The following is a 112155-nucleotide window of genomic DNA, read 5'->3' as shown; positions in this document are numbered from 1 at the left end:
TCGCGGCTCTACCGGGCCGGGGCGAGCTATACGCTGACCGGTGCGGCCATCGTTACCGGGCGCGGTTGAGCGCGGGGCGGCGCGCGCCAGCCTCGGCCGGATGGGCCAGCCTCCCGCGGGATGAGACCGCCTCCGCTGCCCCGTCTGGCACGGCTCTTGCTGAAACGCTCCCGGAACGATCCGGATCGGGAGCGAGGCGTTGAGCTCAGGACAAGTTACCGGCGCGAATGGCACAGGGGGTGTCGGCACCACCGTCACGGCCGGAAATCCGGCGAAGGGAAGCGCGGTCCAGGCGGCGATCGCCCGGGCGGCGCAGGCCACCGGCGTCGATTTCCGCTACCTCCTGGCGCAGGCCAGGCTCGAATCCAGCCTCGACCCTTCCGCCCGTGCCGCCACGTCGAGTGCGACCGGCCTGTTCCAGTTCACCGACGGCACCTGGCTCCAGACCCTCGGGCGGCACGGCGGCGACCACGGCATGGCCTGGGTGCAGCAGGCCATTGCCGGCGGCGATCCGGCAATGCGCGCGCAAGTCCTGGGGCTGCGCTACGATGCCGATGCCTCGGCGCTGATGGCCGCCGAACTCGCCAGCGACAACAAGGCCGGGCTGACCGCCCAGCTTGGCCGCGAGCCGGATTCGACCGAACTCTACCTCGCCCATTTCCTCGGCATCGGCGGTGCCGGCCAGTTCCTCTCGGCGCTGGCGCGCGACCCCGCCCGCAGCGCCGCTTCGGTGCTGCCGCGCGCCGCCGCCGCCAATCCGGCGATCTTCTACGCCGATGGCGGGGCGCGCAGCCTCGAAGGGGTCATGGCGCTGATGCGCGGCAAGGTGAACGGCGCGATGCGGCAGGGGGAGGGGCTGGGGCTGGGAGAGGGCGTTCCCTCGCCCGATGCCCTGGCCGCGTCGGCGTCGCCGCGCATCGGCTACGAGGCGGTCGCCGCCGAATCGTCTGGCCTTGCCGTGGGGGGCGTCGCCACGGCAGGCGTCGCCACGGCGGGCGGGCCGGTCGCCCGCGCCTTTCGTGCCCGCGCCGCGCAGCCGGTGCCGGCGGCGGGCGGGAGCGGCGCGTCGATGGCGGATACGCTGCAGAGCATGTTCAGCGCCGCCGGGGTTGCGGCACCGGCCAATGTCCGCGCCGCCTATGCCCGGCTTGCGGGGCTGGGCCTGTGACGGCCCCTCTCCTGCCCCCTCTCCTGGCCCCCCTTTTCGCCCGCCTCGGCAATCCGGCGGCGGCGGCGCTGCCCGCCGGGATCCTCACGCTGATCGTGCTGATGATCGTGCCGGTCCCGGCGTTTGTCCTCGACGTCTCGTTCGTGCTCAACATCGCGCTGTCGCTGGCGGTGCTGATGGCGGCGATGAATGCCCGCAAGCCGCTCGACTTCTCCTCGTTCCCCTCGGTCCTGCTGTTCGCCACGCTGCTGCGCCTGGCGCTCAACGTCGCCTCCACCCGCGTCGTGCTGGTGCACGGCCACGAGGGCGAGGAAGCCGCCGGCAAGGTGATCGAGAGCTTCGGCCGGTTCCTGATCGGCGGCAATTTCGCGGTCGGCATCTTTGTCTTCCTGATCCTCATCATCATCAACCTGGTGGTGGTGACCAAGGGCGCCGGGCGCGTTTCGGAAGTCTCCGCGCGCTTCACGCTGGATGCCTTGCCGGGCAAGCAGATGGCGATCGACGCCGACCTCGCCGCCGGTCTCCTGACCGCCGACGAGGCCAAGGCGCGCCGCCGCGAGGTGGCGACCGAGGCGGACTTCTACGGGTCGATGGACGGCTCTTCCAAGTTCGTGAAGGGCGACGCGATCGCCGCGCTGCTGATCCTGGGGGTCAACATCGTCGCCGGTTTCTGCCTTGGCATGATCAGCCACGGGCTGTCGGCGGGCGCCGCGGCGCAGACCTACATCACGCTGGCGATCGGCGATGCGCTGGTGGCGCAAGTGCCCGCACTGCTGCTCTCGATTGCCGCCGCGGTGATCGTCACCCGCGTCGCCGACGACCGCCAGGGCGAGGGACGCGACCTTGCCGCGCAGATCGGCGGCCAGTTCGCGGCGCCGTCCACCTGGCTGCCGGTGGGGGTGGTGCTGGCGGCCATCGGCCTGATCCCGGCGATGCCGCAGTCGGTGTTCCTGCCCGCCGCCGGACTGGCCCTGTGGATCTGGCGCACCATGCGCAAGCGCCAGGCGCTTGCCGCCATGCCGGTGGTGGAGGCGCCGCCCGAGGTGGACCCCGCGCGGATCGACCTCGAGGACGTCTCCGACCACACGCTGGTGACCATCGAGCTGGGTTATGGGCTGGTCCAGCTGGTCGACGAACGGCGCGGCTCGCCGCTGGTCAGCCGGGTGACCGGGGTGCGCAAGCAGCTCAGCCAGACGTTCGGTTTCATCGTCCCGCAGTTTCGCGTGCGCGACGCGCTCGACATGCCGCCGCACGAGTACCGGGTGCTCCTGGGGGGCGTGAACCTCGGCGGGGCAAGCGTGCGGGCCGATCGCATCCTCGCCATCGACGCGGGCGAGGCGCGCCCCGGCCACACCCTGCGCGGCGAGGCGACCCACGATCCCAGCTTCGGCTGCCCGGCGCTGTGGATCGATCCCGCCGCGCGCGATCACGCCATCGCCGAGGGGTTCCTTACCGTCGATGCCGGTACGGTGATCGCCACCCACCTCAACCAGCTCCTGACCGAACGCGCGCAGGACCTGCTCGGGCCGGACCAGGTCAAGGCGCTGGTCGATGCGCTGAAGATCCATTCGGCCGGGCTGGTCGAGACGGTGCATCCCCAGCCGCTGTCGCTGGCGGCGCTCACCCGCCTGCTGCGGGCCCTGCTGGAGGACGGCATCCCGATTGCCCATCCGCTGTCGATCTTTGCCAGTATCGGCCGCGCGGTGCAGCAGACGCTCGACCACGAACGGCTGGTGGACCTGCTGCGGGCCGATCTCGGCGCGCTGATCGTCGGGCGCATCTGCCCGCCGCACGAGCGGCTGCCGGTCGTCACGCTCGATGTCGCCCTGGAGACGGCCATCGTGCAGGGCATGGTCGATCCGGCCAGCGGCCAGCCGGTGATCGAGCCCGATCTGGCGCGCATGATCGGCGAGCGCATTGCCGCGCTGGGGGCCGAGCGCGGGCCCGGCGCGGTGCCGCTGACGCTGGTGGTCCAGCCGCGGGCGCGGCGGGCACTGGCGGCACTGCTGCGGCTGCGGGCGCCCCATTGCCTGGTGCTCTCGATCTCCGAATTGCCGCCGACCCAGCCGATCGAGGTGGTCGACGTGGTCGGCGCGCCGCTGGCCGAGCAGCCGGTGCCCGGTCTTCCCCAGCCCGATTCCGACAACGATCCAGCTGAAAGCATGGCCGCATGATACAGGACCAGAGGGCCTTCGTCGCCGGAGCCTACGCCAGCCGCGTGGCGGGCGCCTATCAGGGCGACATCGCCGACCGGGTGCGGCGTTTCCTGCCGATGGTGCGGCGCCTGGCCTGGCATGTCCATGGTTCCGGGCGGCCCGGAATCGAGGTGGAGGATCTCATCCAGGCCGGGCTGGTGGCGCTGACCGAGTGCGCGCAGAAACACCAGGGGCCGGGCGAGGACGGCTTTGCCGCTTATGCCAAGATGCGGGTGCGCGGGGCGATGGTGGACCTCATTCGCCGCACCGTGCCGATGTCGCGCGGGGCCAGCGAGCGGCGGCGGCAACTGGCGCTCAAGGAGCAGGAACTGCGCGGCGACCTTGGCCGGGAGGCGCTGCCGCACGAACTGGCCGCGGCCATGGGCATCGACGAGGCGGACCTCGCCGCCTTGCGCGATTCCAGCCATCCGCTGCGCTTCGATTCGATCGAGGAGACCTATTCGGACCAGAGCATGGCCTTTGCCGATGCCGGTCCGGACAGTCTCGAACTGCTTGCCAGCGAGGAGCAGCGGCGGGCGGTGGTGGCGGCGATTTCCGATCTGCCGGAACGGCTGCGGCTGATCGTGCAGCTCTATTTTGTCGAGGAGCTCAACCTCGCCGAGATCGCCGGGGTCCTGCAGGTCTCGATCCCGCGCGTGCACCAGTTGAAGGCGCAGGCACTCGGCAAGTTGCGCGAGAGCCTGGAAGGGGTGGCGGATATCCTGTGACGGGGCGCCGGTAGGGGGAGCAGGGGGAAGGGGGCAGGGGCGGGCGATCTTTCCCGCCCCTGCCCTGAACGTCAGCCGTGGTAGATGCCGGCGGGGTTGCCGGTCACGCCCGCATCCACTTCGAACAAGGCGCCGTCGAACTCCGATTCCGGTAGGTCCTTGGCGGCCGAGGTCACGAACATGCGTTCGAGGTTTTCACCCGCGAAGGCGATGTTGGTGATCCGCCGGGCGGGCAGCTCGATCGACCGGACGCGGGTGCCGTCGGGGGCGAAGCGGGTGATCCGGCCGCCGTCCCAGTGGGCGACCCAGAGGAACCCTTCGGCATCGGTGGTCATGCCGTCCGGGTAGCCGTCTTCCTCGGTGAAGCGGATGAAGACCTCGCGGTCATGCGCGCTGTCCGGCGCGCCGTTGGCGTCCAGCTTGAAGCGGTAGATCGTCCGCAGCGCCGAATCGGTATGGTAGAGCCACTGGCCGCAGGGCGAGAAGGCCGGGCCGTTGGGCACGACATAGCCCGAATCGACGACCTGCCATTCGCCGGACGGCGACAGCCGATAGAGCGTGCCGATGGCGTTCTCCTCGGCCATTTCCAGGGTGCCGCACCAGATCGCGCCGTGGCGGTCGGCCTTGCCGTCGTTCATGCGGTTGCCGGGCAGGTGGGGTTCGGGATCGTTGCGCTCGGAAATCGTCAGCGGATCAAGCGTGATGCGGGAAACGCCGTCCTGGAAACCGCCGACGAGGCCGCCTTGCGCATGCTCGGCAACCCAGCCGAGGCGGGCGGGCATGTCCCAGCGGGTGACGGAGCCATCGGACAGGCTCAGGCGGTTGAGCGCGGGGGCAAGGATGTCCACCCAGTAGAAGGCGTTGTCCCGCGCGCACCACAGCGCGCCTTCGCCCAGCGTGTCGCGCACGTCACGATCGATCTTGCGCCAGAGTGTCATCCCAAGTCTCCCTCATCGTCGGTTTGCGGATCTGGATACGGTTCCGGCCCACTCTTCCACCAGCCCCCTGCCTTTTGCAGACTCGGTGGCAGGACCAGTGGGAGAGTGGGCCGGGACCCGCCCGGAAACCCGGGCAATTCGGTGCAGTGTCCGGGCTGAAACAAACGCTTCAGCCCGAAAGCACGGCTTAGTGGTTGTCGCGCTTAGTGGTTGTCTCTGGGCAGGCCCTTGGTCTGGGCGATGCGCTGGTACTTCTCGGCGCCTTCGAGGATCGCGCCGGTGTCCATCTGGCCCACGACCGAGCGCTGGATTTCCTGCCAGGGGGTCTGCGAGGCCGGGTAGGCATAGCCGCCCTTGGCTTCCAGAGCTTCGCGGCGGGCGGTCAGTTCCTCGTCGGAAATGAGCACGTCCACGCGGCCCTTCTTGAGGTCCATGCGCACGCGGTCGCCGGTTTCGAGCAGGGCCAGACCGCCCATCGCCGCCGCTTCGGGCGAAGCGTTGAGGATCGAGGGGCTGCCCGAGGTGCCGGACTGGCGGCCGTCGCCGATGCACGGCAGCGCGGTGACGCCTTCGGTGATGAGGTAGGCGGGCGGGCGCATGTTGACGACTTCCGCCGCGCCCGGATAGCCGATCGGGCCGGCGCCGCGCATGAACAGCAGGGTGTCGGGGGTGATGCCGGTGGCCGGATCGTCGATGCGGTGGTGATAGTCCTCGGGACCGTCGAACACCACGGCCGGGCCTTCGAAGGCGTCCGGGTCCGCCGGGTTCGACAGGTAGCGGTCGCGGAACTCCTTGGAGATCACGCTGGTCTTCATGATCGCGGCGTCGAACAGGTTGCCCGACAGCACCAGGAATCCGGCTTCCTCGACCAGCGGGGTGTCGAAGGTCTTGATGACCCGCTCGTCCTCGATCGTGGCGTCGCGGCAGTTGTCGCCCATGGTCTTGCCATTGACGGTCATCGCGCCCTCGTGGATCAGGCCCTGCTTGATGAGCTGGGCGACCACGGCGGGCACGCCGCCGGCACGGTAGTAGTCTTCGCCGAGGTATTCACCGGCGGGCTGCAGGTTCACCAGCAGCGGGATTTTGTGGCCGACGGTTTCCCAGTCCTTGAGCGGCAGGTCCACGCCGATGTGGCGGGCGATGGCGGCAAGGTGGATCGGGGCGTTGGTCGAACCGCCGATGGCGGCGTTGACGGCGATGGCGTTGTGGAACGCTTCCAGCGTCAGGATGTCCGAGGGCTTGAGATCCTCGTGCACCATGTCGACGATGCGCTTGCCGGTGTAATAGGCGCATTCCTGGCGGTCACGGTAGGGCGCGGGGATCGCGGCCGAACCGGGCAGCATCATGCCGAGCGCTTCGGCGAGCGAGTTCATCGTCGTCGCCGTGCCCATGGTGTTGCAGTAACCGGTCGAGGGGGCCGAGGAGGCGACGAGCTTGATGAAGCCCTCGTCGTCGATCTCGCCCGCCGCCAGCATCTGGCGGCCCTTCCACACGATCGTGCCCGAGCCGGTACGCTCGCCCTTGTGCCAGCCGTTGAGCATCGGGCCGACCGACAGGGCGATCGCCGGGATGTTCACGGTGGCCGCCGCCATCAGCAGCGCCGGGGTGGTCTTGTCGCAGCCGGTGGTCAGCACCACGCCGTCGAGCGGGTAGCCGTAGATCGCCTCGACGAGGCCGAGGTAGGCGAGGTTGCGGTCAAGACCCGCGGTCGGGCGCTTGCCGGTTTCCTGGATCGGGTGGACCGGGAATTCGATGGCGATGCCGCCGGCCTCGCGGATGCCTTCGCGGATGCGCTCGGCCAGCACCAGGTGGTGGCGGTTGCACGGCGACAGGTCGCTGCCGGTCTGGGCGATACCGATGATCGGCTTGCCCGAGCGCAGCTCTTCCAGGCTGAGGCCGAAGTTCAGGTACCGCTCCAGATAGAGCGAGGTCATGTCGATGTTGTCGGGATTGTCGAACCAGGCGCGCGAACGCAGCTTGGGTGCAGTCTTTTCGGTCATGGGGCGTTCGTTTCGTTCTGTCAGCGCGAAGAGGTGGAGACGCGGTAGATCATGACATGCTTGTAGGGCTTGCCGGGATCGACGCGGGTGGACGGGAAGTTCGCGTGGTTCGGCGAATCCGGGAACTTCTGCGGTTCCAGCGCGATACCGTCGCCCATGCGATAGAGGTGGCCGTTCTTGCCGATGAAAGTGCCATCGAGGAAGTTGCCGGCATAGAACTGGACGCCCGGTTCGGTCGTCAGCAGTTCGAGGACGCGGCCCGAAACGGGGTCTTCGAGACGCGCGGCCAGTTCCGGCGTCTTGGTCACGCCCTTGTCGAGCGCGAAGTTGTGGTCGTAGCCGCGGCCCATGACGATCTGCTCGTCCTTGCCGTCGCGGATGCGTTCGCCGACGACGGTGGCCTTGCGGAAGTCGAACGCGGTGCCGGTCACGTCGCGCAGTTCGCCGGTCGGGATCAGCTTGTCGTTCACCGGGGTATAGTGGCTTGCCGGGATCGTCAGCAGGTCCTGGATGGCGTCGCGCGGGCTGCCTTCACCGGCCATGTTGAAGATGGCGTGGTTGGTCATGTTGATGACCGTGGGCTTGTCGGTGCTCGCCTCGAAGACGATCTGCAGGTTGCCCTTCTCGTCGAGCGAGTAGGTGACCTTGGTCTTCACCGTGCCGGGATAGCCCGAATCGCCGTCCGGGCTGACCAGCGTGAAGACGGCGGTGGCGACGGGACCGGACTTGACCGATTCGACCTTCCAGTTCTGCACGTCCCAGCCCTTGCCGCCGCCGTGCAGCGACTGGCCGTGGTCGTTCTGGGGCAGCTGGTAGGTCTTGCCGTCGAGGCTGAACTGGCCGTTCGCGATGCGGTTGCCGTAGCGGCCGATGGTGGCGCCCCAGTAGTTCGGACGCTTTTCGTAGCTGGCGATGTCGTCATAGCCGAGCAGCACGTCGGCGACCTTGCCGTCGCGGTCGGGCACGTCGAGCTTCCACAAGGTGGCGCCGAAGCTCAGGATCGTGGCGGAAACGCCGTTGGCGGCCTTCAGCGTCACGGCGGTGACGGGGCTGCCGTTCGACAGCGTGCCGGCAGGGGCCTGCGAAGCGTCGGCAGCCAGAGCGGCACCCGGAATTACGCAGGCAAGAGAAAGTGCGGTCGAAGTCACAAAAGCCTTGCGCAGAATCCTCATTCCCGTAGCTCCCATTTTGATTTCTGTGTGAGGACGAATCTCGTTGTGGGCGTGGCTGTCGCCCCATGCACAAGGCATTGACGAGGCCGTTTCGCGCATATAGTCCGACAAATAGAAAGAGCGCAAGCCGGTTTGCCCCAGATTGGATAATCGCGGTCCGGCAGCTTTGTTACGAGAGGATAGACATGCCCCCAGTGGTATCATCTGCCGATGCCCCCGTGGCGCACACGCCGCAGGCGGGTGTCCGCTACGGCCCCGCGCTGGCGCTGCTTGCCAGCCTTTTCTTCATGTGGGGCTTCATCACCGTCATCAACAACACGCTGCTGCCGCACCTGCGCAGCGTGTTCGAGCTCAGCTACACGCAGACGACGCTGATCGAATCGGTCTGGTTCATCGCCTACTTCTTCGCCTCGATTCCCTCGGCGAAGCTGATCGAGAAGATCGGCTACCAGAAGTCGCTGGTGATCGGCCTGCTGATCATGGCGGCCGGCGCCGTGGGCATGATGGCCGCGGCGAGCATTCCGTCCTACGGCGTGACGCTGGTGATGCTCTTCGTGATCGCCAGCGGCATCACCCTGCTGCAGGTTGCCGCCAACCCTTACGTCGCCGTCGTCGGCAAGCCGGAAACCGCGTCCTCGCGCCTCAATCTGGTGCAGGCGCTCAACTCGATGGGCACCATGCTTGCCCCGATGTTCGGCGCCTACCTGATCCTCGGCCGTTCGAAGAGCGGCACGGCCACTGCGGGAACCGTGCTGAGCGAGGCCGATCGTCTGGCTGACGCGCACTCGGTGATCCTGCCTTACGCGCTCGTTGCGGTGGTGCTGGTGATCCTGGCCGTCGTCATCGCCAAGTTCCCGCTGCCGGCGATGAAGTCCGCCTCGCCCGCCGACAAGGCGAAGCGTTCGGGCCTGATCAATCCGGAGCTGTTCAAGCACCGCAACCTGGTCTTCGGCATTCCCGCGATCTTCATCTACCTGATTGCGGAAATCGGCGTCGCCAACCTCTTCGTGAACTTCGTCAGCCAGCCTGACATTGCCAACCTGACGCACGAGCAGGCCGGCAAGTACCTCAGCTTCCTGTGGGGCGGCATGATGGTTGGCCGTTTCGCGGGTTCGGCGATCATGCAGCGCTTCGATGCGGGCAAGGTTCTGGCGTTCTTCTCGATCGGCGCCTTCGCGGTCATGATGATCACCGTCTTTGCGCATGGCCCGCTCGCCATGTGGTCGCTGATCCTCGTCGGCCTGTTCCACTCGATCATGTTCCCGACCATCTTCACGCTCGGCATCAAGGGCCTTGGCCCGCTGACCGAGGAAGCCTCGGGCCTGCTCGTGATGGCGATTGCCGGCGGCGCGCTGGTGGTGGTGCAGGGCTGGCTGGCCGATACCTACGGTCTCCAGACCTCGTTCCTGCTGACCGCGATCTGCGAACTCTATGTGCTGTTCTATGCGCTCTGGGGCAGCAAGACCACGCATGCGGAGCCGGATCTGGTTGCCGAAGCCGCCGAGTAACCCCGGGCTTCGAGCCATAACAAAAAAGGCCCCGGCGAGCGATCGCCGGGGCCTTTTCTTATGCGTCTGTAGGAGGGGCGGTCACGCCCCGTCCGGCTGCCCCATTGCGGTGCGGGTATCCTCGAGCGCCAGGTCCACCAGCACGTTCATCGCCTCGGCCGCCCCCGCTGCATCGCCGGCGGCAATGGCGTCGTAGACGCGCACGTGGTCGGGGATCGGGTTGCGGGGCAGGGCGCGGGCGCGCTGCTTGAACTGGGTGGTCCAGTTCACCGCCGCGCCGATCGAGGCGCTGAGCACCAGCAGCGCGTCGTTGCGCGTCGCCTGCAGGATCGCATTGTGGAAATCGCGGTCCGCCGCCCGTCCGGCCTCGGTGGTGAGGGTGTGGCGGCGCATCGCCGTCAGCGCTTCCTTCATCGCCTTGAGGTCGTCCTTGTCGCGGCGCTGCGCGGCAAGGCGCGCGGCCGCCGGTTCGACGATGGCGCGCAGTTCGAACAGGCTGCGCACGAACTCGATGTCCGGCTCGCCCGCAAAGGCCCAGCCGAGCACTTCGGGGTCGAGCAGGTTCCACCGGTCACGGGGCAGCACCCGCGTTCCGGCCTTGGGGCGGCTGGCCACCAGACCTTTCGCGGTGAGCACCTGAATGGCCTCGCGATAGGCGCTGCGCGAGACCTGTAACTCCTCGGCGAAGGCGACTTCACCAGAAAGAATGTCTCCGGGCGCATATTTGCCGGACAAGATGGCCGTTCCCAGTTTATGGGCGATGGCGCCGTGCAGGCGGCGGCCCGGACCCCGGGCCTCGTCGGCCGGCCTTGCACTTTCTTCTTCGTTCACGAAATTGGCTTCTGACACTGGTAATGGCACCTCCCGAAAGGAACCTAACAGCCCTTTCAACGCGAAGGAACGACAAACATTGCGTTTCGCCTTCGCTGGGAATATGTCGGAGTAAATAGGGAGACCCCAAATGACCGAATTCCGTTCCATCGTGGCCGCAACCGGCGAACCCCAGGGTGAACCGCTGGCCGTGAACGGCACTGCCGATGTCGCTGCCGCCTGCGCCGCAGCCGCCGCGGCCTTCGATACCTACCGCGCCACCGACCGTGAAACCCGCGCTTCGTTCCTGGAACGAATCGCCGACGAGATCCTTGCCATCGGTGAGCCGCTGATCGAGGCCTACATGGCCGAGAGCGGTCTGCCGCGCGGCCGTGGTGAAGGTGAGCGTGGCCGCACCATGGGCCAGCTGCGCCTGTTCGCCGATGTCGTGCGCAAGGGCCAGTGGCAGCAGCTGCGCATCGATCCGGCCCTGCCGGACCGCGCCCCGCTGCCCCGTCCGGACCTGCGCCTGCGCATGATCCCGGTCGGTCCGGTCGCCGTGTTTGGCGCCTCGAACTTCCCGCTCGCCTTCTCGACCGCGGGCGGTGACACCGCTTCGGCGCTCGCCGCCGGCTGCCCGGTCGTGGTCAAGGGCCACCCGGCCCACCCGATCACCGGCGGCCTGATTGCCGGTGCGATCGCCAAGGCGGTCAAGGATGCCGGCCTTCCCGAAGGCGTGTTCCAGCACCTCGTCGGCCCGTCGAACGAACTCGGCGCCGCGCTGGTCCAGGATCCGCGCATCGCTGCCGTCGGCTTCACCGGCTCGCGCGGTGGCGGTCTTGCCCTCGCCAAGCTGGCCGCGGCCCGCGAAGTGCCGATCCCGGTCTATGCCGAAATGTCGAGCATCAACCCGGTGCTGCTGCTCCCCGAAGCGCTCAAGGCGCGCGGCGAAGCACTCGGCACCGCGTTCGTCGGCTCGCTGACGATGGGCGCCGGCCAGTTCTGCACCAACCCCGGCCTGATCCTGGCCGTCGAGGGTGAAGGTCTGGACGCCTTTGTCGCCGCCGCCACCGGCGGTGTTGCCGAAGCCAAGCCGCAGACCATGCTCACCACCGGCATCGCCGCCGCTTACGCCAAGGGCGTCGAAGCGCTCGAAGGCAACGCGGGCGTCGAGACCATCGCCAAGGGCGAGGAAGGCAGCAAGACCACCGGCGGTGCGATCCTGTTCCAGACCACGGCCGCCCAGTTCCTCGCGGACAAGGCGATCGGTCACGAAGTGTTCGGCGCCGCGTCGATCGTTGTCGTCTGCAAGGACGAAGCCGAACTCGCCGGCCTGCTCGAAGGCCTCGAAGGCCAGCTGACCGCCACCCTGCACATGGACGCAGCCGACGAAGCCGCCGCTTCGCGCCTGCTGCCGGTGCTGGAGCGCAAGGTCGGCCGTATCCTCGTCAACGGTTGGCCGACCGGCGTCGAAGTGTGCCACGCGATGGTCCACGGCGGCCCGTTCCCCTCGACCACCGACCCGCGCACCACGTCGGTCGGCAGCCTGGCGATCGACCGTTTCCTGCGTCCGGTCAGCTACCAGAACTTCGCACAGGCCCTGCTTCCGGCGGAACTGCGCGATGCGGCCTACGGTGACGGCGCGCCGCGCCTGATCGACGGCACGCTCACCCTCTAATCTGCCAACCCAACTGCCGCGGCGCGCTCCCCCAAGAAGGCGCGCCGCGGATCCGGGAGAGATCTCCATGACCTACCTTCGCCTGCTCCAGCATCGCGCGCCCGACGGCGTGCGCTCCGTCATCCTTGCCGAGGGCGATGCCGCCCACGTCCTGCAGGGCGTCACCACCACCCGCGAACTCGCGCTGCGCGCCATTGCCGAGGGTGTGACGCTGGCCGAGGCCGCCAAGGCTTGCGCCGCGGGCGAAGCGGTCGACATTGCCGCCGAATTCGCCGCCGGCACCCTGCTGGCCCCGATCGACCACGACGATTCCGCCCACCTGCTGCTGACCGGCACCGGCCTCACCCACCTCGGTTCGGCCGAAGGCCGCAACAAGATGCACGCCGCCGCCGCCTCGGGCGAGCACGTCACCGATTCCATGCGCATGTTCCTCGAGGGCCTCGAAGGCGGCAAGCCCGCCGACGGCACCGAAGGCCAGCAGCCGGAATGGTTCTACAAGGGCGACGGCCAGCTGCTGGTCGGCCCCGGCGACGCGCTGACCATGCCTGCGTTCGCCAAGGACGGCGGCGAAGAGCCGGAACTCGCCGGTATCTACCTCGTCGGTGAAGACGGCACCGTGTACCGCCTCGGCCTCGCGCTCGCCAACGAGTTCTCGGACCACGTGACCGAGCGTCACAACTACCTCTGGCTCGCCCACTCGAAGCTGCGCCAGGCCGCGCTTGGCCCGGAACTGCTGCTCGGCACCCCGCCGGAAAAGATCGAAGGCACCAGCAAGATCGTGCGCGACGGCGAAACGATCTGGGAAAAGCCCTTCCTCTCGGGCGAGGCGAACATGTCGCACACCTTCGCCAACCTTGAGCACCACCACTTCAAGTACGACCTGTTCCGCCGCGCCGGCGACGTGCACGTCCACTTCTTCGGCACCGCCACGCTCTCGTTCAGCGACGGCGTGACCACGCAGGAAGGCGACGTCTTCGAAATCTCGGCCGCGCCGTTCACCCTGCCGGTCGCCAACCCGCTCGCCCGCGCTGCCGCCCCGGCCGCGGCGACCATGACCGTGAAGGCGCTCTGAGCCATGGATCCGATCCGCATTGCCATCGTTGGCGTGGGCAAGATCGCCCGCGACCAGCACATCCCCGCGATCGAGGGCAACCCGAACTTCAGCATCGGCGCCACGGTCAGCCCGAACCATCGCGGCCCCGAAGGCATCCCGCACTTCAGCAGCCTTGAAGAGCTGATCGAGAGCGGCCCGGCGATCGACGCGGTGGCGCTCTGCACCCCGCCGCAGGTCCGTTACGACCTGGCCGCGCTGGCGCTGTCGAAGGGCATGCACGTGTTCCTCGAAAAGCCGCCGGGCGCCACGCTGGCCGAAGTGGCCGCGCTGGAAAGCCGCGCCGAGAAGGTGGGCGTCACCCTGTTCGCCTCGTGGCACTCGCGCTACGCCGCCGGTGTCGCTCCGGCCCGTGCCTGGCTGGCCGAGCGCACGATCAAGAGCGCCAGGATCGTCTGGCGCGAGGACGTGCGCGTCTGGCATCCGGGTCAGGACTGGATCTGGGAGCCGGGCGGCCTTGGCGTGTTCGATCCGGGCATCAATGCCCTCTCGATCGCCACCCACATCATGCCGCGCCCGTTCTTCCTCAAGGAAGCGACGCTCAGCCTGCCCGCCAACCGCGCCGCACCGATCGCCGCCGACATCGAGTTCCGCGACACCGCCGGGGCCGAGATCCACATGGACCTCGACTGGCGCCAGACCGGCCCGCAGTCGTGGGACATCATTGTCGAGACCGATGCCGGAACGCTCAAGCTCGCCAATGGCGGCGCCGTGCTCACCCTGCCCAGCGGCACCGAGCACAACGAGGACATGGAATATCCGGGCCTCTACGCGCGCTTCGCCAACCTGATCCGGGGCGGCCGCAGCGATGTCGACATCGCGCCGCTGCGCCTGGTGGCCGACGCCTTCCTGCGCGGCAAGCGTGCGCTGGTCGAAGAATTCCACGACTGATATTTCCGGGAGAGGACAAGACATGTTGAAGGCGCTCCGCCTCACCACCGCCGTCGTCCTGCTGAGCGCCACCGCGCTCGCAGGCACGGCACAGGCTGACACCAACGGCCAGCCGACCACCGCGACGATCGCAGCCGACAAGCCCGGCCCGGTCTACCACAAGGAAGTCTTCACCCAGTTCGCCGAGCACCTCGGCACGGGCATCTACGGCGGCCTGTGGGTCGGCAAGAACAGCAAGATCCCCAACACCAACGGTTTCCGCAACGACGTCGTCTCGGCGCTGCGCGAGCTGCAGGTGCCGGTGATCCGCTGGCCCGGCGGCTGCTTTGCCGACGAATACCACTGGCGTGAAGGCATCGGCGCGCCTGCCAAGCGCCCGGTCAAGGTCAACACCCACTGGGGCGGCGTGACCGAACCCAACGCGGTGGGCACCCACGAATTCTTCGAACTGCTCCGCCAGGTCGGCGCGGAAGCCTATATCGCCGGCAACGTCGGTGACGGCACCCCGCGCGAAATGGCCGAATGGGTCGAATACATGACCGCGCCTGCCGGCTCGCTGGCCGACGAACGCGCCAAGAACGGCCACAAGGAGCCGTGGAAGGTCGCCTACTTCGGCGTCGGCAACGAGCTGTGGGGCTGCGGCGGCAACATGCGCCCCGAGTTCGCGGCGGACGAGACGCGCCGCTATGCGACCTTCGTGAAGGCGCCTGCGGGCACCCGGATCATCAAGGTCGCCTCGGGCGCCAACGTCGACGACTACAACTGGACCGAGACGATGATGCGCGTCGCCGGCGGCAACGTCGACGGCCTCTCGCTCCACTACTACACCCTGCCCGAAGGCGGCTGGCCGCCCAAGGCCGATCCGGTCAACTTCGACGAGCACGGCTGGGCCGATACGCTGAACGAAGCGCGCCGGATGGACGAGCTGATCACCAGGCACTCGGCGATCATGGACAAGTACGATCCCGAGAAGAAGGTCTTCCTCGCGGTCGACGAGTGGGGTTCGTGGTATGCCCAGGATCCGGGCACGCATCCCGGCTTCCTGCGCCAGCAGAACACCCTGCGCGATGCGCTGATCGCCTCGATCAACCTCGACATCTTCGCCAAGCATGCCGACCGCGTGCGCATGACCGCCATCGCCCAGATGGTGAACGTGCTGCAGGCGATGATCCTGACCGACGGCAACAAGATGGTGCTGACGCCGACTTACTGGGTCTTCGACATGTACAAGCCGTGGCAGGACGCGACGGTGCTGCCGATCGAGATCAAGTCGCCGTGGTATTCGAAGGACCAGTTCACGATGCCCGCGATCAGCGGCTCGGCGGTGAAGGGCAAGGACGGCAAGATCCACGTCGGTCTGTCGAACCTCGATCCGAACCAGTCCAACACCGTGACGATCAAGCTCGACGGCGTCGCGGCCGGCGGTGTCACCGGCAAGATCCTGACGGCCCCGGCGATCAATTCGCACAACACCTTCGACGCACCTGGCGTGGTGAAGCCGGAGGCGTTCTCGGGCGCGAGCGTCCAGGGCGGCCAGCTTGTCGTCACCCTGCCGGCCAAGTCGGTCGTGGTGCTCGAACTGCAATGAGCGTGAAGCACGTCGTCGGAGACTGGGGCACCACGCGCCTGCGGCTGTTCCGTATGGATGGCGGCGATGTCGACGCCCGGCTCGATGGGCCGGGCGCGCTCGCCGGTGATGCCGAGGGCGCGCTGGCCGAAAGGCTGGACGTCTGGAAGGCGGAAGGGGCGCTGTCCGAAGTCGTGCTGTGCGGCATGGCCGGTGCGCCGGGCGCACTCGTCGCGGCAGGCTATGCGGCCTGCCCGGCGGACGCCGCCCACTGGCTGTCCTCGCGCACCCGGCTCGAAGTGGCGGGGATCCCGGTCTCGGTGCTGCCGGGGCTGAGCTGCAAGGATTCCGAGGGCGTGCCCGAAGTGATGCGGGGCGAGGAGGCGCAAGTCTTCGGCGCCCTCGCGCTCCATCCCGAACTGGCTCTGGGTGAACACCTGATCGCGCTGCCCGGCACCCATTGCAAATGGGTCTCGGTGGTCAACGGCACGATCGTCGGCTTCCGCACCCACCCGACCGGCGAACTCTATGCGCTGCTGGCGGGCCAGTCGACGCTGACCGGGCCGGATACACCGGGTGAGGGCACGTTCGACGACGGGTTTGCCCGCGGCACCGAACGCTGCGAGGAACCGCTGACCGGCGCCCTGTTCGAAGCCCGCGCCGCGCGGATGCTCGATGGACGCTCGAAAGACTGGTCGCGCGGCTATATCTCCGGCCTGCTGATCGGCGGCGAAGTCGCCGCGCAAGTGCCGGAAGGCATTTCGGTGGTGCTGATCGGCGACCAGGCGCTTGTGGCGCTTTATGATCGCGCGCTGGCGGCCCGTGGCTGCACCTCGCGCAAGATCGATGGCGATGCGGCGGTTCTCGCCGGGCTCGCCATCGCGAAAGGACAGAAGGCATGAAGATCGAAGACGTTCTGGCCGCAGGCCATGCACCCGTTGTGGCGATCCTGCGCGGCATCCAGACCCATGAGGCGGTCGCCATCGGCGAGGCGCTGGTGGAAGCCGGCGTGCGCATCATCGAGGTGCCGTTCAACTCGCCCGATCCGGCCGGCTCGATCGGCGCGATGGTCGAGGCGCTGGGCGACCGCGCGGCCATCGGCGGCGGCACCGTGATCGGCACCGACCTTGCCGAAACGCTGGCGGGCGTGGGCGGCACGTTCATGGTCTCGCCCAATGTCGATCCCGCCGTCATCACGCGCTCGATCGAACTCGGCATGGACGTCCTGCCCGGCTTCCTGACCCCGACCGAAGCGTTCGCCGCCGTGGCGGCAGGCGCCCGCGACCTCAAGCTGTTCCCCGGCTCGGTGCTGGGCAGCGGCTACATCAAGGCGATCCGCGAAGTGCTGCCCAAGACCAGCCGCGTCTGGGCGGTGGGCGGCGTGGGCGCTGCCAATGTCGCGGAATACCGCGCGGCGGGCGTCTACGGCATCGGCGTCGGTGGCAGCCTCTACAAGCCCGGCTTCGATGCCGCGACGGTCGGCGCCAAGGCGGCCGAACTGGTCGCCGCGTGGAACGCAGCCGGGGGCTGAGCATGATCCGCAAGTTTTCGTTCCTGCTCGGTCTCGCCGCGCTGGGCCTGACCGGCAGTGTCGGCGCGCAACAGACGGACGGAGCGCCGACGCTCAATTCGCAGATGACCGGCGACCTCGTGGTCCACGATCCGGTCATCATCCGCGAGGGCGACACCTACTACGTCTTCTCCACCGTGGGCCGCTATGTCGGCATCAAGACCTCCAAGGACCTCAAGACCTGGAAGGACGCGGGCTCCGTCTTTGCCGAGATTCCGGCATGGGCCAAGCAGGCGGTGCCCGGCACCGAGGGCATCTGGGCGCCGGACATTTCCTATGTGAACGGCGAATACCGGCTCTATTACTCGGTCTCGACGTTCGGCTCGAACCGCTCGGCGATCGGTCTTGCGACCAGCAAGACGCTCGATCCCAGGGCCAAGGGGTATGGCTGGAAGGATCAGGGGCTGGTCGTCATGTCCACGAAGGACGATGACTTCAACGCCATCGACCCGAACTTCGTGGCTGACGATCAGGGGCGCCAGTGGCTTGTCCTTGGCAGCTTCTGGTCGGGCATCAAGCTGTTCCCGCTCGATCCGAAGACCGGCAAGGTCGTGCCGGGCACCGAACCCTATGCGATCGCCCGCCGTCCGGCCCCTGCCGGCGGTCCCGCCCCGATCGAGGCGCCGTTCATCATCCCGCACGGCGGCTGGTATTACCTGATCGCCAGCTACGACTATTGCTGCAAGGGCGTGAACAGCACCTATTACACGGTCGTCTCGCGTTCGAAGAAGATCACCGGCCCCTACAAGGGCAAGGACGGCAGCGACATGATGCAGGGCGGCGGCACCATCCTGCTGCGCGCCGATCTGGAGGAGAAGCAGCGCTTCCGCGGCCCCGGCCACGCGGGCGCCTTCACCGACAAGGACGGCACGACCTACCTCGCCTACCACGCCTACGACAAGGAAGCCGAAGGCCGCCCGACGCTGCGCATCGCGCCGATCGTCTGGGGCGCCGACGGCTGGCCTACGGCCCAATACTGAGACCCACCAGCTGACACCCCGGCCCCTGCGCCGGGGTGTCCTTTTCCCCGGAGCGATCCGGGACACCAGAATCAAACCCGATAACGGAAGAGGACCGTCATGAATTTTCCCCTTTCGCGCCGCGCCTTTGCTGCCGGAGCCGCGCTGCTGCCGATGGCCTGCACTTCTGCCGGAAAGGGCACGCTCGGATCGAGCGCGGCGCCCTCGGCAACGCCGGTCCCCGTCAATCCGCTGGTCCGCCAGCGCGCCGACGCGCAGGTCTTCCGTCATCACGACGGCAACTATTACCTGACCGGCTCGGTGCCCGAGTACGACCGCCTCGTGCTGCGCCGTTCGAAGACCGTCGCCGGCCTTGCCACCGCCGAGGAACGCGTGCTGTGGCGCCATGAGAAGACCGGCCCGATGTCCGGCTTCCTCTGGGCGCCCGAACTGCACCTGATCGACAACCGCTGGGTCATGTACTTCGCGGCTGGCCCCAGCGGCGGCGGCGAGGACGTGTTCCGCATCCGCACGTTTGCCGTGGTCTGCGACGGTCCCGACCCGATGACCGGCAACTGGAGCGTTCTGGGCGAGTTCAAGGCGCCCTGGGACAGCTTCAACCTCGATTCGACCAGCTTCATCCACCGCGGCGTGCGCTACTTCTCGTGGGCGCAGCGTGAGCCGGGCATCGAGACCAACTCGAACCTCTACATCGCGCCGATGAAGGACGCGCTGACGCTCTCGGCCGCGCCGACGCGGCTTTCGGTGCCGACGCTCGACTGGGAAATCCGCGGCTACAAGGTCAACGAGGCCCCGGCGGTGATCGAGCACGCCGGCAAGCTGTTCATGACCTATTCGGCCAGCGCCACCGACGCGCGCTATTGCCTCGGCCTGCTGTCGATCGATGCCGAGGCGAACCTGATGGACGCCAAGGCCTGGACCAAGTCGCCCGAGCCGGTCTTCGTGACCTGCCGCGAAACCTCGGTCTACGGCCCCGGCCACAACAGCTTCACCGAAGACGAGCAGGGCCGTCCCCTGCTGGTCTACCATGGCCGCGACTACGAGGCGATCCAGGGCGATCCGCTGTTCAACCCGGACCGCCACACCCGCGTCCAGCGCCTCTATTTCGACGACAAGGGCATGCCCGATTTCGGCGTGCCGGTGGGCAATGGCGCGATGCCGGACCGCTTCGTCTCGGTCGCCCGCCCGGGTACCTACATGGCACACGAGGGCACCCGCATGACCAGCGCCAGGGTGGCGCTGCCGCAGACCCAGTTCCGCGTGGAGGATGCGGGTGAGGGTACGGTGACGCTCTCGCCGATCCTGCTGTCCGATCATTGCCTGACGGCGACGGACGATGGCGGCGTTGCCGTGGCGCCGCGCTCGGCCGCGCCGGGGCAGAAGTTCCGCCGCGTGACGGCAGGCGGGGGCGCGGTGCGATTCGTTTCGGCGAGCGATCCGGCCAAGGCCCTGACAGTGGCACCGGACGGTCTGCGGCTGGCGCCGGGCCAGGATGCCGCGAGCGCCTGGAAGGTCGACTGACGCGCTGAAAGCGCGTCATAAACTCAGACCAGAAGCAAACGAGAGCCCCGCCCGGCAGCTGCCGGGCGGGGCTTTTCCGTGGTCGCCCTGGGCCATGTGCGTTAAATGTGCCACACTTATTTCATCATTTTTGCAGCGTTTTTGCTTTTCCGCTTGCGTGAGATTAGTCCGACTAATAATTAGTCTGAGTAATCTAAGGGGCATGGTATGGGCCAGCCCCACATGGGAGGGTTGATCCATGGCGCTCAAGCCATTTGCTTTCTGCACGGCATCCGTTCTCGCGCTCGGCCTCGCCAGCGTTGCTCAGGCGCAGGACACCGCACCGCAGGCCGTTGCTGACGATGCCGCTGCGCCCAGCACCGAAGACATCATCGTGACCGGCGTGCGCGCCTCGATCGTCGGCGCGCTCAACAGCCGCAAGAACAACATCCAGATCGTCGATTCGATCGTGGCCGAAGACGTCGGCAAGCTGCCCGACAACAACGTCGTCGAGGCGCTCCAGCGCGTGACCGGCATCCAGGTGACCGACCGTGCGGGCGGTGAAACCGGCACGATCACGATCCGCGGCCTGTCCGATCCCGTCACCACCTGGAACGGCCGCAACATCTTCACCGCTGCGGGTACTTCGTTCGCGCTGCAGGACATTTCCTCGAACCTCGTGCGCAAGATCGACGTCTACAAGACGCGTTCGGCCGACCAGCTCGAATTCGGCCTCGCCGGCCAGATCGACGTCGCCACGCGCCGTCCGTTCGACTTCGACGGTTTCACGATCTCGGGCCTCGCCCGCGGCGTCTACAGCGAACTGGCCGACAAGTTTAATCCCAACGTGGCGCTGCTGGTCAGCGACCGCTGGGAGACCGGCATCGGCGAGATGGGCTTCCTGATCAACGGCAGCTACACCCGCGCCAAGTATCGCAACCAGAACGTGCAGGCCGGCGCGCTGGTGCCGTTCGCCACCGAAAATCCCCCTTCGGGCACCTGGCTGACGCCGCTCCAGCGCATCTTCCCGCGCACCGACCCGGACAACCCCTACTGGACCCCGGGCCTGAACGCGGGCCTGCCCACCACCCCGGGTTCGACGCTGAACATCGACGGCGTCGAGGTGCCCTACTACCTCTCGCGCGACGCGGTCATCAGCTCCGACCTCTACGGCAAGCGTGAGCGTCCCTCGATCAACGCGGCCTTCCAGTGGGCACCGAACGACCGTTCGACCTACACCGCCGAGTTCTATTACACCGGCTTCCGCGGCACGACCTTCAACTCGATGATGTTCAGCTATGCCGACTGGTGGGGCGATCTCGGCAGCGATCCGGGCTCGACCTTCGAGCTTTACGACGGCACCAACATCATCAAGTCGCGCACGATGGGCGATGTGGCCGGCTTCAACAGCGCCGACTATGCGACCAACAAGACCGACAGCTACGTCTACGCCCTGAACGCGGCCTGGGACGTGGGTGCGCGCGGCAAGATCACCGCCGACCTCGCCTATCAGGACAGCAAGAACGAAACCTCGTTCTTCGCGATGCGCACCAACCGCGGTCCGCTGGATCTCGACGTCGACTTCAACGCCGGCGGCGGCATCCCGTCCTACAGCTTCGGCACGCCCGAAGTGCTGACCGATGCCAATGCCTGGACGGTCGGCGACCTGTTCGACAATGGCAACAAGAGCAAGGGCAGCGCCTGGACCTTCCAGCTCGACGGTTATTACGAGTGGGACGAAGGTTTCCTGCGCCGCATCAAGGCGGGCTTCCGCTACGACAACCGCAGCGCCAGCACTTTCGTGCGCGAACAGAGCGCGGGCGCTCTGGGCGGCACGCTGGCCTCGCTGGGTGACGATTACACCTTCACCAACAGCGGCTTCTTCGACGGCCGCGCCGATGTGCCGACCAGCTGGGTGCTCGCCAACGGCCCGGCGCTCTACAAGAACGCCGACGCCATCCGTTCGCTCTATCAGGCGGTGAACCCGAACCTGCTGCTGTCCGACCAGATGTCGTTCGGCCGCGTGTTCGACATCAACGAAGTGACGCTGGCTGGCTACGTGATGGCTGACGGCCAGATCGACATCTTCGGTCGTCCGCTGATGATCGAGGGCGGCGCGCGCCTCGTCACGATCGATACCGACTACAACTATTTCGATCGGTACAACGGCTTCGCCCGTACCGGCGTGTCGACCGGCGAGGCCAAGCTGCTGCCCAGCTTCACGGCGCGTTACGAGATCACGCCGAACCTGCGCATCCGCTTCAACTACGGTGAGACGCTGCGCCGTCCGGCCTTCGGCGACCTCAACCCGAACGTCTCGCTCACCGGCGACCTTTCGGGCCTCGGTTTCGGTACCGGCAGCGCGGGCAACGCCAACCTGAAGGCGACCACCTCGAAGAACTACGACCTTGCGATCGAGTGGTACTTCGAGCGCAACAGCGCGATCTTCGTCACCGGCTTCCGCCGCGAGATCAAGGGGCTGGTGGTGCCGCTCACCACGCTGGAATACATCCCCAACAACACGATCGAGGGCAGCACCGCGACCGACTACTTCCAGGTCACCCGCCCGACCAACGCATCGGACGGCGTGCTCAAGGGCGTGGAAATCGGCCTGACCTACTTCCCGACCTACCTGCCCAGCATCCTCGACGGTCTGGGCTTCCAGGGCAGCGCGACGATCCTCGATTCGGAACAGACGATCCCCGAAGTCGATGCGCAGGGGAACACCACCTATACCAAGTCGGCGTTCTTCGCGGTGTCGAAGTTCTCCTACAACGCCACGCTGGCCTACCAGCGCGGCCCGGTCGGTGCGCGTCTGTCCTATGTCTGGCGCAAGGGCTTCCTCAACAACAACGAGGCGCGGGCCTTCGCCAACCCGATCGGCATGTGGCGCAAGCCCGAGAAGAGCCTGGACTTCCAGCTCACCTACAACATCACCGACGACATCGGCCTGACCTTCGACGCAGTGAACCTCACCAAGGCGAAGCAGCAGAACTACTACAAGTACGACACGGCCGGCGGCCCGGTGACGATGAACTCGAGCACGCTGCTGATCGACCGCACCTTCGCGGCGGGCGTTCGCTTCAAGTTCTGATGACCTGATACCGGCAGGCCGCAGCGGATCGCCATTCGCGTTGCAGCCTGCCACCAGCGGCCGGTTCCCGGGGATTTCTCTCCCAACACGCCCCCGGGAACCGGCCGCTCTTGTTTTTGCACGATGAATGCTGCCAGTCGCTCGCCAGACCATGAAGGGGTAACGATGCGCGGAAACCTACGGAGGATCCTTGCCACCGCGGCGCTGCTGGCCACGGCGGCCAGTCCGCCCGCCAACCCGCCAGCAAGCCCGCCTGCCCCTGTTTTCACGCCCTCTTCCGCCTCCGGGCGCGCGGCCCCGAAGCTCGACATCGCCGCCATTGCCAGGGCCCGCTTCGGCATGGACGCGGCCTGGTACGAGGCGCGCATTCCCTTCTTCGAAAGCGCCGATCCGAAGATCGATGCGGTCTATTACTACCGCTGGGGCCTGTTCCGCGCCCACCAGCGCGACCTCGGCGCGCAAGGCTACATCACCACCGAATTCGCCGACGACGTGGGCTGGCAGCGCGAGCCTTTCGCCAGCCTCAACGACGCCAGCGGCTTCCACATCGCCGAAGGGCGCTGGCTGAACGACCGCCGGTTCACCGACGACTACATCAATTTCATGTACGAAGGCGGCAACGACCGCCACTTCACCGACTACATGGCCGATTCGGTCTGGGGCCGTTACCTCGTTGACGGCGACAGGCAGGCGCTGCTCGCCCACCTCGGGACGATGCGCCATGTCTACCGGCTGTGGGACGAGAAGTTCGACTTCGCCAAGGGCCTCTACTTCGTCGAACCGCTGCTGGACGCGACCGAGTATACCGTCTCCTCGATCGACGCATCGGGCGGCAAGGACGGGTTCCGGGGCGGGGATGCTTTCCGTCCCTCGATCAACAGCTACATGTTCGCCAATGCCCGCGCGCTGGCGAAGATGGCGGAACTGGCCGGTGACGCCGCAATGGCGCAGGAATACGCCGCGCGGGCCGAGGCGCTGCGTGCGCATGTCCTGCAGGACTTGTGGAACCCGAAGCTCGGCCATTTCACCGACCGCTATCAGGTCAGCAACGAGTTTGTGAAATACTGGGAGCCGATCCGCAATCGCGAGCTGGTCGGCTACCTGCCCTGGATGTTCGACCTCGTGCCGGATGAGGCTCGGTACGCCTCGGCCTGGTCGCACCTGCTCGCCCCCGATGCGCTGGCCGGCAAGGCGGGCATGCGCACGGTCGAGAAGAGCTACGAATATTACATGCGCCAGTATCGCTACCTCGGCGATGCGCGCGAGTGTCAGTGGAACGGCCCGATCTGGCCTTACCAGACGACGCAGGTGCTGGCGGCGATGGGCAACCTGCTCGATCACTATGATGACCACGGTCCGGTCACCCGCAGCGACTACATGCGCCTGCTGCGCCAGTACACGCAGCTGCACTATCAGGGCGGCAGGCTCGATCTGGAAGAGGACTACGATCCGGAGACCGGCAAGCCGATCGTCGGGCTGGACCGCAGCCATCACTACTTCCACTCGGGCTACAACGACCTGATCCTGACCGGCCTTGTCGGCATCCGCCCGCGTGCGGACGACGTGCTGGAGGTCAATCCACTGCTGCCTGCCGCCGGCGACGCGCAGGCCCTGGCCTGGTTCCACATCGAACGCGTGCCCTATCACGGCCACGCGGTTTCGGTGACCTGGGACGCCGACGGCACGCGTTATGGCCGCAAGGGGCTGACGGTTTCCGTCGACGGCGCAGAAGTGGCCCACCGCGACGACCTTGGCCGCGTGGAAGTACCGCTCGCCCGCAAGGCCAACGCGCCGATCGTGCGCGAGACGAACCTTGCGGTGCAACTGGTGCGGGGCACTTTCCCCAAGGCCGTGGCTTCCTCCGGCACCGGGGCGGAGAACCTGCACGATGCCATCGATGGCCGCGCCTGGTTCTATCCCGAGCTTCCCAATGGCTGGGATTCCGCTACCGGCAGGACCGACCAGTGGTACGCGGTGGACTTCGGCAAGCCGGTCACGCTCGGCAGCACCGAACTCGCCTTCTTTGCCGACGGCGCGAAGTTTGCCGCGCCGCGCAAGCTGGTGGTCGAGGTCTGGGCGGGCGGCCGCTGGCAGCAGGTCGCCGCGCCGACGGCGGCGCCGCTGGCCAATGGCGTGACGCGGCTCGTCTGGACGCCCGTCAAGGCAGAACGCCTGCGCGTGACGATGACGCCGGCCGGGGGCAAGGCGATCCGCCTGGCCGAGATCAAGGCCTTCGCAGGTGGAAAAATTTAACCTTACTTACGCGTAAACCCCAGGCTTGAAGGCGGAATTAACCGCGATTGCGCGCATATGAGGCCATGTCGCATGGTTATCCTCTTGCATCGCTTGTCGCCGGGGCATCGGCCTATGTGGACTTGTCCCTGCTGATGCCGGGCTGGCTGGCAGGGATCGCCTCGCTCCATCTGGTCTGCGCGGTTCTGTTCATGGGGCTGCTGAAGCAGGAAATGCAGTAGGCTCAGCCCCCGGCCTGGCGGGCGAGGAGGTCGCTGGTCAGCACTTGCGGCAGTTGCACCGCCTTGCCGTCCCTTCCGTACCAGACGTAAAGCGGCACGCCGGCCGCGCCCTGGGCGGTGAGATAGCGGGTGATCGCGGGGTCGCGGCGCGTCCAGTCTCCGCGCAGGACCACGACCCCGGCCTTGTCGAAGGCGGCCTTGGTTTCGGCGCGCTCGATGGCGACTTCCTCGTTCACCTTGCAGGACAGGCACCAGTCGGCGGTCATCCACACGAAGACCGGCTTCCCGGCGGCGCGCGCATCGGCCAGTGCCGTTTCGCTGAAGGGTCTGGCGCCGAGGATGGAGTCGACGCTCGCGGCAGGCGGCATCGGCGGGGGCAGGACAACAAGCGCGAAGACCGCCACGGCCAGCGCAATCGCTGCCGCTGGCCGTGCAGAGCCGCCCTTGCGCTGGGTGCGCCCCATCACGAAGAGCGCCGCCATGACCAGCGCGAGGCCAAGCAGGGCCTCGCCCGCGAACCACGGCCCGCCGACCTTCCACGTCAGCCAGGCGAGCGCCAGCGCAGTGAGGCCCATCGGCACCGCCAGCCAGCGGCGGAACGTCACCATCCAGGCGCCGGGGCGCGGCATGCGGCGGCGCAGCGGGGGAATGAAGGCGATGGCGAGGAACGGCAGCGCGATGCCCACGCCCAGCGCCGCGAACAGCGCCATCGCGGGCAGCACCGGCAGCAGCAGCGCCGCGCCCATGGCGCTGGCCATGAACGGGCCGGTGCAGGGCGTTGCCACAAACGCCGCCAGCAGGCCGGTGACGAACGCGCCGCGGGTGAAGCTGGAGGGGGATCCGCCCGAGACGAAGCCCGGCACCGTCAGTTCGAACAGGCCCAGCAGGTTGGCGGTGATCGCGGCGGCCAGCAGCAGCAGGGCGACCACGACCAGCGGCTCCTGCAACTGGAAGGCCCAGCCCACTTCCTGACCGCCGGCGCGCAGCGCCAGCAGCACCCCGCCGAGGGCGAGGCAGGCGGTGACGACGCCTGCGGCATAGGCCAGCCCCTCGATCCGGGCATGGGCCTCGCTCTCGCCCGCACGGGCGAGGCTCAGCGCCTTGAGGCTGAGGATCGGGAAAACGCAGGGCATCACATTGAGCAGCAGCCCGCCCGCCAGCGCGGCCAGCAGCAGGAGGGGCAACGGAGCGAGGGCTGGCGTTGAAGCGGTATCGCCGGCCAGCGGTGTGCCGCCGGTCGGCACGGCGCCGGGCCGGGCGGAAAAGGCGATGCCGTTGCCGTCGCCGTCCAGCCGCAGCACGCCGGTCAGCGCATCGGCACCGCGTGCGTCGATCCTGGCGCGGGGGATGGTGACGATGAGACTGTCGCCGTTCCACGCGAAAGTCTGCGTCGCGGCATAGTCGACCAGCTTGTCCTCGCCCAGGAAAACATGCGGCGAGGACAGCGGCGTGGCGGCGGGCAGGGGGATGGCAAGGTGCAGCGCCTTGCTATCCAGCGCAAACGTGGCGCTGGCGTCCAGCGGCGCGGGCAGGCGGCGCGTCCATTCGGCAAAGCGCGCATCGGGCGCAGGGGCGGCGGCGACGAGGGGCAGTTCCACGGCAAGCTCGGCGTGCTCGGGCACGCAGATCTGCTCGGTGCAGGCCAGCCACTGCGCGGCAAGGCGGATCGGCAGGCGGCTTCCCGGCGCGGCATCGGCGGGCACGGTGATCGGCACCAGCACGGCGTAGTCATGTTCGAACACGTGGTTCATCAGGCCCGAGACCACCAGCGTCTGCGGCACCGGATAGCGCGGGGTTCCCGCCTTCGCGCCCTTCGGCAGCGTCCAGTCCAGCTCCATGCCGAGCCCGGCATCGCCGGGGTTCGACCAGTAGCCGTGCCAGCCCTTTTCGGGAGTCATGTGGATGGCCACCATGGCCTCGCTGCCCGGCGCGGCGGGGGCGGCGACCAGCTGGGCGGCAATATGCGGCGGGGCCCCGGTCTGCGCGCGAACGGCGATGGGCATCAGGACAAGCGCCAGCAATTGACACAGGAGTGTCACGGAGAGGCGATAGCGGCGCTTTTTCATGAATCTCCCACGAGTTGCCGAGGGTTGCGTTGAGCCGGTGATCCGGTCCAACCAGCATCTGCGCCCAACGCCTCCAGATTTCAAGGAAGACCCCTCGATGCGCTTTCTCTCCGCCTCGCTGGCCTCGATGGCCATGGCTCTTGCCGCCGCGCCCGCCATGGCGAAGGATGCGCCCGGCGCGACCATTGCCCCCAGTCTTGCCATGCCCGCGGTGACCGAGCAGGTGCCGCAGGATGCGCCCAGGCTGATCGTGGCGATCTCGGTCGACCAGTTCTCCGCCGACCTCTTTGCGCAGTACCGCCAGCACTTCACCAAGGGCTTCACCCGCCTGCTGCAAGGCGGGGTCTATGCCCAGGGCTTCCAGTCGCACGCCGCGACCGAGACCTGCCCCGGACACTCGACCCTGCTGACCGGCGTCCATCCCGCGCGCACCGGCATCACCGCGAATTCCTGGTACGTCCCCGGCATCGGCCGCGCGGACAAGGAAGTCTACTGCGTCGAGGACGAGAGCGACCCCAGGTCCACGCCGGACGTTCCGGTGGTGAGCCCCAAGCACCTGCTCGCCCCCACGCTGGGCGACCTGATGAAGAAGGCCAATCCCAAGACCATCAATGCCGCCGTCTCCGCCAAGGACCGCGCCGCGGTGATGATGAGCGGGCACGATACCGACGCCGTCTACTGGATCGGCGACAAGGGCTTCACGACTTTCGCGGGGCGCCGGATTTCCAAGGCGGTGGAGGCGGAGAACGCCGACCTCGCCCGCCGCATCGCTGCCGGTGACGGCCCGCTGGCGGTTCCGGGCTGGTGCGGCAGGGTCGACCGGGCGACGCCGATCGGCAACTTCACCATCGGCACCTGGCGCTTCCCCGCGACCGCAGGCGACTACAAGAGCTACGTCAACGGCCCGCGCATCGACACCGCGACGGCCGAGATGGCGGTGCGCATGGTGGACGAGTTGGGCATGGGCAAGGACGCGGTGCCCGACGTGCTTTCGGTCAGCTTCTCGGCGACCGACAAGGTCGGCCATGCCTTCGGCACCGAGGGCGTGGAAATGTGCGTGCAGATGAACGTGCTGGACGAAGCGCTGGGTTATCTGTTCGACCAGCTGGATGCGCGCGGCATCGACTACGAAGTTGTGCTCAGCGCCGACCATGGCGGCTTCGATGCGCCCGAGCGCCAGCAGCTTCGCGGCAATCCCGATGCCGTGCGCATCGATCCCGCGCTCAGCGCCAAGGCGCTGGCCGCCGCCGTCTCGCAGGATACCGGCGTGACCGTGAAGAACGGCCCGCTGTTCTACGGCGCGGGCGAGGCGGGCAGCGTCTGGCTCTCCGCCGAACTGACGCCGGAACAGAAGGCCAAGGTGATCCCGGCGCTGGTCGCCCGTCTGAAGGCCAATCCGCAGATTGCCGAGGTCTACACGCAGGATCAGATCATGCAGTGGCCCGAACCCAAGGGCCATCCGCAGGACTGGACGATGGAGCAGAAGGTCCGCGCCTCGTTCGTGCCGGGCCGCTCCGGCGAAGTGCAGATGCTGACCGTGCGCGGCGTGGTGCCCGGCAAGGCGGCGCCGTTCAAGGTCGCCTCGCACGGCAGCCCGTGGGATTACGACCGCCGGGTGCCGATGCTGTTCTGGCGCAAGGGCATGACCGGCTTCGAACAGCCGAACCCGGTGGAGACCGTGGACATCGCGCCCACCCTTGCCGCGACGGTCGGTTTGTCCGCACCTGCGGGCACTTGGGACGGAAGGTGTCTCGACATCGACGCGGCGGAGGCCGATAGCTGCCGTCGATGAACGACTCGGCAGCAAGGCTCGATATAGCGGCGGATCGCCGCGACCTGATTATCCTCGGCGGCGGTCTCGTCGGCATGACGCTGGCGCTGGCTGCTGCCAAGGCGGGGATCACCAGCCACGTGATCGACCGCGCCGATCCGGCGGACCTTACCGCCGAGGGCGCGGACGGCCGCGCCTCGGCGATCTCGACCGCGAGCTGGAACCTGTTCGGGAAGATCGGCCTCGCGCCCGCGCTCAGCGGGCTCGGCTGCCCGATCGATTCCATTGCCGTCACCGACGGGATGAAGCCCGGCCGGATCGATTTCACGCCCAAGCCCGACGAGGGCACGCTGGGGCGCATGTTCGCCAACCGCGACTTGCGCCTCGCGCTGTTCGATGCGGCGAAGGATGAGCCCAGCATCGCCTGGCACGTGAAGACCGAGGCGGTGCGCCGCGATCGCGGCCCGCACGGCGTGGACGTGGAACTGAGCGACGGGCGCGTGCTCAAGGCCAGCCTGCTGGTCGCCGCCGAAGGCCGCCAGTCGCCCACCCGGGACGAGGCCGGTTTTGCGCTCGCCAAGTGGGACTACAAGCACCGCGCGATGGTCGCCGGGCTGTTCCACGAGAAGCCCCACGGCAATACCGCCTGGGAAATCTTCTACCCGGCCGGGCCCTTCGCGCTGCTGCCGCTGCTGGACGATGCCGAAGGCCGCCACCGCAGCGCGCTGGTCTGGACGGTGTCGGAAAAGGATGCCGCCGGTGTCATCGCCATGAGCGATGCGATGTTCGTGAACGAGGTGGAGCGCCGCATGCACGGGGTGCTCGGCACGATCTCGCTCTCGGCCCCGCGCATGAGCTATCCGCTGCGCTTCCACCATGCCGGCCATGTCATCGACGAGCGTCTCGCGGTGATCGGCGATGCCGCGCACGGGATGCACCCGATTGCCGGGCAGGGCCTCAACCTTGGCCTGCGCGACGTCGGCGCCCTCGTCGAAGTGCTGCGCGAGGGCATGCGTCTGGGCCTTGAGCCGGGCGACATGGAACTGCTCAAGCGGTACGAGAAGTGGCGCAGCCTCGATTCCTTCATGGTCATGTCGGTCACCGATGGCCTGACCCGGCTGTTCGGGGTGCCCGGCCGCCTGCCCAGCGCGGTGCGGCGGCTTGGCATGGGGGCGGTACAACGCCTGCCCACGCTCAAGCGCTTCTTCATGGACGAGGCGCGGGGCATGTCGGGCTCGCTGCCGGAACTGCTGCAGGGCTGACAGGAAAAAAGGGCGCCGACGGGCGCCCTTTGTACTCGTTCGCGGCCCGCTTGCCTCTGGCCGATCAGCCTTCGGTCGCCTCCGGGCTGGGCTCTTCGCTGGGCTGCGCACCGGGAGCGGCGAGCGGGCTGGGCTGCGTGACCGTGTTGCCCGCCGAATCCTGCAGGCGGTGCGATTCCAGCATCGCGGTGGTCTCCAGCAGGTCGAGCGCGTCCTGCGCGTCCTGGTAGCGGCGCGCGTCGGCGATCCAGATTTCGGCGGCCTGGGCATTGGGCAGGCGCTGGACTTCGTTGATCGCGCTGGGGATGCGGCGCGCCGTCAGCATCACGCGGGCGCGGTCGATCCGCGCGGTGGGCGTCAGCAGGGTCGAGGAATCGCGGTGGACCGTGAAGAGGCCGGACAGCTCGCTGCGGGCGCGGTCCCACAGGCTCTGGTTGCTCTGGGTTTCGCTGAGTTCGGGCGACAGCGCCTCGAGCCGGGCGGTCAGTTCGTCAAGCGTGACCGGGTTCTTGGCAAAGGCGATCACGGTATCGACGGCGCGCGGCTGGGCATTGGTGAAGCGCAGGCGCAGCTGGTCGGCGACGTAGCTGAGCGGTTCGCCCCGGTCGATCATGCGGCGGGCGGCAAAGGCGATCAGCAGGCCTTCGGCCCGCGCGGCATTGCCCGAGGCGGCATTGGTTTCGAAATCGACGCGCGAGAGCCGGTCCTCGATCAGCGCGAGACGGCCCTCGACCACGCCGATCGCGGCCAGATCCTGCGGCGAGGAGGGCGCCGGAACCCTGGGCGCGGGGGCGGCCGCGGGCGCGGTGACGGCCTGCGCGGGCGGCTGGTCGTCCTGCGCCTGGCGGCCCGGGATCAGCCGGTCGAAATAGCCATCCTGCACGGCCCAGAGCGACAGGGCGCCGCCCAGCACGAAGGCCAGCAGCGCAACGAAAAACCCTCCGGCGCGCGAACGCGGGCGGTGCGGCATCGGGGTAGGCTGGGAAGTCTGGTCCTGCATCACGCTCGTTTCTGTAAGATCACGATCCCGGCGTAAACCCTTGGCACAACTCTTTGGCCAAGGCCAGCAATGCGGCATCGGTGGCTGTGGGTGCGGCAGCGATCCCGGCCCAGCCGGTTCCGGCGGCGGCGGCAATGCGCGGACCGAGCGCGGTGACGTGGATCTGGCTGCGGACTATTCCGGCGCTGTCGCATAAGCGGGCGAAATGGCGCGCCGCCTCGGCGGAATGGAGCAGCACGAGGCACGGGGCGCGGAGCCGCGCCGCCAGGGCGCCGGGCAGGGGCAGGGCCTGGCTGGCATAGACCTCGCGGGTCAGCACCGTGACATGAGGCGGTATTTCAAGGGAAATACGCTCGCGACCGGCCAGCCGCAAAAGGCGGCGATGTGCCGGATCGATTTGCCCGAGCAGTCCTTGCAGTCCCCCCGTGCCGGTGCGCACCACGTCGAGGCCGGCCGCGCGGGCCGCGGCCGCCGTGGTTTCGCCCACGGCATAGGCGGGCAGGCCGCGATAGCGCGCGAGGTCCGCCCCGCCATGGCGCAGGGCATTGGCGCTGCCGAGCAGCAAGGCGTCGACTTCCGTGCGCGCCGGAGCCTCCCAGCGCAGCGGATGCACCGCAAAGAGCGGGAACGCTTCCGCCTCCAGCCCCAATGCCCGTGCCGCCAGGCAGGTGGCCTCGGCGCCGGGCGCGGGCCGCACGACGACCAGCGGGAGCGGGGCCTTGTTCAGCTATCGGCTCCCGCGCCGCTGAAATGCACGGCGATGGCAGGCACCGCGCGGGCCAGCAGCCGGGCCGCGAGCGCGGCGGGGCCGGTGCCGTCGGTGGCCGCAAAACGGGCTTCGCCCTCGACTTTTTCGGCCCCGTCGGGGCTGTAGAGGGCCGCGCGCATGATCAGGTCCTCACCGTCATGGCGGGTCAGCACCGCGATCGGGCTGTGGCAATTGCCGCCGAGGCCGGCCAGCAGCGCGCGTTCCGCCGCGACGGCGGCGTGGCTGGGGGCGTCGTCGACGGCGGCGAGGAAGGCCCTGGTGCGAGCGTCATCGGCGCGGCATTCGATCATGATCGCGGCCTGGGCGGGGGCGGGCAGCCAGTCGTTCTCGTCGAGCGCATGGCCGGTGCCGGTCTCGCCCAGGCGCCGGAGCCCGGCGGCGGCGAGGAACGTGGCGTCGGCCTCGCCCGCCGTCAGCTTGGCAAGGCGGGTGGCGACATTGCCGCGGAAGGTCACCACGGTGCAGTCCGGGCGGGCATGGAGCAGCTGCGCGGCGCGGCGCGGGGCGCTGGTGCCGACGATGGCCCCTTGCGGCAGCGCGCGGATCGATTCGGCGCCGACCAGCACGTCGCGCACGTCCTCGCGCGGCAGGATCGCGCCGATGGTGAAGGCTTCGGGCCGGATCGTCTCGACGTCCTTGGCCGAATGGACCGCAAAATCGATCTCGCCGCTGGCCAGCCAGGCGTCGAGTTCCTTGGTCCAGAGCGCCTTTCCACCGATTTCGGCAAGCGCCCGGTCCTGGATGCGATCGCCGCTGGCGGTCACCGCCACGATCTCTATATGCGCTGCATCGATTCCATGCGCGGCGGCAAGCCGGTCGCGTGCTTCCTCGGCCTGTGCGATCGCCAGCGGCGAACGGCGGGTGCCAAGGCGGAAATGGGTCTCATGTGTTTTGGTTGGCGTCGTCATCGGCGGGTTGTGCTACCCGCCAATGTCGTCCAGTGGAAGGGCCGTTCAGGGTAAACCGATAATGACCACGATTTTGGGCATCGAAAGCTCGTGCGACGAGACGGCGGCCGCGCTGGTAACCGGCGACCGCACGATCCTTGCGCAGCGCATCGCCTCGCAGGACGAGGCGCACCGGCCCTATGGCGGTGTCGTGCCCGAGATCGCCGCGCGTGCCCATGCCGAACGGCTGGCCCCGCTGATCGAGGCGACGCTGGCCGACGCCGGCATGACGCTGGACGATGTCGACGCGATTGCCGCCACCGCCGGGCCGGGGCTGATCGGCGGGGTGATGGTCGGCCTGGTCACCGCCAAGGCGCTGGCGATGGCGACCGGCAAGCCGCTGATCGCGATCAACCACCTTGAAGGCCACGCCCTCTCGCCGCGTCTGGCCGATGGCGATTTGCAATATCCCTACCTGCTGCTGCTGGTCTCGGGCGGACACTGCCAGATCCTGCTGGTCGAAGGCGTGGGCAAGTTCCGCCGCCTCGCCACCACCATCGACGATGCGCTGGGCGAGGCTTTCGACAAGTCCGCCAAGCTGCTCGGCCTCGGCTATCCCGGCGGCCCGGCGATGGAGCGGCTGGCGCTGGCGGGCGATGCGAAAAAAGTGCCGCTGCCGCGCCCGCTCAAGGGTTCGGACGAGCCGCACTTCTCGTTTGCCGGGCTCAAGAGCGCGGTGATGCGCGCCAAGCAGTCGGGCCAGTACAGCGATGCCGATATCGCCGCCTCCTTCCAGCAGGCCGCGATCGACTGCCTGATCGACCGTGCGCGCCGGGCACTGGCGGCGGCGGGGCCGGTGAATGCGCTGGTCGTGGCCGGCGGCGTTGCGGCCAACAAGGCGATCCGCGGCGCGCTGGAGGCGCTGGCGTCCGAACACGATCTCGATTTCGTGGCGCCGCCGCTGGCGCTGTGCACCGACAATGCGGCAATGATCGCCTGGGCCGGGGCGGAGCGTTTTGCGCTCGGCCAGTCGGACCCGCTCGACGTGGCCGCGCGGCCGCGCTGGCCGCTCGATCCCGAAGCCGATGCCGTGCGCGGCGCCGGGGTCAAGGCGTGAGCGCGGCGCTGGGCGTCATCGGCGCCGGGGCCTGGGGCACCGCGCTGGCGCAGGCGGCTGCCGGTGACGGCAGCGAAGTGCTGCTCTGGACGCGCGAGCCGGAGCTTGCCGCGCGCATCAACGCGGAGCGCTGCAATGCGGTCTATCTGCCCGGCGCTGCCTTGGCGCAAGGTGTTCGCGCCACTTCGGATCTCGCCGAACTGGCCAGCTTGCCGGCGCTGCTGGCGGTTGTTCCCGCCCAGTTCCTCGGCGGCGTGCTGGCGCGGCTTCCCGCGCTGGGGTTCACCGGGACGCCGCGCGACCTGGTGCTCTGCGCCAAGGGCATCGAGGCCGGATCGGGACGCCTGATGGCGCAAGTCGCGGCCGAGGCCGTGCCGGGCGCCGAGATCGCGGTGCTCTCCGGCCCGACGTTCGCGCATGAAGTCGCGGCGGGGCTCCCCACCGCGGTCACGCTCGCCTGTTCGGGCGGGAGGGCGCAGTGGGCGCGGCTATCGCCCTTGATCGCAAGGCCCGCCCTGCGACCCTACTACTCCGACGACGTCACCGGCGCGGAAGTCGGCGGGGCGATCAAGAACGTGCTGGCGATTGCCTGCGGCGTGGCGGAAGGGCTGCGGCTCGGCCAGAACGCGCGCGCCGCGCTCATCGCGCGCGGTTATGCGGAAATGCTGCGGTTCGGCCTGGCGCGCGGTGCGCGGGCGGAAACGCTGTCGGGCCTGTGCGGCCTTGGAGATCTTGTGCTGACCTGTTCGTCCACTTCCAGCCGCAATTTCTCGCTCGGCCTCGCGCTGGGCGAGGGGCAGACCGCCGGGCAGGCGCTGGCGGGCAAGGCCACGGTGGCCGAAGGCGCGGCTACCGCGCCGGTGCTGCGCGATCTGGCACGGCGCGATGGCATCGAGATGCCGATCGTCGAGGCGGTGTGCCGCCTGTTGGAAGGCAAGGCGCCTGCCGCCGAAGTGGTCAGCGGCATTCTGGCCCGTCCCCTGCGCGCCGAGCAGGAGCCCAGTCTTTGACCGACGGCATTATCGCCCGCGAGGAAGGCGTGCGGCAGGAAAAGGAACGCGACGATATCGCGGCGCTCGCCAAGGGTGGGCGGACCAATCTGTTCGGCTTTTTCCTGCGCCTTGCCGCGCGCATCCCGTTCCTGTTCATCGCCGGCCGCGCCTCGGTCTATGGCCCCGCCGCGCTGGGCCGCTTCGCCTCGGCGCTGGTGGTGATCGAACTGACCTCGATGATTTGCACGATGGGCGAAAAGCGCGGCCTCGCGCTGCGCCTGTCGAACAGCGAGGGCAAGGTGCACCCCGCCAATGTGGTGGCGGACGGCTCGATCCTGGCGCTGCTGGCAAGCTGCGCGGCGGCATTGTTCTTCTATCTCGTGCCGGCGCCGATGTTCCCGGGCGGCCATTATACCGAGATGGACCGGCTGATGGTGATCGCCATCCCGCCGCTGACGATGACCGAGATCTGGCTGGCGGCGCTTGCCTATCGGCTGCGGGTCAGCCCGACGGTGTGGTCGCGCGCCATCGTCGAGCCCTGGACGATCTCGATCCTGGCCGGGGCGATGATCTGGCTGGCGCCGCACAGCGGCCTGTCGATCGCCTATATCGGCTCGATCTGCGCGGCGGCGCTGACGGCCTTCATTCCCTTCGTGCGCGAATACGGCATGCCGCAAGGCTGGCGTCCCCGCCCGCGCGAGATGCGCAAGCTGGCGATCCGCTCGGCGCCGATTGCGCTCGCCGACACGATCGAGTGGGGCACCCGCCGCGTCGACATCTTCCTGCTGGGCTTCCTGGCGCCGGCCTCGGCGGTCGGCGTCTATTACGCCGCGCAGCAGGTGGCGAGCCTGCCGCAGAAGCTCAAGACCAGCTTCGAGCCGGTGCTGGGCCCGGTGATCACCCGCAACCTGAAGGAAAAGGACTATGCCGCGATTGCCCGCCAGGTCTGCCAGGTGGGGTTCTGGATCACCGCGGCACAGGCGGGCATCGCGCTGGCTTTGGGGATTCCGGGAGAGGGCGTCATGGGCCTTGTCGGCCGCGAGTTCGTGGGCGGCACCGGGGCGCTGGCGTTCCTGCTGGCGGCCGAAGTGGTGGCGGCCACCGCCGTCGTCAGCGAGGCGGCGCTGATCTACGTCGCCAAGATGCGCAACCTCGTGGTGTCGCTGGTGACCATCGGCGTGCAGGCGGCACTGACTTTCGGCGGTATCCTGCTGATGCAGCACTGGGGCTACAATTCGCTCTACCAGGCGGCGACGGCAGCGGCGGCGCTGATGGTCTCGCTGGGCTTCGCCTCGCTGGTGAAGTCGCACATGCTGGCCAGGTTCCTCGGGCAATCGATCAACAACTGGCGCTGGGCGCTGGTCTGGGCAGCGGTTCCCGCCGTGGTCATCGGCTACCTCGCGACCCGCTTCCTGCCGGAGTGGGCGGAACTGGCCTTCGGCATTCCCGCGATCCTGGGGGCTTATCTACTGGTGATTTGGAAAAAGGCTTTTGGCCCGGAAGACCGCAAGCTGTTCCAGAAAACCAAGTCGGCCTGAGTATTTCCGCGCAGGTTCGGCAATTTTCCGGGCGGCTGTTTCCAGAGGCCCGAAAATTCGTCTAGGCTGAAGGCATGAATCCTCGCCGTGCTTCCATCGTCGCCGCCGGCGCCGCGCTCTGCCTTGCCCTCTCGTTCGTTTCCACCCGGTTCGAGGGCCCCGCATTCATCGACGGTCTTGCCGGACAGGCGCTGGCGGTGCGCGATGCGGCGGGCGGGCAGGCGGTCAGTGTCGATTTCCGGGACCGCTACGGCTGGCTGACCCGCCACCCGGTCCTGCGCGGCGGCCAGAAATTGAACGATGCAACGCGCAGCAGGGTGGCCGCCGCGGTGGCCGAAGTGCCGGGCATCGGCGGGGTGAGCTGGGGCGGGCAGGAGAGCCCCTCCGCCAAGCTGCGCTGCCAGGACGACGTCGAGGCGATCCTCGCCACCCGCTCGATCCGCTTCACCGAGGCCAGCGCGCAGATCGATCCGCAGAGCGCGCGGCTGCTCAACGAAGTGGCGCAGGCGCTGCGGCCGTGTGTGGGCAGCATCATCGCGGTGACCGGCCATACCGATGCCGGCGGCATCACCGAGGCCAATGTCGCGCTGTCGCGCGCGCGCGCCGAGGCGGTGCGCTGGGCGCTGATCGGGCGCGGCATCCCGGCCGACGGGCTGCGGGCGACCGGCGTCGGCCCCAAGTCGCCGATCCCGGGGCTCGATCCCTACGACCCCGCCAATCGCCGCATCGAATTCTCGGTGATCGCCTCGGCCCCGGTCAAGCCGACGCCGATCGACACGCCCGGGCCGAGCTGAATGCGTAATTCACAGCAGTGCGCGGGCCTGCTCGGAAATGCTATGAAAGGAGCCGCCCATGCCGCTATGGCTTGAAATGGCCGTCTCGGTGCTGCTGACCTACCTAGCGGGGTTCGGCATCGGCTGGCTTGTATGGAACCGGAAGGGATAGTTTCGTGCTGCAAATGATCCAGGCCAACTGGCTGGTCTTCATCGCCGCGCTGTTGATCGGCATTGTCGTCGCCTACTGGCTGTTTGCCCGGGCGTCGAAACCGGCGCCGCGCGTCCATCGTCCCGACGTGCTGGACGAAGGGGCCGCCCCCGCGCAGCGCAACCAGGCCCTGATCGACGAGGCGCCGCCCGCCGCGCAGTTCGCCGCGCCCGCCCCGGCGGTACCGGCCGCCGCGCCCGCGCATGTGCACATCGATCCGCCGGCCATGGCCGGAACGATGGCGGGGATCGGCGAGGTGATCGCCGTCGCCGCGCAGGAGGAAGTCGACAACGCGGTGCCGCCGCAGACCATCGCGGCAGAGACCGAGGCCGAACGGGCCGCCGATGTCGCTGCGCAAACGGCTGCAGAGGCGGCTGCAGAGACGGCTGGCGAGCCGCTGTCGGCGCCTGAACCGGCGGTCGCTCCTGCTCCGGCCCCCGCTGCTCCGGCGGCAAGCGAGGCGGGCGACGATCTTCGCAAGATCAAGGGCCTCGGCCCCAAGATGCTGACGCTGCTCAATTCGCTGGGCGTGACCCGCTTTGCCCAGATCGCGGCCTGGAGCGATGCCGACCTTGATGATCTTGACGGCAAGCTGGGCGCCTTCGCGGGCCGCCCGCGCCGCGACAACTGGGTGGAGCAGGCCAGACTGCTCGCCAGCGGCGACACCGGCGATTACGAGGCGAAGTTCGGCAAGCTCTGAGCGGTAGGCGCGAACACGAAAAAAGGGGCCGTGCCTTGGCTGGCACGGCCCCTTTTTGGTGTCTGGGAGGAGCGGTCCGAAGACCGCCCCCGGTACTTGGGTTGGACGCGTTTTCCGAGTCATCAGGTGATTCCACCTGATTGGAAAACGCTTTATCACGCCCCGGCGCGATAGCTTGCCATGATGTCGCGGCGCAGCGCCGCGCCGCTGTCGGTGCGCGAGTAGAACATGTGACCGCCCGGGTACATGTGCAGGTTCACGCGGTCCGCGCGGCCGAACTCGGGCATCTGCGAGATGATCAGGCGCGAGCCGAAATAGGGGCACGAGAGGTCGTCCCAGCCGTGGACGATGTCGACGGTCATCTTCGGATCGATCGAGATCGCCTGGCGCAGGTCCTTCACCGGGTTGTCGGTGTTGTCGCGGTCCCAGGCCTCGTTCACCTCGAACGACAGCGCGTTGTAGCGCGCATCGACCTTCCAGCCGACCTGACGGGTCACGAAGTCGACCATCGCCGAGGTGGTGGGCGCGATCAGCGTGGTCAGCAGCGGGTCGCCGTATTGCGGGCGGGCGCTGGCCGGGAACGGGTCGAACGCGGTGAAGTTCGAATCGTAGACCGAGCCGACCAGGCCCTGGTCGCGGCGAATCTCGCGCAAGTACGTGCCGATGTCGACACGCCCGTTCATGCGGCGCACCAGCGCCGGATCGAGCCCGGTGATCTCGGCAACCCTGGCCGAAAGGCGGTCTGTCGCGGCCTTGTCCTTGGGACCGGCGAGGAAGTCGGCGACGTATTCGGTCTTCAGGTACTGCTCGATCGGCGCCATGGCCTCGGCGCTGAGCTTGCCCTCGCGCTCGAGATGACCGGCGGCCATCGCGGGCAGGTTGAGCATCCAGGGCAGCGGCGAGAGGCCGTCGTCGTCGCCGATCGCCGGCGGGTCGAGATAGGGCGAGACCAGCGTCATGCCGTTGATGCCCACGCCCATCTGGGTCTGGAGATAGTAGGCGAGGCGCGGCACGCGGTAGCCGCCGTAGCTTTCGCCGGCGAGGTACTTGCGGCTGGTCAGGCGGCCGTTCGTGTTCAGCCAGTCATAGACGATGCGGCTGAGGTACTTGATGTCGTTCTCGGAGGTGAAGAACGCCTTCTTGGTCGCCTCGGCATCGACGCGGCTGCGCGAGAAGCCGGTGCCGATCGGGTCGATGAAGACGAGGTCGGTGAAGTCCAGCCACGAGTTGGCATTGTCGTGCAGCACCGCCGGGTCGGAAGGGGCGTCGCCCTGCGCGCCGAACTGCACGCGCTTGGGGCCGATAGCGCCGAGGTTCAGGTAGACCGAGGCCGCGCCGGGGCCGCCGTTGAAGGCGAACGTGACGGGGCGGTTGGCGGGGGCGCCGGGCACCGTGTAGGCGGTGTAGACCACCTCGCCGATGGTCTTGCCCTTCTCGTCCTTCACCGGCAGCGAACCGACCGTGGCGACGTAGCTCACGGTCTTGCCGCCGATCACCGCCGACTGCTTGATCGACTTCGCCGCGGGGAAAGGCGCGAGCTGGCTGTCGTCCTTCTTCTCTTCCCCTTGGCTGGATTTACCTTCGGGAGCAGGCTTGTCGGCCGCGTAAGTGGCGGCCGGGCCTGCGGCGAGGGCGAGCGAAAGCGCCAGGCAGGCGAGGGAAACGGTGCGCATCGGGAAGGTCGACCCCTTGTTGAGTGCGCCCGCGACGGGGGCGCCTATGGGGGCGATACCTAGAACGGGTAAATAGTATACGGCAAGGGGCTCCGAGCCTAAAATGCGACATGGGCGCCGCACTTTTTCTTGAAGCTCGTCACATCCGTGACGAGCTTGCGGCACCAGCCCACTCCCCCGCCCTGCCACCCATCAGGATACACTCGTGGGTGGCAGGGTGGGGGAGTGGGCCGGTGCCGCAAAATTCGCCTGTGGCGAATTTTCAAGCAGTTACGGCAGCATCGAGCCCGTCTCGATGAAGCGCTGGTGCCACGACAGCGCCTCGCCCGGCAGCGAGGGCGACTGCAGGCCGTAGGAGCCCTTGAGCGCGCGGGCGTAGTAGTCTTCCAGCAGCGGGCGGTAGTCCGGGTGGGCGCAGTTGGCGATGATGACCTTGGCGCGTTCCTTGGGGCTGAGCCCGCGCAGATCGGCCAGGCCCTGCTCGGTGACGATCACCTGCACGTCCTGGTTGATGTGATCGACATGGCTGGCCTGCGGCACGATGGCCGAGATCTTGCCGCCCTTGGCGGTCGAAGGCGTCATGAAGATCGAGATATAGGCATTGCGCGCGAAGTCGCCCGAGCCGCCGATGCCGTTCTGGATGCGCGAGCCCATGACGTGGGTGGAGTTCACCGCGCCGTAGATGTCCGCCTCGATCAGCCCGTTCATGGCGATGCAGCCCAGGCGGCGGATCAGTTCGGGGTGGTTGGAGATTTCCTGCGGGCGCAGGATCATCTTGTCGCGGTAGCGGGCCATGTCCGCATTCACGCGGGCGGCCGCCTCGGGGCTCAGCGAGAAGGCGGTGGCCGACGCCATGCGCAGCTTGCCCGAGTCCAGCAGGTCCAGCATGCCGTCCTGGATGACTTCGGTGTAGGAGGTCAGGCTGTCGAACGGCGCGTCGACCAGGCCGGTCAGCACGGCGTTGGCGATATTGCCCACGCCCGACTGGATCGGCAGCAGCGCCTTGGGCAGGCGGCCCAGCTTCACTTCGTGGCTCAGGAATTCGAGGATGTGGCCGGCGATCGCCTTGGCCTTCTCGTCCGGCGGGCTGAACGGGGCGTTGCGGTCGGGCCGGTCGGTCTCGACGACGGCGACGACCTTGGCGGGATCGACCTTGAGATAGGGCGAGCCGATGCGGTCATCGGGCTTCACCAGCGGGATCGGTACGCGCGCGGGCGGCAGGGCGGTGCCGTAGTAGATGTCGTGCATGCCCTCGAGCGCTTCGTTCTGCCACGCGTTCACTTCGAGGATGACCTTCTCGGCGCGGTCCAGCCAGGTCTTGTTGTTGCCCACCGAGGAGGAGGGGATCAGGCTGCCGTCGGCGCGGATGCCGGCCACTTCGATCACGGCGGTGTCGAGCTCGCCGAGGAAGCCCTGCCAGGCCATCGGCGCGACCTGCGACAAGTGCATGTCGAAGTAGTTCATCTCGCCCTTGTTGATGCGTTCGCGGGCGATGGGGTCGGAGTTGTAGGGCAGGCGGAATTCGATGCCGTCGGCCTTGGCCAGCGCACCGTCGAGTTCCGGCCCGGTCGAGGCGCCGGTCCACATGCGGACCTTGAAGCCGCGTCCGGCGGCATGTTCGGCCTCGATCTGGGCGGCAAGGGCCAGGGGAACCGCCTTGGGATAACCCGAGCCGGTGAAGCCGCTCATGCCGACCGTGGAGCCGCTGGTGATGAGCCGGGCGGCGTCCTCCGCGGACATGACTTTGGAGCGAAACTCGGCACTCTCGATGCGCATGGCAACCTCTTCGTTTCTGACTGACGTTGCTTGCGCCAGTCGGCTTCAAGGGGCGACGAATCCAGTGCAAAGTCCACCTGGACGATTGCGCAAGATGCATGACAGTAATCGCCCCTCCCGTCACCGTGCAAACTACGGCCGGGCAAGGTGCCGAGGCGGATCAACGGGAAGCGAGTTCGATCACCTCGCGCGCCATGGAGACCAGCACCGCCTCGCGGTTGACGCCGCATTTCTGGAAGATCGTGCGCAACTGGCTGATGACGGTCTGCACGCTGACCCCGCGCAAGTTGGCGACGGCCTGGCGCGAATGGCCCTGTACCAGAAGCGAGACAACTTCGCCTTCCGCCAGCGTGAGCCCGAGCGCGGTGGCAAGGTGGGCGGATTGCTGCGCGGTCGGCCGCAGCGGCGTGCGCAAGGTGACGATGGCGCGCGGGGCGGTGCCGAAGCTCCAGTCCTGCCGGGGCAGGCTGCGCACGTCGAGCAGCAGCGGGGCGTCGGCGCTGCGCAGCCAGAGGTCGGCGGCGCCGTCCTCCCGTCCCGCAAGCGCGCGGCCGATGCGGGCCTGGAGTTCGCGGTCCACATCCGGCCGGGTCGCATGCAGGGTGGCGGCCCGGATCTGCAGGGAATCGGGGCCAAGCAGCGCCTGTGCCGCCGCGGTGACGCCGCAGACCTTGCCGATGCCGTCGAGCAGGATCGCGGCGCTGCGGATCGCGTCCAGCGAACCACGCAGCAATTCGATGCCCTGGTGCTCGATGGCGTCCTGCATGCGGATGGCGGCGAGAACCGCGGGGGCCGCCTCGGCCAGGACGGCGCGCTGTGCCTCGTTGCTGCGGCCCACGCCCTGGCCGCGCAGGATGGCGAGGCCGAAAAACACGCCGGGACGCTGGCTGAGCACGACCTGCGCGCCGAACTCGGCATCGTTGCGGCGGACATAGTCGAGATAGGCCTCGTCGGTATGGGCCTTGCGGATCGCGTCGTAGTGATCTTCCCAGGTCACCTCGAAGGGCATGCGTGTTGCCGCGACGCGGTAGTTCACCTGGGGGTTGAAGCCGTCGATCGCGAGAAATTCGTCGAAGTAGTCGGGAATGCCCTCGGCATCGGTGACCCAGTTGAAGGCGGCGTGGCGCTCGCCCAGCGCGAGCAACTGCGAGCGGGTCGATCCGGTGGCATCGGCCAGCGCTTTCAGGGCGGCGTCCCAGCCCCCTTCCTCGAAAGGTGCGCGCGCAAAGAGATCGGCGATCCCCTCGGCGCGACAGCGGTGATCCCTGAATGAGCCCACCGGCGCATCATGTAAGGTGAAGCGGCGATTAACAAGTACCGTCATCCATCCCTGAAATAAGGGACTCTACCATGTTCATGGTATGCTGCGGGTTACATGTCGATGCACAATGCCATCGCGACCCGAGGGATCGGTACTTGCGATCCTGAGACTCTCAGCCCGGGACCTGGCAACAGGTCCCGGGCTCTTTTTTCGAGGAGGAGGGCCGGGACCCGGCAACAGGTCCCGGGCTCTTTTTTTCGAGGAGGAGGGCCGGGACCCGGCAAAGGCCCGCGGGCTTCTTCGGGACGTTCAGGCGGGGGTTACTTGCCCCATTTCTTCTGCATCTTGCCGTAGCGGGTCTTGCGGGTGCCGGGTTTGCCCTCGTTGCTGCGCCCGACGATCGGCGCCTTCCTGTGCTCGTCCGGGATGCCGAGCTCGCTGGCTTCCAGCTTGCGGATCTCGTCGCGGATGCGCCCGGCTTCCTCGAATTCGAGGTCGGCGGCGGCGGCGCGCATCTTCTTTTCCAGTTCCTCGATATAGGCACGCAAGTTGTGGCCGACGAGGTTGTTGGCGCCGTCGTCGGTCTCGATGTCGATCAGCACGCCGTCGCGGCTGGCGGTATCGGCGACGATGTCGGCGATGCGGCGCTTGATCGTCTGCGGGGTGATGCCGTGCTCGGCGTTGTATTCTTCCTGCTTGGCGCGGCGGCGATCGGTCTCGGCGATGGCGCGCTCCATCGATCCGGTCATGCGGTCGGCATAGAGGATCACGCGGCCGTCGACGTTGCGCGCGGCGCGGCCGATGGTCTGGATCAGCGAGGTCTCGCTGCGCAGGAAACCTTCCTTGTCGGCATCGAGGATGCAGACGAGCCCGCACTCGGGAATGTCGAGCCCCTCGCGCAGCAGGTTGATGCCCACCAGCACGTCGTAGACCCCCATGCGCAAGTCGCGGATCAGCTCGATGCGTTCCAGTGTCTCGACGTCGCTGTGCATGTAGCGCACGCGCACCCCGGCCTCGTGCATGAACTCGGTGAGGTCCTCGGCCATGCGCTTGGTGAGGGTGGTGACGAGGGTGCGATAGCCGCGCTCGGCCGCCGTCTTGCACTCCATGATGCAGTCCTGCACCTGGTCCTCGACCGGGCGGATCTCCACCGGCGGATCGATCAGGCCGGTGGGGCGGATCACCTGCTCGGCAAAGACGCCGCCGGACTCCTCCATCTCCCACGATCCCGGCGTGGCCGAGACGGCGATGGTCTGCGGGCGCATCGCGTCCCATTCGTTGAAACGCAGCGGGCGGTTGTCGATGCAGCTCGGCAGGCGGAAGCCGTATTCGGCGAGCGTGATCTTGCGGCGGTGGTCGCCTTTCGACATCGCGCCGATCTGCGGCACCGTCTGGTGGCTTTCGTCCACGAACAGCAGGGCATTGTCCGGCAGGTATTCGAACAGGGTCGGCGGCGGTTCGCCCGGCAGGCGGCCGGTGAGGAAGCGCGAATAGTTCTCGATCCCCGCGCAACTGCCGGTGGCGGCGATCATCTCGAGGTCGAAATTGGTGCGCTGCTCCAGCCGCTGGGCTTCGAGCAGGCGGCCTTCGGCTTCGAGTTCCTTGAGCCGCTCGGTCAGTTCGAAGCGGATCGCCTCGCTGGCCTGCTTCATCGTCGGCCCGGGCGTGACGTAGTGCGAATTCGCGTAGACCCGCACCTTTTCGAGCACCGAGCCCTTCTTGCCGGTGAGCGGATCGAATTCGGCGATCTCCTCAATCTCGTCGCCGAAGAACGAGATGCGCCAGGCGGTGTCCTCGAGGTGGCTGGGAAACAGTTCCAGGTTGTCCCCGCGCACGCGGAAGGTGCCGCGGGTGAAGGCGGCATCGTTGCGCTTGTACTGGAGGGCGACGAGCTTCCTGATGATCTCGCGCTGGTCCTGGGTGTCGCCGGTCTTGAGGTCGAAGATCATCGCCGAGTAAGTCTCGACCGAGCCGATGCCGTAGAGGCACGAGACCGAGGCGACGATGATCACGTCGTCCCGCTCCAGCAGGGCGCGGGTGGCCGAGTGGCGCATGCGGTCGATCGCCTCGTTCACCGAGCTTTCCTTCTCGATGTAGGTGTCCGACCGGGCGACGTAGGCCTCGGGCTGGTAATAGTCGTAGTAGGAGACGAAGTATTCGACCGCGTTCTCCGGGAAGAAGTCCTTCATTTCGGCATAGAGCTGGGCGGCGAGAATCTTGTTCGGCGCCAGGATCAGCGCCGGGCGCTGCAGTTCCTCGATGACCTTGGCCATCGTGAAGGTCTTGCCCGAGCCGGTGACGCCCAGCAGCACCTGCGTCTTCTCGCCCTCGCCCGCCGTGGTGACGAGGTCGGCGATGGCGGTCGGCTGGTCACCGTTGGGCTCGTACTCGGACACGACCTTGAAGGGCCGGCCCGGCATCGACTTGTCCGGACGCGCGGGCTTGTGGGGGACAAACGTGCCCGAGGTATCCGGTTCCTCGAGGCCCCGGCGGATGATCAGCTCTGCCATGGAAGAACATATGGGGTATATCGTAGCAGCCCGCAATGTCTGACCTAATGTCCTGCCGGAAGGGGCTCGCGGGAAAGGCGCGGCGATGATAGGTCCTCGCCTCCCGGATCAGGTGCGAAAGGGTTCGACTCCATGAAGCGTATGGCAGCAGTTTCGGCAGCAGTTTCGATCGTGGGGCTGGCACTCGCGCTGGCGGCGTGCGGCTCGAAGGAGCAGAAGAGCGGCGAGCCCAAGACGATGGACGAGGTGAAGGAGGAGGCGGCGCAGCTGCAGCGCCCCCGGCCCGGCCAGTACACGCAGAAAGTCGAGATCACGAAGATGGACGTGCCCGGCATGCCCAGCGAAGCGGCGGCGCAGATGAAGACGATGATGGCGAAAGGACAGGTCAACCAGTTCTGCCTGACCCAGGCGGAGGCCGACAAGGGGTACCGCGACATGTTCGACGGGATCGGCAAGGGCCGCGAATGCAGCTATTCGCGCTTCGAGGTTGATGGCGGCAAGCTGGATGCCCAGATGGAGTGCAAGTCCGCCGATCAGGGAACCGCCCGGATCCAGTTGGCGGGCACCGTGAGCGACCAGGGCTCGGATGTGACGGTGGACATGAACATGTCCGGCGGCCCCGCGCCGATGGGCGAGATGAAGATGGCGATGCACATGACGACTGCCCGTCTCGGGGACTGTCCTTAAAGTGCAAGGGGCCCGCAAGGTGCAAGGAGGCCCGCAAGGCTGAGGATGAAGGTGGAAGAACCGGCTCCGCGACAGATCGACATGATGCGCAGCGCCATCGCGCGCCGTGCAGCGCTGGCGCGCGAGCCGCACCCCGAAGGCGTGCGCAAGCCCTCGCTGCGCCTGTTCCTCGCCGAACTGGCTTCGTTGGGGCGGGGCAAGAAGAAGCCCATTGTCGTGGACAAGGCGCAGCATCCGCAGCCGGTCATGCTGCTGCCCGGCTTTGGAGCGCATCCCAACCGGATGCGGCCGATGGCCGATGCCCTCGCCGAGGCGGGGCATGAGGTCCACGAATGGGGGCTCGGGCTCAATCTCGGGCCGAACCCGCAGAACTTCGCCTTCCTGATGCGGCGGGTCGGCACGCTGGCGCGCCAGCACAAGCGGCCCATCGCGCTGGTCGGCTGGAGCCTTGGCGGCCTTTTCGCGCGGGAGATCGCGCGGCGCGAGCCCGATTGCGTGTCCAAGGTCATCACCATGGGCACGCCGTTTTCGGGCGATCCGCGCGCCAACAATGCCTGGCGGGCCTATCAGATGGTGACGGGGCACTCGGTCAGCGCGCCGCCGATCGACTGCGATTTCACCGCCAAGCCGCCGGTCCCGACGATCGCGCTATGGAGCCCGCGCGACGGGGTGATCCATCCGCGCTCGGCCTGCGGCTGGCCCGGTGAGCGGGACCGGGCGGTGGCGATCCGCTGCACGCACCTTGGTTTCGCCAGCGATCCGCGCGTGGTGGCCGAAGTGCTCAGGCAACTCGACGCTGAGGATTAGGTCGTAAACGCATAAACGCCGCCATCGAGGCGCCCAAATGGCGAACAGCTCGGGCCGAAGTTGCCGCCGGGCGGGCTGGTTGCCCGTCCAAGGCCGCTTCGGTTCGAGATGGAAGCCATTTGGGCGTCCCTGCGGGATTTGCCCAAAATGGCCCAGCGCTGCGTCGGGAAGTCTTGAAATATCGACATATTCCAGCGCCTTCCCTCCTGCCGCTGAGCCATTTTGCCGCAAACCTCGATGGTGCCGTTTATGCGTTTACGACCTAAGCCATCACGTCGTCGCGGGGGCGTGCAACCGGCGGGCGCGAGGCCAGCGAGCAGCCCGCGCTGGCACCGATCATCATCGCGACCGCCAGCCATTGCAGCATGCTCAGCCGCTCGCCGAGGACGAGGAAACCGACGATGGCGCCCAGCGCCGGGGCCATGCTGCTGAGCAGGCCGACGATGCGGCTGGAAAGCTGGCCCATCGCCCGCATCTCCAGAACGTAGGGCAATGCGCTCGACAGCACCGCGACAACGGCGCCCAATGCCAGGGCATGCAGCGGCAGGCTTGCGGGGGCAGAAGCGAGGCCGAACGGCACGGTGACGCAGCAGGCGACCACCATGCCCACCGATACCGCGACCGAACCGCCCACTTGCGAAGCGCGCCGGCCGCAGAGGATATAAAGTGCCCAGCAGGCGGCGGCCGCCAGTGCGAACACGATGCCCAGCGGGTCGAGCGCGTGGGCATGGCCCTGCCACGGGATCAGCAGGGCCATGCCGCCCACCGCCAGCGCCAGCCACAGGAAATCCTTCACCGAGCGCGAACTGGCCAGCACCAGGCTCAGCGGGCCGCAGATCTCGATGGCGACGGCGATGCCGATGGGGATGCGCCTGATCGCCCAGTAGATCATCAGGTTCATGCAGCCGAGCACCAGCCCGTAGAGCAGCAGCCACTTGAGCTGCCGGCTTGTGAATTTCACGCGCCACGGACGGGCGATGGCCAGCAGGATCAGCGCGGAGATCGTCGTGCGTAGCGCGGCGACGCCTTCGGGGCCGACCAGCGGGAACAGGCTCTTGGCGAAGGCCGCGCCGAGGTTGATCGAGCTTTGTGCGACAACGATGGAAAGGCCGGCAAGAAGGGCCGTGCGGTCGGTCTGCGAGGTCATGTCGGGGCGATGCCAGTTGGGGAGGCAGAAAGATAGAGAAGTCCTGGGGCCCTTCGATACACGCAGGAGATCCCCCAGACCCGCATAATGTCCACGCCGCCTAGCGCTCCCTGCGGCGCAGCCAATATGTCTCCCGACGCCGCCGTGGGTGCGCAACGGAGTTGGCCTGCCTGACCTAGACGGTATCGGGGGTGCAGGGGGGCTTTGCTCCCCTGTTTTTCCCCTTCTTCAGCCCCTCGGCGGCTGCCGCCGATAGCTGAGTGCTTCCGCCACATGCACGCGGCCGACTTCGGCGCTTCCGGCGAGATCGGCGATCGTGCGCGCCACGCGCAGGATGCGCGTATAGCCGCGGGCCGAGAGGTGCATCGCCTCCGCCGCCTGCATCAGCAGCTTGCGCCCGGGTTCATCGGGCGTGGCGTGGGTTTCGAGCAGGTCGCCGTCGAGTTCGGCATTGGTGCGCCTGCCGGTGCCGGAAAGCCGCGCGGTCTGCACGGCGCGGGCGCGGGCGACGCGCTGCGCCACTTCGGCGCTGCCTTCCTTGGGCGGCGGCAGGGCGAGGTCCACCGCGCGCACCGGGTCGACCTCGACGTGGAGGTCGATGCGGTCGAGCAGCGGGCCGGAGACCTTGCTCTGGTAGTCGGCCGCGCACTTGGGCACGCGCGAGCAGGCGAGGGCGGGGTCCGACAGATAACCGCAGCGGCACGGGTTCATCGCCGCGACAAGCTGCACGCAAGTTGCAATGTATGTATGCAAATATGAAAGCTGGTGCCGCGCCAGGGGCATAATTGATTTCATAGAGTTGCCACTCTACTCCCCAGACGGGAGGTGCGTATGGCAACTGATTTTCCGCGCAGGCTGAGTAGCGTGACCCGTCATGGAGTTCTTCAGGCCATCGACGAGTTTGACAGCATTGGCAGAGAGGCATTTCTTGCCAAATACGGGTTCGGAAAGGCTAAAAAGTATCTTCTTTGGCATGAGGGGAAGCCTTACGACAGCAAGGCGATACTAGGTGCTGCTTTCAGCTATTTGCCAGGCTCACCGTCACCGCTGAAACCTGAGGATTTCAGCGGCGGTTATCTCTATGCGGTGCCGGCCCTCAAGAAACTAGGTTTCTCGTTCGAAATCGATGATGTTCCAACCGAGGTGGCGAAGAGCAAAAAGAACCCGCTATGGACGCGAGATCAGGTCATTCTCGCGCTTGAGCTTTACGTGAAACACAATGGCCGCGACCCTGGTGTGCGACACCCTGACGTAATCGAAGTCTCAGCACTGCTTCGTCAGATGGCGACTGAAGCTGGGTTGCAGACATATCGTAATCCAAGTGGCGTCATCATGAAGATGATGAATTTCCGCAGCCTTGATCCCGTTTTTACGAGCAAGGGCGGATGTAGCGCGACAAACAGGATGAGGATTGCGCGTCAATCAGGATGAGAATGTGATTGTCGCGGCGCGTCATTCAGTGCCGATTTTAATTGTCGCTGGCAAGGACCTCGTTCTCATCCTGATTGTCGCGGATGGTCTCGAGGACTTTTGGAGTGGTGTAAGCGGCAGGACGTCCAGCCCCGGTGCGGCGGGCCTGAGCCGTGCGCCGGCGATAACTTTCGACGTTCATCTCGAAGATCGTGGCGTGATGCACGAGCCTGTCGACCGCAGCGAGCGTCATTGCTGGGTCCGGGAAGACGCGGTTCCATTCGCCGAAGGGCTGGTTAGCGGTGATAAGCAGGGATCTGCGCTCGTATCGGGCACTGATCAGTTCGAAGAGGACGGAGGTCTCCGCCTGGTCGCGTGAGACGTAGGCGAAGTCGTCAAGAATGAGCAGATGATACTTGTCGAGCTTGGCGATTGCGGATTCCAGCGTCAGTTCGCGGCGAGCGACCTGCAGACGTTGGACGAGGTCAGAGGTGCGGGTGAACAGTGCTCGCCAGCCATTTTCCACCAATGCTAGGCCGATCGCCGCCGCCAGATGGCTTTTGCCGCCGCCTGGCGGGCCGAACAGGATGAGATTGGAACCTTGGTCGAGCCAGCCATCGCCGGCGCACAGGGCCATGACCTGGGCCTTGGAGATCATCGGCACGGCCTCGAAGGCAAAGCAGTCCAACGTCTTGCCCGCCGGCAGGTGGGCTTCAGCCAGATGACGCCCGATCCGGCGGCGATCGCGTTCGGCGAGTTCGTGTTCGGCGAGAGCTGCAAGGAACCGGCTCGCGGGCCATCCTTCCTTATCCGCCTGGGCCGCAAAATCTCCCCAGATATGCTTGATGGTTGGCAAGCGCAGTTCATTGAGCATCAGGCCCAGGCGCTGTGCGTCGATCATGGGAGCCGTGCTCATGCCGCTTCTCCCTGTTCGATCAGCCCGTCGTAGATCGAGAGCGAGACCATCTCGACCACAACTTCGGGCAAAGTGGCGGGATCGGGGCTAAAGCGGCCCCGAAGTGCCGACAGGCATGGGGTCCTGCGGATTGCCAGGTCCTCCTCCAGGATATGGGCGAGCTCCGCCTCACAGGCGCGCTCGTGGGCCATGGCCAGAAGCTCAACCATGATCCGGCAGGCTTCTTTCTCGCCCACAGCTTCCAGCAAGTGCTCGAACATGAGGCGGTAGGGTGCGCGGGGGAACAGGCTGTCACGATAGACCAATCCACGCAGCGCCATCGGCTTGCGGCGCAGGGAATGAATGACATGGCGATAATCGACAACGTGGCCGTGCTTACCGTTCACACCGGCGCGGCCGCGCTGCAGGGTCATGAGCCTTGTGCCGCCGATGAAGACATCGAGACGGTCGTCGTAAAGGCGCACTCGCAGGCGATGACCGATCAGGCGCGAGGGGACCGTGTAGAAGACCTTGCGCAGGGTGAAGCCGCCCGAGGACGTCACTGTCACAAGGACTTCCTCGTAATCGGTAGTCCTTGCGTTCGGGAGGGATTGCAGCGCCTTGCGCTCAGCATCGATGCCGGGACCGTGGCGCCGGTTCCTTGCGGTCACGACTTCGTCGATGAAGCGGCGATAAGCGGCAAGGTCGATGAAGTCCGTGGTTCCGCGCAGTAACAGCGCGTCCTTCACTGCAGCCTTGATATGACCGTGGGCGCTCTCGATCGCACCGTTCTCGTGGGCAATGCCTGTGTTGTTGCGCGTCGGCTCCATTCCATAATGGGCGCATAGGGCGTCATAGCGCCTGGTCAGGTCGGCCTTCGCATCGGCGTCCAGATTGCGGAAGGCGGCCGACAGGCTGTCGGTGCGGTGGAGCCTGGGCGCTCCGCCGGCAGACCAGAGCGCATTCTGCAGCCCTTCGGCTAGGGCGACGAAACTCTCGCCGCCCAGAATGACGTGTCCATGTTCAAAGCCGCCGCAAGGCAGGCGGAAGTGATAGAGCAAGTGGTCCAAGGGTGCCCCGGCGATGGCGACCTCCAGATCGTTCATGCACGTAAAATCGGACATGCCGAGCCGCCCCGGCTCATGAACCTGCCTGAAGATGACTTCCCGATCCTGGCCGTTCAGAGCGCGCCAGTCGCGAATACGCCTCTCCAGGGTTCGTCGTGAGCCGAACTCGGTATCCGGGTACCGGCGGCGCAGTTCCTCGAAGATCGCGACAGGACGAAGACCGGGAGCGGCCTCCAGCATCGGCACGACAACCTCCTCGAAAATGCCCGATAGCGGATCAGGGCGCCGTCGGCCGCGCGGCGCCTGTCGCTGGGAAGGCAGGCGCGCATCCTGCAGCACCCGATAGCCGGTCGCCGGGCTGAAACCGGCCTTTGCCGCTGCCAGGGCGACGGGATCGTTACGTCTGTGGGTCATGAAAAGTCTCACCTGATGATCGTTGATGTGTCGGCCCGCCACACGCCAGGTCCTCCTTCCCAAGAAAACCCAATGCATAGCGGCCGCCGCGACCATCACAGGCACCCTTCAAAACGCGCCTCCTGCGTTCCGGCATCGGCTACGGGCTACGCCCTTCGCCAATCCCGGAACGCAGGATTCTCATCTTGTTTGTCGCGCTTTCTCACCCTGAATGTCGCGCGACAGGCGGAAAAGGTCTGAAAGGGGCCAGCGAGCTAGACAGGGACATATGGGCGGAGTTCTACGGCAATAAGCAAGAACTGGCTGTTGCAGCCGAAGCCATCCGTGAGGGCGTGAAAGCCAGCATGGACGAAGATCAAATTGACGACATGCAGAGCTACACCGCCAAAGAAGGCAAGGTGAGCTATCGTTATCACAAACGGCTAGAGCGTGACCGAAAGATCGTCGAATTGCGGAAGGCATCTGCTCTCAAGAAACATGGCAAGCTCGAATGCGAAGGCTGCGGCTTTGACTTCGTGAAAACCTACGGAGTGCGGGGATATGGGTTCATCGAGGCTCATCACACTAATCCCGTGCATGCCATGAAAGAGGGTGATGAAACATCACAAGATGACTTGGCACTGATTTGTCCAAACTGCCACCGCATGATCCACAAGGCGAAGCCTTGGCTCACTCTAGACCAGCTAAAGGCAATCATTGCGGACGCTGGAGTATCGACAGGCTAAGGGCCGATATCAGTGGGGTGAGCGAAACGACTGCTTGATGCGATCTTGTCGCGCGATCTTACGCATGTGCTGTCCAACGGCTTGAAATGCAACGAACACCTCCCATGTTTTGGGATCATTGCAGGGGAAAATCGAATGGCTAACAAGTTCAATCACGGTGATGTTGTGGTGATGAAATCAGGTGGGCCTCCAATGACCGTCGATAAAGTGCCTGGTGACATTGATCTGCCCCCACCGAGTGGACCGATTGGTTTGTTAGTGCATTAAGCTCATCACCGCCATATCCGGACGGAGGTGGAGCGAAGCGGAACCGGAGGCCGGATATGGCGGTGTCGCCGTTTCTGGTGCCGGCGGTCGGTAGCCCAGGCTGCTGTGAGGGCGAACGGTGTTGTAATGCCGCCGCCATGCCTCGATCAGTACCTTGGCCTCCGCGAGGCTGTAGAAGATCTCGCCGTTGAGCAGTTCGTCGCGAAGCGACCCGTTGAAGCTTTCGTTATAGCCATTCTCCCATGGTGATCCCGGTGTGATGTAGAGTGTCTTCACGCCGATCTGGCCCAGCCATTTCTGGACGGCGGTCGCGATAAATTCGCTGCCATTATCGGACCGTATATGTGCAGGCGGACCGCGCGAGATGAACAGGTCGGCCAGGGCCGCCAGAACATCCTCATGCTTGAGCTGCCGTGCAACGATGAGCGCCAGGCATTCCCTGCTGGCCTCGTCGATGATCGTGAGGATGCGGAACTTGCGGCCATCATGCGTCCGCCCCTCGACGAAATCGTAGGCCCAGACATGTCCCGGATATTCGGGCCGCAGGCGGATGCATGAACCGTCATTGAGCCACAGGCGTCCCCGCTTTGGCTGACGCAGCGGAACCTTCAGCCCCTCACGCCGCCAGATCCGCTCAACCCGTTTATGGTTCACCGTCCATCCCGCATGGCACAGCAATGCCGTCACCCGGCGATAGCCATAACGGCCATATTGCTTCGCCAAAGCGATGATATCCTCTGTCAGCGCCTGTTCGTCATCCGCCCCGCGCGGCACCTTGCGTTGTGTCGATCGATGCTGACCCAGCACCCGGCATATCCGTCGCTCGGACACCGGAAGCTCTCGTCGTACATGATCGATGCAGCGCCGCCGCCGCGCAGGGCTCAGAAGTTTCCCTTGGCAGCCTCCTGCAGGATCAGCTTGTCCAGCGTCAGGTCCGAAATCGCCCGGCGAAGACGCTGGTTCTCTTTCTCCAGATCCTTCATACGCCGCGCCTGGTCCGTCTTCAGGCCGCCATATTCCTTCCGCCAGCGATAATAGGTTTGCTCGCTGACCGCGATCCGGCGGCAGGCTTCAGCCGTGCTCGCTCCCTGCGCCAGCACAATCTCAACTTCACGCAGCTTGCCGATAATCTCTTCCGGCTTGTGCTTCTTGCTCGGCATTCATCGTCCCTTTCGTGGTCCAGACTATCATAGTCTCTGGGCCACTCAGCGGGGGGCAGGTCAGTACCCAGCCGGGGCGACCACCAGGGTCGAGAAGATAGGATCTCTCGTCGCAGCCATACATGTCTGGCCATAACCTAACAGGATGCTCTTTACGCCCCGCAGTTGCGCTTCGGACTTCGCGTTGCTGGACGCCGTCGCCAGATCACTGGAGAGAATGGCTCCCTGGCGTTTTACGGCTTCGACTTGCAGGCGCTCAAGCCGTTCAGCTTCGATCCCCCAACCTGCAGTCTCTACCTCGACTGCTGCGGCTGCCTTCTGGGCTAGCTCAGGATCCAGCGTCATGCCGAGCTTCTCGCACATCGGAGCCGTAACCACGAACTGCGCGATCCGGTTAAGCCGGTCTTGCTGGGACTGTGTCTGCGCGAACCCCGGAGTAGCCATGCTGATGATAGCCAGCGTCGCCGCCAAGCGTGAAACTCGTTTCATGCCCCCACACCTCAATGCACGCGCGTCCCGCCGAAGCCCGAGTCGGGATTAGTCATGGCATTGACACTACGTGATTTATCCCACGTTTCGCTGAATCGCGAAAATGTGGGATAAATTTTCCAACACATTCGAAAGTCAATGCTTATCCCTCGCAATCGGCGGTTCGGTCGCGGAAACTGGGCTTGCCGTCGCCTCGCTCAGTATTCCGGCTCTTCGCCGTTCTCGTAGTTGTCGCGCATCTCATCCACGCGGTTCTCGAGAGCATCGTCGAACGCCTGCCCGCCTTCTGAAAAGCTGTTGCTCTTGCCGTCCACTGCGTAGCCTTGCTCAGCGCGCCACTCCCAGCCGGCCTCGTGCCCGGAGCAATCGACAGTGCAGCCGTAGCTGCCATCGTACTGCTAAGATGCGAGCTCGGACTCCGCCGCATCCCGGGCGGCGTCTTCATCGAAGGGTTCGCGCTCATCTTCGGCCTCTTCGGCCTCGTCATCGCTGCCGGAGTAATTGGCAGAGCTGTACTCGCCACCCTGGTTGTCGCTGGAGGCGTCGGCCGCCCCCTCCTCGTGTTCGCCAAACTGGCTGGAACTGGCGGACGACGAACAACCAGCCAGGCTGCACGCGGCCATCAGCATGCCCGAGGCGAGTGCGTATTTCTTCAGCTTCAAGATAAGCCCCCGCTTATGATCGCTAACCGCCTATCGAACATCACCGTATGGTCAATCCCCGGCTGGAGCGGAGAAATCGCTTTTCAGCGAATGGCCGATGAATTCGCGCTCTTCAATTTGTGTCATCCGACTTATGGAAGTCTTAACTGGGGCGATCCCATCTCGGATTTCCCTTATTGGAGATCACGATGAACTCAATCCATGCAATTTGCGGCGGGCGCATCGCAATTGACTTCACGTTGCATGGTTACCCGAACTGATCACGGGTCCGAAGTGCTACGGGTAGGCACGATCGCCGTGGAGCTCAGGCTAGCGCAACGCTGATCGTGCCCTGCAACACGCAAATGGGTACATGGCCAGGATTGGCCGATTGCAGACTGACGGCTTCAGAGCACCGGATTCAACTTAGTTGCCATTAGGCCTGCATCGGCTTGACCGCCCCGGTCTGCCGAGGCTGTTGACCTGCTACTCTAAAATATCCCGTGCGAGAGTTCAGATTTGGTGCTCAAATGCGGCGATGATCGGACACGCACCAACGCTGGAATTTGCACATTCGCTTGCAAGCTTGGCGAGTGCGGCTCGGGCGGACTGCATCTCGACAATCTTCGCATCAATCGCCGCGATCCTGGCTTTTGCAAGTTGCCGCGCGCGGATACGATCGTCGACGGCATCAAGGTCAAGCAGTTCGCCGATTTCCTCAAGCGTGAAGCCGGCCGCCTGTGCCGAGCGAATGAACCGCAAGCGGCGCAGATCGTCGTCGCCATAGCGTCGGATGCCGGCGTCGCGCCGCGGCTCGGCCAGTAGCCCACGCCGCTGATAATAGCGCACGGTCTCGACACCGACCCCGCCTTTTGCGGCGAGCTTGCCAATCGTCACCGTTTCCATGCCTTGACTCCGTACTATGGTACGGCATCTATATGGGTGGGGACCGATCAATCGCAAGGCGAAGAGGACCCGCAATGACCGACCAAGCCCCCAAGCGCGCGACACTCTACCGCATGGTGATGCCCGAGCATGTCTGCCCCTATGGGCTCAAGGCCAAGCATCTGCTCGAGACCCAGGGCTATGAAGTCGATGACCGCTGGCTCAAGACCCGCGCCGAGACCGATGCGTTCAAGGCCGAGCATGATGTGAAGACCACGCCGCAGACCTTCATCGATGGTCGGCGGGTCGGCGGCTATGACGATCTGCGCCGCTTCTTCGGCAAGTCGGTGCCCGATCCCGACGCGACCAGCTACACGCCGGTGATCGCGGTGTTTGCGATGACCGCTCTGATGGCGCTGGCGGTGAGCCATTCGATCTATGGCACGCCGCTCACGATGCATGCCGCCGAATGGTTTATTTCGCTGAGCATGTGCGTGCTGGCATTGCTCAAGCTGCAGGACGTCGAGCGCTTCTCATCGATGTTCCTCAACTATGACCTGCTGGCGCGGCGCTGGGTGCCTTATTCCTATGTCTATCCGTTCGCTGAGGGGGCGGCGGGCGTGCTGATGACCGCTGGCGTCCTGACCTGGCTGTCCGCACCCGTGGCGCTCGTGATCGGCGGGTTAGGCGCGGTTTCGGTGTTCAAGGCGGTCTACATCGACAGGCGCGAGATTAAATGTGCCTGTGTCGGCGGATCGAGCAAGGTGCCGCTCGGCTTCGTCTCGCTGACCGAGAATGTGATGATGGTCGCGATGGCGGTCTGGATGGGAGCCATCGCGCTGGGCCTGATGCACGGCTGATCGACGCTAAAGCGAAGCTGGCGGTGCTAGTGTCCCGAGGTACGCTACCGCAGCTAGAATCGCGAGCGCCGCCGAGAACTCCAGCCAGAGGCTCATTCGCAAGCGGGCGATAGCGGAATGGCCGGGATCGTCGCTCAGCGCCGGGGCAAGTCGCCAGCGATGACCGGCCGCCAGCACCAGCATCAAGCCGAACAAGGCAAGCTTGGCGAGCAGCAGACGGCCATAGTCGCTCGCGCCGAGCGCCAGCAGGCGGTCTGGCCCGACAAGAATATAGAGGTTGAGAAGGCCGGTGGCGATCAGCAGGCCGACGATGATCGTGCCCGCGCGGGCGAAGCCCGTCAGGGCCGCATGCGCAACTGCAAGCGCTTCGGAATCGCGGGCGGTGCTCATCAGCATCAGGAACGCGACAAGCGCGCCGGTCCATGCCGACGCTGCCAGCAGATGGATGATGTCACCGACGAGCTGTGCGGTACCGAGGGCGCCATCGCCGGCTGCACCATGCCCGGTCCACGCAAGGCTCGCGACTGCGATCGCAGCCAGCACGGTCGAGCACCAGTTATGAAAGTGGGTCCAGCGCCTTGCCGGGAGGGCGAGCAGCAGGATAGCGAACAGGCCGACGATGCGCGCGATCCACGCCCAGCCGATGCTGGTCTGGGTCAGGATCATGGTCAGCGTTTCGCGATCGATCGCCATGATGCCGACCCCCGACATCGCAGCCGTCATGAGCAGGATGGCGGCCGCGCTCAAGGCGATGCCGATCCCCGACAGCGCGATCACAGGCAAGCGCGGCGTCAAGGCCGTAGCGCGCGCCACCCGCGGCGATCCGTAGATCGAGAATGCAGGAAGGCCGAATAGCCCGCCGAGGGCGAGATACAGCCCCCAGCGCACCGCCACCAATAGCCAGTCGGGCATCACCGGACGGTGAAGGTTACGCTGCCGGTCACGCGGTGGGTATCACCAGAAACCGCGTGCCAGTTGACGGCATAGCTGCCTGCGCCAAGGGGTCGGTTGAACGCGATCTGCAAGGTCTTGCCGTCGGTGGCGACGCTGGTCCTTGCGCCGTTGATCTTCATCGGCGAATGATCCTTCATGCCTGGCATTCCGGTCATAAGGACCTCGGCGCCCGACAATGCGGGCATCAACGTCTCGCTGAAGGTCACCGTGACCTGGCGCGGCGCAGTCACCGTCGCGGCCGCGGAAGGCGTGCTGCTGACCAGCTTGGGATGCGCAAAGGCAGGGCCAGTCAGGCCAAGGGACAGCGCAGTCAGCGCGCAGAGCATCATCGTCTTGTTCATCGAACCACTCCAACTGTGTTCAAGGTTCAATACGCAGCCCGACCTGCTATCCCTCGACAACAGAATATATGCATAGTGCCGAGGGTTCGGACGCCTGGCTGCGTATGCTGGCAAGACACATGGAGCGATGATGATGGATGTCGATACTGCATTGCGACGCCTGCACGACTTGCCGGTTGACCCGCGGCTGACCGGAATAGAGGCCGCCGTGTTCGACGGGATCGCCAGGCAGGACGCGCATGGCCGGCAGCTATCGGGCTCGTTGGTCGGCATCGCTGCCAGCCTTGCGCTCGTTGTCGGGCTGCTCGGCGCGACGATCCCCGGCTATCCCGAACCCGCGCCTTCGATCGCCCCGTTCGGCGCGCCCGCCGCTCTGGCGCCATCGACGCTGCTTGGGACCGGGGAATGAACGACCCGCGCCGACTGCTCCTCATCGCCGCCATCGCATTTCTGGCGGCGGTCGCTGGCGTGCTCATCGGCCGCGCCTTCATCGCATGGCCGACCCCGGTCGAGAATGAACTGCACGCGTTGCTTCACCACGACCTCGATCTCGACAGCGGCCAGAAGGCGCGAATGGAAGAGATCGAACGGCGTTTCGCGCTGCGCAAGCAGGCGCTGGAGTTAGAGCTACGCGCAGATAACGCGGAGCTCGCGGACGCCATCCAGTCCGAACATGGCTATGGGCCCGCCGTCGGCGCGGCGGTCGATCGCTCGCATCAGGCTATGGGCCAGCTCCAGAAGGAAACGCTCGAGCATATCTTTGCCATGCGCGCCGTGCTCAAACCCGATCAGGTGGCCAGGTTCGATGCCGCAGTCGTCAAGGCGCTGACGGCCAAGGACCGGTGAGCGTTGATCTCGCGGGCTGCTCGGACGGTGAGTTGGCCGCGCTTGCGCTCGGAAGGCGCCAGGCGGCCTATTCGGAACTGATGCGGCGGCATCGAGACGGCGTGTTTCGACTGCTGCGTGGGCTCGTTGTCGATGGTGACGCAGCGGTGGAGCTTACCCAGCAAACTTTCATCGCCGCCTTCGCCGCCCTCGATCGTTATGACCAGGCGCGCCCGTTCCGCGTCTGGATCGGGCGAATCGCGGTCAACAAGGCGCGCGACTGGTCGCGGCGCCGGGCGGTGCGGCGTTTCTTCACCTTTGCGCGACCGATCGAGGAGGCGCATGCCGTCGCCGATCCCGCTGCCCCAAGCGACATCCAGATCGCGGATCGGCGCGAACTGGAACGGACCATGGCGGCGATTACCGAATTGCCGGTAAACCTCAGGCAGGTCCTCGTTTTGCGCGCTATTGAAGGCATGAGCCAGGCAGAGACTGCCGAGATCCTCGGGATCGGCAACAAGGCTGTCGAGACACGGCTCTACCGCGCACGCAAAAAACTGGAGGAGATGTTGAGGGGTTGAAGGCGTTCGTGCGTAAACCACCCATAGGCAAGCGACAGGGACTGCAATTTCATGGATTTCTCGACCGTCGATCGGCGCACTTTGCTGCGCGGCCTCGGACTGGCCGGCGGCACCGCCGCGCTGGCGGCATGGATGCCTGCCTGGGCGCAGCCGGTATCGCAAGGCCTTCCCACCGTCTCTGGCGACGACATCACGCTGCGCATCGCCCGACAGATGATGACGATCGACGGCCACCGCTCGCCTGCGATCGGGATCAACGGAACGGTGCCGGCGCCGCTGATCCGGCTGCGCGAGGGCCAGAAGGTTCGATTGAACGTCATCAACGAGCTCGACGAGGACAGTTCGGTCCACTGGCACGGCCTGCTGGTCCCGCCCGAACATGACGGCGTGCCCGGCATTTCCTTTCCCGGGATCAAGCCTCGGTCCAGCTATCTCTACGAGTTCCCGGTGCGCCAGAGCGGCACTTACTGGTATCACAGCCATTCGGGGTTTCAGGAGCAGCTTGGTCTTTATGGCCCGATCGTGATCGATCCGGCCGGCGCCGATCCGGTCCAGTCCGACCGCGAGCATGTGATCGTGCTGTCGGACCACAGCCAGCTGTCGCCCGAGGCAATTTTCCGCCGGATGAAGGTCAATCCCGGCCATTTCAACTTTCAGCGCCAGACGCTGTCAGGGCTCCTTTCGGGTCGCGACCAGAAGGAGAAGGAGCGTCTCGCGTGGGGCAAGATGCGGATGGACCCGGCCGATATCTCCGACGTGACCGGAGCGGCCTACACCTATCTCGTCAATGGACATGGACCGGCCGATAACTGGACGGCCCTGTTCGCCTCGGGCGAGCGCGTCCGCCTGCGCGTGATCAATGCATCATCGATGACCACCTTCAATGTGCGCATTCCCGGGCTGAAGCTGACGATCGTCCAGGCTGATGGCCAGAATGTGATGCCGGTCGGGGTCGACGAGTTCCAGATCGGCGTCGCGGAGACCTATGACCTCATCGTCATGCCGACCGAAGACAAGGCCTTCACCCTGGTCGGCGAGGCGGTCGATCGCTCGGGCATGGCGCGGGCCACGCTCGCACCCCGCGCTGGCATGGTCGCGCCGATCCCGGCACTGCGCCCGCGCCCGCTCGCCACCATGAAGGACATGGGGATGGACATGGGCGGCGACATGGCGCCGCGCGGCGTCGATCCCAGCGCCGAGCAGAATGCCTCGCGCGCGCTTGCCACGCCGGGAAGCGAAGTCGCCGCGCCGATGGTCGGCATGGATCATTCGTCAGTGGACCATTCGGCGATGCCGGGGATGGATCATGGCGACATGTCAGGCGGCGCAATGGCTGGCCATGACATGGGCTCGATGAGCATGCGCGACTTCGGCAATGCGCCGCAGGTGAAGCGCGGTCCAGGGGTGCAGACGATATCGCCCATGCCGGTCGATCGCACCGGCGATCCCGGCCAGGGGCTCACCGACGTCGGCCACAAGGTGCTGGTCTATCGCGACCTGATGGCGCTGGAGCGCAATCCCGACGTCCGTGCGCCGTCTCGCAGCATCGACATCCACCTGACTGGCAACATGGAGCGGTTCATGTGGTCGCTCGACGGCGAGAAGATGTCAGACGTCCATGAACCGATCCCCTTCATCGAAGGCGAGCGGGTGCGGGTGAACCTTATCAACGACAGCATGATGGCTCATCCGATCCATATCCATGGCCATTTCTTCGAACTGGTGACGGGTCATGGCGACCACGGCCCACGCAAGCATACGGTGATCGTCCAGCCCGGCGGGATCGTCACCTGGGACTTCACCGCCGATGTGGTCGGCGACTGGGCGTTCCACTGCCACCTGCTCTACCACATGGCCGCGGGTATGATGCGCGTCGTCAGCGTACGTCCGAAGGGAGATGCGGCATGACGCGTCTCGCCTCGCTCTTGTCCGCAGGTGCCATCATTGCCTTCAGCGTGCCCGCAGCCGCGCAGGATCATTCGATGCACGATATGTCTGGCATGTCCATGACGCCTGCCAAACAGGCGGACAAACCGGAGCCTAAGCCCAAGCCCGCCACCCCGGCACCGGGCAGACGCCAGCCCGCTGCAACGCCTGCTTCCGCCGCGCCCGAAAGGCCCGCGCCACTCCCCAGCGGTCACGAAGGCCACGACATGGGTGGCATGGGGATGCCGATGGGGCCGGCGCAGTCGGTACCCGCGCAGGACAATGGCGCAATGCCCGGGATGGATATGCCGGCCGACCATGCTGGCCATGACATGGCGGCGATGTCCTCCGGAGAACCAGTTGGCACCGATCTGCCCGCCGGCAGCGCGCCTGCACCCAGCCCGCCGACGGATCACTATGCCGATCGCCAGTTCGCCGGGGCCGACATGGCGCATGCCCGTGACATGATGATGCGCGAGAACGGCGGGCAAACGATGGCGACGGTGATGTTCAACCTTGCCGAATATCAGGCGCGCAAAGGCCGCGACGGCTATCGCTGGGACGGCGAGGCATGGCTTGGCGGCGACATCAACCGGCTCACAGTCAAGTCGGAGGGCGAAGGCGTGCTGCGGAAGGGCATCGAAGCCGCCGAAGTGCAAGCGCTCTACAGCCACGCGATCGGACCCTATTTCAACCTCCAGGCCGGCGTCCGGCACGACTTCCAGCCAGGCCCGTCGCGCACCTATGCCGTCATCGGCTTCGAGGGTCTCGCGCCTTATTGGTTCGAGGTGGAGGGCGCAGCGTTCCTGTCTGATAAGGGCGACGTGCTCGGCCGCCTTGAAGGCTATTATGATCAGCGCCTGACGCAGCGGCTGGTTGTGCAGCCGCGTGTCGAGCTCAACCTTGCTGCGCAGGACGTGCCGGAAAATCGCATCGGTGCCGGACTAAGCAGCACCGAGCTGGGCCTGCGGCTGCGCTACGAGATGACGCGCCAGTTCGCGCCGTATGTCGGCGTCTCCTACGAAGCAAAAACCGGGCAGACGGCACGTTACGCCCGCGCCGACGCCGAAGATCCAACGACAACCAGTTTCGTCGCCGGGGTGCGGATCTGGTTTTGAAAAGGAACCTCGTCGCCATCGTTGCTTTGAAGAACGAAGATTGAATTGAGAGGACGGCTTTATGGAGAAACCAGGCAAGCAAGAGTCCCCGGATATGCACCAGGGTATGGGATACGGCAGGTTCGTCGCGATGATCGCGACATCGACGATCGTGATGTTCGGGCTTATGTACCTCAACACTTATGCGCTCGGCCATGTCGAGTTCAGCCAGACCCGGATGTGGATGGCGCTGCTTATGGGCGCGGTCATGGCAATAATCATGCTTGGTTTCATGTGGAGCATGTATCGAAACCGCCACACCAACCTGGTAATCCTTGCTGGCGCTGTCATCGTCTTTGCCGGGTCGCTGTGGCTGGTGCGAAGCCAGGAAACGGTCGATGACGTTTCGTACATGAAAGCAATGATCCCGCACCACTCGATCGCGATCATGACAAGCGAGCGGGCGCATATACGTGACCCGGAGGTCCGCAGGCTGGCAGACGGCATCATCGACGCTCAGGTTCGCGAGATCGCCCAGATGAAGCGGATGATTGCCCGCTTGCAAGCTAATCCGGTGCCGGCAGGCGCGCCAGACCTCAGCTCATATCGCGACCTTGGTACGCGTCCCCCGGTCCCCCAGACCGATGGAAGCACTGGCATCGACACGCGAAAACAGGTGCAATAACGCCTCTTTCTCGTCCCGCCGCCCGGGGCGGTGGTTGACAGGTCGCCGCTGTTAAGCCAGGCCGGTCTCAAGGCGATGGATTTCCGCCGGGCTTCGGCCGAACCGCCCCCAGACCAGACATTTGGTGGCTGATGATTCCTACCTGATGCGTTTTCGCAACAAGGAGGAATCGTGCGCGCTAAATTCGCAACATTGCTGTCGAACCTGAACGTCCTGGCCTTTGTTCGGGATCGGCATGATCATGCCCTGTCCGTCTTGCGCTGGCTAGCGCTTCTTATCCCGATGGCAGCGGCAGTCGGCAGTCTCTGCGCCGCCTTCCTGTGGAGCCTCGACGCCGCGACACGGACACGCTTTGCGCATCCGTGGCTGTTGTTTCTCCTGCCGATCGGCGGCTTCGCGGTCGGGCTGCTCTATCATTTGTTCGGCCGCAGCGTTGAAGGCGGCAACAACCTGATCGTCGAGCAGGTCCATGAACCGGGTGGCGGCGTGCCCTTGCGCATGGCGCCGCTGATTTTCCTCGGCACCGTTATCACGCACCTGTTCGGCGGCTCGGCAGGGCGCGAAGGCACGGCTGTGCAATTGGGCGGCAGCCTTGCCAGCGCCTTCGCCACTATGTTTCGGCTCGATGCTGAGAGTACCCGCATCATCCTGATGGCCGGTATTGCCGCAGGTTTCGGGGCCGTTTTCGGCACGCCACTGGCAGGCGCCGTTTTCGCGCTGGAAGTCCTGGCGGTCGGCCGTGTGGAATATCGCGCGCTGGTGCCAGCACTGATAGCTGCTGTTGTCGGCGACTGGACCTGTCACCAGTGGGGAATCCACCACGGATTGTACCACATCGACTATCTCAAGGGCGCGGTCGGACCGATCGCCGTTGACCCGGTGCTCCTGCTTGAGGCGGCCATTGCCGGCGTGGCATTTGGACTGGTCGGCCTGCTGTTCTCCGAACTGTCGCACGGCGTCGGCGACTTCGTGAAGCGCCACGTCCGGTTCGGACCGCTACGCCCCTTGCTGGGCGGCCTTGCGGTCATCGCTCTGGTCTATCTGCTCGGCACGCGCGACTATCTTGGCCTCGGGGTCTGGGCGCCCGATGCCTCCACACCCACTATCGCCGGGTTCTTCTCGCCCGGCACGGATTACTGGAGTTGGGCGTTCAAGCTGCTGTTCACGGTCGCGACGCTGGGTACCGGCTTCAAGGGGGGCGAGGTAACTCCGCTGTTCTTCATCGGCGCGGCGCTAGGCCACGCCCTCGGCACCCTTTTCGGCGCACCTGTCGATCTTTTCGCGGGGCTTGGGTTCGTTGCCGTCTTTGCCGGGGCAGCGAACACGCCTTTGGCCTGCACCATCATGGGCATTGAATTGTTCGGTCCGACCCATGCCGTCTACATCGCCGTTGCCTGTTTCGTCGCCTACCTGTGCTCAGGCCACAGCGGCATCTACCTGTCGCAGCGTATTGCTGTCCCAAAGCACCCCCGCATTTCGATGAGCCCCGGCATCACGCTGCGCGGCATTCGCTCCGCACGCCCTCAGATCACGAAACAGGATCTCCGCAACAATGACTGACACAGCTACCCTCACTTCCAGCGAGATCGGCATGCTGCGAATCTACATGGCGCCGCGTGATACGGCAGAGCCGCGCAAGGCATGGAAGCTGTGGTCAGCGCGGCCGCTCTATCGTGAGCTTGTCGTCCAGGCCAAGGCTGCCGGTCTGATGAACGCCGTAGCCCATCATACGCATTACGGTTTCAGCGATCACGGCCCGGTGCTCGATCAGGGCGCGGAAACGAGCAATCCCTATCTGACCATGTGCGTCGAACTGATCGGCCATCGCGCCAATCTCGAACAGTTCTGCCAGCGACATGCAGCCGTGCTGGAGACGAAGGTGGTCATCTACAAACAACTCGAACATTGGTTGATTGCCGCCCCTGCCTAACGTCTGCTCTCGGATGCTACTCACGGAACGTTAAGCGGCGGGAATGGGCGCATCGCTGTCGAACTGGCTCCCCGCCATGGCGAGGAGCCAGTCGGTCAGATTTCGGTGCCTTCTGCAAGGGTGAGGGCATCTTCAACATCGACGCCGAGGTAGCGGACCGTGTTTTCGATCTTCGTATGCCCAAGAAGAATTTGCACCGCCCGCAGATTGCCTGTCGCCTTGTAGATGATCGACGCCTTTGTCCGCCGGAGCGAATGAGTGCCATATTCTTCTCGGCGGAGGCCGATGCCAGTAACCCACTCATCGACCAAGCGAGCATATTGGCGGGTGCTCAGGTGTGCGGAGTGATCGATCCGGCTCGGAAATGCGAAATCGTCGAGAGCACCTCCTCGACGGTCCAGCCATGCCAAAAGGCTGCCCCTGGCGTCAGCCGTCAACTCGAACTGGACGGGCCGACCTGTCTTCTGCTGGATCACGATCGCCCTTGTCCGGATCTGCCCGCCGACCACAAGTTCGCCGATCTTGATTTTTACCACGTCACAGCCGCGCAGCTTGCTGTCGATCGCCAAGTCGAACAGCGCACGATCCCGAACGCGTCGATGCTGGTCTAGGAAAAAGCGGATCGCCCAGACCTGTCGCGGTTTCAGCGGTCGCTTGGCTCCAACCTTGCGCCCGGCGTTCCATGCCCGCCGGTCGTATGCGCCAGGGTCATATTCAGACATTCCCATTGGTTTTCTCCTTTGGCCGGTAGTGGCCAATGAGAAAACGATGAACAGGCACCTGCCGCTGGCCGATAGGAGAATTTCCGGTTCGGAGCTGGAACGGTCGGATAGCTGACACTTGCATCGGGACAGTTCGCGATCAGACCCAGTTTGTTCCACCGAAGGTGTCATTGTCGTGAATCTGCGTCATAAAGCCGATGATTGCTCGGCTTTTGGCGTTGCAGGTTGACCGACGGGCGCAGCCACCCTGCAACGGGCGTTCACTTATGAGAATGATCAACCTCGCAGGATTGATCCTTCTTCTCGGTTTGAATGGTCACATGACTGATGTCGAAGTGGTCCTTGATCACTTCCAGCACGGCCTGTTGTACCGGTTCTGCAGCAGCGTCGTTCGTCAGGACCACATGCACGGTGCAACTGATCTCGTCATTGGAGACCGACCAGATATGCAGGTCGTGGAGGCTCTGAACTCCTTCGACGTCACTGATCGCCGCTCGCACTTCCTTGAGCGACAGGCCCGCAGGGACGCCTTCGAGCAAGACGTTGGTCGTATCGCGCAACAGAATCCAGGTGCGGGGCAGCACCCAGAGGCCGATCGCCACCGCAACCACCGGATCGACCCATCTCCAGCCAGTGAAGCGGATTGCCAGCGCCCCGAGGATGACGCCGACCGAACCGATCATATCGGCCCAGACTTCCAGATAAGCGCCCTTCACATTGAAGCTGGCATCCTTGCCCGCCGTCAGCAGCCGCATCGAAACGAGATTCACGCCTAGACCGATCGTCGCCACGATCAGCATACCCCAGGACTGGATCTCTTGAGGCTCGCTGAACCGCTTAATTGCCTCGACGAAGACGTAGATCGCGACCGCGAACAGCAGGACGGCGTTGAACGCGGCGGCAAGGATTTCGAACCGCCGGTATCCGAAGGTCCGTTTCTCGTCAGGTGCCTTGCGACCCAACCTGATCGCCATGAGAGCGATGGCCAGGGCGGCAACGTCGGTCATCATGTGCGCTGCGTCGGACAACAGCGCCAGGCTGTTGAAGACGATGCCGCCTATGACCTCGGCGATGAGGTAGATCGAGGTGAGCGCAAGCGCCCACCCCAACATCTTTGCATTCGCGCCGGCCGTATGGTCGTGCGCGTGTCCGGCTTGGCTGTGATCATGCGCCATGGGTCACCTCCTCGTTCTGAACGGAATGCGGGTGGCGGAAGTCGTCGCCCTCATGCTCCTCGTTGTAGTGCTCGTTGGGTCCGATGACCTTCTGACCGAAGCGGGCATAGAGGGTCGGCAGGACGAACAGGGTCAGCAACGTTGCCGAGATCAGGCCGCCGATGACGACGGTCGCCAGCGGCTTCTGCACTTCGGCCCCCGCACCTGCGCCCAGCGCCATGGGTACGAAGCCGAGGCTTGCGACCAGCGCCGTCATGGCCACCGGGCGCAGGCGCTGCATGGCGCCGGTTCGTGCCGCCTCTGCCCGCTCCATGCCTGACCGGATCAGGTCCTGGATCGAACTGACCATGACGAGGCCATTGAGGACAGCGATGCCGGACAGGGCGATGAAGCCGACCGCCGCCGAGATCGAGAAGTCCATGCCGCGCACGAAGAGCAGGAGGACGCCCCCGACCAGTGCGAAGGGCACCCCGGTAAACACGATCGCCGCATCGCGAACGCTTCCCAGTGCACCGTAAAGCAGCAGCAGGATAAGCACGAAACATGCCGGGATAACCAGCTTCAGGCGCTCGCTGGCCGACTGCAGGTTTTCGAACTGGCCGCCCCATTCCAGATAGCTCCCGGCGGGAAGGCGCACCTTCTGACCGATCGCAGCCTGAGCATCCGCGACCACGCTGCCGACGTCACGTCCACGCACGTTCGCCTGCACGACGACGCGGCGCTTACCGTTCTCGCGGCTGATCTGGTTTGGACCATCCACGACCTTGATTTCGGCAACGCTGGCGAGCGGCACATAGGAGCCGCTGGGCACCGGTACCTGTAACTGCTGGAGCAGGTTGATGTCGGCACGCTGCGTATCGGAAAGACGGATCACCACCGGGAAACGGCGGTCGCCTTCGAAGATCATGCCGGAGGTACGGCCGCCGAGCGTGGCGGTGACGGTATCCTGCACGTCCTGCGCGGTGACGCCAAGGCGGGCCATGGCATCGCGGTTCACCTTGATGTCGAGCATCGGCAGACCGGTGGTCTGCTCGACCTTCACATCAGCGGCGCCTTCAGTCTTGCGCAGGATGCTGGCGATCTGCTCGGCAGTACGGTTCATCGTGTTGAAGTCGTCACCGAAGACCTTGACGGCGATGTCGCCGCGAACGCCTGCGATCAGTTCGTTGAAGCGCATCTGGATCGGCTGCGTGATCTCGTAGGCATTGCCGGGGAACTTCGCGAGTTGACCTTCGATGCGCGAGACGAGCTCGGCCTTGTCTAGCTTCGGGTTCGGCCATTCCTCACGAGGCTTGAGGATCACGAACATGTCGGTGGCGTTCGGTGGCATAGGGTCGGACGCGAGTTCCGCCGTACCGGTCTTGGAGAACACGAATTTCACCTCCGGCTGCTTCGACATCATCCGCTCGATCGGCACCTGCATGGCCTGGCTCTGCTGAACCGACGTCGCCGGGATACGCAGGGCCTGGATCAGCATGTCGCCTTCATCCAACTGGGGCAGGAAGACCTGTCCGAGCGAAGTGAAGGCAGCGGCCGCAAGCACGAGGCTGCCCAGAGCTGCACCGATGGTCAGGGTGGGGCGCTTCATTGCCCGGTCAAGACCGGGTTCGTAGCGCTTCTTCAACCAGGTCACGATCCGGCCGTCTTCTTCCTCGACCCGGTTGGACAGCCAGATGGCGATCATCGCGGGAACGAAGGTGAGCGACATGACGAACGCGAAAGCCAGTGCCATGATGACGGTGAGCGCCATCGGGACGAAGGTCTTGCCCTCCACGCCCGTGAGGGTGAGCAGCGGCACGTAGACGAGGATGATGATCGCCTGACCGTAGACCGAAGGACGGATCATCTCGCGTGCAGCCGAAGCGACGGTGGCGAGACGCTCCTTCACGCTGAGCAGGCGACCATGATGGTGCTGGTCCTCGGCGATGCGGCGAAGAGCGTTCTCGACGATGATGACCGCGCCATCGACGATGAGGCCGAAGTCGAGCGCACCAAGGCTCATGAGGTTAGCCGACACGCCAGCCTTGAGCATCCCGAAACCGGTCAGCATCATCGTCACCGGAATGACGAGCGCGGCGATGAGGGCAGCGCGGAAGTTTCCGAGCAGCAGGAACAGCACGACGATGACGAGGACCGCACCTTCACCGAGGTTCTTGGCGACGGTCTTGATGGTCGAGTTCACCAGTGCGGTGCGGTTGAGCACCGGCTGAACGACGACGTCAGGCGGCAGCGAGGCATTGATCGACTGCAGCTTGTCGGCGACTGCGGTCGCGACCGTGCGGCTGTTCTCGCCGATGCGCATGATCGCGGTGCCGACGACGACTTCAGTGCCGTTCTCGGATGCCGATCCCATGCGGATGGCCTGGCCCGAACGCACCGAGGCGACCTGATCGAGCGTGATCGGCACACCCTCGCGGGTGGCGACGACCGTGCGGCCAAGTTCCGCGGCATTACGGATCAGCGCGTCGGAGCGGACGGCAAGGCCCTCGCCATTGCGATCGACGAAACCGCCCCCGACGCTGGTGTTGTTGCGCTCCAGTGCATTGCCGAGATCGGTCAGCGAAAGGCTGAGCGAGGCCAGGCGCTGAACGTCGGGAACGACGAGGAACTGCTTGGCATAGCCGCCGATGGAATCGACGCCCGCCAGCCCCTTCGTGCTCTTCAGGAGCGGGGTGACGATCCAGTCCTGCGCGGTGCGCAGGTAGGTCGCCTTCTCGGCTTCGGTGGTCAGCCGCTCGCCTTCTGGCGTGATGTAGCTGCCGTCAGGTTGCTGGCCCGGCTCTCCGGGGCGATGCTTGTCGTCGGCGCGGTGCTGGAGCTTGACGGTCCACATATAGACTTCGCCAAGCCCGGTAGCGATTGGCCCCATCTCCGGGTTCACGCCATCGGGCAGGTTCTCCGCAACGCCCTGAAGACGTTCGCCGACCTGCTGGCGAGCGAAGTAGATGTCGGTGGAGTCTGAGAAGACAGCCGTTACCTGTGCGAAGCCATTGCGGCTGAGCGAGCGGGTGAAGTCGAGACCGGGGATACCGGCCAGCGCCGTCTCGATCGGGAACGAGACCTGTTTCTCAACCAGCTCGGGCGAAAGGGCAGGCGCGCGGACGTTGATCTGGACCTGGTTGTTGGTGATGTCCGGCACTGCGTCGATCGGCAGGCGGGACAGCGATGCCGCACCGATGACGGCGGCGATGGCAGTGAGAAGCAGGACGAGCCAGCGCTTCTCGACCGCCCATGTGACTACGCGGGCGATCATGGCTCAGTCCTCCACCGCTTCGCTCTTGCCGAGTTCGGCCTTGAGCGTGAAGCTGTTGACGGTGGCGATCACCTCGGAGCCCTTCAGGCCCGATTTCACGATGACCATGTCCCCGGCGCTGTCGCCCAAGGTCACCGGGACCGCCTGGAATCCGGTTTTCGTGCGCACAAAGATTACCGTCTTGCCTTCATCTGTCTGGACGGCGGTGGTGGGCACCTTGATGGCATTGCCGCCGCCGCTGTCCGACAGCGCGATCGATGCCGTGACGGGCTCACCAACCCGCCACTGGCCCGCGCGGTTGTCGATCGTCGCGATTACCGGCACAAGGCGGGTATTGGCATCGAGGGCAGGGGAGACGAAGGTCACGCGCGCGGTGGCTTCGCGGCCTGCCGCCTTGATCGTCACGGTATTGCCGGGGCGCACGCGTCCCGCATCCTGCGGCTGTAGATTAAGCGAGAGCGACACGCTGGAGAGGTTCGCCACGCGGAACAGTTCAGCGTCTGCCGCAACCGTCTGGCCCAGCACGACGCTGCGCGCGATGATCTGGCCCGCAATCGGGGACGTGATCGCAATCCGGTTGAGCGCGCCGCCGCCAGCACCTGCGGCAGACACCTGCTGCTGCGCCAGGCGCAGGGCAATGCGAGCCTCCGTTGCAGCGGTACGTGCGGCGATCAGGTCCTGCTCGGGCGAGACTTTCTGGGCGAACAGGCGCTGTTCACGGCCAAGGTTGGAGTTCGCAAGCGACAGGCGCGCCCGAGCTGCCTCGATCTCGGCGTTGAGCGACGCGGCCTCGCGGCTCTCGATCACGGCAATGGCCTGGCCTTGTCCGACTGACTGGCCCAGGTTGCGGGTCAGCGAAACGACGCGGCCCCCGATCGCGGCCGAAACCACCTGCGTACCTTGCGGATCGCCGTCGATCGTCGCAGGAATTTCCACGGTTCCCGAGCCGCCGATCATGGGGCGACCGAGCTGGATGCCGGCCGAGCTGATCTGCTCGGCGCTCATGTCAACCTTACCTTCGACCGGCTTGGCATCCGCAGCGGTGGATTTTTCGGCGGCCGGGGCTTCCGCGGCCTTGTCACCACCTCCGCAAGCGGCGAGCGCAAGGGCAAACGAGAGCGGCAGTGCGGCGTAAGTGAGCGTGTTCAGTTTCATGGTAATCAGTTCCCCCCTTGAGGCGCGACGGCGGGCGCGGTCAGGCGCTCCAGCTGCGCACGGGCATTCTGGTAGGACGCGAGAGCATCGATGGCGGCTACGCGCGTATCGGCGAGCGTGCGTTCGGCATCGAGCAGATCGAGCTGGCTGAACTTGCCTTCGCGGTATCCGATACGGGCGATCCGTGCGGCTTCCTGCGCCGCCTCCAGGGCAGGCCCGGACGCGGCACGCGCGGTGATCGCGGCGTTGTCGGCATCGGCCTGGGCGTTGGTGATGGCCTGCTCGATATCGAGCGCGGTCACCCGACGGTTGGCTTCGGCTTGCAGGCGCTGCGCCCCTGCCTGGGCCAGGGCGGCACCGCCGTTGTTGAAGACCTGCAGGGGGATCGAAACCGTGAAGACGGCGGCGAAGTCCTTTGTGGCTTCCAGGCGCCTCACCGATGGGCCGACATCGATGTTCGGCACTCGGTTTGCTTTTGCCAGGCGTACACCTGCATCGGCGATGGCAAGGTCTGCGTCGGCTGCAGCCAGTGCTAGCGTTCCTTGCGGGGTGACCGGTTCTGACGGACCGTAGTTCGTAGAAGCGGCAGGCAGCCGATCGAGCAGGGCGATGTCCAGAGGGCCGTCGAAGGCGCGGCCAATGCGCCGTTCGAGGTTGGTGCGGGCAGCTCGGGCAAGGCGGTCCTGCCGTTCTGCATTGGCTTCAGCATTGACCCGCGCCACGTCGGCACGCTGCTGCTCCAGAGGAGAAGCGCGCCCCGCCTGCACCCGGACACCCGCGGCGCGCAGGGCATCGCCGGCGATACGGGCCTGGTCCCTGGCCGTGATCAACCGCCGTTCGGCCGAGATGGCCTCGACGTAAAGCTGTGTCACCTGAAGGCGGACGTCGGCAGCGATGATGGCGGCCTGCAGTTCCGCGCGGGACAGTTCTGCGCTAGCTACGGCAACGCGCGCACTGCGCTTGCCGCCCAGTTCCAGGGTCTGCACGAAGCCGACGGTGGTTTCGTTGCTGCGGACGCCGGAATACGGCCCGGTGCCGATGATGTTTTCAATTTGCCCTTGTGCGACCGGGTTGGGGCGAAGTCCTGCGACCGTTCGACCTGCCTTGGCAGCGTCTATGCCTGCACGGCCTGCATCCATGGCGGGTGCGGAGCCGCCTGCGGCAGCGACGGCATCGTCGAGTGTTAGAACTACTGCACCGGAAGGCGCGTTCGGTGTTTCCTGCGCCTGCACCGTTGCGGCACAGGACGCCGCGGCGAGCAACGCCGCGAGTATAGTTTTCATGATGTGATTTCCTGACGGAGCATTCCTGGCCGACATCAGTCGGCCGGCGGAAACGTCAGGTTCGTGGAGGGCGCGGAGTTACGTTGTCGGCTGTTGGGTACAGCGGAGCAGCTCGCCGAAATCCGCGAACTTGCCCGGCCGAGTGGGCGATGGGCGGCGCCACGGTCATCAAGGGCGTGCCGAGATCATGACTGTGGCAGGCACCGTGATGGTGAGGCAGGCCATTGTCGGCATCGCCGGGAACTTCGTCACCGTCGCCGGGCGCATGGTAGGAAAAATCGTACGCGGCCTCACTGCCGCCCGTCGCTTCTGCGGCGTGCGCCATGCCGGACCAGCTGACGAGAATCAGCATCAGGCAGGCAAGGAAGGGCAACAGCTTGCGCATCGATCGGTCCCTATCACTCTGCCGCGGCGGTGTAACCCCTTCGGGTCGCATTGAGCTCACTTCGGGCCTGCACGATGATCTGGATGCCGCCGGAAATGCCGAGCATGGCCATGATGCCTGCTACGATGAGGTCGGGCCATGCAGTTCCGGTGCCGAAAACGCCGGCAGCGGCGAGCAGCACTGCGATATTGCCGATGGCGTCGTTGCGCGAGCAGATCCAGACCGATCGCATGTTGGCGTCACCGGTCCGGAAGCGGTAGAGCATGAGTGCCACTACGCCGTTGGCAACGAGCGCGGTGAAACCGACGAGGCCCATGAGTTCCGCGTGTGGTGTGCTGCCATGCCACACGCTCCACAGTGCAGCACAGAGCACATAAAGACCCAGCAGGACGAGGGTGAGCCCCTTCAAGAGCGCTGCCCTTGCCCGCCATGCGAGTGCCATCCCCGCAACGCCGAGACTGATGGCGTAATTGGCGCTGTCACCCAAGAAGTCGAGGGCATCAGCCTGCAATGCTTTCGATCCACCGGCCACCCCGGCAATGATCTCCGCTACGAACATTGCGCCGTTCACGACAAGCGCAATCCAGAGCGCTCGCCGCCAGCGAGGATCATTCGTCGTTCCCGTGTTCGATGAAGCGCAGCAGCTGCCGCAAGCCATGTTCGTCGCCCTTCGCGATTTGTGTGCGGCACCCTATATAAACTCTGTAGCAACTACAGGGTCAAGAGATGAAGGCACTGACGATCGGCAAGCTCGCCAAAGCGACAGGAGCGACGGTGGAGACCATCCGCTATTACGAGCGCGCGGGTCTGATCGCATCGCCTGCCAGGACGGAAGGGAACTATCGCTCCTATCTGCCGGATGACTTGCACCGCCTGCGTTTCATACGCCGCACTCGGGAACTTGGCTTTTCTCTCGATGAAATCCGCGCTTTGCTGGACCTGTCCGGCCAGAAGGACCGCGATTGCGGATCGGTCGACGAGATTGCCGCGCGTCATCTGGCGGAAGTTGACCGCAAGATCGCCGATCTTATGGCGCTTCGCCGGGAGCTGTCCGGGGCCATCTCGAGCTGCAGTGGCGGGACGATGGCAGAATGCCGGATTCTGGAGGTTTTCGCCCCCGACTGACTTTTTTGGCACTTGCCCGTGAAGAGTGCTCTGATGGCCGTTTTATTGCAGCACTGTCAGGCATGATGGCTTCAGCATTGAACTGCTGAAGTCTGGGAGCGGCAGGTCTGACAGCGGCATTGCCTTTTACATAGGTCGTGAACTGAATGTCCGCTCATAGGTGCGCTAAGTTTTCAAACGAACGGCTTGGATGGGCGCACAGCCGCCCGACCGCTCAGTGAAATGGTAATGGCGGGTTTCGGTAAGGGCGATCACTCATATGCGCGCCGTGGAACGGCAAGAGTTAGCCGATCTTAGCCGCGGTGGGATCGAAGTGCGCGGATGCCTGCGCTAAGGCCTACCGAGATGCATCACCGCGTGAGATAGCGAGGATGGAGCCAGTCCTCGGGAGCAATCCAGTCCGAGAGACAGGATACCGGCCGCTTGCTTGCAACATGAGGTCATTATCTGTCCTCCTGTAAGAGGCCAAAGCCACGCCCGGTAGCTTTACGCAGGACCGCCTAAATAAGATTCCTTAGTAAGGCGGCGACGAAATCTAACTGCTCGATTACGGCTCTCGGCTGGTGATTGGTGATATTTGCGATGGATTGGAGGCGCGCCATTGGATCCGCGACGGTACGGATTCTGTACGCGGTCATGTCAGTTAAAGCTCCGCTAAAATCACAATGCCCCATAATTATTGTTGGTCTCAAATTGAATGGTGGCTCACACAATCCAGTACCGGACATATCGATATATTTCGTGGGTGAGTGCAATACGATAGGATCTCCCAAAACTAGCGTGAGGTCACCCTCAAATTGAGTTTTGTGGTGAAGGTAAATCAGGGCCCATCCGGCCGCACGATGCTGCGGTAAACTATCACCTTCACGAACAAGATCTGTGGTTTGTTCTAAGGAAGTCAGAGCGTTCCCACAGTCATATGATAATGGTACGTCTTCGTACCAAGCGCGTTTAGCCTCGACGGCAAGCTCGTCAAACACTCGCCAAGGGCTGCCTGGGCGGAAATGGGGTTTGGCTGTCATCGAGAAGAGCTGGCCTGAAATGTACTCCTTGGCCTTCTCTACCGTCAGGAAAGGCGAATCATCAGGCAATAGTTCTAGAGTGAAGTCAAATTCTCCACTTCTTCCATAAAATTTAGGTAAATCCCAATCTATAGGGTCTAGGTGTGGCATTTGTTTAAGCCAATCGAATGGTGATCGTAACGGCGTGTCCCATCCATTTACACCCATTTAGCGCCCCTCAGAATTTGCTAGTACCGGAGCGTAGATCTGTTAAACTGATTCGAGGTTGATGGATAGGGCGGTTACTAATTTCGCTCTGAGGCGTTCTTTAGCCTGCTCCACTCTTCAGCCCCCGCATGCCTCTGTGCTTTTGAGCGCATAGGTAGGCTTATGCCGCTTCCGCCTGCGGCGGTTGCGCTCCATGAGGTGCGAAATAAATTTCGCACCTCATGGAGCGCCCAAAATGGGTTGGTGTGAGACTCAGAGGTGAGATTCTCCTCTGTAAATATAAATAAAACCCCTTGTCGAGCGCGCTGGCGTGGAGTGCGGCCAGCAGCACGCCGGGGGAGGGGATCACCCGCCCGTCGAGCGCGAGTTCGCCCACGGCGACAAAATCGCCCAGTTGCTCGGCATCGATCACGCCCATCGCCGCCAGCAGCGCCAGCGCGATCGGCAGGTCGTAATGCGAGCCTTCCTTGGGCAGGTCGGCCGGCGAGAGGTTGATGGTGATGCGTTTGGGCGGCAGCGCCAGCCCCATCGCCGTAAGCGCGGCGCTGACCCGCTGGCGGCTTTCGCCAACCGCCTTGTCGGGCAGGCCGACCAGAGTGAACCCGGGCATTCCCGGTGCTACCTGGCATTGGACTTCGACCGGGCGTGCCTCGAGACCGAGGTAGGCAACGGTCGAAACGAGTGCGACCACGAAGGACCCTTGGCTCCTGGAGTAATACGTAGAATTACTTGGCTTGGGGCTGGGATGACATCGGCGTCCGGCACTGTCGATATGGAAAAGAACGCCTAGGCCAAACCTTACAGCCTTTTAACCGAATGTCTCACGGTTTGGGTAAGTTTCCCGGTCGCACTCTGGCCGCATGCGACCCATCCTGCTTTCCATGCTCGCCGTGCTCCCTCTGGCCGCTTCGCCGGCCCAGGCGCATGTACCGGCACGCACCGCGGCGATCGCCTATGAGATCGTGCTGTTCGAGGAGCCCGGTTACGTCCAGCAACCGGCGGCCTTCGTGGCGGACGAGGCGCCTGCCTTCACCGGCGGCGAGCGTCTGGTCGGCAGCGGCGGCGCCATTGCCTGGCAGCCTTCGGCGCCGGCGGCGATCCCCCGGGGCATCGCCGCCTACGGGCCGTTCCGTGTGGTCGATGCCCGGCATGTCGCGCTGGTCGACGTTACCGATTCGCGCAGCCCCGCCCAGTTCGCGGCCCTGCTGAACGACTGGCCGGCGATCGCCGAACTCGAGATGATCGAGTGTCCGGGCACCGAGGACGACCTGGCGAACTTGCGGCTGGGGCGGATGATCCGCGCGCGCGGCATCGCCACCCGGGTGCCGAACGGCGGTTCGGTGCGCTCCGGCGCGGTCGAGCTGTTTCTGGCGGGGGCGCGGCGCTATGCCGATTCGGGCGCCGAGTTCGCGGTCCATTCCTGGCTCGACGATTCGGGCCGCGAGGCCGGCGACTATGCCGCCGATGCCCCGGCGAACCGGCGTTATCTCGACTATTACCGGCAGATGGGCATGAGCGCGCAGGAGGCCCGTGCCTTCTATGCGATGACCAATTCGGTGTCCTTCGAATCGGCGCTGTGGTTCGGTGCGGCGGAAATGGGGCGCTGGGTGGCGCTCGACCGCGAGGTCGTGCCCGCGCGTGCAAAGGCCCGGATCGATCTTGCCGCCGCCTGGATCGGCTCGCTACAGTGAGCGGGCCCGGTAATACTGCCCCCTGGGGCGAGGCGGCACCGGCTTTGCCTTGACTCTGTTTGCGCGCTCCAGTATCGGCGCGCTCTGTTTTGCGGTCGTCCCGGTTGGACGGCCTCTTTTGTTCGGATTTTCGAGGACCGTCATGAAGCGCACTTTCCAGCCCAGCCGCCTTGTCCGCGCCCGCCGTCACGGCTTCCGCGCCCGCACGGCGACCGTCGGTGGCCGCAAGGTTCTTCGTGCGCGCCGCGCCCGCGGCCGTTCGAAGCTCTCGGCCTGATCGAGACTTTTCCAGCCTCACGGCTGGATGCGGCACCGGCCCGTGCCGCTATCCGATCCCTCGCCTGCCCCGTTGCGTGGTGAGGAATCGGGTAGCGGCACGGGCCGCCGCCGTTTGTACTTTGCAGTTACCCTCCCTATCTGCCGGCTGACATGACCGCCGCCTATACCACCATGACCCGCCGGGCCGACTTTGTTGCGGCCAATGGCGGCCTTCGCGTGGCGCGGCCGGGATTCGTGCTTCTGGCCAGGCCCAATGGCGGGCAGGGGCAGCGGGCGGGCATCACCGTCACCAAGAAGATCGGCAATGCCGTCGTGCGCAATCGCATGAAGCGGCGCTTCCGTGCGCTTCTGCGCGAGCTTCTGGCCGGGCATGGCCTTGCCGATACCGACCATGTGCTGATCGGCCGCGAAGGCGGGGTGGAGCGCGATTTCGCGCTGCTGCGCGAGGAACTGCTGGCGGCGCTGGCGCGGGCCCAGGCCGGCAAGGGTGATCCGCCCCGGCGTAAAGGCCCGAGGAAACCGCGTAAGTGAAGCGCGTGTTCGCCTTGCTTGCACGCCTTCCGGGCTTGCTTCTTATCGGCATCGCCCGCGCCTGGCAGCTTGGCCCTTCGCAGGTTCTGCCGCCCTCCTGCCGCTATTCGCCCTCCTGTTCGCAGTACGCGATCATTGCAGTGCGCAAGCACGGTGCGATTAAGGGTGGCTGGCTGGCGTTCAAGCGTCTATTGCGCTGCCAGCCTTGGGGTGGGCACGGCTACGACCCGGTGCCGGATTGACTTGACTTTGAGGTAGCGGAGGGCGCGTCCCGGCCGCTGCCACCGACGGGATTACGACAGGAAAGCCTTCGTGGAAAAGCAGCGCAACATCATACTGGCGGTCGTCCTGACCGCGCTCGTGCTCTTCGGCTGGGAGCAGGGCGTCGCCTATTTCTACCCGAACGCCAACAAGCCCAAGGTGGAACAGACCGCCGCGCCGAGCGCCGATCCGGCCAGCGCCGCCAAGCCGACCCGCGAGGGCGGACTGCGTGACGCCGCCGAAGTGGCGCTGGAGCAGCAGGACCTCAAGACCGCGCTGACCCACGGCGGCCGCGTGCCGATCCAGGCGCCCGGCGTGTCGGGCTCGATCAACCTCACTGGCGCGCTGCTCGACGATCTCGTGCTCAACCGCCACCGCGAGACGGTCGAGAAGAACTCCGGCCCGGTCCGCATGTTCTCGCCCTCGGGCACCCCGGCGCAGCAGTTCGCGCAGTTCGGCTGGGTCAGCCCGGGCAGCATGGCGCCGAGCGCCGGCACCGTCTGGAGCGCACCTGCCGGGGCGAAGCTGACCCCGGCTACCCCGGTCACCCTGACCTGGGACAACGGCCATGGGCAGGTCTACGCGCTGACCTTCAAGGTCGACGACAACTACATGATCACCGCCGACCAGCAGGTGGTGAACAAGGGCACGGCGCCCGTCACCGTCCAGCCCTTCGCGCTGGTCAACCGCACCGATCGCACCGCCGCCGCCTATGCCTGGACGCTGCGCACCGGCGGCATCGGCGCTTTTGACGGCTCGGTCGAGTTCGGCCCCAAGTACAGCGATCTGGTGACCGCCGGTACCCAGGACCAGGCCGGCAAGGTCGACTGGATCGGCTTCACCGACGTCTACTGGATGTCGGCGGTGATCCCGGTGAACGCCAAGGCCACCGGCTCGTTCCGCTCGCTGGGCAACCAGCTCTACCGTGCCGATGCCGTCTACGAGCAGAGCGTGATCCAGCCCGGCCAGGCGCTGACCCGCGAGACCAAGCTCTTCGCCGGCGCCAAGGAGCACGCCGTGCTCGACGCCTACGAGAAGCAGGGCGTCACCAACTTCGGCCTCGCGATCGACTGGGGCTGGTTCCGCTGGTTCGAGAAGCCGATCTTCTGGCTGCTGGTGAAGCTCTTCGCGCTTGTCGGCAACTTCGGCGTCGCCATCATCCTGCTGACCGCCATCGTGCGCGGCATCATGTTCCCGGTCGCCCAGCGCGGCTTCGCCTCGATGGCCGCGATGCGTGCGATCCAGCCGAAGATGAAGGCGATCCAGGAGCGCTACAAGGACAACAAGGAGCAGCAGCAGCTTGAGATCATGAAGCTGTACAAGGAGGAGAAGGTGAACCCGCTCGCCGGCTGCCTCCCGATGTTCCTGCAGATCCCGGTGTTCTTCGCGCTCTACAAGGTGCTGAACCTGGCGATCGAGATGCGCCACCAGCCCTTCGTGCTGTGGATCAAGGACTTGTCCGCGCCCGACCCGCTGCACATCCTCAACCTGTTCGGCATGCTGCCCTTCACGCCTCCCGCCTTCCTCGGCATCGGCGTGCTGGCCCTGCTGCTGGGCGTCACCATGTACCTGCAGTTCAAGCTGAACCCGCAGCAGATGGATCCGGCGCAGCAGCAGGTCTTTGCCCTGATGCCGTGGTTCATGATGTTCATCATGGCGCCCTTCGCCTCGGGCCTGCTGGTCTACTGGATCACCTCCAACCTGCTTGCGATCGGTCAGCAGAAGCTGCTCTACGTGATGCACCCGCAGCTCAAGGCGCAGGCGGAGAAGGAAGCCCAGGACAAGGCTCGTGCCCGCGAGCGCGAGAAGAAGGCCTGAGAATAGACATGGAAGAAGAACAGGCAGAACTGCTCGAGCAGGCGCGAAAGCTCTTTTCGGGACCGGTGACGTTCCTGAAGAGCGCGCCCGCGCTCAAGTTCCTGCCCGAATCGGGCGAGCCGGAGATTGCCTTCTGCGGCCGCTCGAACGTCGGCAAGTCCTCGCTGCTGAACGCGCTGACCGGCCGCAAGTCGATCGCGCGCACCTCGGTGACGCCGGGGCGCACGCAGGAACTCAATTTCTTCGACGTCGGCGAGCCCTTGCAGTTCCGCCTCGTCGACATGCCCGGCTACGGCTTCGCCAAGGCGCCGCCCAAGGTCGTCGAGACCTGGCGCCGGCTGGTGCGCGACTATCTGCGCGGCCGCGTGGAACTGAAGCGCACGCTGCTGCTGGTCGATTCGCGCCACGGCGTGAAGGATGTCGATGCCGACATGATGAAGATGCTGGACGAGGCCGCCGTCGGGTACCGCATCGTCCTCACCAAGGCGGACAAGATCAAGGCGAGCGAGCTGGAAAAGGTCCACGCCGAGACCATCGCCGAGGCGCGCAAGCACCCGGCGGCCTATCCCGAAGTGCACATCACCTCGTCGGAAAAGGGCATGGGCATCGCCGAACTGCGTGCTGCGGTGTTTGCCGATTCGCTGATCTGAAGGCGTCCGGCGCCGGTCGCCGGGCGTTTTCCACCGAATCGCCTCTTTCGCCGGATCTGGAAATCGAACGACGGTAAGGCTGCCGCAATGGCATGTCCTTTCCGTCGTTTTTTCTTTTTCCTTAAGCTCTTGAGCCGGTTCCTCAGGGCGCAGCCGTCATGAAAATATCGCAATGGGCTGTCAGCATCGGCCTGCGAAGTGCGATTGTCGGGCGGTCTGCCGGCGGCCGGCCCCGGAAAACCATCAATGTGACGATTGCGTGACGAGGCGGCTTCCCCTAGGGGCACGCGGTCGCGCGTCAGAGAAGAAAGGAGACTCGCCATGCGCCAGATCGCCGTTCTTCCCTATCGTACCATCGGCCCCGCGGTCGATGCACCGATCCAGATCCTGCTGATCACCTCGCGCAATTCGCGCCGCTGGGTCATTCCCAAGGGCGGGCTGATGAAGGGGCTGCTGCCCCACGCCGCCGCCGCTGCCGAAGCGGAAGAAGAGGCGGGCGTGCTGGGCGCGGCCTGTCCGGTTCCGCTGGGCTCGTACCGCTATCGCAAGCAGCGCGCCTCGGGTGCCTCGGTCTGGGCGGATGTCGACGTATTTCCGTTCGCCGTCACCGAAGAGCTTGACTCGTGGGACGAACAGCACCAGCGCGAACGCCGCTGGTTCTCGCTCGCCGACGCCGCTAAGGCGGTCGACGAAGAGGATCTTCGCGCGCTGATCCGCTCCTTCGGTGCGCGCGAGTTCCGCGCCGCGGCCAGCCCCGCGCGCCTGATCGGCGCGATGGCTGACCGGATGGCCGACAAGACAGGGATCAATACAATGTTTGCCTGGTTCCAGAAGCTGCTTCCGCAGCAGGGCAATTTCTTCGATCTGTTCGAACAGCAGGCCGCGACGCTTGTCGCCGGTGCCGACGCGCTGGCGCGTCTGGCGCAGGGCGGCCCGGGCCGCGCGCAGCACATCCGCGAGATCGAGGAACGCGAACACGACGCGGACAACATCACCCGCGAAGTGCTCCAGACCGTGCGCCGCACGTTCCTGACGCCGTTCGACCGTTCGGCGATCACCAGCCTCATCACCACGATGGACGATGCCATCGACGAGATGCAGCAGGTGGCCGGCGCGGTGAACCTCTACGAGGTCAGCGAGTTCGAGCCCGAGATGCGCGACATGGCGGCGATCATCGTCGACGCCGCGCGCCTCACCGCCGAGATCATGCCGCTGCTGCGCAAGATCGCCGACAATGGCCACCGCCTGCACGAGCTGACCGAGCGCCTGGTGCGCATGGAAGGCCATGCCGACGAGATCCACGCCCGCGGCCTCAAGCGCGTGTTCAAGGAAGACACCGGCCCCAACGGCAAGACCGGCGACGCGCTGCACTTCATCGTCCGCCAGGAGATGTTCAAGCGTCTCGAACGCGTGGTCGACCGGTTCGAGGACGTCGCCAACGAGATCGACGGTCTCGTCATCGATCACGCCTGACGGGCCGCTCCCCCCATGGACCATTCGCTTGCCCTGCCGCTGCTGATCGGCCTTGTCGCGCTCGCCCTCGCGTTCGACTTCCTGAACGGGTTGCATGACGCGGCCAACGCCATCGCCACGGTCGTCGCCACGCGCCTGCTCTCGCCGGTCGTTGCCGTGCTGTTTGCGGCTTTCGGCAATTTCGCCGCCTACTGGATCATGGGCCTCCACGTCGCCGAGACGGTGGGCAAGGGCATTATCGACAAGGATGCGGTGACGCCGGCGGTGGTGTTCGGCGCGCTGGTCGGCGCGATGTTCTGGAACGTGCTGACCTGGATCAAGGGCATCCCGTCCTCGTCCAGCCATGCGCTGATCGGCGGCCTGCTGGGCGCCGGCATCGCCGCGGCCGGTCCGGGCGTGGTCGAATCGGAAGGCACCTTCAAGACGGTGATCGCCATCGTCGCCTCGCCGGTCCTGGGCTTCGTGATCGCGATGGCCATGATGCTGGTGACCTCGTGGCTGTTCAAGGGCACCACGCCGCGCCAGTCGAACAGCGTGTTCAAGACGCTGCACCTGTTCTCGTCCGCCGCCTATTCGATCAGCCACGGCGGCAACGACGCGCAGAAGACGATGGGCATCATCGCCGTGCTGCTCTATTCCACCGGCCACCTCCAGGGCGGTTTCCACGTGCCCGAATGGGTCGTGCTGGCCTGCTATACGGCGATTTCCGTGGGCACCCTCTCGGGCGGCTGGAAGATCATCAAGACGATGGGCTCCAAGCTCACCAAGCTCAACCACCACTCGGGCTTCTGCGCCTCGACGGCGGGTTCGATCGTGGTGTTCGGCGCCAGCGCCATGGGCATTCCGGTCTCGACGACCCATGCGATCACCGGTTCGGTGGTCGGCACCGGCGCCGCCCGCCGCGCCAGCGCCGTGCGCTGGTCGGTGGCGAGCCGGGTGATCGTCGCCTGGGTGGTGACGATCCCGGCGAGCGCCGTGGTCGGCGCGCTGTTCTACGAGATCACGCGGCTCTTTTGATGGGTGCGCCTTCGACATCTGTCGAAGGCTTGCGGCACCGGCCCACTCCCCCACCCGACCACCCATCAGGATACACTCGTGGGAGGCCGGCCCCCTCAGCGAAAAGGTCCCCCGGACCTTTTCGTGCTCTTCGGGACGGGAGTGGGCCGGTGCCGCTTTCGGCCGTCAGGCCGAACAAAAGACTCTCTGTTCATCCTCGACTTGTCGCGCCTGAACCGATAGGTCCCCGCACTTGGACCTATGGGGAATCCGCGTAAGTGAAGCTGATCATCGGCAACAAGAACTACTCCAGCTGGTCGCTGCGCGGCTGGCTGGCGTGCAAGCAGTCCGGCCTGCATTTCGACGAGATCACCGTTCCGCTCTATGGCGACGAATGGGATACGCAGCGCGCTTCCAACGACCTTGCCCCCAGCCATGGCAAAGTGCCGATCCTGTGGGACGGCGATGCCGTTGTCTGGGACAGCATGGCCATCGTCGAATACCTGGCCGACAAGGTGGGCCGCGACCGCTTCTGGCCCAAGGCCGATGACGCCCGCGCCATGGCGCGCTCGATGGTCGCCGAGATGCATTCCAGCTTCTTTGCGCTGCGCCGGGCCTGTCCGATGAATGTCCGCATGCGGGTGGAAGGCGTGACGCTGGGCGATGACGTGCGCGCCGACATCGTGCGCGTGCTTACGCTCTGGGCCGAGGCGCGCGCCCGTTTCGGGGGCGGCGGGCCGTTCCTGTTCGGCACCTTCAGCGCCGCCGACGTGTTCTACGCGCCGATCGTCAGCCGCTTCCTGACTTACGGCATCGGCGTGCCCGGCTTCGCGCAGGCCTATATGCAGGCGGTGTGGGAGCATGAGTGGATGCAGCAGTGGATCCACGCCGCCCAGACCGAGGAATGGGTGATCGAACAGTTCGAAGCACCGGTGAAGTGAGTTCCATGAAAAAGACGATGACGACGCTGGCCGCGATGGCCGGGCTTGCCGCCGCCACGCTCGCCACCCCGGCCATGGCCTGGGGCGCGCTCGGCCACCGCACCGTCGCGGCGATCGCGCTGGAAAACGTGAAGCCGGGTACGCGCGCGCAGATCGCCGCGCTGCTGCGCCACCAGGGCGAGCTCGATACCCCTGAATGCAGCGCCAGGACGCTACAGGATGCCGCCACCTGGCCGGACTGCATCAAGAACAAGGACGAGCGCTGGCGCTTCGCCTTCACCTCGTCCTGGCACTATCACGACCAGCCGGTCTGCGGCCTGTTCGACCTCAAGACCGAATGCCGCGACGGCAACTGCGTGACCGCGCAGATCGACCGCAACGAACGCCTGCTCGCCGACCGCAAGCTGGCGACGGCATTGCGGCTCGAGGCGCTGATCTTTGTCACCCATTTCGTGGGGGACGTGCACCAGCCGCTCCATGTCGGCGAAAACCACGACCAGGGCGGCAACAAGGTCGAGACCGGCTATGGCGAGGCCACCGGTTTCAATCTCCACTACGTGTGGGACGGGCTGCTGGCCGAACGGGCCATAACCGCGGCGAACCCGCCGCTGGTGCGCCGCTATTCCGCCGAGGAAAAGGCCCGCCTCGCCACCGGCAAGACCGAGGACTGGGCGCGCGAATCGTGGGAGATCAGCCGCGACGTGATCTATCCGGCGGCCTATGGCGGCACGCTGCCCTGCGACGTGAAGGGGGGCGACCTGAAGGGGGGGGGCGTGAAGGACGCCAAGGCGACCTGGAGCGAGGCTGCCATCGAGGCGGCGGTGCCGATCGTCGACAAGCGCATCCAGCAGGCGGGGCTGCGTCTGGCCAGGATGCTCGACGAAGCGCTGGGCTGACCCTGGGCCGTGGGGCGTGCCGGTTGCGCGCCCTATGGTCATGCGCGCGGACCTGTGCAATGGCGGCGGCATGACCGAGACCGTGCAGTCCACCACCGATGTCGTCGCGCTTGCCGAAGCGCTGATCGCCTGCCCCAGCGTCACCCCGGCCACCGGCATGGTGTTCGATTGCCTGGAGGCGCAGCTGGCGCCGCTGGGCTTTGCCGTGCACCGGGCGCTTTCGGGCGAGGCACCGGACGGCCCGGTCGAGAACCTCTTTGCCATCCGCAAGGGCCCCGAAGGCTCGCGCCACTTCGCCTTTGCGGGGCACCTCGACGTGGTGCCGCCGGGCGAGGGCTGGTCGAGCGGGGCCTTTGCTCCCGAAGTGCGGGGCGAGCTGCTCTACGGCCGCGGCGCGGTCGACATGAAGGGCTCGATCGCGGCGATGGTGGCCGCCGCCGCGCAGGTCCCGGCAGAGGCAGGCACGATCAGCTTTGTCATCACCGGCGACGAGGAAGGCCCGGCCCGCTACGGCACCCTCGCGCTGATCGAGCACATGCGTGCGGTGGGCGAAATTCCCGACCTCTGCCTCGTCGGCGAGCCGACTTCGGTGCACCGCCTTGGCGACATGATGAAGATCGGCCGCCGCGGTTCGGTGAACATCTGGCTGGAAGTCGCGGGCGTGCAGGGCCATGTCGCCTACCCGCACCTGGCCGATAACCCGATTCCCCGGCTGGTGGCGATGCTTGCCGAACTCGACGCGCTGCTGCTCGACGAGGGGACCGACTGGTTCCAGGCCAGCAACCTCGAGGTGACCGACCTCACGGTCGGCAATCCCGCCACCAACGTGATCCCGGCCAAGGCCTCGGCGCGCATCTCGATCCGCTTCAACGACCTGCATACCGGCGAAAGCCTGTCCGCACGGGTCACCGAGATTGCCGAGCGCCACGGCGGCACCGCCCGTCCGGTGATCTCGGGCGAGGCGTTCCTGACCGAGCCGGGCGATTTCTCCGCCCTGCTGGCCGGGGCCATCCGCGCCGAGACCGGTGTCGAGCCGGAGCTTTCGACCAGCGGCGGCACGTCCGACGCGCGCTTCCTCAAGGATCTGTCGCCGGTCATCGAGTTCGGCCTGTGCAACGCGACCATGCACAAGCGCGACGAGGCAGTGGCGATCGCCGATCTGGAAGCGCTGGTGAAGATCTATCGCCGCGTGACAGAAGCGGCGCTGTCTATCTGATTGGAAAATGCCCGTTTGGGCATTTTGGAACGGCACCGGCCCGCTCCCCCGCCCGACCACCCATCAGGATACACTCGTGGGTGGTCGGCCCCCTCAGCGAAAAGGTCCCCCGGATCTTTTCGTGTTCTTTGGAACGGGAGCGGGCCGGTGCCGTCAAAATCCGCCTTCGGCGGATTTTCAATCAACGCCGACCCGGCTGATTTTCGCGGAAAATCGCAAGAAAACCGCCGCTCCCGGCGTTGACCGGGGGCTCCCCGCTGTTAGTGTCCGCCGCAAATTCAGAACGAGGTGGGCATGGGTCGGCGGCTGACGCTTTATATCATTATCGGCATGGTGCTGGGCATCGCCGTGGGCTGGCTGCTGCACGCGACGATCCCGGCGGACGATCCGCGCCTCGTGCAGTGGGCCGACTACTTCAAGCTGCTGCCCGACGTTTTCCTGAAGCTGATCAAGATGATCATCGCGCCGCTGGTCTTCGCGACGATCGTCACCGGCATTGCCGGCATGGGTGACAGCGCCGCGCTCGGCCGGATCGGCGGCAAGGCGCTGGGCTGGTTCATCACTGCCAGCCTGATCTCGCTGGGCCTCGGCCTGGTGCTGGTGAACCTGTTCAAGCCGGGCGTCGGCGCGGGCCTCACCACTGGTTCCGACCTCGGCAAGCTGGAAATGGGTGAGTTGACGCTGCGTCATTTCATCCTCGAGATCTTCCCGAGCAGCGCTGTCGACGCGATGGCGCAGAACAACATCCTGCAGATCCTCGTGTTCTCGGTCTTTGTCGGCGTGGGCCTGACCGCGATCGGCGAGAAGGGCGCGATCATCGTCAAGGTCAGCGAGGCGCTGTCTGAACTCATGCTGCAGATCACCGAATACGTGATGCGCTTCGCGCCTTTCGCGGTATTCGGCGCGCTCGCCAGCGTGATCGCCAAGCAGGGCCTGGGCATCATCGTCACCTACGGCGTGCTCGTCAGCGAGTTCTACTTCGCGATGCTGCTGCTCTGGGTCATGCTGTTCCTGGTCGGCGGCGCGTTCCTGCGCGGGCGGATCGTGACCCTGTTCCGCTACATCCGCGAGCCGCTGCTGCTCTCGTTCTCGACCGCATCGTCGGAAGCGAGCCTGCCCAAGCTGTTCGAACAGCTCGACCGCTTCGGCGTGCCGCGCCGTATCTCGGGCTTCATCCTGCCGCTGGGCTACAGCTTCAACCTCGACGGCTCGATGATCTACATGAGCTTCGCGTCGATCTTCATCGCGCAGGCCTATGGCATCCACGTTCCCATCGGCACGCAGATCCTGATGCTGCTGACGCTGATGGTCAGCTCGAAGGGCATCGCCGGGGTGCCGCGCGCCAGCCTCGTGGTGATCGCGGCAACGCTCTCGCAGTTCGGCCTGCCGGTCGAGGGCATCGCGCTGCTGCTCGGTGTCGACACCTTCCTCGACATGGGCCGCTCGGCGACGAACGTGGTGGGCAATGCGGTGGCGACGGCGGTCATCACCCGCAGCGAAGGCATGCTCCAGCCGCTGGTCGATCCGGACGAGGAAATGCCCAAGGCACCGGCGCATACCTCCTCGGATGGCCGCGCCGGGCTCAATATCGATCCGGTTCAGTACGAAGATTGAAGGGGTAAAAGCAGGGGAGCATAGCCCCCCTGCACCCCCAATACCGTCTGGGTCACGTGGGCCAACCACGTCGCGCGCTACGCCTAAGTGGCGCGCGGCGTAGACATTCCGAGGGTCTGGGGGGCCGAGCTTGTCGAAGGGCCCCAGGACTTCTCTGTTTCTACTGCTTGAGCTTCACCGGCGTAAACGGCGCCAAGCCGCATCCACCGCCGCGCTGGAAGCCGTTCCCCACCCGCACCAACGGATAGATGATGTCCTGCCGGCAAAGCTGCGACAGCGACGTGCTGTACGTAAAGCTGTCCGCCGACCTCAGCCCGGAGCAGCGGTTCGCCAGCGTGACCCGCCACACGCGATTGCCGGCGCCGCCGATGAAATCGACGGTCCAGTCGTCGCGGATGCGGGTGCTGGAGAACTGGCTGAGCGGCAGGCAATCCTGCGCGGGGCCGACCGCTTCGGCGGCAGGGCTGACCGGAGGAGGCGCGGCGGGTTCGTGATCGGAGCAGGCGGCCAGCGCCAGCGGCGAAAGCATCAGGACAAGGCGACGGCTAGCCATAAGAGACCTCCCGTTCAGGCGGCTTTTTTCGCACCCTTCTCCAGAACCTTGTCCTTGTAGTCGCACAAGTCAACCACCGGGCAGCGCCAGCATTCGGGCGTGCGGGCCTTGCAGATGTAGCGGCCGTGCAGGATCATCCAGTGGTGCGATCCCACCCGGAAGGGCTGCGGCACGCGTTTCTCAAGCTGCTTCTCGACCGCCAGCGGGGTCTTGCCCTTGGCGATCCCGGTGCGGTTGCCGACACGGAAGATATGGGTGTCCACCGCGAAGGTCTCCGCTCCGAAGGCGCAGTTCATCACCACGTTGGCGGTCTTGCGGCCGACGCCGGGCAGTTCGACCAGCGCGTCGCGGTCTTCCGGCACGTCGCCGCCGTAGCGCTCGACGAGGATCTCGGAGAGGGCGATGACGTTCCTGGCCTTGGAATTGAACAGGCCGATGGTCTTGATGTGCTCCTTCAGGCCCTCTTCGCCCAGTTCGACCATCTGCGCGGGCGTCTTCACCGCGCGGAACAGCGCCCGCGTGGCCTTGTTGACGCCGACGTCGGTCGACTGCGCGGAAAGCACCACGGCGACGAGGAGCTGGTAATCGTTGCCGAATTCCAGCTCCGTCTCGGGCGAGGGGTTAAGCTCGGCGAGACGGCGGAAGAATTCGAAGATCGCGGCCTTGTTCAAAGGTCCAGCACCTCGGGCATCGTGTAGCGGCCGGCGTGCTTGTCCTTCAGCCACTGCGCCGCCTTGACCGCGCCCTTGGCAAAGATCGTGCGGTTTTCGGCGAGGTGCGAGAACGAGAGGCGCTCGTTATCGCTCAGGAAATGGACGGTGTGGTCGCCCGCCACGGTGCCGCCGCGCAGGGCCGCGAAACCGATCGTGCCCGCCTCGCGCTTGCCGGTGATGCCGTCGCGGCCGCGCACGGCCGCGTCGGACAGGCTGACCTCGCGGCCCTTGGCGGCCGCGTCGCCCAGCAGCAGCGCGGTGCCGGAGGGGGCGTCGACCTTCATGCGGTGGTGGGTCTCGACGATCTCGATATCCCAGTCCTCGCCCAGCCTGCTGGCAGCTTCGCGCACGAGGTGGGCAAGCAGGGTGACCCCCAGCGAGGTGTTGCCGGTCTGGAGCACGGGAATGTGCTGCGCGGCGGCATCGATCAGCCAGTGGTGGCGCTCCTCGAGGCCGGTGGTGCCGACAACGATGGGAATGCCTGCGTCCACCGCGGCATCGAGGTTGGCTTCGAGCGCGGTGGGGCTGGAGAAGTCGATCAGCACGTCCGAATGCGCGGCCAGCCCGCCAAGGTCGCCGTCGCGGCCCACGCCGCCGGCAAGGTCTTCACCTGCGTCCGCGATGGCCAGTGCAATGGCGTGCCCCATGCGTCCCGCGCTGCCGATAATTCCGATTCGTGCCACTTGCCGTCTCCGTTGAAGGCTGGTCTCATGGCCGGGATGAAGGACATCCGCAACATCGTCATCCTCACCGGCGCGGGCGTAAGCGCCGAAAGCGGCATCGACACCTTTCGGGATGGCGGCGGCTTGTGGGAGCAGCACCGGGTGGAGGACGTGGCGACGCCCGAGGCTTTTGCCCGCGATCCCGACCTCGTGCTGCGTTTCTACGACATGCGGCGCGAGTCGATCCAGACCAAGCAGCCCAACGCCGCCCACCACGCGCTGGCCAGACTGGACCGGGAGTGGGAGGGCGACCTGCTGATCGTCACCCAGAACGTCGATGACCTGCACGAGCGGGCAGGAGCCAAACGCGTGCTCCACATGCACGGCGAGCATCTCAATGCCTGGTGCACCGCCTGCGACGCGCGCGTGCCCTGGACCGGGCCGCTGATCGGCCGTCCGGCCTGTCCCGAATGCGGCGCGGCCGCGCTCAGGCCCGACATCGTCTGGTTCGGGGAAATGCCCTACCACATGGACGCAATCTTCGCGGCACTGGAGCGGGCGGACCTGTTTGTCTCCATCGGCACTTCGGGCGCGGTCTATCCGGCTGCCGGCTTCGTGCGCAACGCGCGCGAATTCGGGGCGGAGACGCTGGAACTCAACCTCGAACCCTCGCAAGGCACTTTCTGGTTCGACGAGGCGCGCCATGGCCTTGCGAGTGAACTGGTCGCGGCATGGGTGGACGAAGTGCTCGGCGCATGACCTGCCGGGGAACCTGCCACTGCGGCGCCGTTACACTGGAACTGGCGGACACGCCGCACGAGGTCTGCGACTGCAACTGCTCGGTCTGCCACCGGTTGGGGACGCTGTGGTCCTATCACAGCCCCGCGAACGTGCGGATCGAGGGCGAACTCGTGGGCTATCAGACCGGCGAGAACGTGCTGACCTTCTGGCACTGCCCGCAATGCGGCTGCACCACGCACTGGAGCGCGGTCGATCCGGCGAAGGACCGGATGGGCGTGAACATGCGCCTGTTTGCGCCCGAACTGCTCGCCGGGCTATCGGTCTACAGTTACGACGGTAGGACTGCCTGAACGCCGCAGGCCGAACAGCCCGGATCCTTGGCAATCCTCAGCGGCCGCATCGCAGGGGCCATGCCGTCGATCAGGTGCAGGGTGCCGAACTGCGGCTCGCCCAGCGCCGACCGGCCCGCCAGCAGCACGCGCATGGCGTGCATCGCCGCAAACGTGCCGACCATGCCGGCCATCGCCCCCAGCACCCCGTCCGCCGCGCACGTGTCGCAGTCCTGCGCATCGAAAGCGTCACCCACGAAGCAGCGGTAGCAGGCCTCGCCCGGCAGATGTCCGGCGAAATTGGCGACCTGCCCCTGAAACCGGCCGATTGCCGCCGTGCTGAGGGGAATGCCGAGATTGACGCAGCAATCTGACACCCGCAGGCGAGTCGCGAAGTTGTCACAGCCGTCGAGTACGACGCTCGCGCCGGAGAGTATCTCTGCCACGTTGTCATCCCCAAGGCGCGTTACGTGCGGCAGGACTTCAAGGCCAAGATCAAAGCGCCGCACCCATTCGGCCGCCGCTTCCGCTTTAGGCTTGCCGATATCCGATGGCGCGTAAATCGTCTGGCGTTGCAGGTTGCTGACGTCCACCGTGTCGTCGTCGACCAGCGTCAGGCGTCCTATCCCGGCTGCGGCGAGGTACTGGAGCGCAGGGCTGCCGATCCCGCCGCAGCCGACCAGGACCACATGGGCATCGGCCAGCGCCACCTGACCCGCGCCGCCCACTTCGGGCAGGACGATGTGCCGCGCGAAGCGCGCAAGGCGTTCTGGCGAGAGCGTCATTCTTGTCCTGCCTCGCCGGGATGGGCCGCAGGGCCGGTTTCGGCCGCAGGCAGGCGTTCCTTCATGAAACCATGCATGCCGAACCACCACTGGGTGGCGATCACGCCGCCCTTGGCCGGTTGCAGCATCGCCAGCATCATGACCACCGCCAGCGGCACGACGATAGCGAACATGCCGGCCACGCCCATCGCGAAGTCCTTGGAGAGCATGATGATCACCGGCGCCATCAGGTGTCCGGTCACGATCATGGCGATATAGGCCGGGAAGTCGTCGGCGCGCTGGGGCGTCAGGTCGAGCATGCAGGCCGGGCAGCGGTCCAGCGGCTTGAGCCACTTGCGAAACAGCAGGCCTTCGCCGCAGCGCGGGCACCGGCAACGCATGCCGCGCAGCGCGGCCTGGCCGTAAGTGGCGGGAAGCGTCATGACCACAGCGCCTACAGCATCGCGGCCACGCGGGCAAACCGAAGATGCCGCCCGGCGGTGATGGGGATGCCGACTGGCGGTGATGGGGCCGAACTTGCGGTCAGGCGCTTTCGGCCACGTGCACGCGGTTGCGGCCATTGCTCTTGGCGGCATAGAGCGCGGCGTCGGCGCGGTGGGCGGCATCGCCGAGCTGGGCAAAGCTGCGCAGCGTCGCCAGCCCGCAGGAGAAGGTGACCGGCCAGGTATTGCCGGTGCTCTCGGGCCCAAGCAGCGGATCGAGCGCGACATTGGCGCGCAGCCGTTCCATCACCAGCCGCGCCTCGTCGAGCTGGGTATTGGGCAGGAGAACGACAAATTCCTCGCCGCCCCAGCGCGCCGCCATATCGCTGTGGCGCAGCCCGCGCTCGAGCCGCTGGCCGACCGCGCGCAGCAGCGCATCGCCGGCGGCATGGCCGAAGCGGTCGTTGACCGACTTGAAGTGGTCGATGTCGATCATCGCCAGCACCGAATTGCCCTCGCCGATCAGCACGCGTTCCGAGGAATCGAGAAACCCGCGGCGGTTGCGCAGGCCCGTCAGCGGGTCGCGCGCGGCGGCTTCGACCAGTTGCTCGGTGCGGGCCGCGTTGGCCGCGGCCGAAGTGGCAACGGCGGTGAGCAACTGGCCGACCAGGTCGTCACCACCCTCGGGCACCCGGCCCAGGCGCGCGCCGTGCTGGGCCGCGCGCAGCATGGCGGTGGCTTCGCCGACCGGGGCCAGCAGGGCCCGGATCGCCAGCATGCCCAGCACGGTTCCGGCCAGCGTCGCGCCGAGCAGGACCAGGAGGGTGCGAATCTGCCAGTCGCCGGTCATGGCCTGGACAAGGATGGCGGCGATCAGCGGCAGATGCACCGCGCCAAAACATACGAGGAGGATGCGCCATTCGTAGTGACGCGGAAACAGGAAGGACGTGGCCCGGTAGAAGCGCATGGGGGGATGCTCCTCTCGTGCGGCCGGGACAGGCCCCGGTCACTGCGAGAAGCTAAGGGAATACCCTTATTCAAAGTTTAAGAAATCATTTTTCGTCGCATAAGCGGCACTTTTTGCCGGTTTTTGGGGCGATTTGTCGCTTGTTCCGAAGGGTTGCCATCATGCATTACAGTAAATGTTAAATATAGGATGGGAATTTACTTGGAGGCGGACGCGGTCTCTCAAGCGCGCCAACGGCTGATATTGGCGCCGTCCTCGCATCGCAAATACGTTTCATAACAGAAGCATGGATATGCGACTGCAGGGGGCAGGGGGCAGGGGGCAGGGGCAGTGAGGCGCCTGCGACTGTCATATCCATGGCGCTGAAACGAACCGCGCGCGGGAACCGGATGGTTCCCGCGCGCGGACAGGTGCGACCCTGTGGGCAAGCTGTGGATAAAGTGTGGAGGTCTTGTGGGCTATCCGTGGACTATCGGGGGCTAGTCCGGGGAAAAAGCCTCAGGACTCCAGCTGGCGCAGCAGCGAACGGACGTCGCCGTCCATGTCGGCATCGCGCGTGCGCAGTTCCTCGATCAGGCGCACGGCGTGGATCACCGTCGAGTGATCGCGGCCACCGAACTTGCGGCCGATCTCCGGGTAGGAGCGCGGCGTCAGCACCTTGGCGAGGTACATCGCCACCTGGCGCGGACGCACCACCGCGCGGGCGCGGCGCTTCGAGCTCATCTCGGTCCGGTCGATCCGGTAGAACTGGCAGACCGTGCGCTGGATCTCGTCGATCGTGATGCGGCGGCGGTTGGCCGAGAGGATGTCGGTCAGCTGTTCCTCGGCCAGCTGCAGCGACACGGCCTGGCCGGTCAGCTGGGCATAGGCGATCAGCTTGTTGAGGCCGCCGACCAGTTCACGCACGTTGCGGTTGATGGTGCGGGCAAGGAACTCGATGACGTCCGAAGGCACGTCGACCGAAGCGAAGCGGCCGAGGCGATTCTGGAGGATCGAGCGGCGCAGTTCGATGTCGGCCGGCTGGATGTCGGCAACCAGGCCCATCGACAGGCGCGAGAGCAGGCGCGGCTCGACGCCGTCGAGCGCCTGGGGCGCACGGTCGGCGGCAAAGACCAGGCGCTTGCCTTCCTGCAGCAGCGCATCGATCGTGTAGAGCAGTTCTTCCTGCGCCGAGGCCTTGCCGATGATGAACTGGATGTCGTCCACCAGCAGCAGGTCGAAACCGCGCAGGCGCGACTTGAACTCGATCATCTGGTTCTGGCGCAGCGCCTGGACAAATTCGACCATGAAGCGCTCGGCCGAGCAGTAGAAGATCCGCGCATGGGGGTGGTGCTGGAGATAGGCGTGGCCGATCGCGTGCAGCAGGTGGGTCTTGCCCTGGCCGGTCGCGCCCTTGAGATAGAGCGGCGAGAACTGCGGCGTTTCGGTGGCGGCCATGCGCTGCGCGGCGTTGCAGGCCAGCACGTTCGACTGGCCGGTCACGAAGCTCGAGAAAGTCTGCGAGGCGTCGATGCCGGCAGGGCCCTGGCCCAGGGCCGCGAAGGCTTCGCCGGCGAGCACGGCCGAGATCGGGTCCGCGCTGCCCTGTGCCGAATCATTGGCAGGAGCGCTGGCCGGACGGGCGCCGCCGCCGCCAAGGCGCAGTTCGGGAAGCTGGCGGCGACCCGGATGCACAAGCACACGCACGTGGCGCACGTCGGGACGGGCGATCTTCCATGCCAGCGAGAGGCGGTCCGCAAAACGGTCCGCGACCCAGTTCGCCGAAAACTCGGTGGGCAGGTAGAGATCGAGCGTGCCGGTTTCCTTGCAGTAGTTGCCCGGCTGGATCGGCTTGATCCACTGGCTGTGGGCCTGCTGACCCAGATCCTTGCGTAAACCCTGGCTGATGTCCGCCCAGTCGGCCGCCAGATTCACGGCTTCCTGATCCTCTTCCATCACCAACTTTACCGCCTTCGATTTTTTGCTCACGCCGTTAGCGCCCTGACCTGCTGTACCTGACATTAAACCAACCCCCCTTGTTGGCTGCTGCCCCGAACGGGCCCTCGCGCAACCGGAACTGGTCCATCGCCAATTGTTACGTTTACAAACGTAAAGATGCCCCCAGCCGCAAACGCATGTTTGCAGCAGATGCTTCGTCGCTGTCGATGTTCCCCGGCCGGTTCCGCAACGGCCGGGGACCCTTTTAGAAACGGGTTTGGTTGTGGTGCAATATGCCACTCCCCAAATAAAAAAAATTATGCCTGTTGACTCGGCCGGGAGTGCCCAAAATCCGTCATGAATGGATTTTTTCGTGTAAAATCATGGGCTTGAATTGAGGGGGCCACGAGGCGCCACGCGAATCGCGAGGTTTCTGCCGTTTCAATGGATTGGCGTTCCCGCGCGCAGCCGAGCGGCGCCGGAGCCGACCGGGGGCGGCTCCGACTTCGTTCTTGTTCCGTACCTTACGGTGCGGATCGCCGGGGCGATTGCCCCCCGTCCGGCGCTGCGACTCGCATGCGATTCGTCCCTGATTCCGAGTCCCGGCGGGCGCCGGGTGGGCGCCGGGTGGGCATCGGGCGGGCAAGGAACGAATCGAATGGCGGCTCCCGCCCGCTCCGTTCCGGCACCTGCTGCACCGCGGCATATCCCGGGTCGCGGCAAGCCGTGGGTCCGGCATCGCTTGCCGTCAACGGGCAGCCGGAACGCGGCAGGGCGCGGGTAGCGGGAAAGGCGGTGGAACCGTCGAACCGGGATGCGGGGGCATCCTGCGACGATTCGGGCGAGCCGGAACGGGTTGCGCGGTCGGCGGGGCAGCGCGGCCATTGGCTGTAGCTGGCGGCCGTAGCTGTCGCTTTGGCTAGCGCCGGGGCCCGGGTCCGTCTCGAAAGGCGGATTCAGGCCCGGTCGGCGCAGGCCGCTCCGAACGGGGCGTTCCCGAAAGACGCGTCTTCGGTCCCTGAAATGCCATCGGCCCAAGCTTTCCGTCCGATTCTTCGCCGTGAAGCGAAAATTCCGGACGGCAGCTTGGGCCGAAGCATCAGTCCCGCCGTGAAGGCCGGACTGTCAGGCCGGGCTCAGAGAGCCGAGACGGCCTTGGTCAGGCGCGAGAACTTGCGCGCTGCGGTGTTCTTGTGAAGCACACCGCGGGCAACGCCGCGTGCCAGCTCGGGCTGGGCTTCCTTGAGCGCGGCCGAAGCAGCGGTCTTGTCACCACCGGCGATCGCGGCCTCGACCTTCTTGACGAAGGTACGGATGCGGCTGACGCGGTTGGTATTGATCTCGGCGCGGCGCTCGTTGCGACGGATGCGCTTGCGGGCTTGCGGCGTATTGGCCATCGAATTTCCTCTGTCTGGCCCCCCACGCAGCGGTGATGGCGGCCCAATGCCTAACGAATCTGCTTGGCGAGCGGACTCGCCGGAAAGCGCGCCCCTTAGCGGTGTGACGCTATTCCGTCAACCCGCGAGGCGCCTCCGAAACCGCCTATTTCTGGCATTTCGGGCACCAGAACGTGCTGCGTCCACCCTGGACGAAGCGCCGAACGGTGCCGCCACATAGGCAAGGCTGGCCTTCGCGTCCATAGACCTGCCACGAAGTCGCGAAATAGCCCAGTTCTCCGTTGGGTTGGGCGTAGTCGCGGATCGTCGAGCCGCCCGCCGCGATCGATTCGGACAGCACCTCGCGAATCGCCGGGACCAGTCTCTTGAGCGCGGGGAGGGTGACGCGTCCCGATTCCCTGTCGGGCCGGATGCCGGAGCGGAACAGCGCCTCGCAGACATAGATGTTGCCGAGTCCGGCCACCAACTGCTGGTCGAGCAGCATCTGCTTGATCGGGGCGATTCGCCCGGCAAGATGGCTTTTGAGATGGGCTGCCGTCAGGCCCTCGCCGAGCGGTTCGGGGCCGAGCGCGGCGAAGGGGCCCCACGTATCGAGCGTGGCGGTGGGTACCAGGTCCACCGAGCCGAAGCGCCGCGCATCGTTGAGCGCCAGCACATGGCCCGAGCCCGTCTCGATCACCAGATGATCGTGCTTTTCCGGTTTCTCGGGTTCGATTCGCCAGCGGCCGGACATGCCGAGGTGGAACACCATGGTCTGGTCGCGGTCGGTATGGATGAGGCCGTATTTGGCGCGCCGGCCCATCGCGGTGACACGCGCGCCGGTCATGACCTGCACGAGGTCGGGCGGGAACGGGCGGCGCAAGTCGGCGCGGTTGAGGGTGACGCGGGCGATCCGCTCGCCCTCGAGATAGCGGGCGAGGCCGCGCACGGTGGTTTCGACTTCTGGAAGCTCTGGCATCGTGCGGGAGAGATAGGGCGTCGCCGGGGCCATGGGAAGGAACGGCGTTGCCGGATCAAGTTTACGGCCGTCCCGTGCCTCGTCAGGGAGCGAACATCCCGCTAAGCCGCCGGCATGGAAGAGAACCGCTCCAATTTCCGTGCCTTTGCCATGCTTGGCCTCGTCATGCTGTTCTGGGCGGGCAACTCGATCACCGGGCGGGCGGTGCGAGACGACATCCCGCCGTTCACGCTTGCTTTCGGGCGCTGGCTGATCGCGGTGGCGGCGCTGCTGCCCTTTGCACTGGGGCCGCTGCGGCGCGAGTGGCGCGCGGTGGTGGCCGGATGGCAGTGGATCGCGGTGCTGGGGGTGCTGGGCGTCGTCTGCTTCAACGGCTTCATCTACAAGGGCCTGCATTACACGACCGCCGCCAATGCCCTGCTGCTGCAGGCGGCGATCCCCGCCGTCGTCACCGTGCTGGACCGGGTGCTGTTCGGCGGGCGGCCCGGAAAGCTGCATGTCCTTGGCGTGGCCGTCTCGACGCTGGGGGTTGTCGCCATCGTCTTCAAGGGCGATCCGGCGGCGCTGATGAGCCTGAGCTTCGGGCGCGGCGATGCCCTGGTGTTCTGCGCGGTGGCGGCATGGTCGTTCTATACGGTGCTCTTGCGCAAGCGCCCGCCGGTGCCGCCGGCGGTGTTCCTGCTGCTGACCTTCACGCTGGGCGCGCTGGCGATGGCGCCGCTTTCGATGATGGAGGCGGCGAGCGGGCAGGCGGTGCGCTGGAGCCCCCATGCGCTGGCCGCCTTCGCCTATGTCGGCCTGTTTCCTTCGGCGGTGGCTTATTTCATCTACAACCGCGCGACCGCCGATCTGGGCGCGGCCCGGGCGGGGCAGGCGATCACGCTGATGCCGCTGTTCGGCGCGCTGCTTTCCGCGCTGCTGCTGGGGGAGCGGCTGATGCCCTACCACTTCGCGGGCATGGCGCTGATTCTGGCGGGGATCGTGTTCTCGGCGCTGGCGCTGCGTCGCATAAAGACTGGTTGAAAATCCGCTGAAGGCGGATTTTGGCGGCACCAGCCCACTCCCCCACCCGACCACCCACGAGTGTATCCTGATGGGTGGTCGGGTGGGGGAGTGGGCTGGTGCCGCATGAAAATGCCCGGATGGGCATTTTCCAAACATTCCATACGACAAATTGACTGCAAAACTCCGGTGGCGCCCGGGCGGCCGGACGGCTAGAGGACTGCGCCATGAGCGAAACGGTTTCCTTCGGCTACGAGGATGTGGCCACCGACGAGAAGGAGGCGCGCGTCGGCGCCGTCTTCTCCAGCGTTGCACGCAAGTATGACGTGATGAACGATGCCATGTCCGTGGGCATGCACCGTCTGTGGAAGGACAAGTTCGTGCGGCGCGTGAAGCCGCACCGCGACGAGCAGATCCTCGACATGGCGGGCGGCACCGGCGACATCGCCTTCCGCATGGCCGCGCAGGGGGCCTCGGTCACCGTGTCGGACATCAACCAGGACATGCTCGACGTCGGCGTCGAGCGGGCGATGGAACGCGGCATCGACGGGCTCGTCTGGTCGCGCCAGAACGCCGAGGAACTCTCGTTTCCCACCCGTCACTTCGATGCCTACACGATCGCCTTCGGCATCCGTAACGTCACCCATATCGACAAGGCGCTGGCCGAGGCGCACCGCGTGCTCAAGTTCGGCGGCCGCTTCTTCTGCCTCGAATTCTCGACCACCGAATGGCCCGGCTTCAAGGAAGTCTACGATGCCTATTCGCACCGCCTGGTGCCGAAGATCGGGCAGGCCATCGCCGGGGACGCCGATTCCTACCGCTATCTGATCGAATCGATCCGTCGTTTCCCGAAGATGCCCGAATTCGAGAAGATGATCCGCGAAGCCGGCTTCAGGCACACCAAGGTCGAGCCGATCATGGGCGGCCTCGTGGCGATCCACTCGGGCTGGAAGGTCTGAGACGTACACCGTGACAGGTTCGACCACGCATATCCTGCGGCTCCTCAAGTGGGGCCGCGTCCTTGCGCGCCACGGGGCGCTGCGCGGGATCGAGAATGACCGCAATGCCCCGGTCCAGGTCAAGCGCCTGTGCCGCATCGCCCGCTTCGGCGCGCGCCAGCCGGTCGAGCCGGACTATGCCGGTGCCTTTCAGGAAATCGGCCCGGCGGCGATCAAGCTGGGGCAGGCGCTGGCCACCCGGCCAGACCTTGTCGGCGAAGGTCCCGCGCGCAACCTGCTGACCTTGCAGGACAGCCTGCCGCCGGTCGCCTTCTCCGAAATCCGCCGGGTGATCGAGACCAGCTTCGGGCGTCCGCTCGAACAGGTCTACGCCTCGATCGAGGAGCAGCCGGTCGGCGCCGCCTCGATCGCGCAGGTCCACCGCGCGGTGACGCCGGACGGGCGCACGGTTGCGGTCAAGGTGCTGCGCCCGGGCATTCGCGAGCAGTTTGCCGAGGACGTCGAGACCTACGAATGGGCCGCCGCGCACCTCGAGGCGCTGGGCGGCGAGGCGGCCCGCCTGCGCCCGCGCGCGGTCGTCGCCAATCTCAAGCGCTGGACCCTGCGCGAGCTGGACTTGCGCCGCGAGGCCGCATCGGCCTCCGAACTCGCCGAAGTCATGCACGGCATCCACGGCTACCGCGTGCCCGGCATCGACTGGGACCGCACCAATGGCCAGGTGCTGACGGTCGAGTGGATCGGCGCCACCAAGATGAGCGACATCGCCGCGCTCAGGGCAGCGGGCCACGACCTGCCCAAGCTGGCGCGCAAGCTGGTGCTGACGTTCCTCACGCAGGCGATTTCCTGCGGCTTCTTCCATGCCGACATGCACCAGGGCAACCTGTTCGTGGAAGGCAGCGGGGAAGAGGGGGCGACGATCGTCGCCATCGACTTCGGCATCATGGGCCGGATCAACCGGCAGGCGCGGCTGTGGCTGGCGGAAATCCTCTACGGCCTCACCACCGGCAATTACCGCCGCGTCGCCGAGATCCATTTCGAGGCGCAGTACGTGCCCAGCTACCACACGGTGGAAGAGTTCGCGACCGCGCTGCGCGCCGTGGGCGAGCCGATGCGCGGCAAGCCGGTGTCCGAGCTCTCGGTCGGGCAGATGCTCGACGGGCTCTTCGCGATCACCCGCGACTTCGACATGGCCGTGCAGCCGCACCTGCTGCTGCTGCAGAAGACCATGGTCATGGTCGAGGGGCTGGCGACCGCGCTCGATCCCGACATCAACATGTGGGACGTCGCCGCGCCTTTCGTGAAAAGCTGGATCCGCGACGAACTCGGCCCCGAGGCGGTGATCGCCGACCGTCTGCGCGAAGACCTCGGCACCCTGTTCCGCCTGCCCGCGCTGGTGCGGCGGATCGAGGAGAAGTTCCCGGCCAAGGGCGGGGCGCCCGAACAGGCGCCGCTGCCCGAAGTCGACCTAATCTGGTCGCCCGGCCGCGAGCGTAAACCTCAAAGTAACCATTGGGCGGGTTATGCTCTGGCGGCAATCCTGGGGGGCGGTGCTGCATGGGCGTTGACGTATTGGACACTGCTGGCGGGCTGAGCACGCCCGTCGGTACGCCGGCGGGCGCGGCCGAGGGGGCACAGGACGAGGGAGACGGCGGGGACGTCTCGCTGGTCTTTGCCGCCTGGCCGGCCTGGTGCGCGCGGATCGCACTGGCGGTGCTGGCGGCACTGCTGGTCGCCTCGGCCATGGTGCCGGTCGCCAAGCCGGGCAGCCGCTCGCCGTGGTCCGGCCCGGTCGAAGGGCCGATCCCGGCTGCCGGTAAGCCCGGCGCCGCGGCCAAGCCTTACGACGAGGACATCGCGCTTTACGAAGCCGCCATCGCCCGCATCGCCCGGGGCGAGGCCTATTACGACTTCATCGTCCCCGAACAGCGCGCGCGCGACTATCCGGTGAACCCGGCCATTGCCGTGCGCCTGCCGACGCTGGCCTATCTCGATGCCTGGCTGGGCGCTGCCGGACAGATCGTTGCCGCCATCGCGCTGATGCTGGGCATCATCGCGGCGTGGTGGCGCAAGCTGGGCGAGGCGGGTGTCTCCCCCCGGCTCAGGCGCATGGCGACGGCGCTGGTCTTCGTGGGGGCATCGCTGGGGCTCAACCGCCACTATTTCCCGCTGCACGAACTCTGGGCGGGCGGCCTCATCGCGCTGGCCTTCGGGCTCCACCGGATCGGCGGGCGCGGGCCAAAGGGGCGTTTACAAAAGGGGAGGTGGCACGCCGCTTTTGCCGCCGCCGCGCTGGCGCTGGCGATCCGCGAGCATACGCTGCCCTTTGTCCTGCTGCTCGCGGTGACCGCGCTGTGGCAGCGCAACTGGCGCGAGGCGGCGGCGTGGTCGGCCTTGGTGGCGGTGTTCCTTGCCGCGCTCGCCTGGCACGTGTCGCTGGTCTCGTCGCAAGTCTTGCCGAGTGATCCGCACTCCGCCCCCTGGCTGGTGCTGCGCGGCCTCTCCGGCTGGCTGGGCAATGTGGTCCAGTCGAGCAACTTGCGCTGGCTGCCGCACTGGCTGTCGGGCCCGGCGGTGATCCTGATGACGTTCGGCTGGCTCGGCTGGAACCGCAAGGAAGGGCTGTTCGCCTTCCTGCTGGCCGCGGGCTACGGGGTGCTGTTCATGGCGGCGGGGCGCTGGGACAATTTCTACTGGGGGGCGATGCTGGCGCCGGTGATCTTTGCCGGTATCGCCTTTGCGCCGCGTGCGCTCCGGGGGCTTGTGGTTGCCGCGAGGATACCCAATTCTCCGGTGAATACCGTAAACCGCCATCCCTAAATGGATTGCGCGCCCGTGAACGCTGTTGCACAAGCCCGGACCATGAGTGGTCCCCGTATTCTCCTGGTCGTCGGCGGCGGCATCGCGGCCTACAAGGCCTGCGAACTCGTGCGCCATATCCGCAAGGAAGGCGGCGAGGTGACTTGCGTGCTGACCGAGGGCGGATCGCACTTCGTCACCCCGATGGCGCTGGCGGCGCTGTCGGAGCGGCCGGTCTTCACCTCGCTCTGGGACCTCAAGAACGAGGTCGAGATGGGTCATATCCAGCTCAGCCGCGAGGCCGACCTGGTGGTGGTCTGCCCGGCGACGGCGGACCTCATGGCCAAGATGGCCTCGGGCATTGCCGATGACCTTGCCACCACGATGATGCTGGCGACCGACAAGCCGGTCATGGCCGTGCCGGCGATGAACGTGCGCATGTGGCAGCACCCGGCGACCATGCGCAACGTGCAGATCCTGCGCGAGGCGGGCGTCGACGTGATGGAGCCCGACGAGGGCACGATGGCCTGCGGCGAGTTCGGCCCCGGCCGCCTGCCCGATCCCATCGCGATCTGGCAGCGCATCGCCTGGGCGCTCGGGCTGGGGCCGGTGGAAGTGGCGCCGCTGCCGGGGTCTATTCCCGCTTTGCCGCAATCGGAGGCCTATCCCGAAGTCGGCCTCGATCTTGCCGACCCGTTCCCCTGGCAGCCGCAGTTCGCCGCGCCCGAACCCGAGCCGAGCGCCGAGGAGGCGCCGTCGGACAGCTTCGGTCTGGGCGGCCTCAGCGGTTCGATGATCAGCCGGGGCCTGCAGAAGGCCAAGCAGGCGATCCGCTTCGGCGCCGAGGACGCAGCCGCTGCCGATCCGCTCGGCGGCGGCGGGGCGATTGCCGATCCGGCAGCGGGCCTGCTGATCGCGCGCAAGGGCGCCGCCCGCTCGGCGCCGCCGACCGATCCGGCCGCGATCAACCACACCGTCTCCCCGGCTCCGGCGCCGCAGCCGTTCGGCGGTGCGGCGTTCGGTGCGGCTCCGTTCGAGAAGCCGGCCAACGGTCCGCTCTCGGGCCGCCATGTGCTGGTGACGGCGGGGCCGACCTGGGAACCGATCGATCCGGTGCGCTACATCGCCAACCGGTCTTCCGGCAAGCAGGGCTTCGCGATTGCCGCCGCCGCCGCTGCGGCCGGTGCGCGGGTCACGCTGGTGGCCGGGCCCGTCCATCTGCCGACCCCGCCGGGGGTCGACCGGGTCGACGTCGAAAGCGCGCAGCAGATGGCCGATGCGGTGAAGCAGGCGCTGCCCGCCGATATCGGCGTGATGGTGGCCGCCGTGGCCGACTGGCGCACGATCAGCGTCGCCAAGGACAAGCTCAAGAAGCGCGGCTCGGCCCCGCCGGCGCTGCTGCTGACCGAAAACCCCGACATTCTCGCCAGCGTTGCCGCGCGGCCCGACCGGCCGCCGCTGCTGATCGGCTTTGCCGCCGAGACCGAGGACGTGATCCGCTACGCCAAGGAAAAGCGCAAGCGCAAGGGCGCGGACTGGATCATTGCCAACGACGTCTCCGGCGATGTCATGGGCGGCGACGTCAATGCCGTTCACATCGTGCGCGGCGACGACGTGATCTCCCTTCCCGAAATGCCCAAGGAGGAGGTCGCGCGCCTCCTCGTCGAAAGGTTCGCAGATGCACTCCCCCGCCACTGAAATCCCGGTTGCCGTCAAGATCCTTCCCCACGGTGAAGGCCTGCCGCTGCCGGCTTACGCCACCGATGGCGCGGCGGGCATGGATGCGGTCTCGGCCGAGGACGTGACGCTGGCCCCCGGCGGCCGCCATGCGGTGGCCACCGGCCTTGCCATGGCGATCCCGGCAGGCTTCGAGATCCAGGTGCGCCCGCGCTCGGGCCTTGCGCTCAAGCACGGCATTTCGGTGCCCAATGCGCCCGGCACCATCGATTCCGACTATCGCGGCGAACTGAAGGTCATCCTCATCAACCACGGCGCCGAGCCTTTCGAGATCCGCCGCGGCGACCGCGTGGCGCAGTTGGTCCTCGCCCCCGTCACCCGCGCCTCGTGGCTGCAGGTCGAGGAGCTTGACGAGACGCTGCGCGGCGAAGGCGGGTTCGGCTCGACCGGCGGCGTGGTCGCGCTGGGGAACTGACCGTTGCGGGTCAGGCGCCTGAAAAGGCGCCGGACCCCCACAGGATCAGCAGGATGACCACGGCAAGCAGCAGCAATGCGATGAGGCAGCCCTTGCAGCCCCATTTGCGGTGAACGCTGTCTGCCGTATCTGCGGCGTCGAGCGCATCGGCCGCAAGAGTGATGGCATCGGCGACGTGATCGAGAGGCATGCCGCCCATCTCTTATCGGCAGGGCTGGTTTTCAAGGTGATGCGGCGAAATATCAGTCGCTTGCGAGAATTTGGAGCGTTTTCTAATCAGGTGGAATCACCTGATGACTCGGAAAACGCGTAAGATCAAAATCTTGGAGCAGTTGATCCGATGCAATCGGATCGGAAACGGCTTGTCTTATGACATTACCGTCCGTTTGGGCCATGCTGGATTGCCCGGACCGGGGTGGCCACCCCGGTCCGGGCGGAAGGGGACGGATCGCGAAACCGCCGGTCGTTAAGGGACCGGGTTAGAGTAGGATCGCCCCTTTCTTTTCCATCAGGCCCGAACGGATACCGGGGTTTTGGACCCGGATGACAAGCATGGGACAGCGGAAAAGATGAGCGACAATCTACCACAGACAATCGGCATCGACATCTCCAAAGCGAGCCTCGATTGCCATGCCTACCCCGTCGGCGCCGAGCGCCAGTTTGCCAATACCGCCAAGGGGCACAAGGCGCTGATCGCCTGGCTGCGACAATGGCCGATCGAACGGATCGCCTACGAGGCAACCGGAACCTATCATCGCGCACTGGAGGCGGCGCTGACCAACTGGCCTTGTGTGAAGCTCAACCCTGAACGGGCCCGGCGCTTCGCCCAGGCGACTGGCACATTGGCCAAGACTGATCGCATTGACGCCATCCTGCTGGCTCGTATGGCCGCAACCTTGCAGCCAGCGGTCAGACCCGCTCGAAGCGCACAGCAGACCCAAATGGCGGAACTCATCAATGCCCGAGACGGCTTGGTTCGTGATCGCACCGCGCTCAAAAATCGTGAGAAAAATCTCACCATCGCGTTTCTCAAGCGCCAGTGTCGCCAGCGGCTCGAACAGATCGATCGACATATCGCGGCCCTCGACGCCGAGATCTCCAACCTGATCGCCGCCGATGCCGTACTCGCTCGTCGACACCAGATACTGACCAGCATCGCGGGTGTGGGAACGCTGACCGCCAACCAGCTCATCGCCACCATGCCCGAACTCGGCAGCCTTGAGAACAAGCAGGCCGCGTCCCTTGCCGGCCTTGCACCGATCGCGCGGCAATCCGGACAATGGAAAGGCAAAAGCTTCATCCGCGGCGGACGTGCCAACGTGAGGCAGGCCCTCTATATGCCGGCCCTCGTCGCCGCCCGATACAACCCTGATCTCAAGGCAAAATACCAACAACTCGTCACCGCAGGAAAGCCCGCCAAAATCGCCATCACCGCCGTCATGCGAAAACTCGTCGTGACCGCAAACGCTCTGCTCAAAGCCGATAGATGCTGGGCGCAATCTCAGGCTTGATCATCACGGATACTCTAAGGGTCTCGCGCCCGCGCCGGTTCAGTCCTTGCGGTCGATTCGCGCGCGCTTTTCGCGGTGTCGCCTGAACCCGTACCAGCCCACTGCCCCGAGCCCGAAAATCGCGGCCAGGCCTTTGGCAAGGAACGAGAAGGCCGATGTCAGCGCTCCGATGGTCACCCCCCAGAAGAGCTGCGACATGATGGCCATGAAGGTGTTCATTGGTTCGGGGCTATATCCGGCGCGGCCTGCGGGAGATACCCCATAAAGCAGGAACGGGCCCGCCGGTTGCCCGGCGAGCCCGTCTCCTGCTGGCCCCCCGCCTTGCAGCGGAGCGCGCAGATCCGTCAGGTCACTTCTTTTCCGGCGCCACCGAGATGCGCAGCGTCTCGCCCGAGTTGCCCGGGAAGTTCGTGAACATCGCCTCGACCAGGTTCGGCACGAGGTACTGCAGGCGGTTCGAGGTCGAGACCGCTTCGGCCTTGCCTTCGAACAGGCGCTGGTTGTCGACCGCGCGGTCGATCTTCAGCGAGATGCCGCTGGTGAACACGGTGTAGCTGTCGACACCGCCGTCGAAGAAGGGATCATACCAGCCATAGGACCAGGGGCCGCCCCAGCGCGGGCCGTAGAAGCCGCGGCCGTAGAAACCGCGACCATAGAAGCCGCCGCCGTACCACGGGCCCCAGTAGCCGCCCATGCCGGGCGAGGAGCGCACGCGTTCGCGGCCATTGTCGACGCCGTAGTCGAAGCGCACGATCAGCGTGGCCTTGGCGGGATCGTCGACCGGGGTGTAGCCGAGCTTGGCCACGCGGTCGCGCACCAGCGCGGCATAAGTCGCGAATTCGAGGCCGCCGGCCAGCTTCGGATCGTCGGCGACGACGGCAAAGCTCTGGCCCTGCGGGGCCGGCAACTGCGACTGGAAGCGCGATACGTCGGCCTTGAACGGGGTGGCGCATGCAGCAAGCGCCATGAGCAGTACGGCGACTGCCGCGATCCTCAGCTTGCCGAAATGCGTTCCGGGGCCGAAATCCGTTCCGGAATTGTCTGTCATTGGTCTCACTCCATGAACCCGACAGGCCCGAAACGCCCTTCCCAAGCGCGGCCTGTGATTCCTTGCGACTCTGCCTTATTATCAATGCCCTGAATAGCGGTTGAATGGTGGCACAACTGTGATGGATCGTGGCCCCGTTCATCCGCTGCTCATGGCCCCAGCAGACCGACCCCATGTAGGAGCGCCCGGCAATGCCCACCAGTCCCCCGATCGCGGCTTGCGTGCCGATTCGCTCGCTCCAGTGCGGAAAGGTGCGCGCCTTTCGGGGCGTTGAGGAACCCAGCGCCATCGCCAAGCAGCCGGTGGCGGGGGCGGTGCGGGTCCACCTGTTGGGGCTGGAAGGCGATGCCCAGGCCGATCTTTCGGTCCACGGCGGGCCGGACAAGGCGATCCACCACTATCCGCACGACCACTATGCCTTCTGGCGCGAACAGCTGGGCGACCATCCCCTGCTCGCCCACTACGGTGCCTTCGGCGAGAATATCGCCACGCAGGGGCTGACCGAGGAGGCGATCTGCATCGGCGACCGCTGGCGGCTGGGCACGGCGCTGGTGGAAGTGAGCCAGGGGCGTCAGCCGTGCTGGAAGCTCGACCACCGCTTCGGCGGCGCGGCGGTCAATGCGGGCATGGTCCGCTCACGCCGGGCGGGCTGGTACTACCGGGTGATCGAGCAAGGCGAGGTGGCCGCCGGAGACACGATGGAACTGGCCGCGCGGCCCTGGCCGGAATGGAGCGTGAAGCGGGTGTTCAGCCTGCTGATCGCCGGCGATCACAAGCAGGATCGCGAGGGGCTGGAGGCCTTGGGGGAAGTCGCCCAACTGGCGACACCGTGGAAGCGGCGGCGGGCGAAGCTCATGGGTCTGGACGTCTGAGAGCGGGACGGCGCGAACCCGCGCCGCCCCGCCCAGCGATCAGCCGCGCACGAGGCCGAGCGCCTCGTAGGTCTTTTCGAGCGTCGGGATCGCCAGCGCGCGGGCCTTTTCGGCGCCTTTCTTCAGGATCGCATCCAGCGCCGCGCGGTCCTGCCGCAGTTCGACAAAGCGGGCGTTGATCGGCGAGAGCTTCTCGACCAGCAGTTCGCCCAGCGCCGGCTTGAAGCTGCCGAAGCCCTGGCCGCCGAACTGCGCCAGCACGTCCTCGACGCGGGTGCCGGCCATGACCGCGTAGATCGAGACGAGGTTCTTCGCCTCGGGGCGGCCTTCGAGGCCGTCCTTGTCCGCAGGCAGCGGTTCGGGATCGGTCTTGGCCTTCTTCACCTTCTGCATGATGGTGTCGGTATCGTCGGTCATGTTGATGCGGCTCATGTCCGAGGGATCGGACTTGCTCATCTTCGAGGACCCGTCGCGCAGGCTCATGATGCGGGCGGCTTCGGGCGGGATGAAGGGCGCAGGCAGGGTGAACAGCGGCGCGTCTTCGGCACAGAAGTCGTTGTTGAACTTCTGGGCGATGTCGCGCGCGAGTTCGAGGTGCTGCTTCTGGTCCTCGCCCACCGGCACGTGGGTGGCCTGGTAGATCAGCACGTCGGCGGCCTGGAGCACCGGGTAGGTGAACAGCGCGACCGACTGGCCCTCGCGGTTCTTGCCCGCCTTGTCCTTCCACTGCGTCATGCGGTTCAGCCAGCCCATGCGGGCGGTGCCGTTGAGCAGCCACTGCATCTCGGCGTGCTGGGGCACCTGGGCCTGGTTGAACAGCACCGAACGATCGGGATCGACGCCGCAGGCGACGAGGGCGGCGACCATCTCGCGGGTGTTGGCCGAAAGGTCCGCCGGGGTGTGCGGCATCGAGATCGCATGGAGATCGGCGAGGAAATAGAGGCACTCGCCGCCGTTGGCGGTGGCGTCGTCCTGCATCGAGACCCAGTTGCGGATGGCGCCCAGGTAGTTGCCGAGGTGCAGGTTGCCGGTGGGCTGAATGCCGGAGACGATACGCATGGACGCGTCCTTCGCGAGTTTATGGGTGGTCGGTCGTAGGGTGTGGATGCGCCGGTGAGGGCGCGTATGCAGATGGGGGCAGTGCGCGACGCGCGCCCTGCGTCAGTGCGCGACGCGCGAGACGCTCCGCCATCGCCACGAACGGCGACGGGTCTGGGCAGACTTCGGATGCGAAAGGCTCTGCATGGGCGTGGCTCATAGCACAAACCGGCATGGATGGAAGCCTCAGGACGCGGTGCGGCGGCGGCGCAGCAGGGCAAGGTCGGCGCGGGTGAAGGCGCCGGTCACCAGCGTCGCCAGCGCGTAGACCAGACCGCCCGCCGAAACCAGCGCCGCCAGCGCCAGCCCGCGCACCAGCCAGCTGCCGTGGAGATAGGGCGTCAGCAGGTCCTGCCCGAACCACAGCACCACCCCCATGGCAACGGCCGCCAGGGCCAGGCGCGGGGCGCGGCGCTTCAGGCGGGCATCGACCCGGAAATGGCCGCGCCTGACCAGCGTCCAGTAGAGCATGGCGACATTGACGGTGGAGGCAATCGCGGTGGCGAGCGGCGGCCCCATGTGCTGCAGCGGCACGATCAGCGCGAGGTTGAACGCCAGGTTCACCGCCATCGAGATCATCGCGTAGCGCACCGGGGTGCGGGTGTCCTGGCGGGCGTAGAAGCCGGGCGTCAGCACCTTGACGAGGATATAGCTGGGCAGGCCCAGCGAGAAGGCGGCGAGCGCCTCGGCGGTGCGGGCGACGTCGCCCGCGTCGAACTTGCCGTAGCCGAACAGCGCCGCGGCGATCGGCTGGCCGCAGACGATCAGCGCCACCGAGGCGGGCAGGGTGAGCAGCAGGGCGAGTTCCATGCCGCGGTTCTGGGTGTCCATCGCCGCCGCGTCCTCGCCGCCGCCGAGCTGGCGCGAGATGGTGGGCAGCAGCACGGTGCCGAGGCCGATGCCGATCAGGCCGAGCGGCAGCTGGTTCAGCCGGTCGGCCATGTAGATGTAGGTCACCGAGCCGTGGGCCAGCAGCGAGGCGGCCAGCGCGGTCGAGATCACGAGGTTGATCTGCACCGCGCCGGCGCCGGCGGCGGCAGGCAGGATCAGCTTCATCAGCTGCTTCACGTCCGCGTTCCACACCGGCAGCCTGAGGCGCATCGACACCTTGTTGGCGCGGCAGGCCCACATCAGCCAGAGCAGCTGGAGCGCGCCGGAGACCGAGACGGCGATCGCCTGGTTGCGCGCCGTCACCAGCGCGTCGGCCGAGTGGAAGCCGAGGATGGCGACGATCTGCGTCACGTTCAGCAGGATCGGCGCGGCGGCATTGACCCAGAACTTGTTCAGCGAATTGAGGATGCCGCCCAGCAGCGAGACGAGGCTGATGAAGGCGAGATAGGGCACGGTGATGCGGCTGAGCATGACCGCGTAGGCGAACTGGTCGTGGCTGACGCCGTTGAACTTGCCCGAGAGCAGGAACGTCACCGGCCAGGCGAAGACCTCGAGGATCACCGTCATCGCGAGGAGGATCGGCAGCAGCACCGACAGCGCCTGCTCGGCAAAGGTGATGCCGGCCGGAAGCCCGGGCCCGTCCTTGTCGGCCACCTTCTGGTTGAACATCGGGATGAAGGCCGATGCGAAGGCGCCTTCCGCGAAGAGCGCGCGGAACAGGTTGGGCAGCCGGAACGCGATCAGGAAGGCGTCGGAGGCAAAGCCCGCGCCGACAAAGCGCGCGAACAGGCTGTCGCGCACGAGGCCGAGAATGCGGCTGGCAAGGGTGAGGCCGCCGACACTGGCAAGCGCCTTGGTAAGATTCATGCCCCTCGGGGTCCCTACATGTCAAAAGGCCCGCCCGCGCCCACGGCCCTTGCGGGCGGGGGTGCGGGCGGGCCTGAAATCATTGGCTTTGGCGTAAGCCTCAGGCGTGGCCGACCGGCTCGCCCATGCCTTCCGCCTCGGCCTGCTGGCGGGCGGCGAGCTGCTGGAAGTAGAGGCCGTTGAAATCGATCGGCTCGAGCATCAGCGGCGGGTAGCCGGCATCGCGCACGGCATCGGCCACCACGCGGCGGGCGAAGGGGAACAGGATGCGCGGCGCTTCGGCATAGAGGAAGGCGTGCATGCTGGGCTCGTCCAGATTGCGCATGCCCACGAGGCCGCAATAGGCGAGGTCGACCACATAGGCGGTGCCTTCGTCGGCCTTGGCGGCGACGGTGATCTTCAGTTCGACTTCGTGGACTTCGCCGTCGATCGGGCGGGCGCCGATGTTGAACTGGATGTCGACTTGCGGCTGGTTCTGCCAGGAGAAGCTCTGCGGCGCGTTCGGGTTCTCGACCGAGAGGTCCTTGACGTACTGCGAGATGATGCCGGCGGCCGGCGCGTTGTCGTCGGCGTTGCCGAGGTTGATGTCGGAGATGACGTTGCCTTCGTCGGCCATTTCGATTCTGTCCCGTCTATAAGAATACGGATGGAAGTCTGGTGAAACTCAGGGCAGGGCGCGTAGCGCGTTTTCGCGGGCGGTGGAAGCTATCGCCCCGAATTTGTTGCGGGAGGCATGGGCACGGCGGCGGCAACGAATGGCCTTGCCATGCGTTGGGACCGGATGGAGCGGCTGTGAATGGATGAAGCCGATGGCGAAAAATTCCCTGAATCCGCCGCTCACGCGTTGTTCATTTGTAAACTGTACTTATCTGGGGTTATGATGACGCTCCCCGGGCGTGTGCCCGGCCTCTCGCGCAAGCGGACGATTCGTCCACTTGACCGCGCCCTGTCGAGGCTTGCACCACCCGAGACAACAGACGCGTCCAAGCAAAGGATGGACAAAGGAACGTGACACCGGAAATCGTGATCCTGGCCATGATCGCAGCCTTCCTGGGACTGCGGCTTTATTCGGTACTCGGTCGCCGCGCCGAGCATGAGGAAGAGCCGATCCAGGGACGTTTCGAAGGCCGCCAGGGCCAGCCCGGAAGCCCGCGCGTCCCGGTTCCGCCCAAGGCCGATGGCAAGCAGGACGGCAGGCAGGACAGCAAGCAGGCCGATCGCCCGGCGCTGGCTCCGCGGCAGCGGGACATGCCGCTCGCGGCGCCCTCGGTGGAGCGCGGCCTTGCCGAAATCGCCGGCGCCGATCGCCGCTTCGACGCCTTCGCGTTCCTCGAAGGCG

At 66.1% G+C, this 112155-nt stretch carries 107 protein-coding genes, 1 pseudogene and 1 riboswitch (2 of these 109 only partly in view); of the genes and pseudogenes, 62 read left to right on the top strand and 46 right to left on the bottom strand.

The window, feature by feature from the left end; translation table 11 throughout:
• The 4 genes from CA833_RS05140 to CA833_RS05125 form a co-directional block, all read left to right on the top strand.
• A protein-coding gene (locus tag CA833_RS05140; protein WP_242526274.1) for a flagellar protein FlgN crosses the window boundary here: on the top strand, positions 1 to 69 show its final stretch. Its footprint begins 303 nt before the window's first position; 69 of the gene's 372 nt are visible here — the last part of the coding sequence; its start codon lies off the left edge, out of view; the stop codon is at positions 67 to 69.
• A 130-nt stretch (positions 70 to 199) separates the two neighbouring features.
• Positions 200 to 1168, top strand: coding sequence for a lytic transglycosylase domain-containing protein (locus CA833_RS05135; protein WP_242526273.1), 969 nt, complete (start codon positions 200 to 202; stop codon positions 1166 to 1168).
• Between the two features lie 101 nt (positions 1169 to 1269).
• On the top strand, positions 1270 to 3342 hold the full coding sequence (locus CA833_RS05130) for a flagellar biosynthesis protein FlhA (RefSeq protein ID WP_242526367.1): 2073 nt from the start codon (positions 1270 to 1272) through the stop codon (positions 3340 to 3342).
• Positions 3339 to 4091, top strand: a complete 753-nt coding sequence (locus CA833_RS05125; protein ID WP_207079432.1) for a sigma-70 family RNA polymerase sigma factor — start codon at positions 3339 to 3341, stop codon at positions 4089 to 4091. The genes CA833_RS05130 and CA833_RS05125 overlap by 4 nt, the downstream gene beginning before the upstream one ends.
• A gap of 71 nt (positions 4092 to 4162) precedes the next feature.
• Here CA833_RS05125 and CA833_RS05120 read toward each other — a convergent pair whose 3' ends face one another.
• The 3 genes from CA833_RS05120 to CA833_RS05110 form a co-directional block, all read right to left on the bottom strand.
• Positions 4163 to 5029, bottom strand: coding sequence for an SMP-30/gluconolactonase/LRE family protein (locus CA833_RS05120; RefSeq protein ID WP_207079431.1), 867 nt, complete (start codon positions 5027 to 5029; stop codon positions 4163 to 4165).
• Between the two features lie 203 nt (positions 5030 to 5232).
• Complete coding sequence (locus CA833_RS05115) at positions 5233 to 7029, bottom strand: IlvD/Edd family dehydratase (RefSeq protein ID WP_142637198.1); 1797 nt, start codon at positions 7027 to 7029, stop codon at positions 5233 to 5235.
• A gap of 20 nt (positions 7030 to 7049) precedes the next feature.
• On the bottom strand, positions 7050 to 8192 hold the full coding sequence (locus CA833_RS05110; RefSeq protein ID WP_370584574.1) for an aldose epimerase family protein: 1143 nt from the start codon (positions 8190 to 8192) through the stop codon (positions 7050 to 7052).
• A 194-nt stretch (positions 8193 to 8386) separates the two neighbouring features.
• On the opposite strand from CA833_RS05110, the gene CA833_RS05105 reads away from it, so the two are divergent.
• Complete coding sequence (locus tag CA833_RS05105) at positions 8387 to 9709, top strand: sugar MFS transporter (protein ID WP_207079429.1); 1323 nt, start codon at positions 8387 to 8389, stop codon at positions 9707 to 9709.
• 81 nt (positions 9710 to 9790) lie between these two features.
• Here CA833_RS05105 and CA833_RS05100 read toward each other — a convergent pair whose 3' ends face one another.
• Complete coding sequence (locus tag CA833_RS05100; protein ID WP_142637204.1) at positions 9791 to 10540, bottom strand: FadR/GntR family transcriptional regulator; 750 nt, start codon at positions 10538 to 10540, stop codon at positions 9791 to 9793.
• A 130-nt stretch (positions 10541 to 10670) separates the two neighbouring features.
• Between CA833_RS05100 and CA833_RS05095 the strand changes: the two genes are divergently transcribed.
• The 11 genes from CA833_RS05095 (at position 10671) to CA833_RS05045 (ending at position 25384) form a co-directional block, all read left to right on the top strand.
• On the top strand, positions 10671 to 12197 hold the full coding sequence (locus CA833_RS05095; RefSeq protein WP_142637206.1) for an aldehyde dehydrogenase (NADP(+)): 1527 nt from the start codon (positions 10671 to 10673) through the stop codon (positions 12195 to 12197).
• Between the two features lie 67 nt (positions 12198 to 12264).
• Positions 12265 to 13269 carry an AraD1 family protein gene (gene araD1 / locus CA833_RS05090; protein WP_142637208.1) on the top strand — a complete coding sequence of 335 codons (1005 nt, stop codon included), beginning with the start codon at positions 12265 to 12267 and terminating at the stop codon, positions 13267 to 13269.
• 3 nt (positions 13270 to 13272) lie between these two features.
• Complete coding sequence (locus CA833_RS05085; RefSeq protein WP_142637210.1) at positions 13273 to 14199, top strand: Gfo/Idh/MocA family protein; 927 nt, start codon at positions 13273 to 13275, stop codon at positions 14197 to 14199.
• Positions 14200 to 14221: 22 nt separating this feature from the next.
• Positions 14222 to 15787 (top strand): alpha-N-arabinofuranosidase, encoded by a 1566-nt coding sequence (locus CA833_RS05080; RefSeq protein WP_207079428.1) that lies wholly within the window; start codon positions 14222 to 14224, stop codon positions 15785 to 15787.
• Positions 15784 to 16668, top strand: coding sequence for a 2-dehydro-3-deoxygalactonokinase (locus CA833_RS05075; RefSeq protein ID WP_207079427.1), 885 nt, complete (start codon positions 15784 to 15786; stop codon positions 16666 to 16668). Before CA833_RS05080 ends, CA833_RS05075 begins: the two co-directional genes overlap by 4 nt.
• Positions 16665 to 17297 (top strand): 2-dehydro-3-deoxy-6-phosphogalactonate aldolase, encoded by a 633-nt coding sequence (locus CA833_RS05070; protein ID WP_142637216.1) that lies wholly within the window; start codon positions 16665 to 16667, stop codon positions 17295 to 17297. The genes CA833_RS05075 and CA833_RS05070 overlap by 4 nt, the downstream gene beginning before the upstream one ends.
• A gap of 2 nt (positions 17298 to 17299) precedes the next feature.
• Positions 17300 to 18316: an arabinan endo-1,5-alpha-L-arabinosidase gene (locus CA833_RS05065; protein ID WP_207079426.1), complete on the top strand. Its 1017-nt coding sequence runs from the start codon at positions 17300 to 17302 to the stop codon at positions 18314 to 18316.
• Between the two features lie 99 nt (positions 18317 to 18415).
• Positions 18416 to 19837, top strand: a complete 1422-nt coding sequence (locus tag CA833_RS05060) for a family 43 glycosylhydrolase (RefSeq protein ID WP_207079425.1) — start codon at positions 18416 to 18418, stop codon at positions 19835 to 19837.
• Positions 19838 to 20075: 238 nt separating this feature from the next.
• On the top strand, positions 20076 to 22910 hold the full coding sequence (locus CA833_RS05055) for a TonB-dependent receptor (RefSeq protein WP_142637222.1): 2835 nt from the start codon (positions 20076 to 20078) through the stop codon (positions 22908 to 22910).
• A gap of 165 nt (positions 22911 to 23075) precedes the next feature.
• Positions 23076 to 25163, top strand: coding sequence for a glycosyl hydrolase family 65 protein (locus CA833_RS05050; RefSeq protein ID WP_207079424.1), 2088 nt, complete (start codon positions 23076 to 23078; stop codon positions 25161 to 25163).
• A 65-nt stretch (positions 25164 to 25228) separates the two neighbouring features.
• Positions 25229 to 25384, top strand: a complete 156-nt coding sequence (locus tag CA833_RS05045) for a hypothetical protein (protein WP_185928650.1) — start codon at positions 25229 to 25231, stop codon at positions 25382 to 25384.
• A 2-nt stretch (positions 25385 to 25386) separates the two neighbouring features.
• Here the strand turns inward: CA833_RS05045 and CA833_RS05040 are convergent, their stop codons facing one another.
• Positions 25387 to 27450 carry a protein-disulfide reductase DsbD gene (locus CA833_RS05040; protein WP_207079423.1) on the bottom strand — a complete coding sequence of 688 codons (2064 nt, stop codon included), beginning with the start codon at positions 27448 to 27450 and terminating at the stop codon, positions 25387 to 25389.
• Positions 27451 to 27547: 97 nt separating this feature from the next.
• On the opposite strand from CA833_RS05040, the gene CA833_RS05035 reads away from it, so the two are divergent.
• Together CA833_RS05035 and CA833_RS05030 are read left to right on the top strand one after the other, a co-directional pair.
• Positions 27548 to 29242 (top strand): alkaline phosphatase family protein, encoded by a 1695-nt coding sequence (locus tag CA833_RS05035; RefSeq protein WP_207079422.1) that lies wholly within the window; start codon positions 27548 to 27550, stop codon positions 29240 to 29242.
• The gene (locus CA833_RS05030; RefSeq protein WP_142637229.1) at positions 29239 to 30483 is read left to right on the top strand and encodes an FAD-dependent monooxygenase; all 1245 of its coding nucleotides are present in this window, start codon (positions 29239 to 29241) and stop codon (positions 30481 to 30483) included. The genes CA833_RS05035 and CA833_RS05030 overlap by 4 nt, the downstream gene beginning before the upstream one ends.
• A 64-nt stretch (positions 30484 to 30547) precedes the next feature.
• Here CA833_RS05030 and CA833_RS05025 read toward each other — a convergent pair whose 3' ends face one another.
• Genes CA833_RS05025 through hemC form a run of 3 tightly spaced genes read right to left on the bottom strand, consistent with a single transcriptional unit; the run spans position 30548 to position 33160 of the window.
• Complete coding sequence (locus tag CA833_RS05025) at positions 30548 to 31483, bottom strand: hypothetical protein (protein ID WP_185928651.1); 936 nt, start codon at positions 31481 to 31483, stop codon at positions 30548 to 30550.
• Between the two features lie 19 nt (positions 31484 to 31502).
• Positions 31503 to 32180 (bottom strand): uroporphyrinogen-III synthase, encoded by a 678-nt coding sequence (locus CA833_RS05020; protein WP_242526272.1) that lies wholly within the window; start codon positions 32178 to 32180, stop codon positions 31503 to 31505.
• A 26-nt stretch (positions 32181 to 32206) separates the two neighbouring features.
• Positions 32207 to 33160 carry a hydroxymethylbilane synthase gene (hemC, locus tag CA833_RS05015; RefSeq protein ID WP_207079421.1) on the bottom strand — a complete coding sequence of 318 codons (954 nt, stop codon included), beginning with the start codon at positions 33158 to 33160 and terminating at the stop codon, positions 32207 to 32209.
• A 61-nt stretch (positions 33161 to 33221) separates the two neighbouring features.
• Here hemC and tsaD point away from each other — a divergent pair, with 61 nt between their 5' ends.
• The 5 genes from tsaD (at position 33222) to CA833_RS04990 (ending at position 38470) form a co-directional block, all read left to right on the top strand.
• A complete protein-coding gene (gene tsaD, locus CA833_RS05010; RefSeq protein WP_207079420.1) occupies positions 33222 to 34256 on the top strand; it encodes a tRNA (adenosine(37)-N6)-threonylcarbamoyltransferase complex transferase subunit TsaD in 1035 nt (344 codons plus the stop codon).
• A complete protein-coding gene (locus CA833_RS05005; RefSeq protein ID WP_207079419.1) occupies positions 34253 to 35266 on the top strand; it encodes an NAD(P)H-dependent glycerol-3-phosphate dehydrogenase in 1014 nt (337 codons plus the stop codon). Before tsaD ends, CA833_RS05005 begins: the two co-directional genes overlap by 4 nt.
• Positions 35263 to 36786 (top strand): lipopolysaccharide biosynthesis protein, encoded by a 1524-nt coding sequence (locus CA833_RS05000; RefSeq protein WP_207079418.1) that lies wholly within the window; start codon positions 35263 to 35265, stop codon positions 36784 to 36786. Before CA833_RS05005 ends, CA833_RS05000 begins: the two co-directional genes overlap by 4 nt.
• A 74-nt stretch (positions 36787 to 36860) precedes the next feature.
• Positions 36861 to 37580, top strand: a complete 720-nt coding sequence (locus CA833_RS04995) for an OmpA family protein (RefSeq protein WP_207079417.1) — start codon at positions 36861 to 36863, stop codon at positions 37578 to 37580.
• Between the two features lie 164 nt (positions 37581 to 37744).
• Complete coding sequence (locus CA833_RS04990) at positions 37745 to 38470, top strand: hypothetical protein (protein WP_207079954.1); 726 nt, start codon at positions 37745 to 37747, stop codon at positions 38468 to 38470.
• A 155-nt stretch (positions 38471 to 38625) separates the two neighbouring features.
• Here the strand turns inward: CA833_RS04990 and CA833_RS04985 are convergent, their stop codons facing one another.
• The 4 genes from CA833_RS04985 to uvrB all read right to left on the bottom strand — a co-directional run bounded on the left by CA833_RS04985 (position 38626) and on the right by uvrB (position 45690).
• On the bottom strand, positions 38626 to 40143 hold the full coding sequence (locus CA833_RS04985; protein ID WP_207079416.1) for a S10 family peptidase: 1518 nt from the start codon (positions 40141 to 40143) through the stop codon (positions 38626 to 38628).
• Between the two features lie 270 nt (positions 40144 to 40413).
• Entirely contained in the window at positions 40414 to 41919 is a 1506-nt protein-coding gene (locus CA833_RS04980; RefSeq protein WP_207079415.1) for an acetyl-CoA hydrolase/transferase family protein, read from the bottom strand.
• A gap of 160 nt (positions 41920 to 42079) precedes the next feature.
• Positions 42080 to 43243: a helix-turn-helix transcriptional regulator gene (locus CA833_RS04975; protein WP_242526271.1), complete on the bottom strand. Its 1164-nt coding sequence runs from the start codon at positions 43241 to 43243 to the stop codon at positions 42080 to 42082.
• A 257-nt stretch (positions 43244 to 43500) separates the two neighbouring features.
• Complete coding sequence (gene uvrB / locus CA833_RS04970) at positions 43501 to 45690, bottom strand: excinuclease ABC subunit UvrB (RefSeq protein WP_142637245.1); 2190 nt, start codon at positions 45688 to 45690, stop codon at positions 43501 to 43503.
• Between the two features lie 132 nt (positions 45691 to 45822).
• On the opposite strand from uvrB, the gene CA833_RS04965 reads away from it, so the two are divergent.
• Together CA833_RS04965 and CA833_RS04960 are read left to right on the top strand one after the other, a co-directional pair.
• Positions 45823 to 46377 carry a DUF3617 domain-containing protein gene (locus CA833_RS04965; protein ID WP_142637248.1) on the top strand — a complete coding sequence of 185 codons (555 nt, stop codon included), beginning with the start codon at positions 45823 to 45825 and terminating at the stop codon, positions 46375 to 46377.
• Between the two features lie 45 nt (positions 46378 to 46422).
• Complete coding sequence (locus CA833_RS04960; RefSeq protein ID WP_207079414.1) at positions 46423 to 47184, top strand: serine aminopeptidase domain-containing protein; 762 nt, start codon at positions 46423 to 46425, stop codon at positions 47182 to 47184.
• A gap of 262 nt (positions 47185 to 47446) precedes the next feature.
• On the opposite strand, the gene CA833_RS04955 is transcribed toward CA833_RS04960, so the two are convergent.
• Both CA833_RS04955 and CA833_RS04950 read right to left on the bottom strand, forming a co-directional pair.
• Positions 47447 to 48331 carry a DMT family transporter gene (locus CA833_RS04955; RefSeq protein WP_207079413.1) on the bottom strand — a complete coding sequence of 295 codons (885 nt, stop codon included), beginning with the start codon at positions 48329 to 48331 and terminating at the stop codon, positions 47447 to 47449.
• A 228-nt stretch (positions 48332 to 48559) separates the two neighbouring features.
• Complete coding sequence (locus tag CA833_RS04950) at positions 48560 to 49126, bottom strand: ATP-binding protein (protein ID WP_255535873.1); 567 nt, start codon at positions 49124 to 49126, stop codon at positions 48560 to 48562.
• Between the two features lie 36 nt (positions 49127 to 49162).
• Between CA833_RS04950 and CA833_RS04945 the strand changes: the two genes are divergently transcribed.
• Complete coding sequence (locus CA833_RS04945; RefSeq protein WP_207079412.1) at positions 49163 to 49762, top strand: hypothetical protein; 600 nt, start codon at positions 49163 to 49165, stop codon at positions 49760 to 49762.
• 37 nt (positions 49763 to 49799) lie between these two features.
• Here CA833_RS04945 and istB read toward each other — a convergent pair whose 3' ends face one another.
• Together istB and istA are read right to left on the bottom strand one after the other, a co-directional pair.
• Complete coding sequence (gene istB / locus CA833_RS04940) at positions 49800 to 50657, bottom strand: IS21-like element helper ATPase IstB (RefSeq protein WP_207077822.1); 858 nt, start codon at positions 50655 to 50657, stop codon at positions 49800 to 49802.
• Complete coding sequence (gene istA / locus CA833_RS04935) at positions 50654 to 52195, bottom strand: IS21 family transposase (RefSeq protein ID WP_370584490.1); 1542 nt, start codon at positions 52193 to 52195, stop codon at positions 50654 to 50656. Before istA ends, istB begins: the two co-directional genes overlap by 4 nt.
• A gap of 107 nt (positions 52196 to 52302) precedes the next feature.
• Between istA and CA833_RS04930 the strand changes: the two genes are divergently transcribed.
• Both CA833_RS04930 and CA833_RS27280 read left to right on the top strand, forming a co-directional pair.
• Positions 52303 to 52842: an HNH endonuclease gene (locus CA833_RS04930; protein WP_207079411.1), complete on the top strand. Its 540-nt coding sequence runs from the start codon at positions 52303 to 52305 to the stop codon at positions 52840 to 52842.
• 135 nt (positions 52843 to 52977) lie between these two features.
• On the top strand, positions 52978 to 53109 hold the full coding sequence (locus tag CA833_RS27280; RefSeq protein WP_207079410.1) for a DUF2158 domain-containing protein: 132 nt from the start codon (positions 52978 to 52980) through the stop codon (positions 53107 to 53109).
• Here the strand turns inward: CA833_RS27280 and CA833_RS04920 are convergent.
• The 4 genes from CA833_RS04920 to CA833_RS04905 form a co-directional block, all read right to left on the bottom strand.
• A protein-coding gene (locus CA833_RS04920; RefSeq protein ID WP_207079409.1) for an IS3 family transposase occupies positions 53098 to 54269 on the bottom strand; the annotation gives its coding sequence in 2 pieces (ribosomal slippage) (positions 53098 to 54005 and positions 54005 to 54269; 1173 coding nt in all). The genes CA833_RS27280 and CA833_RS04920 overlap by 12 nt on opposite strands.
• A 60-nt stretch (positions 54270 to 54329) precedes the next feature.
• The gene (locus CA833_RS04915) at positions 54330 to 54740 is read right to left on the bottom strand and encodes a hypothetical protein (protein WP_207079408.1); all 411 of its coding nucleotides are present in this window, start codon (positions 54738 to 54740) and stop codon (positions 54330 to 54332) included.
• 416 nt (positions 54741 to 55156) lie between these two features.
• The gene (locus CA833_RS04910; protein ID WP_207079407.1) at positions 55157 to 55420 is read right to left on the bottom strand and encodes a hypothetical protein; all 264 of its coding nucleotides are present in this window, start codon (positions 55418 to 55420) and stop codon (positions 55157 to 55159) included.
• Between the two features lie 492 nt (positions 55421 to 55912).
• Complete coding sequence (locus CA833_RS04905) at positions 55913 to 56305, bottom strand: MerR family transcriptional regulator (protein ID WP_207079406.1); 393 nt, start codon at positions 56303 to 56305, stop codon at positions 55913 to 55915.
• Positions 56306 to 56379: 74 nt separating this feature from the next.
• Here CA833_RS04905 and CA833_RS04900 point away from each other — a divergent pair, with 74 nt between their 5' ends.
• Positions 56380 to 57144 (top strand): glutaredoxin family protein, encoded by a 765-nt coding sequence (locus tag CA833_RS04900; protein WP_207079405.1) that lies wholly within the window; start codon positions 56380 to 56382, stop codon positions 57142 to 57144.
• 6 nt (positions 57145 to 57150) lie between these two features.
• On the opposite strand, the gene copD is transcribed toward CA833_RS04900, so the two are convergent.
• On the bottom strand, positions 57151 to 58056 hold the full coding sequence (gene copD / locus CA833_RS04895; RefSeq protein ID WP_207079404.1) for a copper homeostasis membrane protein CopD: 906 nt from the start codon (positions 58054 to 58056) through the stop codon (positions 57151 to 57153).
• Positions 58056 to 58439 (bottom strand): copper homeostasis periplasmic binding protein CopC, encoded by a 384-nt coding sequence (copC, locus tag CA833_RS04890; RefSeq protein WP_207079403.1) that lies wholly within the window; start codon positions 58437 to 58439, stop codon positions 58056 to 58058. Before copC ends, copD begins: the two co-directional genes overlap by 1 nt.
• A gap of 127 nt (positions 58440 to 58566) precedes the next feature.
• Here copC and CA833_RS04885 point away from each other — a divergent pair, with 127 nt between their 5' ends.
• From CA833_RS04885 to CA833_RS04850, 8 genes are all read left to right on the top strand, one after another.
• Positions 58567 to 58848 (top strand): hypothetical protein, encoded by a 282-nt coding sequence (locus CA833_RS04885; protein WP_207079402.1) that lies wholly within the window; start codon positions 58567 to 58569, stop codon positions 58846 to 58848.
• A complete protein-coding gene (locus CA833_RS04880; protein ID WP_207079401.1) occupies positions 58845 to 59285 on the top strand; it encodes a periplasmic heavy metal sensor in 441 nt (146 codons plus the stop codon). Before CA833_RS04885 ends, CA833_RS04880 begins: the two co-directional genes overlap by 4 nt.
• Positions 59282 to 59845 carry an RNA polymerase sigma factor gene (locus CA833_RS04875; RefSeq protein WP_370584548.1) on the top strand — a complete coding sequence of 188 codons (564 nt, stop codon included), beginning with the start codon at positions 59282 to 59284 and terminating at the stop codon, positions 59843 to 59845. The genes CA833_RS04880 and CA833_RS04875 overlap by 4 nt, the downstream gene beginning before the upstream one ends.
• A 51-nt stretch (positions 59846 to 59896) precedes the next feature.
• Positions 59897 to 61753 carry a copper resistance system multicopper oxidase gene (locus tag CA833_RS04870; protein ID WP_207079400.1) on the top strand — a complete coding sequence of 619 codons (1857 nt, stop codon included), beginning with the start codon at positions 59897 to 59899 and terminating at the stop codon, positions 61751 to 61753.
• A complete protein-coding gene (locus CA833_RS04865) occupies positions 61750 to 62889 on the top strand; it encodes a copper resistance protein B (protein WP_207079399.1) in 1140 nt (379 codons plus the stop codon). Before CA833_RS04870 ends, CA833_RS04865 begins: the two co-directional genes overlap by 4 nt.
• 61 nt (positions 62890 to 62950) lie before the next feature.
• A complete protein-coding gene (locus CA833_RS04860; protein ID WP_207079398.1) occupies positions 62951 to 63553 on the top strand; it encodes a DUF305 domain-containing protein in 603 nt (200 codons plus the stop codon).
• Between the two features lie 62 nt (positions 63554 to 63615).
• A riboswitch (Fluoride riboswitch) is annotated at positions 63616 to 63701 on the top strand.
• 23 nt (positions 63702 to 63724) lie between these two features.
• Entirely contained in the window at positions 63725 to 65113 is a 1389-nt protein-coding gene (locus CA833_RS04855; RefSeq protein ID WP_207079397.1) for a voltage-gated chloride channel family protein, read from the top strand.
• Positions 65106 to 65483, top strand: coding sequence for a DUF190 domain-containing protein (locus tag CA833_RS04850; protein ID WP_207079396.1), 378 nt, complete (start codon positions 65106 to 65108; stop codon positions 65481 to 65483). The genes CA833_RS04855 and CA833_RS04850 overlap by 8 nt, the downstream gene beginning before the upstream one ends.
• 95 nt (positions 65484 to 65578) lie before the next feature.
• Here the strand turns inward: CA833_RS04850 and CA833_RS04845 are convergent, their stop codons facing one another.
• From CA833_RS04845 to CA833_RS04815, 7 genes are all read right to left on the bottom strand, one after another.
• Complete coding sequence (locus CA833_RS04845; protein WP_207079395.1) at positions 65579 to 66211, bottom strand: tyrosine-type recombinase/integrase; 633 nt, start codon at positions 66209 to 66211, stop codon at positions 65579 to 65581.
• 254 nt (positions 66212 to 66465) lie between these two features.
• Positions 66466 to 67380 carry a cation diffusion facilitator family transporter gene (locus CA833_RS04840; RefSeq protein ID WP_207079394.1) on the bottom strand — a complete coding sequence of 305 codons (915 nt, stop codon included), beginning with the start codon at positions 67378 to 67380 and terminating at the stop codon, positions 66466 to 66468.
• Positions 67370 to 70633 (bottom strand): efflux RND transporter permease subunit, encoded by a 3264-nt coding sequence (locus CA833_RS04835; RefSeq protein WP_207079393.1) that lies wholly within the window; start codon positions 70631 to 70633, stop codon positions 67370 to 67372. Before CA833_RS04835 ends, CA833_RS04840 begins: the two co-directional genes overlap by 11 nt.
• 3 nt (positions 70634 to 70636) lie before the next feature.
• Positions 70637 to 71788, bottom strand: a complete 1152-nt coding sequence (locus tag CA833_RS04830) for an efflux RND transporter periplasmic adaptor subunit (RefSeq protein WP_207079392.1) — start codon at positions 71786 to 71788, stop codon at positions 70637 to 70639.
• A gap of 5 nt (positions 71789 to 71793) precedes the next feature.
• Positions 71794 to 73071 carry a TolC family protein gene (locus CA833_RS04825; RefSeq protein WP_207079391.1) on the bottom strand — a complete coding sequence of 426 codons (1278 nt, stop codon included), beginning with the start codon at positions 73069 to 73071 and terminating at the stop codon, positions 71794 to 71796.
• Positions 73072 to 73126: 55 nt separating this feature from the next.
• Complete coding sequence (locus tag CA833_RS04820) at positions 73127 to 73456, bottom strand: hypothetical protein (RefSeq protein WP_207079390.1); 330 nt, start codon at positions 73454 to 73456, stop codon at positions 73127 to 73129.
• Positions 73457 to 73469: 13 nt separating this feature from the next.
• A complete protein-coding gene (locus CA833_RS04815; protein WP_207079389.1) occupies positions 73470 to 74114 on the bottom strand; it encodes a cation transporter in 645 nt (214 codons plus the stop codon).
• Positions 74115 to 74182: 68 nt separating this feature from the next.
• Here CA833_RS04815 and CA833_RS04810 point away from each other — a divergent pair, with 68 nt between their 5' ends.
• On the top strand, positions 74183 to 74581 hold the full coding sequence (locus CA833_RS04810) for a helix-turn-helix domain-containing protein (RefSeq protein ID WP_207079388.1): 399 nt from the start codon (positions 74183 to 74185) through the stop codon (positions 74579 to 74581).
• Positions 74582 to 75081: 500 nt separating this feature from the next.
• On the opposite strand, the gene CA833_RS04805 is transcribed toward CA833_RS04810, so the two are convergent.
• Positions 75082 to 75810: a hypothetical protein gene (locus CA833_RS04805; RefSeq protein WP_207079387.1), complete on the bottom strand. Its 729-nt coding sequence runs from the start codon at positions 75808 to 75810 to the stop codon at positions 75082 to 75084.
• Positions 75811 to 76099: 289 nt separating this feature from the next.
• Positions 76100 to 76501: pseudogene (locus tag CA833_RS04800) on the bottom strand (magnesium chelatase domain-containing protein); the annotation flags it as partial.
• A 169-nt stretch (positions 76502 to 76670) separates the two neighbouring features.
• On the opposite strand from CA833_RS04800, the gene CA833_RS04795 reads away from it, so the two are divergent.
• The 12 genes from CA833_RS04795 to CA833_RS04740 all read left to right on the top strand — a co-directional run bounded on the left by CA833_RS04795 (position 76671) and on the right by CA833_RS04740 (position 88176).
• Positions 76671 to 77501, top strand: coding sequence for an alpha/beta hydrolase (locus CA833_RS04795; RefSeq protein WP_242526270.1), 831 nt, complete (start codon positions 76671 to 76673; stop codon positions 77499 to 77501).
• A gap of 142 nt (positions 77502 to 77643) precedes the next feature.
• A complete protein-coding gene (rpmH, locus tag CA833_RS04790; RefSeq protein ID WP_086494189.1) occupies positions 77644 to 77778 on the top strand; it encodes a 50S ribosomal protein L34 in 135 nt (44 codons plus the stop codon).
• Between the two features lie 152 nt (positions 77779 to 77930).
• A complete protein-coding gene (gene rnpA / locus CA833_RS04785) occupies positions 77931 to 78311 on the top strand; it encodes a ribonuclease P protein component (RefSeq protein WP_142637271.1) in 381 nt (126 codons plus the stop codon).
• On the top strand, positions 78308 to 78553 hold the full coding sequence (gene yidD, locus CA833_RS04780) for a membrane protein insertion efficiency factor YidD (RefSeq protein ID WP_370584547.1): 246 nt from the start codon (positions 78308 to 78310) through the stop codon (positions 78551 to 78553). The genes rnpA and yidD overlap by 4 nt, the downstream gene beginning before the upstream one ends.
• A gap of 70 nt (positions 78554 to 78623) precedes the next feature.
• The gene (gene yidC, locus CA833_RS04775) at positions 78624 to 80390 is read left to right on the top strand and encodes a membrane protein insertase YidC (RefSeq protein WP_142637273.1); all 1767 of its coding nucleotides are present in this window, start codon (positions 78624 to 78626) and stop codon (positions 80388 to 80390) included.
• Between the two features lie 8 nt (positions 80391 to 80398).
• Positions 80399 to 81040, top strand: a complete 642-nt coding sequence (gene yihA / locus CA833_RS04770) for a ribosome biogenesis GTP-binding protein YihA/YsxC (RefSeq protein WP_142637275.1) — start codon at positions 80399 to 80401, stop codon at positions 81038 to 81040.
• A 321-nt stretch (positions 81041 to 81361) separates the two neighbouring features.
• Positions 81362 to 82513, top strand: coding sequence for a DUF47 family protein (locus CA833_RS04765; RefSeq protein WP_142637276.1), 1152 nt, complete (start codon positions 81362 to 81364; stop codon positions 82511 to 82513).
• Positions 82514 to 82528: 15 nt separating this feature from the next.
• Positions 82529 to 83530 carry an inorganic phosphate transporter gene (locus tag CA833_RS04760; protein ID WP_207079386.1) on the top strand — a complete coding sequence of 334 codons (1002 nt, stop codon included), beginning with the start codon at positions 82529 to 82531 and terminating at the stop codon, positions 83528 to 83530.
• 257 nt (positions 83531 to 83787) lie between these two features.
• Positions 83788 to 84450: a glutathione S-transferase family protein gene (locus tag CA833_RS04755; protein ID WP_142637280.1), complete on the top strand. Its 663-nt coding sequence runs from the start codon at positions 83788 to 83790 to the stop codon at positions 84448 to 84450.
• 5 nt (positions 84451 to 84455) lie between these two features.
• Entirely contained in the window at positions 84456 to 85346 is an 891-nt protein-coding gene (locus tag CA833_RS04750) for a S1/P1 nuclease (protein ID WP_207079385.1), read from the top strand.
• A 70-nt stretch (positions 85347 to 85416) separates the two neighbouring features.
• Positions 85417 to 86562 (top strand): succinyl-diaminopimelate desuccinylase, encoded by a 1146-nt coding sequence (dapE, locus tag CA833_RS04745; protein WP_142637284.1) that lies wholly within the window; start codon positions 85417 to 85419, stop codon positions 86560 to 86562.
• A 294-nt stretch (positions 86563 to 86856) separates the two neighbouring features.
• Positions 86857 to 88176 (top strand): dicarboxylate/amino acid:cation symporter, encoded by a 1320-nt coding sequence (locus CA833_RS04740; protein WP_207079384.1) that lies wholly within the window; start codon positions 86857 to 86859, stop codon positions 88174 to 88176.
• Positions 88177 to 88336: 160 nt separating this feature from the next.
• On the opposite strand, the gene CA833_RS04735 is transcribed toward CA833_RS04740, so the two are convergent.
• Genes CA833_RS04735 through dapB form a run of 3 tightly spaced genes read right to left on the bottom strand, consistent with a single transcriptional unit; the run spans position 88337 to position 90125 of the window.
• Positions 88337 to 88729 (bottom strand): hypothetical protein, encoded by a 393-nt coding sequence (locus tag CA833_RS04735; protein ID WP_207079383.1) that lies wholly within the window; start codon positions 88727 to 88729, stop codon positions 88337 to 88339.
• Positions 88730 to 88743: 14 nt separating this feature from the next.
• Entirely contained in the window at positions 88744 to 89400 is a 657-nt protein-coding gene (nth, locus tag CA833_RS04730) for an endonuclease III (protein ID WP_207079382.1), read from the bottom strand.
• Positions 89397 to 90125, bottom strand: a complete 729-nt coding sequence (gene dapB / locus CA833_RS04725) for a 4-hydroxy-tetrahydrodipicolinate reductase (protein WP_142637290.1) — start codon at positions 90123 to 90125, stop codon at positions 89397 to 89399. The genes nth and dapB overlap by 4 nt, the downstream gene beginning before the upstream one ends.
• A 36-nt stretch (positions 90126 to 90161) precedes the next feature.
• On the opposite strand from dapB, the gene CA833_RS04720 reads away from it, so the two are divergent.
• Together CA833_RS04720 and CA833_RS04715 are read left to right on the top strand one after the other, a co-directional pair.
• Complete coding sequence (locus CA833_RS04720) at positions 90162 to 90863, top strand: NAD-dependent deacylase (protein WP_207079951.1); 702 nt, start codon at positions 90162 to 90164, stop codon at positions 90861 to 90863.
• Complete coding sequence (locus CA833_RS04715) at positions 90860 to 91195, top strand: GFA family protein (protein WP_207079381.1); 336 nt, start codon at positions 90860 to 90862, stop codon at positions 91193 to 91195. The genes CA833_RS04720 and CA833_RS04715 overlap by 4 nt, the downstream gene beginning before the upstream one ends.
• Here the strand turns inward: CA833_RS04715 and CA833_RS04710 are convergent.
• The 6 genes from CA833_RS04710 to mutM form a co-directional block, all read right to left on the bottom strand.
• Complete coding sequence (locus tag CA833_RS04710; protein ID WP_207079380.1) at positions 91174 to 91959, bottom strand: HesA/MoeB/ThiF family protein; 786 nt, start codon at positions 91957 to 91959, stop codon at positions 91174 to 91176. The genes CA833_RS04715 and CA833_RS04710 overlap by 22 nt on opposite strands.
• Entirely contained in the window at positions 91956 to 92381 is a 426-nt protein-coding gene (locus CA833_RS04705; RefSeq protein ID WP_207079379.1) for a DUF983 domain-containing protein, read from the bottom strand. The genes CA833_RS04710 and CA833_RS04705 overlap by 4 nt, the downstream gene beginning before the upstream one ends.
• Before the next feature lie 100 nt (positions 92382 to 92481).
• The gene (locus CA833_RS04700) at positions 92482 to 93348 is read right to left on the bottom strand and encodes a GGDEF domain-containing protein (protein ID WP_207079378.1); all 867 of its coding nucleotides are present in this window, start codon (positions 93346 to 93348) and stop codon (positions 92482 to 92484) included.
• A 498-nt stretch (positions 93349 to 93846) separates the two neighbouring features.
• Positions 93847 to 95283: a chromosomal replication initiator protein DnaA gene (dnaA, locus tag CA833_RS04695; protein ID WP_207079950.1), complete on the bottom strand. Its 1437-nt coding sequence runs from the start codon at positions 95281 to 95283 to the stop codon at positions 93847 to 93849.
• A 1118-nt stretch (positions 95284 to 96401) separates the two neighbouring features.
• Entirely contained in the window at positions 96402 to 96662 is a 261-nt protein-coding gene (gene rpsT, locus CA833_RS04690) for a 30S ribosomal protein S20 (protein WP_142632045.1), read from the bottom strand.
• A 145-nt stretch (positions 96663 to 96807) separates the two neighbouring features.
• The gene (mutM, locus tag CA833_RS04685) at positions 96808 to 97620 is read right to left on the bottom strand and encodes a bifunctional DNA-formamidopyrimidine glycosylase/DNA-(apurinic or apyrimidinic site) lyase (RefSeq protein ID WP_207079949.1); all 813 of its coding nucleotides are present in this window, start codon (positions 97618 to 97620) and stop codon (positions 96808 to 96810) included.
• A gap of 114 nt (positions 97621 to 97734) precedes the next feature.
• Here mutM and CA833_RS04680 point away from each other — a divergent pair, with 114 nt between their 5' ends.
• The 6 genes from CA833_RS04680 to dut all read left to right on the top strand — a co-directional run bounded on the left by CA833_RS04680 (position 97735) and on the right by dut (position 104529).
• A complete protein-coding gene (locus CA833_RS04680; RefSeq protein ID WP_207079377.1) occupies positions 97735 to 98643 on the top strand; it encodes a DMT family transporter in 909 nt (302 codons plus the stop codon).
• A 206-nt stretch (positions 98644 to 98849) separates the two neighbouring features.
• Positions 98850 to 99581: a class I SAM-dependent methyltransferase gene (locus tag CA833_RS04675; protein WP_207079376.1), complete on the top strand. Its 732-nt coding sequence runs from the start codon at positions 98850 to 98852 to the stop codon at positions 99579 to 99581.
• Positions 99582 to 99591: 10 nt separating this feature from the next.
• Positions 99592 to 101172: a 2-polyprenylphenol 6-hydroxylase gene (ubiB, locus tag CA833_RS04670; protein WP_142632048.1), complete on the top strand. Its 1581-nt coding sequence runs from the start codon at positions 99592 to 99594 to the stop codon at positions 101170 to 101172.
• A complete protein-coding gene (locus CA833_RS04665; RefSeq protein ID WP_242526269.1) occupies positions 101136 to 102398 on the top strand; it encodes a hypothetical protein in 1263 nt (420 codons plus the stop codon). Before ubiB ends, CA833_RS04665 begins: the two co-directional genes overlap by 37 nt.
• A gap of 42 nt (positions 102399 to 102440) precedes the next feature.
• Positions 102441 to 104075, top strand: coding sequence for a phosphopantothenoylcysteine decarboxylase (locus CA833_RS04660; RefSeq protein ID WP_207079375.1), 1635 nt, complete (start codon positions 102441 to 102443; stop codon positions 104073 to 104075).
• Positions 104056 to 104529 carry a dUTP diphosphatase gene (gene dut, locus CA833_RS04655; protein ID WP_142632050.1) on the top strand — a complete coding sequence of 158 codons (474 nt, stop codon included), beginning with the start codon at positions 104056 to 104058 and terminating at the stop codon, positions 104527 to 104529. The genes CA833_RS04660 and dut overlap by 20 nt, the downstream gene beginning before the upstream one ends.
• Before the next feature lie 10 nt (positions 104530 to 104539).
• On the opposite strand, the gene CA833_RS04650 is transcribed toward dut, so the two are convergent.
• The gene (locus tag CA833_RS04650; protein WP_207079374.1) at positions 104540 to 104719 is read right to left on the bottom strand and encodes a hypothetical protein; all 180 of its coding nucleotides are present in this window, start codon (positions 104717 to 104719) and stop codon (positions 104540 to 104542) included.
• A gap of 379 nt (positions 104720 to 105098) precedes the next feature.
• Between CA833_RS04650 and CA833_RS04645 the strand changes: the two genes are divergently transcribed.
• Positions 105099 to 106040, top strand: coding sequence for an IS110 family transposase (locus CA833_RS04645; protein WP_207077948.1), 942 nt, complete (start codon positions 105099 to 105101; stop codon positions 106038 to 106040).
• Between the two features lie 39 nt (positions 106041 to 106079).
• Here the strand turns inward: CA833_RS04645 and CA833_RS04640 are convergent, their stop codons facing one another.
• Positions 106080 to 106259 (bottom strand): hypothetical protein, encoded by a 180-nt coding sequence (locus CA833_RS04640; RefSeq protein ID WP_142632052.1) that lies wholly within the window; start codon positions 106257 to 106259, stop codon positions 106080 to 106082.
• A gap of 130 nt (positions 106260 to 106389) precedes the next feature.
• Positions 106390 to 107088, bottom strand: coding sequence for a DUF4136 domain-containing protein (locus CA833_RS04635; protein ID WP_370584546.1), 699 nt, complete (start codon positions 107086 to 107088; stop codon positions 106390 to 106392).
• A 191-nt stretch (positions 107089 to 107279) separates the two neighbouring features.
• Between CA833_RS04635 and CA833_RS04630 the strand changes: the two genes are divergently transcribed.
• Entirely contained in the window at positions 107280 to 107960 is a 681-nt protein-coding gene (locus CA833_RS04630) for an MOSC domain-containing protein (protein WP_207079373.1), read from the top strand.
• 39 nt (positions 107961 to 107999) lie between these two features.
• Here CA833_RS04630 and trpS read toward each other — a convergent pair whose 3' ends face one another.
• From trpS to secB, 3 genes are all read right to left on the bottom strand, one after another.
• Complete coding sequence (trpS, locus tag CA833_RS04625; protein ID WP_207079372.1) at positions 108000 to 109019, bottom strand: tryptophan--tRNA ligase; 1020 nt, start codon at positions 109017 to 109019, stop codon at positions 108000 to 108002.
• Between the two features lie 225 nt (positions 109020 to 109244).
• The gene (gene murJ / locus CA833_RS04620) at positions 109245 to 110816 is read right to left on the bottom strand and encodes a murein biosynthesis integral membrane protein MurJ (RefSeq protein WP_142632055.1); all 1572 of its coding nucleotides are present in this window, start codon (positions 110814 to 110816) and stop codon (positions 109245 to 109247) included.
• Positions 110817 to 110916: 100 nt separating this feature from the next.
• The gene (gene secB / locus CA833_RS04615) at positions 110917 to 111432 is read right to left on the bottom strand and encodes a protein-export chaperone SecB (RefSeq protein ID WP_142632056.1); all 516 of its coding nucleotides are present in this window, start codon (positions 111430 to 111432) and stop codon (positions 110917 to 110919) included.
• Positions 111433 to 111612: 180 nt separating this feature from the next.
• Between secB and CA833_RS04610 the strand changes: the two genes are divergently transcribed.
• On the top strand, positions 111613 to 111828 hold the full coding sequence (locus CA833_RS04610) for a hypothetical protein (RefSeq protein WP_207079371.1): 216 nt from the start codon (positions 111613 to 111615) through the stop codon (positions 111826 to 111828).
• A protein-coding gene (locus tag CA833_RS04605) for a Tim44/TimA family putative adaptor protein (RefSeq protein WP_207079370.1) crosses the window boundary here: on the top strand, positions 111825 to 112155 show its 5' portion. It continues 377 nt past the right edge of the window; the window shows 331 of its 708 coding nt (coding positions 1-331); it begins with the start codon at positions 111825 to 111827; its stop codon lies off the right edge, out of view. The genes CA833_RS04610 and CA833_RS04605 overlap by 4 nt, the downstream gene beginning before the upstream one ends.

The sequence above is a fragment of the Novosphingobium sp. KA1 genome (assembly GCF_017309955.1).
Classification (GTDB): domain Bacteria; phylum Pseudomonadota; class Alphaproteobacteria; order Sphingomonadales; family Sphingomonadaceae; genus Novosphingobium.
Note: the sequence above shows the minus strand (reverse complement) of the source record. Positions and strands in the feature narration are given on the sequence as shown.

What these genes read in the sequence shown, in the direction of transcription:
- rnpA (WP_142637271.1), top strand. Translation starts at nt 77,931, where the DNA reads ATGACCGCCGCCTATACCACCATGACCCGCCGGGCCGACTTTGTTGCG.
- CA833_RS04660 (WP_207079375.1), top strand. Translation starts at nt 102,441, where the DNA reads ATGAGTGGTCCCCGTATTCTCCTGGTCGTCGGCGGCGGCATCGCGGCC.
- dapE (WP_142637284.1), top strand. Translation starts at nt 85,417, where the DNA reads ATGACCGAGACCGTGCAGTCCACCACCGATGTCGTCGCGCTTGCCGAA.
- hemC (WP_207079421.1), bottom strand. Translation starts at nt 33,160, where the DNA reads ATGACGACGCCAACCAAAACACATGAGACCCATTTCCGCCTTGGCACC.
- tsaD (WP_207079420.1), top strand. Translation starts at nt 33,222, where the DNA reads ATGACCACGATTTTGGGCATCGAAAGCTCGTGCGACGAGACGGCGGCC.
- murJ (WP_142632055.1), bottom strand. Translation starts at nt 110,816, where the DNA reads ATGAATCTTACCAAGGCGCTTGCCAGTGTCGGCGGCCTCACCCTTGCC.
- CA833_RS05080 (WP_207079428.1), top strand. Translation starts at nt 14,222, where the DNA reads ATGTTGAAGGCGCTCCGCCTCACCACCGCCGTCGTCCTGCTGAGCGCC.
- CA833_RS04650 (WP_207079374.1), bottom strand. Translation starts at nt 104,719, where the DNA reads ATGCCTCTCGATCACGTCGCCGATGCCATCACTCTTGCGGCCGATGCG.
- CA833_RS04765 (WP_142637276.1), top strand. Translation starts at nt 81,362, where the DNA reads ATGCGCCAGATCGCCGTTCTTCCCTATCGTACCATCGGCCCCGCGGTC.
- CA833_RS04795 (WP_242526270.1), top strand. Translation starts at nt 76,671, where the DNA reads ATGCGACCCATCCTGCTTTCCATGCTCGCCGTGCTCCCTCTGGCCGCT.
- CA833_RS04985 (WP_207079416.1), bottom strand. Translation starts at nt 40,143, where the DNA reads ATGCGCACCGTTTCCCTCGCCTGCCTGGCGCTTTCGCTCGCCCTCGCC.
- CA833_RS05085 (WP_142637210.1), top strand. Translation starts at nt 13,273, where the DNA reads ATGGATCCGATCCGCATTGCCATCGTTGGCGTGGGCAAGATCGCCCGC.
- CA833_RS05040 (WP_207079423.1), bottom strand. Translation starts at nt 27,450, where the DNA reads ATGAAAAAGCGCCGCTATCGCCTCTCCGTGACACTCCTGTGTCAATTG.
- copD (WP_207079404.1), bottom strand. Translation starts at nt 58,056, where the DNA reads ATGCCCGACTGGCTATTGGTGGCGGTGCGCTGGGGGCTGTATCTCGCC.
- CA833_RS05115 (WP_142637198.1), bottom strand. Translation starts at nt 7,029, where the DNA reads ATGACCGAAAAGACTGCACCCAAGCTGCGTTCGCGCGCCTGGTTCGAC.
- CA833_RS05035 (WP_207079422.1), top strand. Translation starts at nt 27,548, where the DNA reads ATGCGCTTTCTCTCCGCCTCGCTGGCCTCGATGGCCATGGCTCTTGCC.
- CA833_RS04840 (WP_207079394.1), bottom strand. Translation starts at nt 67,380, where the DNA reads ATGGCGCATGATCACAGCCAAGCCGGACACGCGCACGACCATACGGCC.
- CA833_RS04700 (WP_207079378.1), bottom strand. Translation starts at nt 93,348, where the DNA reads ATGCGCTTCTACCGGGCCACGTCCTTCCTGTTTCCGCGTCACTACGAA.
- CA833_RS04955 (WP_207079413.1), bottom strand. Translation starts at nt 48,331, where the DNA reads ATGACCTCGCAGACCGACCGCACGGCCCTTCTTGCCGGCCTTTCCATC.
- secB (WP_142632056.1), bottom strand. Translation starts at nt 111,432, where the DNA reads ATGGCCGACGAAGGCAACGTCATCTCCGACATCAACCTCGGCAACGCC.
- CA833_RS05060 (WP_207079425.1), top strand. Translation starts at nt 18,416, where the DNA reads ATGAATTTTCCCCTTTCGCGCCGCGCCTTTGCTGCCGGAGCCGCGCTG.
- CA833_RS04710 (WP_207079380.1), bottom strand. Translation starts at nt 91,959, where the DNA reads ATGACGCTCTCGCCAGAACGCCTTGCGCGCTTCGCGCGGCACATCGTC.
- CA833_RS04715 (WP_207079381.1), top strand. Translation starts at nt 90,860, where the DNA reads ATGACCTGCCGGGGAACCTGCCACTGCGGCGCCGTTACACTGGAACTG.
- CA833_RS05045 (WP_185928650.1), top strand. Translation starts at nt 25,229, where the DNA reads ATGTCGCATGGTTATCCTCTTGCATCGCTTGTCGCCGGGGCATCGGCC.
- rpsT (WP_142632045.1), bottom strand. Translation starts at nt 96,662, where the DNA reads ATGGCCAATACGCCGCAAGCCCGCAAGCGCATCCGTCGCAACGAGCGC.
- CA833_RS04860 (WP_207079398.1), top strand. Translation starts at nt 62,951, where the DNA reads ATGGAGAAACCAGGCAAGCAAGAGTCCCCGGATATGCACCAGGGTATG.
- CA833_RS04900 (WP_207079405.1), top strand. Translation starts at nt 56,380, where the DNA reads ATGACCGACCAAGCCCCCAAGCGCGCGACACTCTACCGCATGGTGATG.
- CA833_RS04635 (WP_370584546.1), bottom strand. Translation starts at nt 107,088, where the DNA reads ATGACAGACAATTCCGGAACGGATTTCGGCCCCGGAACGCATTTCGGC.
- CA833_RS04665 (WP_242526269.1), top strand. Translation starts at nt 101,136, where the DNA reads ATGGGCGTTGACGTATTGGACACTGCTGGCGGGCTGAGCACGCCCGTC.
- CA833_RS05130 (WP_242526367.1), top strand. Translation starts at nt 1,270, where the DNA reads ATGATCGTGCCGGTCCCGGCGTTTGTCCTCGACGTCTCGTTCGTGCTC.
- CA833_RS04835 (WP_207079393.1), bottom strand. Translation starts at nt 70,633, where the DNA reads ATGATCGCCCGCGTAGTCACATGGGCGGTCGAGAAGCGCTGGCTCGTC.
- CA833_RS04990 (WP_207079954.1), top strand. Translation starts at nt 37,745, where the DNA reads ATGATCCAGGCCAACTGGCTGGTCTTCATCGCCGCGCTGTTGATCGGC.
- CA833_RS04980 (WP_207079415.1), bottom strand. Translation starts at nt 41,919, where the DNA reads ATGCGCATCGAGAGTGCCGAGTTTCGCTCCAAAGTCATGTCCGCGGAG.
- CA833_RS04845 (WP_207079395.1), bottom strand. Translation starts at nt 66,211, where the DNA reads ATGGGAATGTCTGAATATGACCCTGGCGCATACGACCGGCGGGCATGG.
- uvrB (WP_142637245.1), bottom strand. Translation starts at nt 45,690, where the DNA reads ATGGCAGAGCTGATCATCCGCCGGGGCCTCGAGGAACCGGATACCTCG.
- CA833_RS04735 (WP_207079383.1), bottom strand. Translation starts at nt 88,729, where the DNA reads ATGGCTAGCCGTCGCCTTGTCCTGATGCTTTCGCCGCTGGCGCTGGCC.
- CA833_RS04975 (WP_242526271.1), bottom strand. Translation starts at nt 43,243, where the DNA reads ATGACGGTACTTGTTAATCGCCGCTTCACCTTACATGATGCGCCGGTG.
- CA833_RS04850 (WP_207079396.1), top strand. Translation starts at nt 65,106, where the DNA reads ATGACTGACACAGCTACCCTCACTTCCAGCGAGATCGGCATGCTGCGA.
- CA833_RS04945 (WP_207079412.1), top strand. Translation starts at nt 49,163, where the DNA reads ATGGCAACTGATTTTCCGCGCAGGCTGAGTAGCGTGACCCGTCATGGA.
- yihA (WP_142637275.1), top strand. Translation starts at nt 80,399, where the DNA reads ATGGAAGAAGAACAGGCAGAACTGCTCGAGCAGGCGCGAAAGCTCTTT.
- CA833_RS05070 (WP_142637216.1), top strand. Translation starts at nt 16,665, where the DNA reads ATGAAGATCGAAGACGTTCTGGCCGCAGGCCATGCACCCGTTGTGGCG.
- CA833_RS27280 (WP_207079410.1), top strand. Translation starts at nt 52,978, where the DNA reads ATGGCTAACAAGTTCAATCACGGTGATGTTGTGGTGATGAAATCAGGT.
- rpmH (WP_086494189.1), top strand. Translation starts at nt 77,644, where the DNA reads ATGAAGCGCACTTTCCAGCCCAGCCGCCTTGTCCGCGCCCGCCGTCAC.
- CA833_RS05125 (WP_207079432.1), top strand. Translation starts at nt 3,339, where the DNA reads ATGATACAGGACCAGAGGGCCTTCGTCGCCGGAGCCTACGCCAGCCGC.
- CA833_RS04825 (WP_207079391.1), bottom strand. Translation starts at nt 73,071, where the DNA reads ATGAAAACTATACTCGCGGCGTTGCTCGCCGCGGCGTCCTGTGCCGCA.
- CA833_RS05025 (WP_185928651.1), bottom strand. Translation starts at nt 31,483, where the DNA reads ATGCAGGACCAGACTTCCCAGCCTACCCCGATGCCGCACCGCCCGCGT.
- CA833_RS04870 (WP_207079400.1), top strand. Translation starts at nt 59,897, where the DNA reads ATGGATTTCTCGACCGTCGATCGGCGCACTTTGCTGCGCGGCCTCGGA.
- dut (WP_142632050.1), top strand. Translation starts at nt 104,056, where the DNA reads ATGCACTCCCCCGCCACTGAAATCCCGGTTGCCGTCAAGATCCTTCCC.
- CA833_RS05105 (WP_207079429.1), top strand. Translation starts at nt 8,387, where the DNA reads ATGCCCCCAGTGGTATCATCTGCCGATGCCCCCGTGGCGCACACGCCG.
- CA833_RS05050 (WP_207079424.1), top strand. Translation starts at nt 23,076, where the DNA reads ATGCGCGGAAACCTACGGAGGATCCTTGCCACCGCGGCGCTGCTGGCC.
- CA833_RS05065 (WP_207079426.1), top strand. Translation starts at nt 17,300, where the DNA reads ATGATCCGCAAGTTTTCGTTCCTGCTCGGTCTCGCCGCGCTGGGCCTG.
- CA833_RS04675 (WP_207079376.1), top strand. Translation starts at nt 98,850, where the DNA reads ATGAGCGAAACGGTTTCCTTCGGCTACGAGGATGTGGCCACCGACGAG.
- CA833_RS04865 (WP_207079399.1), top strand. Translation starts at nt 61,750, where the DNA reads ATGACGCGTCTCGCCTCGCTCTTGTCCGCAGGTGCCATCATTGCCTTC.
- CA833_RS04965 (WP_142637248.1), top strand. Translation starts at nt 45,823, where the DNA reads ATGAAGCGTATGGCAGCAGTTTCGGCAGCAGTTTCGATCGTGGGGCTG.
- CA833_RS04960 (WP_207079414.1), top strand. Translation starts at nt 46,423, where the DNA reads ATGAAGGTGGAAGAACCGGCTCCGCGACAGATCGACATGATGCGCAGC.
- CA833_RS04810 (WP_207079388.1), top strand. Translation starts at nt 74,183, where the DNA reads ATGAAGGCACTGACGATCGGCAAGCTCGCCAAAGCGACAGGAGCGACG.
- CA833_RS04950 (WP_255535873.1), bottom strand. Translation starts at nt 49,126, where the DNA reads ATGAAATCAATTATGCCCCTGGCGCGGCACCAGCTTTCATATTTGCAT.
- CA833_RS04830 (WP_207079392.1), bottom strand. Translation starts at nt 71,788, where the DNA reads ATGAAACTGAACACGCTCACTTACGCCGCACTGCCGCTCTCGTTTGCC.
- CA833_RS05120 (WP_207079431.1), bottom strand. Translation starts at nt 5,029, where the DNA reads ATGACACTCTGGCGCAAGATCGATCGTGACGTGCGCGACACGCTGGGC.
- CA833_RS04740 (WP_207079384.1), top strand. Translation starts at nt 86,857, where the DNA reads ATGGGTCGGCGGCTGACGCTTTATATCATTATCGGCATGGTGCTGGGC.
- CA833_RS04760 (WP_207079386.1), top strand. Translation starts at nt 82,529, where the DNA reads ATGGACCATTCGCTTGCCCTGCCGCTGCTGATCGGCCTTGTCGCGCTC.
- CA833_RS04880 (WP_207079401.1), top strand. Translation starts at nt 58,845, where the DNA reads ATGAACGACCCGCGCCGACTGCTCCTCATCGCCGCCATCGCATTTCTG.
- CA833_RS04720 (WP_207079951.1), top strand. Translation starts at nt 90,162, where the DNA reads ATGAAGGACATCCGCAACATCGTCATCCTCACCGGCGCGGGCGTAAGC.
- copC (WP_207079403.1), bottom strand. Translation starts at nt 58,439, where the DNA reads ATGAACAAGACGATGATGCTCTGCGCGCTGACTGCGCTGTCCCTTGGC.
- CA833_RS04630 (WP_207079373.1), top strand. Translation starts at nt 107,280, where the DNA reads ATGCCCACCAGTCCCCCGATCGCGGCTTGCGTGCCGATTCGCTCGCTC.
- istA (WP_370584490.1), bottom strand. Translation starts at nt 52,195, where the DNA reads ATGCATTGGGTTTTCTTGGGAAGGAGGACCTGGCGTGTGGCGGGCCGA.
- CA833_RS04885 (WP_207079402.1), top strand. Translation starts at nt 58,567, where the DNA reads ATGATGATGGATGTCGATACTGCATTGCGACGCCTGCACGACTTGCCG.
- CA833_RS04805 (WP_207079387.1), bottom strand. Translation starts at nt 75,810, where the DNA reads ATGGGTGTAAATGGATGGGACACGCCGTTACGATCACCATTCGATTGG.
- CA833_RS04820 (WP_207079390.1), bottom strand. Translation starts at nt 73,456, where the DNA reads ATGCGCAAGCTGTTGCCCTTCCTTGCCTGCCTGATGCTGATTCTCGTC.
- dnaA (WP_207079950.1), bottom strand. Translation starts at nt 95,283, where the DNA reads ATGGAAGAGGATCAGGAAGCCGTGAATCTGGCGGCCGACTGGGCGGAC.
- CA833_RS04610 (WP_207079371.1), top strand. Translation starts at nt 111,613, where the DNA reads ATGGATGAAGCCGATGGCGAAAAATTCCCTGAATCCGCCGCTCACGCG.
- CA833_RS04815 (WP_207079389.1), bottom strand. Translation starts at nt 74,114, where the DNA reads ATGGCTTGCGGCAGCTGCTGCGCTTCATCGAACACGGGAACGACGAAT.
- CA833_RS04680 (WP_207079377.1), top strand. Translation starts at nt 97,735, where the DNA reads ATGGAAGAGAACCGCTCCAATTTCCGTGCCTTTGCCATGCTTGGCCTC.
- CA833_RS05030 (WP_142637229.1), top strand. Translation starts at nt 29,239, where the DNA reads ATGAACGACTCGGCAGCAAGGCTCGATATAGCGGCGGATCGCCGCGAC.
- CA833_RS04705 (WP_207079379.1), bottom strand. Translation starts at nt 92,381, where the DNA reads ATGACGCTTCCCGCCACTTACGGCCAGGCCGCGCTGCGCGGCATGCGT.
- CA833_RS05075 (WP_207079427.1), top strand. Translation starts at nt 15,784, where the DNA reads ATGAGCGTGAAGCACGTCGTCGGAGACTGGGGCACCACGCGCCTGCGG.
- CA833_RS05055 (WP_142637222.1), top strand. Translation starts at nt 20,076, where the DNA reads ATGGCGCTCAAGCCATTTGCTTTCTGCACGGCATCCGTTCTCGCGCTC.
- trpS (WP_207079372.1), bottom strand. Translation starts at nt 109,019, where the DNA reads ATGCGTATCGTCTCCGGCATTCAGCCCACCGGCAACCTGCACCTCGGC.
- istB (WP_207077822.1), bottom strand. Translation starts at nt 50,657, where the DNA reads ATGAGCACGGCTCCCATGATCGACGCACAGCGCCTGGGCCTGATGCTC.
- CA833_RS04995 (WP_207079417.1), top strand. Translation starts at nt 36,861, where the DNA reads ATGAATCCTCGCCGTGCTTCCATCGTCGCCGCCGGCGCCGCGCTCTGC.
- mutM (WP_207079949.1), bottom strand. Translation starts at nt 97,620, where the DNA reads ATGCCAGAGCTTCCAGAAGTCGAAACCACCGTGCGCGGCCTCGCCCGC.
- CA833_RS05095 (WP_142637206.1), top strand. Translation starts at nt 10,671, where the DNA reads ATGACCGAATTCCGTTCCATCGTGGCCGCAACCGGCGAACCCCAGGGT.
- CA833_RS04750 (WP_207079385.1), top strand. Translation starts at nt 84,456, where the DNA reads ATGAAAAAGACGATGACGACGCTGGCCGCGATGGCCGGGCTTGCCGCC.
- CA833_RS04905 (WP_207079406.1), bottom strand. Translation starts at nt 56,305, where the DNA reads ATGGAAACGGTGACGATTGGCAAGCTCGCCGCAAAAGGCGGGGTCGGT.
- CA833_RS04645 (WP_207077948.1), top strand. Translation starts at nt 105,099, where the DNA reads ATGAGCGACAATCTACCACAGACAATCGGCATCGACATCTCCAAAGCG.
- araD1 (WP_142637208.1), top strand. Translation starts at nt 12,265, where the DNA reads ATGACCTACCTTCGCCTGCTCCAGCATCGCGCGCCCGACGGCGTGCGC.
- CA833_RS04640 (WP_142632052.1), bottom strand. Translation starts at nt 106,259, where the DNA reads ATGAACACCTTCATGGCCATCATGTCGCAGCTCTTCTGGGGGGTGACC.